The sequence below is a fragment of the Acinetobacter sp. ANC 3813 genome (assembly GCF_002135435.1).
GTDB lineage: Bacteria > Pseudomonadota > Gammaproteobacteria > Pseudomonadales > Moraxellaceae > Acinetobacter.
Genome location: NZ_NEGK01000003.1, coordinates 346,029 through 436,601, shown reverse-complemented (window position 1 = coordinate 436,601; position 90,573 = coordinate 346,029). Strand labels below are relative to the sequence as shown.

The window sequence follows — 90,573 nt, the reverse complement described above, 5'->3', positions numbered from 1 at the left end:
TCAAACAGGTAAAATCGTTGCGCCAGAACTGTACATCGCTGTAGGTATCTCAGGTGCGATTCAGCACTTGGCAGGCATGAAAGAGTCTAAAGTGATCGTAGCGATCAACAAAGACGAAGAAGCGCCAATTAATGCAGTAGCTGACTACTGGTTAGTCGGTGACTTGAACACTGTTGTTCCAGAATTGGTTTCTAAAATCTAATTTCTGAAATTACGGTTTAAAAAACCCTTAGAGCATTCTAAGGGTTTTTTTATTGTCTAATTTTTTATTGGAAGTCCAATTCTAAGTATTGTGCTGTGACATTAAAGAAATGTCAGCGGTGAAGCTTATTGCGAGTTGATCGCTGGATTATAGATAAAAGGTTATAAGGTGCGGGATAAACTATTATCAGTTTAAGTTTGCGCGTATAAGAGCGCTGCTGAGTGAAATTTAAGAATTCTGCAATAGGTTTTAGGGTGGCTGATTATGCATGCGTCAGCGGCGTTTTATAGACCGATTTCACATCTATGGCGGAAGATTCTGACGAATGCTGGGAAGTGATTAAAAAACAACCAAATTATTAAAAAATATAACAGGATAGTCCGTATTCAAAACGCACATTTCAGCGCTGTTTTATGCTATAATTTACGGCTGTATTTTACATTTTGACTCATGCTTTTGAGTGAAATTTTAGCTGGATTTACGACATATAAATGCGGGTCATTTTTGCCTGTATAATAAGGAGTATGCATGAGCGTATCGGAAATTAGACCGATTGCCATTGAGGATGAACTAAAAAGCTCATATCTCGATTATGCCATGAGCGTGATTGTCTCACGCGCATTGCCAGATGTGCGTGATGGTCTAAAACCTGTTCATCGTCGTGTGCTTTTCGCAATGCACGAATTGGGCAATGACTACAACAAAGCGTACAAAAAGTCTGCCCGTGTAGTCGGTGACGTGATCGGTAAATATCACCCGCATGGTGACTCCGCCGTTTATGAAACAATCGTCCGTATGGCGCAGGATTTCAGCTTGCGCTATCAATTGGTCGATGGTCAAGGTAACTTCGGTTCGGTCGATGGCGACAGCGCTGCGGCAATGCGTTATACCGAAGTCCGTATGCGCAAGTTAACCCATGAGCTATTGGCAGATCTTGAAAAAGACACCGTAGAGTGGGAAGACAACTACGACGGTTCTGAACGTATTCCGCAAGTGATGCCGACCCGTGTGCCAAACTTGCTGATTAACGGTGTAACTGGTATTGCAGTCGGTATGGCGACCAATATGGCGCCGCACAACATGACTGAAGTTGTGAATGCATGTTTGGCTTATGCCAATAATCCGCAGATCAGCATTGAAGGCTTGATGGAGCATATCTCTGGTCCAGACTTTCCTACTGGCGGTATTATTTACGGTAAATCAGGCATTGTAGATGCATACCGTACAGGTAAAGGCCGTTTGCATATCCGCGGTAAATACCATTTTGAAGAAGATCAAAAAACAGGTCGTACAACGATTGTGTTTACTGAAATTCCTTATCAAGTGAACAAAGCGAGAACCATTGAGCGTATTGCTGAACTGGTTAAAGAAAAGAAACTTGAAGGTATTTCAGAGCTTCGTGATGAGTCAGATAAAGATGGTATGCGTATTGCCATCGACTTAAAGCGCGGTGAAAATGCTGAAGTGATTGTGAACAATCTGTTCCAAAACACTCAGTTAGAAAACTCATTCAGCATCAATATGGTCTGCCTAGACAATGGCCAACCAAAATTGATGAATCTGAAGGATATTATTGCAGCCTTTATCCGTCACCGCCAAGAAGTGGTGACGCGCCGCACCATGTTCGAATTGCGTAAAGCGCGTGATCGTGGACATATCTTGGAAGGTTTGACGGTTGCACTGGCAAATATTGATGCCATTATTGAAACCATTAAAACTTCAGCAAACCCAGGCGAAGCGCGTGAGCGTTTGCAAGCAGGTGAGTGGGCTGCAGGCGGTGTTGTTGCACTGCTTGAAAAAGCGGGTTCAATTTCAATTCGTCCGGAAGAAATTGAAGGTGAAGATCCAAACCGCCCATTTGGTTTGGCTGATAATGTCTACCGTTTATCTCCTGTGCAAGTAGGTGCAATTTTAGAATTGCGCTTACATCGCTTGACGGGCCTTGAACAAGACAAACTGCACGCTGAATATTCTGAAATTTTAGGTCAAATTGCTGAATACACAGCAATATTAAATGACTTCAATTTATTGATGAATGTGATTCGTGAAGAGCTAGCGTTAATCCTGCAGCAATATGGCGATGCACGTAAAACTGATATCGTTGAATCACGCATCGACTTCTCGCGTGAAGATTTGATCCCTGAAGAGCAAATGGTTCTGACGGTTTCAAAAACAGGTTATGCGAAAACACAGCCGCTCTCTGACTATGCAGCGCAGCGTCGCGGTGGCCGTGGTAAATCAGCAACCAGCATGAAAGAAGATGACTACATCCAGCATATGGTGGTGACCTCAAATCATGCGACTGTGCTGTGCTTTACCAATGTCGGTAAAGTCTACCGTCTGAAAGTGTATGAAGTGCCGCAAGCATCTCGCGGTGCAAAAGGTCGCCCGATGGTGAACTTATTGCCGCTTGATGAAAATGAAACGATTACCGCAATTTTACCGGTGATCGATGCGCCGAAGAAATTCAAAGATCGTTTAGCTGACTTTAAGGCATTTGTTAAAGAAAACGCTGCACAGCTGCAAAGCAATGAAGTGATTAATGGTCATTTTACTGCGCTTGAAGCTGCTTTGACTGAATCTGAAGACGGTGCAGATGATATCTCTGATGCATTGCGTATTCAGCTGAAAGAGTTGGGTCTAGAGCTTTCTACGACCGATCTTGATGACGGCATCATCAATGACTTTGCGCAGCAGGCTGAAGCGGTTCGCAAGAACTTCTATGTGTTTATGGCGACTGAATACGGTACGATTAAACGTGTAGAGCTTGAGCAATTCTCGAATGTTCGTTCAAACGGTTTACGTGCGATTGAATTGAATGGCGATGACACCTTAATTGGTGTTGCAATTACTGACGGCGAACAGCAAATTATGCTGTTCTCGAACGAAGGTAAAGCGATTCGTTTTGCAGAAACTGACGTACGTTCAATGGGCCGTTCTGCTAAGGGCGTACGCGGTATGCGTGTGACCATTGGTGCAGCAGCACAGGCTGAAGATCAAGAAGAAAACGATATTGAGTCTGATGATGAAGATGGTTCAGATTCAGCACTCATCAGCCGTATCGTTTCATTGGTGGTTGTGCCTGAAACAGGTGAAGTGCTTTGTGCTTCTGAAAATGGTTATGGTAAACGTACTCCTGTAGATGACTTCCCAACCAAGAAACGCGGCGGTAAAGGCGTTATTGCAATTAAGACTTCTGAGCGTAATGGACAGTTGGTTGGTGCAGTCGCGATTGATGAAACCAAAGAGCTGATGCTGATCTCTGATGGCGGAACTTTAGTGCGTACACGCGCTTCTGAAGTTGCGCAAACGGGCCGTAATGCGCAAGGTGTGCGTTTGATCCGTTTAGGTAACGAAGAGCTATTGGTTGGTGTTGTTTCAATTGAAGCTGTAGAAGAAGATGATGAATTGTTTGATGATGCATCATTGGCGCTGACAGCTGAAACTGGTGCAGAAGACGAAATCATTGCAGATAATGCTGCAGATGAATCAGATTTAAACGAGCCTGAACAGGGCTAAGTTTAAATCAATGGAATGAGGGCGCTACGGCGTCCTTTTTTCTATCTCGGCAAGGTGCTTAGTCAAAGATATAGGTAATAGATAAAGATGTTAAAACGAAATTATGTGTTATTGGCGTCTGTATTGGCGCTAAGCGGCTGTGACAAGCTAGGCCAGCAGGCAATGAATGCGCTGCCGGATCCAAGTGCTTCGCAAGCGCAGGCAGCGCAAGGTGCTTATGATGATTTGCGTGCACAGAATTTTGATCAGCTGATGACGCGTTTAGAGCCAGAACTTCAGGCAAAATTTGATGGCAATGAAAAGCAGATGCATAAATTTGCGCGCGGCTTGCCTAAAGCAGAATATAAAACCAAGAAAATTGTGGCGAAGAATATGGTGAAATCTACAGGTCAGCCAAGTAAATATACGGTGACCTATGAATATGCATATGAAAAGAATTTGGTGCAGTATGACGTGAGCTTTGATCAAGCAGGCGGCAGTGACAAGATTCGGGATTTAAGCGTTTCTGTTTTTGGTGAAAGCATTAAATAGAAAAAGTAGGATATCTCCCCAATATCTAATTATCGTTTAGGATGAGAACGTTTATGTTTACACACTTGTTCCCATTGACCCAAACGATAGCGTTGATATGCTCGAACATTAACTAATTTAATAGTCATGACAAACTCCCTATCTTTACGTTAGTTGGGAGAACTAACACCCGTGCACTACGCGCACCTTGCGCGAATGTATGGAAAGATTTAGGGAGAATCCTGTTGTTATTTTAAACAGATTGAACTAAATTTCAATCTCTTAAAGAATTATTATTAAAAAAGTATGGGGCGTTATGTTTATTAAGAGTTTAAAAGTACAAGATTTTAAGGGTTTCTCAAAAGAGGATAATTTTTTAGAGTTTAGTTTACCTAATGGTGAAGCTGGTAGTGGGTTAAATATTTTTATTGGAGAAAATAACTGTGGAAAATCAACGATACTAGAAGCTATAGATTTTGTTAGAAATGGTACTAAAAAGACAGCTGAGGCTTTAAAGTATAAAAATAAGAGTGGTGAACAATTATTTGATGCAGATGTTGAATTAGAGTTTGTAGGGGATATTGAAAGTGTTATAGACAATTTTGCACAAAGTAAAAAGGCGGAAGTTTTTAAGAATAGAATATATAAATGCCAGAATAGTATTTCTCATTTAAAAATTAAGCGTTCAACACGAGAGCTAAAAACTTTAGGATTATGGAATTCAGAGGATTTTCTATATAAAAATGAAATTGGAATTGATGCACCATTAAAAAAATTATTTGAGACAAATTTTATTTGGGCTGATACGAATCCAAATGATGAGGCAAGCTTTGGGGCATCAACAATATGTGGAGTATTATTATCCGAAATTGCAAAAAGTCATAAAGAAACAAAAGAATATGAAGAGTTTAGTAAAAAATTTCATGAAGTATTTAATGCTCAAGAATCAGAATTACGTCAAAAATTATTTGTTGTCGAAGAACGGATACGAAGTATATTTCAAACTCAATTTGGATCAGCATCAATTTCGTTTGAGTTTGAAGAGTTAAAAATAGAATCATTTTTTAAAAATAGTTCTATTATGATTGATGATGGTATTAAAGTTCCAATGACTGAAAAAGGCAATGGGATGCAACGTTCTGTTGCTTTGGCGCTTTTACAGGTTTATGCGGACGTTATGGCTTTTGATGAGGAGCAAGGTGTTTCTAAACCATTTTATTTATTTATTGATGAACCTGAAATATGTTTACATCCAAAAGGTCAGCAAAAACTTTTTCAAGCATTACTTGAAATATCAAAGCATCGACAAGTTTTTGTTACTACACATTCACCATATTTTTTAAACAGTCCATACCTAAAAAATATTGGTCTATTTATTTTTAAAAAATATAATCATAAAAATAGTATTAAAAAAGCAAGTTTAGATTACATCTTTCCATGGAGTCCTACTTGGGGAGAGTTGAATTTTAGAGCATACGATTTACCAACAGTTGATTTACATAATGATTTATATGGTTACTTGCAAGAATTAAGTGAAAAGTACACTGAAAAACAATTTGAAGAGTGGTTAACAGAAAAAAGTATTTCAAAAGATAAAATATGGATTAAAGAAATAAAAGGAATAAAGCAACCTGCTGCTAATGTAACTTTAATGACTTGGATAAGAAATCATATTCACCACCCAGAGAATAAAACAATGCATATCGAAAAATATACAGAGAGTGATTTAAAGGATTCTATCAACCTAATAATTGATTTGATAAAAGAACTTGCCATTAATCATTGTTATGAAAATGTATAATAAAAAGGACGCCGCAGCGTCCTTTTTAAATAAAAGATTAATTAGGATGCATTGTTGATCTGCTTGTCGTAATCATCTTGATTTGCTGATGGCGCTGCAGTGCTGTCAGTTTCAGCGCTTACGGAAGCAGCTGTTGCTCCAGCGGGCAGAGCAAAATAGTTCTTTTGCTTTTCATAATCGAATTGGCCTTCCCATTTGCTGATGACCAGTACAGCCAATGCATTGCCAATCACGTTTAATACCGTACGCGCCATATCTAAAATACGGTCAATACCCGCAATAAACGCAAGGCCTTCCAGTGGAATACCAACACTGCCCAGTGTTGCTAACAGCACAACAAAAGATACGCCTGGAACACCGGCAATACCTTTAGAGGTGATCATCAGTGTCAGTACGAGAACTACTTGCTGGCCAAGGCTTAAATCAATACCATAAAGCTGCGCAATAAAGATGGCCGCAATACTTTGATACAGCGTAGAACCATCCAAATTAAATGAATAGCCGATTGGAATCACAAAACTGGTAATTGGTTTTGGCGCGCCGTAGGCTTCCATTTTTTCCATGATGCGCGGCAATACAGTTTCTGAGCTGGCAGTCGAGTACGCCAAAATCAATTCATCTTTTAAGATTTTAATGATTTCCCAAATGCTGAAACCGCAGAACTTGGCAACAAAGCCTAAAACAATGAAAATAAAGAAGAAGATAGCGCTATAAACCAGAACCGCCAACTTAACTAAAGGCAGCAGTGAGCTGAAGCCAAAGTTCGCGACAGTTGCAGCGATTAAGCCGAATACACCCAAAGGCGCAAACATCATAATCATATGCGTTACTTTGAACATGGTTTCAGAAACAGCATTTAAAACATTAATTAAAGGCTGTTTAGTTTCTTGTGCTAAGGAACCTAGTCCAACACCAAAAAGCACCGAGAAGAAAATAATCGGAAGCATTTGACCGCTGGTCAAAGCGGCAAAAATGTTGGGCGGAATCAGCGATAAAACAGTCTGTACGAGACCATGCGAATGCTCGCTGACTTCATGGGTTGTTTCCTGATATTTGGAAATGTCCACTTGAGTCAGTGTAGACATATCAATGCCCGCACCTGGCTGGAATACATTGGCAGCAACTAGGCCAACAACAATGGCTACAGTGGTGATAATTTCAAAATATAGAATGGTTTTAAAGCCAAGTTTACCTAAATTTGATCCATGGCTTGTATTGGCAATGCCGAGTATCAGCATTGAAACTACAAGCGGAATTACAATCATTTTAATCAGGTTGATAAATATTGAGCCAAGCGGCGTCAATAAATTACTTACTAAGGCATCACGGTATTCAGGAGAATAGTGGAGAAATGAGCCTAAAAGTATCCCTAGAATGAGCGCAATTACGATTTGCCAAGCAAGGCTTATCTTAATTTTTTTCATAGTCAGCTCAAAAAAATAGCCATAAAAAAAGATCTACAGCCGTATTCGCGCAATGCTCAAAAATAAAGAACACAGCTCAAATGAAGGCGGGGCAGATTTGTCGGCATATATTTTGAAGATTTAATGAACAATAGGCGAACTATTTTTATGAAAATGCAATTGATTGCCGATTATTTTTTCAGTTTTATTTAACAAAGCGATTCAATATATAATATTAATTTATATATTGAATAAAAATGATTAATAATTAACTAAACTGATTGAGTTCTTAATCTATAAAAAGCCCAGCTCAGACAGACAGCACCAAAGACGGCTAAATAAATTAATTTCGGAATGACAATTTCGGTGGGCACACCCATTTGATTGAGCTGGATAAACATTTGAATGCCTTGCGTGGAAGGCAGAAATTCTCCGAACAGCTGCAGCCATAGCGGCATAGCGGCATGCGGCCAAGCACTACCTGACAGTAAGAATAGCGGAATTGATGTAAAGACAATGAGATGTCCTGCTCGCTCAGGCAGATCTAAAAATGAAGCCAGAAGCATGGCAAGTCCAATCACGCAGCCTATAAAAATAGGAACAGCGATTAACATACCCATAAAATTGCCGCCGCGCGGATAATCATAAAGCCAGAAGGTAAAACCGAATAAATAGAAACAGCCTAGGCAGCCTATCGTCATGATGGCTGCAAAGACTGCCCAAAATTCAGCAGTGCTGGGCATCCAGTTTTTTTGTTCACGATAGCCTGCCAGCAGCATGCATAAACCTAAAACAATAGTTTGATGAATAATCAGCGGTGCAACAGCAGGAAAAATATAGCTGCCATAGCCAGACAGCGTATTGAAAAGCGGAATTTGATGAATCGACAGCGCTGGTGAAAAATGCGAGACATTGCCAAATTTTTCTGCCTGTTCCGCGAGAGCATGCTCAATGGATGTGGCCAGCCCCAAACCAATTTGTTTGGTCTTTAAAAAATTCGCGGCACTTAAATATAATCCAACGCCGCCAACTTCACCGCGGCGGATACTGTTTGATAAATTGCTGGGCAACAGCAGTATGCCATCGGCTTGCTGGCGCTGAATCATGCTTTGCGCTTCTGCAAAATTTCCAGTGACCGCTTTTATATCTACATTTGGGCTTTTGGAAACCTGCCCAATAATGGCAGTGGTCACGACACTTTGCTCTTCATCCACAATAATAATGGGCAAAGCCTGCGCCTGCTGGGCTTGATAGGCGGTTGGATAAAAGAAGCTGTACATGAACACCGATAAAATCAGCGTAGTCAATAGAGAAGAATTGGCCGCAATATTTTTAAAAGTCTGCAGATAATGCGCTAGGAAGTCTTTCATGAATGGATCTCCTTAGCGCACTTTTTTAAGAATAAATAGGCTAAAGCAAAATACAGCAGCGCATAGATCAGTAAAATCAAAAAGGGCTGCAGAGAAGATGAAAGCGGGCTGCCAATCACCCATTGTTCTGTTTGCAGCTTGGCATAGGGGGTATAAGGAATAATATGCGCCCAAAATTTAGTAAAGATTGGGGCATTATTTAAGGGCAGTGTTACGCCGGCAAAACTCAAAGACGAACCGCCATACACGGCAATTGCGCCAAAGGTTTTAGATAAATTTCGGGTTGCCAGCACAATCGCGCTGCTGATAAAAGCATAGGCGCTGTAAAATAAAATCTGCGCTGCGAGGATGAGCCACAGATGACCCGCGACAAACCAGCCGCGGATGCCAATCAGCCAAAGCATCCATAGCCAAGTCCAGATTGTAAAGATTAAAATGTAGATCAGATTTTTGCTCATTAATGCATTAAACAGGCTTTGACCTTGCAGCCATTGAGCAGCCGTATTGAATTTCAGCTCTTGCCCGACAGAAAAAGCCACGCAGCAGCACAGCAGCAAATGCAGAATGGCGGGAATCATATAGGGTTCTAAATAGAACTCATAATTCAGCCCTGGATTGTACAGCGGCGAGATTTTGACATTCGGTGTAGGCGCATCTAAGTAGGGGATTTTATTTTCCAGATAATCCTGACCCATAAACTCAGCTGAGGCTTGCAGTGTGCCTAACAGCATGGCGGATGAAATGGTATTGCCCACGCTGAAATAGCTCTGGTTAAAGGCGATGCTGATTTCTGCATCTTTGGCCTGCACCATGCGCTGTTCTGCACCTGCAGGAATATGGACATAACCCCAAATTTTATTTTGATTCAGCTGACGCTCAACTTCACTTTGACTTTCACTGATTAATGCAAGCTGCAATGTGCTGTTTAGGCTTAAATGCCGTTCAATATCGCGGCTAAGCTGACTATGATCTTGATCAATAATCGCAATAGGCAAGTGTTCTGCTTTGCCCGCAGCAAACATACTGGCAAACAGCACAATAACAAAGGCAGGCGCCAGCGTGACCAAACACAGATCCCATTTGTGGCGCAGCAGATAGCGCAGTTCACGCAGCATGCCTGAAAGCATTTTTATTGGGCCTCTTTGACTTTAAAGAGCACGCTCATGCCTACTTTTAAATCAGGGGTGGCTTGCGCAGGCGCTAAATGTACTTTAAAGCTGCGGATGTCGTAGCCGCCAGTTTGCCGTGTGGTTTTGATGGTAGCGAAATCACCCTCTGCATCAATGTGTTTAATCTTAAACTCGGCGTTTTGATCGAGTGCAGGAATATAGCCGCTCATGCTTTTGGCTTTATAGACCGACTGATATTGGTCTTCACGCACATTCAGGCTAATCCAAAGCTCATTGTCTTGAATAATACTGACCACGGGCACGCCCATTGCGACAAGTTCTGATGGCTTGCCGTAGGTTTTAGAGACTGTGCCGCTAATTGGAGAGAGCAATTTTGTTTCTGCTTCCAGTGCATTGGCTTCTGCTACCGCCGCTTTGGCAATATCCACTTGCGCATCGGCAGAAGATTTCTGTTCTGGCGTGCTGCCGCGTTTAGCTCGGGCATATTGTTGATAGGAGGCTTCAGTCATCTCAGTAGCTGAAACGGCTGCAGCATGCATTTCATCACGGCGTTGGCGTGAAATGACGCCTTCTTTAAAGAGATTTGCACCGCGCTGATAGGTTGTTTGCGCTAATTTTTGCTGCGCTTTCATGCTTTGCCAGTTAGCAAACAAGGTTGCAATATTTTCTTCTTGGGAACCGCGATCCGCTGTCGCTTGCAAAGCGAGTGCAGATTGCAGGGTTGCTAAAGCCTGCTGTTTTTTTGCATCGACTTCTGGGCTAAACAAACGAACCAGTTCTTGGCCCTTTGTGACCTTTTGCCCATCATGCACATATACTTCTTCAATGCGGCTAGGCACTTTGGTTGAAACGTGAATGGTCTCCGCTTCTACACGGCCTTGCAGTTCAACCTCTTTGGGCTGATAGCTTTTCCATAAACCAAAGGCAATCAAGCCCAATAGCAGTATAAGAATAATCAATCCAGCAATTTTGGTTGCTGCAGACTTTTGACGCTTTTGCGGAGTGGTATCCGATGCTGCTTGCTCAGAAGGTGTTTCGCTGTCTGAAATCTTTTGTTCAGCTAAATGCTGCTCAGCTGCCTGATTGAACTGCTGCTCAGAATTTATATTTTCGCACTCAGTAGTGTTTTGTTTAGGCGCTGTATTTTTCGTCTGCAAGGTGTCGGCAGATTGGTTTTGCTTTTCTGATTCAGGTGAGTTCTGATCTTGATTCATATTTTTCCCCAGCTGAATTAACGAATATAGCGTGTATTGGGCTGATTAATATAGGTTTGAAACGATTGTATAGAGCCGTGGCTTTGCAGCAGCGTTGCCAATGACATGACATATTTAAAGGCATTCAGCGCGGTTTCTGTTTTTAAGCCGCTAAGAGCATTTTGCGCATCAATCACTTGTGTTGCCGTACCCATATCCTCTTTAAAAGACAGCTCCTGAATACGCAGGTTTTCTTGTGCGGCTTTTAAATTTTGTTGCAACAGCTGATCACTTAGCTGTGCAGTGGTGACTTCGCTATAAGATTTATAAATCACGTTTTCAATTTCTTGCTTGGTGCGTTCCGTCATCAGCTCAGACGCATAGCGCTGTAAATCTGCGGCCTGCACATTTTTGTTTTTATCAATGCCTGAAAATAAGTTATAGCGCGCAGCAACGCCGACAATCCAGTTTTGCTTATCATCTAGACTGTATTCGCCAAAGGCAAAAACATTGGGCTTATTGGCCGCATTTTGCGCTTTAACATTGGCTTTGGCCAGCTGCGTATCCATCTGCATTTTTTGAAATAAGGCAGAATGTTCTGGAAAGCTTTTTAATAACTGGTTTAAGGCCAAATTTTGCGTTGAATTAACAAATAGCGGGGTGCTTAAGTCGGTAATTTGACTGCTTTGCAGCAGATTATTCAGCTGAAATAAGCTGGCTTTATAACTCGCATCTGCATTTTGCTGGCTGCGTTCTGCATTGTTGCGCGCAACTTCAAACTGCATGCGTTGGCCTTTACTGATAAAGCCTTGCTGTTCAAGTTTCAAGGCATTGCTGTAATACTTTTGCATGGACTGTAAATTAAAGGCACTGCTGGCCAAAAGCTGCTTTTGCAGCTGCGCATTAAAATAGGCCTGAATCAGTTCATAGCGCTGTACATCCTGCTGCAGTTTGGTGTTCAGCTGGCTGCGCTGCGCCTTAATATTCGCCGCTTCTTTGGCGCTGGAGGTCAGCCCGCCTGTGTATAAGGGCATCATCACGGAAATAGTCGGGCGAATCACCTGATCATCCAACACCACCTGTGACTCATCTGGAATCAATCCAACGCCATTATGAATAGTTTGATTAAGCCCATCTTTTAGCGGGTCGGCGAGGCCGCCAATATTGGGATTGGCACTTTGCCATTCATTAATCTGATTATTGACGCCATCACTCAGCGACTGCTCTAGGTTGTTTTTGACAGCGCCGAGGGGAACATCCATCTCATTATGAAAGGCATAAGCCCGTACATTCAGATCGACACGCGGCAAGCCTAAGCCTTTTATAGCTTCAGCTTCGAGCTGTGAAGCCTGCTGCAGCGCTTGACTGGCTTTAGTGGTATAAGAGTCTTGCAGTACACTCTGTTCTGCCTGCTGAAAGCTGATACTTTGCGCATGGCAGGCTGCATTCAGCAGCAGGGGCGTGAACAGCATAGATACTGCAAGCATTGTACTAAAGCGTGAAGTCTCACTTTTTTTGTTGCTCTTATTTTTAGATTCAGATCTGCATAAATCTGAGGAACGCTGTAACATCGAATCGATTCTCCGTATCGTCACGCTCAGTATAAAGCAATGCTTTAGGATTTATTTTTTATACAGATGTGATTTTTTGAATATGTTTTCGTTCAAAGGATTGTAGGCTGTCAAAAGGATATGAATCGTTTATATTATCTTCTTGCTTCTTTTATGTTTAATAAATATAAGATGAATTTACAAGTCAAAGCGCCAAATAATTTTGCAGATCACTATAGCTTGAATGAAGCGATGACACTGTTTTATCAAAAAAATGGTTTTGGCCCGATCGTCGGTGACCGTCAACCTTTGACGGTCGGCGTTTATACAGGCTGTTTAATTGTCCCTATGCCCAATATTGGTGTACGGCATAAGTATTTAAAATATCACGATCTGCATCATATTTTAACGGGCTATACCGTAGGCCGTATTGGTGAGGGAGAGGTCAGTGCATGGGAACTGGGCACAGGTTCTATGTTCCGCCATCCTATATTGGGGGTAATGAACCTGATTGCTTTATCTACAGGGTTCTTTTTAAAGCCTAAACGCATGCTGCAAGCTTATCAGCGCGGATTAATCAGCTCTAATACTTACGATGCAAAAAGCCGCCTATGGATTGATACGCATGGTGAGCATCCTTTGGCCGAGCTGAAGCAAATTAAAATGGAATATAAAGCTAAGATATTTTTGCCTTGGCTGCGTTGGATTGAGTTTGCTGTTTATTTAAGCTTCGCTATGCTTATTCATGCTGTAGTGGTTATTCCTGCACTTATTTTAAGAATCGTCAGTTATTTACTGGCAGGGGAACCATTTATTGAAATAATCAAACCTGTCAAAAGATCAGATCTTTATTGAGGTTTTGACTTTAAATGTCCGACAGCATTGAAATATTTTCAGGATAAAATACTGCAAGCACAGGCTATCTGTGGTTAAATGCCATCATTTTATTGTGTTTCACTCTGAAAGGAAAAATCATGCGCGCGTACAACTTCTGTGCTGGTCCTGCTGCATTACCTACTGCCGTTTTAGAAAAAGCCCAAGCTGAAATGCTGAATTGGCATGGCAAAGGTCTTTCCATTATGGAAATGAGCCACCGCAGCAAAGACTATGTCGCAGTTGCAGAAAAAGCAGAAGCGGATTTACGTAAACTCATGAATATTCCTGAGAACTACAAAGTGCTCTTCCTTCAAGGCGGCGCATCTTTACAATTCTCAGCTATTCCGCTGAACCTTTTGGGCAAAAACAGCAAAGCGGACTATATCCATACCGGTATTTGGTCAGAAAAAGCGACCAAAGAAGCAAAACGTTATGGCGATATTAACGTGATTGAAGCGGGTACAACAGTAGATGGCAAAATGGCCATCTCAGATCAAAGTACTTGGAACTTGTCTGATGATGCAGCCTATGTGCATTATGCAGACAATGAAACTATTGGCGGTATTCAATTCGCCAATATTCCAGTAACGGATAAGCCACTGGTTGCTGACTTCTCTTCAAGCATTTTATCTGCACCTTTAGATGTGTCTAAATTTGGTTTGATTTATGCAGGCGCGCAAAAGAATATTGGCCCTGCAGGCTTAACTTTGGTGATTGTACGTGAAGATTTGCTGGACCAGTCAAAAGCTGAAATCCCAAGCATTTTAAAATATGCAGACCAAGCTAAAAATGATTCTATGGTGAATACACCGTCTACTTATGCATGGTACTTGTCTGGCCTCGTATTTGAATGGCTGCTTGAACAGGGCGGTGTAGACGCGATTTATAAAGCGAACATGGAAAAAGCTGAATTGCTTTATGGCTATATTGATTCAAGCGATTTTTATGCGAACCCAATTGCAAAGCCAAACCGTTCAATTATGAATGTGCCATTCACTTTGGCGAATCCTGAGCTGGAAAAACAGTTCCTGAAAGAAGCTGAAGAAAATCATTTATTGAACCTTGCAGGCCACCGTTCAGTAGGCGGTATGCGTGCAAGTATTTATAACGCGGTTCCATTGGAAGGCGTTCAAGCGCTAGTGAAATTTATGGATGACTTTGCTAAACGCAATGCTTAATCCTTAAAGCAAAAAAGCCCATCATTTGATGGGCTTTTTTTATATATGTTGGATTAGAGAATAAATGTGTGGACTAAATATGCACAGATCATCATGCCTAAGGCAAAGAATAGGCAGGCCATAGGCTCGATTTGATATCGAGAAATTAGGCTGTGTCCGGCTTGCGGTAAGTTTTCTTCTTGCACGATTTTCATAGATATTTATTTTCCGATCTATTTATCGTTAAATCCTATATTTGTAATTTGCATTTTTACCATAAAAAATTGATTAAATAAAGTACTATGAGGCCATATATACATAAATTAATTCATTTATTTTATGGAGCCTGTGTACTTTTCAGAAAACCTTATCTTTTCAATAGTATAAATATTAACCACGAGGGTTAAAACATTTCTTATACATATTAAGAAAAATAATATTTTGATTATTATTTGAATTTAAAAATGTGGATAAGTGCATTTTTTTTGAATTTAATATAGATACTTTTGATTATGAGTTGTGGATAAAAAATAGCCTATTTTAGAATTTTTAAGAAAATGATTGTTTTAGTAGAGTATAAAAAAACAGCGGAAATATACATGAAGTATATTTCCGCTGTTTTTTGAATTTAAATTAAGCATATTTTGAGTAAATATTCGCCTGAATCCAAATATTGCCGCGAATGAATTGGCCTATTGTAAAATCTTTGTGGGCTGTATCTTTGCTTGCAATCCGAATCAGCACAGCTGGCTGGTCTTCTTCATGAATCAGCGTCACATCATACAGCGTATAGTCTTGGCCCATAAACTGCATAGCTGATTTGCCTACAATGTTGCCTTGGAACCAAGCTTCATCTTCCTGACCCATATTTTCGCCGTATAAATATGCGACCATTTTAGAAAAATCGACGGTTACAGGGGCTTTGTCATCTTCAGATTTTGGTTCCCATGCTTCAATCTGCTCTTGTAAGTTGGCAGGCGCCACACCATTGTTGGCGGCTAAAATATCATTCAGCGCGCGGTGATGTTTGATTGAGGCAGGATCATCGACAACCAAATGCTCATGATCATCCACGGCTTCTAATTCATAAGCCCAGCCGTTCAGCTGCACCAAGTAATCTTGATTTTTTTCGTAGTGGTTTTGGTTCACACTATAAAGGCTGTCAAAAGCATATACCGATGTGTTGGCGCCTAGATTTAAACACAGTACCGCTTGAATATTGGATTTACAGCTAATAATGCGGTCAATACTGGCTTTAATTTTATAAGGGCTTTCAAAACTAGGGAATGCCGTTTTAACTGCTTTAGGTTTGTTATTCTCAACTTCAATCACTTGGTTTAGCTGTATGGGTGCTTTGCTGGGACCTTGTATCAGCCAAGTACTGGCATCCATATCGCATTCTGCTGCGCATAGACCCATTGGCATAATAGGTGCATCCAGCGCTTGCCCTAGCCATTGAGGAACATCAGCACCTGGCTGCGAGGTCAATAAAGACCAGTGCTCAATGTGGCTGCCAAAGTTTTGATCTTCAATGGTGATAGTGTCTGGTCTGTTCTGATTTTTCATATGCACAATTGATGTTGGGTTGTATTTATCTATTAAATCGAGGGTTATTTTCAATTTTCAAGTCTTGAGCACTAAATATTCCATACTCAACCCTTATTTTCAGTCTAGACCATGTAAAAATTAAAGAAAAGAAATGAATGTTTATGCTGTTGTTGGGCGAAATCAATCTGTGCTTGAGCATCTATTCTTATTTCATCTGGACATTTTTCTGCTTTAGCGTTCAATCAGATTGCATCAAGTTGTAAAGCATTAGTTGAATAGTAGGCATAGAACGTGAAGAATCAACAAAAAAGCCCAAGTACGCATACTTGGGCTTTTGATATCAACAGAAGATTATGATTTATATGCAATAAAAGATAATTCGTATAACGCGTATTATGTTAATTTTAGAAAATTTTAATTTTTAGGAAAGATTAATTTCATTAAATATTCGTCTTCACTCTCAAGAAATTCTTTCTCGTCTAAATTACATGAGAATGCTTCAAGAATATGATTAATCACTTGTATTACACACTCTTTATTAAAATTTTCAGTGTTAACTAAAATCGATAGCGCATCAGAAATCTCATTTAGGCTAAAAGAGTATTCAAATCTTCCAACTTCAATTAGATCCTTAACTGATTGATCAATAGAATTGATATTAAGCTCATCTTTTTGAAGGAATTTATTTAAGTAATTTTCAACAGGGGGCAATAAATCAAAAGGGTATGTATCTTGATACCTTAAAGCATATTTCAACAATGGCTTTCTTAAAAAAGAAAAACTTTCCTCTTGCAGTGCATTTATTTTTTCTCCTGTTTTCAATTTAGTAAATCTATCTAGCATTTTTATAATCTGAATGAACAATAATATGTAAATTATAGAGTATTTGATCGGCATCTATCTTTTATTTAACGTAATAGCGATTATACGAATTCACTTTGATAGAACCTAATTCAAGTGTCCTAGTTCGATAGGAATTTTTGTTCATTTACTTGTAGGACTGAATGCCCATTAAAATAAGAATAAGCAGCTGATGCATTCAGCATTCTCAATTTTTGAGAAAGCTGTACACAAAATAGAGCAATTTCACGTATTTCTGTCATGTAGATTTGTTAAAATGAAACTCATACTTTTGCACTGGAAATGATTGTGCTGCCATTTAAACTTTGGGTAGATGCAGATGCACTGCCTAAAATTTTGCGTGAAGTGATTCTTCGCGCGTCTGACCGTTATCAGCTTGAAGTTACATTTGTTGCAAATCAAAACGTGGGCATCGCGCCATCGGTGCGTATTAATTCAATACAGGTCATGAGCGGTGCGGATGCTGCCGATCAAGAAATTATCGACCGTATGAAAGAAAACGATATTGTGATGACACAAGATATTCCACTGGCGGCACAAGTGATTGAAAAGGGCGGTATTGCAATTCATCCGCGCGGTGAGGTCTATACCACTGCCAATGTCAAAGCGCGTTTGCATTTGCGCGATTTTATGGACAGCTTACGTGGGGCAGGTGTACAGACAGGCGGTCCACCGCCTATTTCTGAACGTGATAAGCGTGAATTTTCCAGCAGTTTGGATCAGACCATTCAAAAGCAAAAGCGTAAAACAGCACAAAAATAAGCAGAATTAAGGCGGTCTGAAATGCCCTCAAAAACCAACCTGATGTTGACCTATGCCTTGCTGGTATTTATCTGGTCAACTACGCCTTTGGCCATTGTCTGGAGTGTTGAAGACCTGCACAGCCTATGGGCGCTGGCTTTGCGGTTTTTCTTAGCCTTACCTTTATCGCTTGCGCTATTGCTGCTGTTCAGAGCGAAATTGCCGTTGGATGCGCAGGCTATGCATAGTTATTTGGCTGGCGCCTGCAGTTTCATTGGTTCGCAAATCTTCACCTATTTGGCCACGGATTATTTAAGTTCTGGCATCATTGCGCTGATGTTCGGCCTTGCTCCAATTATTACCGGCTTTATTGGCTATTTTGTCTTTCATATCCAGCTGCGCAGCATACAGTGGCTGGGAATGCTGATCGCTGTAAGCGGTTTGGTGGTGATTTGCCTCGGTGGGAGTAATCATCATATTCAGCCGATTGGCATTGGTTTAATGCTGTTAAGTGTGTTTATTTACTGCGCTTCTATTTTTTGGGTCAAAAAAATCAATGCGCCTGTCGAGCCTATGGCCCAGGCGACGGGTTCAATTATTGTTTCGACTTTATTTGCGCTGTGCATGCTGCCGTTTATTTGGAGTCATGCGCCGACAGAGATCCCGAGCGCTAAATCGCTATTTGGTTTGTTCTATGCGGTAATTATGGCATCTGTCGTGGCTATGTTCTGCTATTTTAAGCTGGTGCAAAATGTACAGGCGGCAACTTTATCTTTAACCACAGTGTTGACGCCTATGCTTGCCATGCTGGTTGGGGCGATCTTGAATGGTGAACACATCAGCCTGAAAGTGCTGGCAGGGGCTGCCATTATGCTGACGGGATTAGTGGTTTATTTTTATCAAGATATTCAGGCGAGCAGAGCGCTCGCCAAAAAAATTAAGGCTGATTAAAGCTTTAGCCTTTAGTCTGTGTTAATGAAATGCATTCTGACAATTTAACGCGATCCTGCGCATGCAGCGTAATGAAATAAGCGCCAGTACGGTATTTGCCATTATCTTCCTGACGGCTGTACACCACTTGCGCGATTGCCGCGATATGGAAGAAGTTTTCAGGATGGCTCAGGGTAACATGAACATAAGTGCCTTCCTGAATAGGGCGGTCGCTGAAAAAGCTCAGGCCAGTTTCAGAAAAATTCACATGTTCAGGGATAGGTAACATGCTTTGTACAATTGCATCGTACAAAGACCCCGTAATCAGGTTTAACTTTTGATTAAATAAGGATAAGATTCGAGCAATTTGTTGATCTTTCTCAGCTAATTGTTCTAATTCGTAGTTAAGCGCGTGATCAAATTGATCTAATTCTGCAAGTAGTAGAAAATAGCGCGGCAAGACAAAATTAGGATCGTAAGGATCATTCAGCGCAACATCATCAGAAATGATCTGATAATTAATACGCAAGGCAGCATCTATGCGTGACATGACGCGGCGTTCCGAATTCCCGCTCTGATGCTGTAAATTTTCCATAATTATTACCTCGGACTAAATGGTTATGTTTAAACCAATCTCGCTGTATATAGGTTTGAGATATACTCGCGCACGGCGCAGTAACCACTTTATTTCTTTTATTGCTCTGGTTTCTATGATCGGCTTAACCCTTGGTGTAGCCGTACTCATTACTGTTTTATCGGTAATGAATGGATTTGACCGAGAATTGAAAAATCGTGTCTTGGGAATGATACCTCAAGCTACTGTTTCTTCAACACAAATTTTAACAAATTGGCCAGAACTTGCAAAGAAAATTGAACACCATGAGCATGTGCAAGGCGTAGCGCCTTTTACACAGCTTCAAGGCATGCTGACTGCGCAAGGGCAAGTCTCTGGTGTTATGGTCACAGGGATTGAGCCGAAGTATGAAAAAAAGGTCTCAATCATCCAAGATCATATGGTTGAAGGCAGCATCGACAACCTGAAAAAAGGCGAGTTTGGCATTGTACTGGGCAAACAGCTGACCGATGCTTTGGGTCTGGGTTTAAATGACAATATCACGTTGGTGCTGCCAGAAGCTACCCCGTCACCAGCTGGTGTCGTGCCGCGCTTTAAACGTTTTAAAATTGTCGGAATTTTCAGTATTGGCGCAGAAGTTGACTCCATGATGGGCTATATCGCACTGAATGATGCGTCGACTTTGCTTCGCCTGCCTGATGGCGCACAAGGCATTCGTATGAAACTGGATGATATTTTTGCCGCGCCGCAGGTGTCTCAAGAGATTGCCCGTGATTTGCCTGCAAACTTCTATGCATCGGATTGGACTTATACACACGGCAATTTATTCAGCGCTATTCAAATGGAAAAGGCCATGGTCAGCCTGCTGCTGTTCCTGATTGTCTTGGTGGCAGCTTTTAATATTGTTTCATCCTTGGTAATGGTGGTGACGGATAAAAAATCTGACATCGCAATTTTGCGCACATTGGGGGCATCTCCAAGCACCATTACCCGCATTTTTATGGTTCAAGGGACCGTAATTGGTGTGATTGGAACGGTAGCTGGCGCCATTCTTGGCGTGATTGCGGCAACCAGTATCAGCAGTCTGGTCGGATGGCTGAATACTAGCCTTGGCTTAAATATGTTTGATGCTTACTTCATTAACTATTTGCCATCTTATCTGCGCTGGCAGGATGTGGTTGTTATTGTGAGCTTGTCTTTGGGCTTAAGTTTTATTGCGACAATTTACCCTGCGTTCCGTGCAGCGAAAATTCAGCCGGCGGAGGCGTTGCGTTATGAGTAATTTAATTTTAGATGCGCAAAACATCACAAAATCATTTACTGACGGTAAAACTTCGGTTGATGTGATTCGGGGTTTATCACTGCAAGTTAAAGCAGGTGAGTTTGTTTCGATCGTTGGGTCGAGCGGTTCGGGTAAAAGTACTTTGCTGCATGTATTGGGCGGTTTAGACCGTCCAACATCGGGTCAAGTGCTGATTAATGGTCAGCGCTTTGATACTTTGGGCGAAGCCGAGCGCGGTTATATCCGTAATGAACATCTCGGCTTTGTGTATCAATTTCATCACTTGCTGCCAGAATTCAGCGCGCTTGAAAACGTCGCTATGCCGTTGATGCTGCGTAAAGGAAGCAATTACAAAGATGTGAAGCAGCAGGCGGAATATCTGCTGGAACGCGTAGGCTTATCACACCGCGTTACCCATAAACCGGGTGAGTTGTCGGGCGGAGAGCGCCAGCGTGTCGCTTTGGCACGCGCATTGGTGACAAAACCTAAACTGATGATGGCGGATGAGCCTACAGGCAACTTGGACCGTAAAACCGCAGTGAAAATTTTTGAATTGCTGACTGAGCTGCGTAAAGAATTCAATATGGCGATGCTGATTGTGACGCATGATGAACATTTAGCGCAGTCTGGGGATTCAATTCTGCATATGCAGGATGGATTATGGGTAGATAAAACCTAATTCATTTGAACTTTCAGCTATAGATTGAAGCCCGCCTCGGCGGGCTTTATTATTGCGCCCAATAAAGATAAATACAGAATAAAAATAATGCTGCAATGGTTTTGCCTAGGCTGGATATTAGGTGTTTCCTGTATGGGTAAGAATGGGCTGACACTTCAGGCTCTACATACAAGTTTTGGGATGGTTATTGCTGTTGCCGCGCTTTGGCTGCTAATGCAGCGGTTAATACACCCTCTGATTAAAACACAACACTTTCACTTTAAAACTTTAAATATTTTCATGAGTATAGGGCTGGCAGCTTTTTTAGGTGCAGGCTATGCAAACTTGCAATTAGAGCAGTATTTATCAGGGGTAGAACGTAAACCTGAACATCGCGAGCTGATCGTTTATGTAGCACATTTAAATGAGTTGGGTGAGCGTAGCATTCAGCAAAAAGTTCAGGTATTAAATGGCTATAGCAGCGGAAATCAAAACCGTACTCTGCAATATTTAGTTTTTATTTCCATGGCGCATAATGGTACTGCACAAACTGAAATGCAGCTGGGACAGTATTACCGTTTAAGCGGAGAATTGCGGCCTGCGCATGGTTACGCAACGGCAGGCGCCTTTGACCAAGAGCGCTGGTATGCACAGCAGAAAATTTCTTCTGGTTTTAAACCTCAGCAGATCGAAGCATTAAGTGCAGATCAGGTTATGGCTTTAGGATTTTATAAAGAAGTTAAGCGACATGGCGGCGGATTAAAACAGCTTCAGCTGAGCATTGAAAAGCTGCGCTTGAAATTCCGCCATTTTCTACAGCAGCAGCCACTCAGGCATAAAGGGCTGCTGCTGGCCTTATTGACTGGAGATGAAAGTCTTCTCGATCAGGAGACTAAAAAACAGTTTCAGCGTTTTGGCATGAGTCATTTACTGGCTATTTCTGGCCCGCATGTGGTGATTTTCGCCATGATGGTGAGTGGACTCATTCAGTTTTTCATTGCGCGTTATCGCCCACAGTTATACCTCATTATTCCTAAGCAATATTTGCTGATTATTCCTTTTATCTGCTGTGTCGCGCTGTATTGCATATTTGCAGGCTTTGAAATTCCTGCTGTGCGAACTTTATTGATGTGCTGTTTGGGTAGTGTCATTATGCTGCTGCAGCAAAAACTGCAGCCGTTGAAACTGCTGTTGCTGAGCGCCACAATTTTACTGTTGATTGATCCTTTTAGTATTTTGTCTGCTGCGTTTTGGCTGTCTTATGGCGCATGCTTTATTTTGCTGCGAGTCTATCAGACGCTGCAGAAGCAGCAAACTGAAATGCAAACTTATATGGGCTGGAAAAAGAGACTCTGGCTTGGGCTGCAGCTGCTGGTGGAATCACAGTGGAAAATCTTTTTAGCGCTTTTTCCTTTGATGATTTTATTTTTTAAGCAGGTGTCCTGGATTACGCCGCTGAGCAATATTGTGGCGATTCCTTGGCTGGGGCTGCTGGTTGTTCCTTTAGATATTATAGCAGCGATAAGCTATGGCATTTCTGAACCGCTGGCTGCTGTGCTTTTTTATTTGAATGATCAGTTATTGGGGCTGCTGCTGGCCTTTCTGGATATATTGGATCATCTATTTAATCCCAAGTTAAGCGCCATAGCATTTAATTCATCCATGCTGATATTGCTGGCCTTAAGCCTGCTGATTCTATTTTCTCCGCGGGGCGTTTTACCACGGGCTTGGGCGGCATTGGGGGTATTGGCTTTATGTTTGAAAGGCTGTACTCCGCATCCGCTGGAGTTGACGGTTTTGGACGTCGGGCAGGGGCAAGCCATTTTTTGCGCGAGCAGCAGCATGCGATGATGGTGGATATGGGCGGCAATTATGATGAAGAAAAGTTCAGTGTCGGCAGGCAGATCATTTTGCCCTTTCTAGCGGTTAACGCGGTAAGCGAGCTAGATCAACTGGTTTTAACGCATTTGGATCAAGACCATAGCGGCGGCTATCTATCTATACGCAGTGATTTGCCTATACGCCAGCTGATTGGCAGTGAACAGCCGGAAATGCCGGTCCAAACCCAATTCCAAACATGCGATCAAGGTCAGCGATGGCAATTGTCTAAGCGCATCAGCATTGAAGTGCTGTCGCCAACAAAAGCGCAGTTAAATTCTGCAATGCGCAGTAAAAATGAGAATTCATGTGTGCTGTATGTACAGCTAAAAGATGCGGCGCCGTATCAAAATTTTCTGCTTATGGGCGATGCAGGGTGGGAAACAGAATTTGATATTCTGCAGCGTTATCCTGATTTAAAAGTTGATGTGTTGATTTTGGGGCATCACGGCAGTCAGCACAGCTCGGCTTATGGTTTCTTGAAAGGACTAAAGCCGAAACTGGCGATTGCATCGGCGGGAAAATTCAATAGATATGGGCATCCAAGCAAACTGACCCAAGCGCGCTTGAAGCAGCTGCATATTCCATTGTGGGTGACCAGCCAGCAAGGCACCATTCAATTTATTGAGCAGCAAGGAAAAATTCAGACCAATTTTGCTCGCGACCAATGGAAATGGCTGAAAAATTAATGCACTGCAGGCGCATTGTCTGATTCAAATTGCGGAACTGCAGCTTTTTCTGATCGCGTTTCATTGATGATTTTTTTAGCTAATTCAACTGCTTGGTTTGCAGGTAAGTTGTAAATAGAATTGGTTTTGGGATTGGCTTTAAAGCGTTTATAGCTCCAATGGTAATGTTCAGGCTGGCGTCGAATGAGTTGCTCTAAGGCGTGGGTAATTGTTTGGGTTCCATCATTTGCAGAACCTTGGTAAATCGCTTCATCAATCGGTTCAATATGCATGTCAAAGCTGCCATTTTCATTGCGTATTGCGTAAAGAAATAAAGCTTTTGCTTTGGTTTTTTGAATTAATTTTGCGCTTAAATTACTGGTGGCAAGCGGCAGCCCAAAATATGGAATCATTTCACCGCCAACGTTGGGTGTATGATCAGGTAAAATGACGGTTGTGCCGCCTTGTTTGAGCGCTTTAAAAATCTGACGAACACCCGACTCATCGGTTGGGACTAAATTGGCTTGCTCACGGCTGCGGGCGTTACGGACAAAATTATCAGCCGTTGGATTTTTAACAGGCTTATACATGATGGTCATTTGAGTAAACTGCGCAATCCAGGCATTCATAATTTCCCAAGTGCCAAAATGAGGAATAATCAGCACTAAGCCCTTATTTTCAGCTAAAGCTGAATGAAAATAGTGCTCACCATGCACCTGCGCTATGCGGGATAAGTTTTTTTGATTGCTTGAACCCCAAATACTGAAAAATTCAAAATAAGACATCAGCTCATTTCGAATCGCTTGAGCTGTAATTTCTTCACGTTTGGCATCACTCAGTTCAGGCAGCGCTATTTTTAAATTGAGCCGAATAGTTTCAGAGGTTTTGGACACTTTTAGCGTATTGACTAAACCGGCAAGGGCTCTTGCTATAAAACGGGAAAATTGAATGGGCTGGCGGCTGATAAACTTCAATAAACGGTACGTTGTATTTATAGGATGATGTTCGGTCATTAGGCTATAAGTCAAAAGGACATATTAAAATGATAAATTAATTATAGGATAAAAAACGATGTTTAGACAGTTCCAGTACTTTCCATGTATATAATGGATGACATCATAACTGTTTTATTGGATTTTTTATGTCCGATTGGCCACCAAAACCTGAACACGAAATAAATAACACTCAGCAAAATAGCCAGCAACCAACTGGCAATGAATGGAAACTGCTTGAAAAAGTCGTTCTTGCTTCTGTTGTAGAGCAGCGCCGAGCTCGACGCTGGGGGATTTTCTTTAAATTCTTAACTTTCGCCTATATTTTATTTGTACTGATTGCTTTAGGCAAAAGCTGCAGTACAGCGACCACTGATGACGTTGGGGCATCGGGTTCACACCTTGCAGTTGTCGACATTGTCGGGACGATTGCAGCGGATAAGCAAAGTGTAAATAGCACCGATACCATTCGTTCACTCAAAAAAGCTTTTGAAAATAAACAAAGTAAAGCTGTTGTACTGAATATTAATTCTCCGGGCGGTTCGCCAGTTCAGTCAGATGAAATCTGGCAGGAAATTATGTATTTGAAAAAACAGCATGCTGATAAGAAACTGTATGCCGTGATTGGCGATACAGGCGCTTCAGGGGCATATTACATCGCATCTGCAGCAGATGAGATCATTGTGAATCCATCAAGCTTGGTCGGTTCTATTGGTGTCATTATGCCTAACTACGGTGTCAACGGCTTGATGCAAAAGCTGGGTGTTGAAGACCGTACAATGACATCTGGTGAAAATAAAGCCTTGCTGTCCATGACACAGCCGGTTGATCCTGCTCAAAAAGCCCATGTACAAGGTGTATTGGACAATGTGCATGATCATTTTATCAATGCAGTTAAACAAGGCCGCGGTAAAAAGCTGAAATCCAATGATCCTGCAATTTTCTCAGGTTTATTTTGGACAGGCGATCAGGCGGTTAAGCTGGGTATTGCAGACCGTGTCGGCAGTTTAAATACTTTAAAACGTGAATTGAAAACTGAGAAAGCGGTCAATTACACCATTGAATACAGTCCTTTTGATTCAGTGCTGGGCCGTATGGGCTCATCGATTGGTCAAGGTTTTGCTGCTGCATTGTCACAGCAAGTTCAAACAGAGAACACTACAAAACTGCAATGAAACCATTAATCCATTTTGCGCACGCCAATGGCGTGCCTTCAAAAGTCTATCAAAAGCTGTTTGATTTATTGCAAGACCAGTATGACGTGATTTATGTGCCTTTATTGGGGCCAGATAAGCGTTATCCTATTGATAATCACTGGGTCAGTCTGACGCAGCAGGTAATAGACAGCATTGTCCGTCAGTCTAATGGCCGTAAAGTGATTGGCTTAGGTCATTCACTGGGTGCAGTATTGACCTTTCAAGCTGCTTTGGCGCGTCCTGAACTGTTTGAACAGGTAGTGATGATTGATCCGCCATTGATCATGGGTAAAGAGTCATTTGCATTGCATATCGCAAAAACACTGAAACTCAAGGCAGTGGATAAAATGTCGCCTGCATCTCTATCGCTGCGCCGCAGGGATCATTGGGATAGTCGAGAACAGGCGGCAGAATTACTCCGTCCGAAAGGCTTTTACCAGCATTTTGATGAGGACTGTTTCCAAGCGTATATTGATCATGCATTGATGGATGATCAGCAGCGGGGCGGTGTAGAGCTGACTATTGCTAAGATGGATGAAGTGAATATCTTTAGAACCAATCCATCTTTATGGTGGCTGCCTCAGCCTAAGCTGAAAGTGCCTGCACATTATATCGCTGCCGAAAAAGGGCCTTTTATTGGCCATGGTTTCCCGCAAATGGTGAAAAAGAAATTTGGCATATCATATACAGTAGCAAAGGGCAGCCATATGTTCCCATTGGAACAGCCGGCAGAAACTGTGAAGTTGCTCAAACAGATCATTCATTCTGGATAATGTATGAGACATCAATGTATTTATTTGATGATGCTTTTGCCTTTGGTTGGTTGTGCCAGTACCCAGATTTCAAGTTTGAATGATATTGATAAGCAGGAAATTCGGCATATTTGTATTGAGCATAATCCGAAAGTAATCGTTGCAGATTTTGAAAACATATTGACGAAGGCGCTTGATCATCAAGGTATTACAAGTCAGATTTATAACCTGAATACGCCAGAACATTGCAGCTATATTTTAAAATATATGGCTTTTCAAAAATGGGATTTCTCAATGGTTTTAACGCTTGCTGAGTTAAAGTTATTTAAAGAAGGAAAACCATTAAGGACTGCTACATATAAGCTACATGCTGGTGGATTGTTGAATCCAACAAAATACAAAAGCAATGAATCTAAAATTTTCCCTTTAGTTGATCAACTTCTGGAAAAATAAATATTATTTATTATAAAAAAAGCACTCCATTGAGTGCTTTTTTTATAAAGGCCGTCGTTAAATTTAACAATTATTTCGCATTTTCAAATTTCAAAATAACGTTGTTATTGCTATCTAAAAATTTCAGCTCATCTTTAGAGGCGTCATAATGAGTGACTTGGCTCAATGCTTGATTAAAACTTTGAGGAATGTTTGTTGCAGTCAAACAGGCTTTTTGTGTTGAAGCAAGATTGGAAAATTGGATTTTAGTGTTCTGTACAGCATATCCACCCATGAATCGATTACAGCCATCCGAACCACTGACACGGGTATTGTCGAACGCAATGCTCGGTACATTTGAATTAGTAGGATCAGCTTCAAGCTTAACGCCTTGAATTTCACTCGCAACCCAGTTTTTGTTTTGTAGCTTACCTAAATTACGGTCAGTGGCTGGATTTTGTGTTGTAGCACAACCGACCATAGCCAATGCTATACATGCACAAGTCGTGATTTTGATGGTTTTTAACATGTGATTTTCTCCGCATTTAAAAAGGATGTCATATTTCTAAAGTGTTATCAGCTTATATTTTTAATGATGTAGAAACGAATCAATTAACGAAAAAACACATATTCATCATAAAGTTGAACATTTTAAACAAGGTGTTTGTGCCTTTATTTTTAAGCACATGCTGAGTCGATTCAGGTGCAAAAATAAAAAAACGCATCCGAAGATGCGTTCATTATTGAGTTTTATAATTGCTTAGAGCTTGCAGAATTGTACAGGTTCCAGCATAGGCTGGTTGTGATACAGCACCCCCTGTTTTGTATGCTGAATCTTACCGCTGCAAATCCATTCCGCAACTTGCGGGTAGATGAGATGCTCCAGTACATGCACGCGATTTGCCAAAGTATCTGCATTATCATGCAGAGTCACTTTTAGCACACCTTGCGCCAGTGCTTGGCCTGCATCTAATTCTGCAGTGACATAATGCACAGTGCAGCCATGCAGCGTATCACCGGTATTCAGCACACGCTGATGGGTATGCATGCCTTTGTAGTTGGGCAGCAATGAAGGGTGGATGTTAATCATTTTCCCTTCCCATGCTTGAACAAACTTCGCGCTGAGTATGCGCATAAAGCCTGCCAAAATGACCAAATCCACATCCCAATCCAGCAATTGCTGATGCATGACATCATCAAAAGCTTCGCGGTTTGGGTACTGCTTATGCTCAATAACCGCAGTTGCAATCCCCGCGTTTTTTGCACGTTCTAAGGCATATGCTTCAGGCTTGTTGGAAATAACACCTGCAATTTCACCGGAAAGATTGGCATCAATCAGCGCTTGCAGGTTACTTCCACTGCCTGAAACAAGGACAGCAATTTTAATCATTGGAACGGATTACGCAAAAATCACACGGATTTTTTCGTCAGCGCCTTCAACTGATTCAGCGTTGTCTGCGATATGACCCATTGTGAATGCTTTTTCGCCAAGGCTATTTAGCAATTCTACAGTTTTGTCAGCATCAGCAGCATCTACAACTAAGACCATACCTACGCCACAGTTAAATGTGCGGTACATTTCGAATTGTTCAACACCGCCTTCTTTTTGAAGCAGTTTGAATAATTCTGGCCATTCCCATGATGATTCATTCACAACAGCTTGAGCGCCATTTGGAAGAACACGTGGAAGGTTGCCTGGTAAACCGCCGCCAGTGATGTGCGCCATAGCGTGAACATCAACTTGTTTTAGTAATTCAAGAATCGGCTTAACATAAATACGTGTTGGTTCCATTGCTGCATCAGCAAGTGGGCGACCATCAACGATTTGTGTTAAATCAACGTTTTTCACGTCTAAAATTTTACGAAGCAGAGAATAACCATTTGAGTGAGCGCCAGAAGATGCAACACCAACTAAAACGTCACCCGCTTTAACTTTAGTGCCATCAATAATTTTGCTTTGCTCAACAACACCTACGCAGAAACCTGCAAGGTCATAGTCTTCGCCTTCATACATACCTGGCATTTCAGCAGTTTCACCGCCAACCAATGCACAGCCTGCAAGTTCACAGCCAGCGCCAATACCAGTAACAACATTTGCAGCAACATCTACGTTTAAGTGGCCAGTCGCATAATAGTCAAGGAAGAATAACGGTTCTGCACCGCACACAAGAAGGTCGTTTACACACATTGCAACCAAGTCTTGACCAATAGTGTCATGACGGTTTAAGTTAAGTGCTAAACGTAATTTTGTACCAACACCGTCTGTGCCAGATACGAGAACAGGTTCTTCATAACCTTTAGGAATTTTACAAAGTGCGCCGAAGCCGCCTAGTCCGCCCATTACTTCAGGACGTGCAGTACGTTTCGCGACAGATTTGATACGATCGACTAACGCGTCGCCCGCTTCAATATCGACACCTGCATCTTTATAGCTTAAACCAGTGTTTGGGGTAGAAGTTGAGTTGCTCATAATGAAGTCTCCGCATTCGCGGGGCGATTATACCTGAATATACGAAACACTTATGTTATTTATGCGCTAAAATGCTATCTTTACTGAAATATTTTTCTTTCTAAAACGATTAAATGGAAAAAAGGGCGAACTTTTATGGTTGATAAGACCTTACGCCGCATTTTTATTCTTGCAGGCATCGCATTAATCCTTTGGGTTTTATACCTTTTGAAGCCTGTTGTGCTTCCTTTTATTGCAGCTTTTTTTATTGCTTATTTATTCAGTCCGCTGGTCAATCAGCTGCACAAAATCGGTTTGCCGCGCTGGCTCTCAATCAGTGTTGTGTTTATCGGCATTGGTGTGGTTTTGACTTGGGCAATGTGGTATTTGGCGCCATTGGTTTGGAAGCAGCTGATGTATGCAAAAACCAGCATTCCTGCTGGCATACATTGGGTGAACTATACTTTCCTGCCTTGGCTGTCGGGCACCTTTAATTTAGTGCCGATGGAAATAGACACCGAGCAGATGTCTAAAGCCATCATGGACTATATTCAAACCAATTACAGCGCAGACAGCGTTCAGGCTGTATTGCTGAAAGTAGCCCAATCTGGCCTGAACTTTATTCAAATTGGCGGCACGGTGGTGCTGATCCCGATTATTACCTTTTACTTTCTGCTGGATTGGGAGCGCATGCTCGACAGTTTCCGCAGACTGATTCCGCGTCCTTATGAAAAAAGCACTTTGAAAATTGCGGGCGAATGCCACAGTGTGCTTGGCGCTTTTGTAAAAGGGCAGTTCCTTGTGATGATTTTACTGGGCATTGTTTACGCAGTAGGTCTGCAAATCATTGGCTTGGAAGTCGGCTTGATCATTGGCATGGTTGCAGGTCTGGCCAGTATTATTCCTTATTTAGGTTTTGGCGTAGGTATTATTGCCGCTGTAATCGCAACGCTATTCCAATTTGGCTTAGACTGGATGCAGCTGTTTTTAGTGCTGGTGGTATTTATGATTGGACAGGCTGTAGAAGGCTACATCTTACAGCCGTTCTTATTGGGTGATAAAATTGGCCTTTCACCTGTTGCAGTCGTATTTGCTGTATTGGCGGGCGCACAGCTGGCAGGGTTTTTAGGCATGCTGATTGCTTTGCCTGTAGCGGCTGTTATTGTTGTATTGCTTCGCCATGCCCGAGAGTACTATGAGCAAAGCCAGCTTTATGGTTCATCTGTGGCTATAAGTGCTGCAAATGCAGGCAGTATTTCAATTGAAACTGAGCAGGCAGATATTGATATCGAGTTAAAGGAAAGCGCAGTAAAAACTCTGCAAGATCCTGAAAAATCGAGTAAGATCGATATATCTGAAAATAAAGATGAATAAGGCCCGTATACATATATGCGTCAATTGCAGTTAGATATAGAACCTCAGCTTGATGCCCGAATCAGTGATTTTTCAGGGCCGAGCTGGGGACATGTAATTGATGGCGTGCGCCAGCTGCATGCGGGACTCATGAACCGTTTTTATGTCTATGGCGGCGCTGGCACAGGCAAAAGCCATTTGCTTTCTGCGATTTGCGATTCTTATCTTGAAGTTGGCAAACTGGCAATTAAAGTCTCTTTACTTGAATTGCTGGATGCGCCGACTGAAGCGATTACATCACTAGATCAATACGACTTGGTTGCCTTAGATGATATCGAGGCGATCAGCGGAGTGCCACATTGGCAAAAAGCCGTATTTCATCTGATTAATTATAATAATGAAGGCGGCGGTCAGCTGGTTTTTTCATCCCGTTATGCGCCTATTGAATTAAAATTAGAATTGCCGGATTTACAGTCACGCTTAACACAGGCAGTCAGTGTTAAAGTTCCAAATGGCAGTTTATATGCTGACCGTCAGGCGCTTGTATTATCTGTACTTTCCCGCAGAGGTATTCATATTGATCAGCAGATTATTGATTATCTATTGCTGCACGGTCCGCATCAAGCCTCAATTCTGCTGCAGTCTCTAGAGCAGCTGATTCAGCTATTAAAAGGCGAAAAAACCAAGCTGAGCAATGCAGCTTTACGTCAAATTTATGCCTTAATTGATGAATATCGATAACATAAAAAAATCTTGAGTAATTACTCTAGCTGTGACAAAGTACACGAAATAATTCTGTGCTGCAGGGATTTTGCGGCTCAAGAATAGAAAAAGAAATAAAAAGATACAAGGAGAAAGGTATGCTCAAACGGAGCATAGGCATAGGTGTTCTGTGTTTTGCAGGGCATGCTTATAGTGCAGAAATTAATATCACAACAACAGAAGACGTCGTAAAAGATGACAAGGAATGCTCACTTCGCGAAGCTGTCGAATATTTAAATATTGACTTAGATGACCGCCCCGACGATGGCTATATGGGCTGCGGCGGCAAAGATGCATCTTCAATTATCGCGCTTGAAAAAAATAAAGTTTATAAGCTGGTCAAGAAGCTTGAAATTAAATCGTCTATGGATATTAAGACACTTTACGATACCAATGTATCTGAAACAGCTGTCGCTGGTCTGAATAATGCAACGATTGAAATGACAGGCCAAGAGCAAATTTTTTATATTGATAATGATGATGATTCAACTGCAGCTGTAAATTTGAAAGAGATCAATCTGCAGGGCTGCGGTAAAAACATTTGCGCTGATAAGGGCGGCATTATCTACAACAACAAAGCGCTGACTTTGGACAGTGTCAAGCTTTTAGGTGGCTATGCGCGATTAGGCGGGGCGATTTATAATGTGGGCCTAAGCTCCAGTTCAACCACTGTAGCCAGCAGTTTAAAAATGATGAATGTATTGGTTGCAGATAATCAGGCAGTAGATGGCGCAGCGGTATATGCGCAGGCCCCAAGTTTTAAAATTGACAACACCGTATTTAAAAATAACACCAGCACCTCAGGTCAAGCCATTGTATTTACATTGGCTGGCAGTGCAAACGCCGATAAACTGACTTTTCCATCACGCATTAATTACATCTTTAACAGTACATTTTTTAAAAATAAAGGCTTTGCGGTTAATTTAAAGGATGGCCTTGGCGTTAATAACCTGACAGTAATGAAAAACACAGGCGGTGTAATATTTGACTCGGCGTTTGGCCAAGCTTATTTGGCAAATAGTATCGTGATTGGCAATGATCTTGCAGGAACACTGCAGGATTGTTCTGTTGCAGATACCGCATCAGATAAGAGCATATTGTTTAATAACCTCGTTTCTCAAGCAGACTGCCCAGTAGGAATCAGTGGAAATCAAAATACCGTATTGCAAAATCCGAAGCTCATTGCAGGGGATGATGAAGGTGTGTGTAAAACTTTGCTGGATGACAGCAATGCACTGATGTGCCCTTATTCAACGCCAAGCAATACCTTCCTTGGCTACTTGCGTCCACGGATGCTGCTCAGTTATGCCAATGTATTTTCCAGCCCGATTCTGAACAAAGGCGAAACAACAGCGAATGGTAATGTTAATTTTGTTGCCTGTGAGTTGACAGATCAGCGCGGCACTTCACGATTGATGGACAACGCTTGGTGTGACCGCGGCGCAATAGAAGTTACAGTGCCAACCAGCATAGCGAAATTGGGTAAAGATATTAAATATGGTGAAATTGCGCAATTTAATATTTTAGAGTCCTTAGGCGACAGTGATCTGCTGCCAAAAGAGCAATGTGAAGCTGAAGTTGGACCTAATCCCGCGGGTACACCTTGGCAGGATGGCTGTTTGGTGATTGAGCAGAAATGGAGTGCGTCCAAAGGCAAGACCGTGCTGAATTTGAATGGTGATTTAACCTATACGCCAAATGGCAATTGGCATGGTTCAGACGATTTTAATATTAAGATCATCACTTCATCTACGCGTTTTAATGAGCAAGTAGAAGCTAAATATATCAGTGCTTTGGTTACGATTTACCAAGAGCCAAATGGAACTATGGAAAGTAAGACTGTTGAAACATCAGGCGGCGCATTAGGTTTATTCAGCTTGATGTCATTGCTTGGTTTAATCGGTCTGCGTCGATTCAAATAATAATTAGGGACAAGCCATGAAACAGTATAAAAAAGGACTGCTATGCCTAATGGTTTTATCCGCAATGTCACTTATGGCAGCGGATGATCAAACTATCTATGTGAATACTTTTGTAGATGAAATGGGCGAAAATCCAAATAATTGCTCATTGCGCGAAGCAATTATTACAGCACAGAAAAATGCTGCCTACGGCGGCTGCAGTGTAGGGAAAACAGGGATTGCGCAAACAGATCATATTCAGCTGCAAGAAGGGACTTATTTGCTGACGCGCGGAGAGCTTGCGCCAGCATCTTCGGTTGTTATTGTGGGGAAAAACCGCAATAACTATACAGTTAAGAGCGCACTGACAAGTGAGTATCCTGCATTTGAAGATATAAAATCTGTTATTGAAGTTAAAGATGGCAATTCACGAATTTTCAATACATCAGAAACACGTGCAGAAGTACAGCTGGATAGTGTTGCGCTAAAAAATGGCTATGCTAAAGATTATGGCGGCGCTATATATGCAGGCAGTAATTTTACAATCAGAAACAGCGCAATTTTGAACTCTAAGGCAGACAAAGCAGGCGGCGCATTGTATATGCTTGCGCTTGATGCGGAAAAAGAAGTCAATATTAACAGTACGCGCATTGAAAATAATAATGCGCCGAAAGGCAGTGTGCTGGCTATGAGCTGCCTAGGAAATCTGAATGACAATCAGCCTGTGGTCAGTGTTTCACAAAGCAGTATTGTTAAAAATGGTAATGCATCAAGTTTAAGTACAATTGATTTATGCGGCAGCAATGCGGTGAAGCTAGAAGCAAACACCCTTGCTAAAAATACAGCCAGTGCTGCAAATGGCAGTATTATCCGTGCAATTTCAGATGGACTGGACCGCTTAAGTCCATATTCAGAATTGTCCTTGCGCAGCAATACCATTGTAGAAAATAGCGCTTTCAGTACCTTCTATTATGACAATAATGGGTCTAAATCTTTTTCTTATAATATTTTAGCTTTTAACGGCACTAGTGATGGTAATGGCAAGTCTTGCCGTTATTTGAATAGTCAAACGCCTGATGAATCACTGCAGTTCAGTTTTATTAACAATGCAGCAGGTATTTCGAATTCAGATTGCGTAATTCCAGCGAAGGCTCTTGCGGCTGCCACAGATAGCAGTAAAAATCTTGATGTATCTGGTGTCGCCATGGCACAGTTATTGACTGGATATCAGCAAGCATCAATTTATAATATGTTCTTGCCTTTGTATTATCCGCTTGATGGTGTTTCGGGTTCAAGTCTAATGAATATTGGTTCATCAGAATGTACTGAGTATGACCAGCGCGGCATTGCGCGAAATGCTGATGTTTCATTAATGTTGAACCCAAGCATGGAAAATACCTGTGATATTGGTTCTGTTGAAAAATTAAATTTTTCAGCTGCTGATATTAAGGAGTTAAGCAATTCTTCGCAAAAGCAATTGCTGGATAATTTGCAGGCGCAAATTGATCAATTTAAGGCGGATATTGCTGACCCTGATCGCAAAGAATTCAAAACAGCAAACCAGGCAGATTTAAAAGAAGCGGAAGATTATCTGGCGAAATTAAAAAATAATTTATTCTACCGCGCAATTTATATTGATCCATTTGTACTTGCTTTAGCTCAAGAAATGAATGTGGGCAGCACAGCTGAAAGAAAATATAAGCCTTTAGATGCAGATAATTATGATGTCATCGTAAAACCGATCGGCATTGGTACGGAGATCTCTGTAGATAGCACAGGAAAGCCTGTATACAAGGGGGATCTCTTAGATTTGGTTTGCCGTTGGGATGCAAATCTAAAACGGGTTGTTACCTATAGAACTGGCGGAAATACCACAATCGGTGATGAATCTGCGTATTGCCAATACACCCTGAAGGAAAAAACCGGTGATATGCAGGAGTCAACGGGAATTTTGACTGCTCAATTTAAGAATATCGTGCCAATTGCAGTGGATGATCGGTATTTAATGACGAAGGATACCAACTTAACCGTTCGAGTAAATCCGTTAGAAAATGATAGTGATGAAGGGGATGGTCTTTTATCAACCATGCCTGCAGGAAAGAAACTCTGGCATAAAAATACAGAAGGTCATGATACGCCAATCTTTTTTGAGAGCATTCCTGCTGGCTTAAACTTTAAAGCAGAATATAGTGGATCATGCCCTGACGGTAATCAGCGTAATATTTGTTATGGCGGAATGATTGAGTTTTCTTCAAAAAATACATTCAACCAGTTCCCATTTTCAATTATTTATAAAGTCTACGATTCCGAAGGTTTGGAATCAAGTAAAGCGACGATTACACTCTTGAATGAAGCTAAAAATACAAATGCTACTTCTAGTGGAGGCGGTTCAGCGAGTGTATTTGGTTTGGCTGCTTTAGCGGGGCTGGCATTATTTAGAATGCGAAAATCCTATAAACGCTGATTTTAAGCAGCTGTTTTAAATAAAAAGGCCTCTAGATAGAGGTCTTTTTGTTTGCAGTTCTAAATGTTGATAGCGGTGAATATGTGAGGTGCAGAACGATCTAAAATTACAAAAAAAGAGCGGTTAAACCGCTCTTGATGAATAGGCTGCTTAATATCTATCAGTGATGCACGATTTCAGGGCTTAAATATTTATCTATGTATTCTTCACGGATTGCAGTCCGTTCGTCTGGAGCTGCTTTCTGCAGGCGCTGCGCTAATTCGCGACGTTCTTGGCTGCTCATTTTTTGCCAAGTTTCACGCATCTTTTGTTTTTCATTATCAGGAAGCTGATTAAACCAGTCCATGCGCTGCTGCAAGCTGTTGCTTTGTTCAGCTGGAATTTCTTTGAGTGATTGATAGCGCTTGATGAGTGCCGCTTGTTCAGAGTCAGATAAGGAATCCCATGTTTCATTGACTTGGGTATCTGCATTTTTAGAAAAAATCCAAAAACGTTCAAAACCTGCAAAACTGGTTTGCAGGAAGCTGAATGCACAGAAAGCGATTGCTAACTTTTTAGCTGCCATGTGGAGCTTTGTCCTCACCTAAAACCATTAACATTTCTAAGTCTTCAACCATTTGCGGGGAAAGCTTAGGTGCTGAAACAACTTGATTCTGCGGTTTTTCATTCAGTGTTGTCACTGAATTTGGCAATACAACAAAGCCAGCAATTGCCGCGGCTAAAGCAAAGCCTGACATTTTCAATAAGCCATAACGCGATGTTTCACGTTCATGAATATTTTCAAGAACATTATTCATCACAGCAGGCTTTTGAGCATGGTGCTGTGCGAGTCCATCAAGTTTGGAAGTTACTTGCTTTAAGAAATCATCTTGTTTCATTCGGATGACCCTCCCAGATGTGGATTCAAATGTGCTAATGCAGTGCGTAAGCCTTGTATAGCACGGTGATAATGGGTTTTTACACTGCCTTCAGTGCAATTCATAATTTCTGCAGTTGTATGAGTATCAAAACCTTCCCATGCCCGTAGCATAAAAGCTTGCTGCTGGCGTACCGGCAGCTGAGCAATCGCTGCCTGAATTTCTTCCGCAGTTACTTCACGGTCAATAAACTCAAATGGATTAGGGGTTGATTCATCAACAACATCGTTCAGCTCAAAATCATCATCATCTAAGCTGACTTTTCTAAAAAAAGAAAAAGGTTGAGCGCGACGGGCTTCTTTACGGCGCCAGTCTTGCAATTTGTTGTTTAAGATGGTGTAGAACAGGGGATACCATTCTTCAGTGGATTTATCTGCATATGATTTATGCAAGGAGATGAACGCTTCCTGAACCAAATCCATCGCAATGCCTTGCTGGTTTTGGGTCGCGTTTTCCATCATCACCAAAGCGCGTCCAGTCACTTCATGCATGAAGTGCTTCAGGCGTGACTCAGCCGTGCTCTTAAGAACACTCGGGTCTGCCGTATTTGACTGCTTTGGCGCTAAATCCATAGAGATGGAAAATCCTGTCATTGGATACCCACCATCGTTTTCAAGTTCATACCTATATAACGTTGAAAACAATGGTTTGGTTGACAAATAAATTGTTATTTTTCTAGTTTAATCTATTTTTTAAACTGGGCGGACCCAATTAACGCAAAATAATGTATTAAAGGCGTTGGCGAACCATTTCAAAGAAACATACTGAACCTGCAATGGCAACATTTAGAGATTCTTGACCGCCTGGCTGAGGGATGACCACTGCTTCTGCATTGGCTAAGGCATAGTCACTGGCGCCTTGGCCTTCATTGCCCAAAATCCATACGCAGGCCTTGCTTAAATTTTTTGAGTATAAGCTGGTCGAACGGTGTGAACTGGTCACATACACAGGAATTTCAAAACGCGGCAGAATGTCTTCTAAGGCAATATTTTCATAGGTATGCAATGAAAAATGAGCCCCCATGCCTGCGCGCAGCACCCGCGGTGACCAGAGCGAAGCAGATCCTTTGGTGCAGACCACTTGTTTAATACCTGCAGCTGCAGCTGAACGCAATAAAGTACCGACATTGCCTGGATCTTGAACATTTTCCAAGATTAAGGTGTCTGCATCAAATTGCAGTGCATGGCTTGAACTTTGCAAATCAATAATGGCTAAGCAGGCAAGTGTCGTGCCTAAGGTGCTGAGATCTTTATACAGTGATTCGCCAATGACAAAAATATGGCCCGTATACGTTTGCAGAATTTCTTCAAAGTCTGGATGTTCTAAAGCATGCTCAGTGGTAAAAATAGAATTAATTTTTCTATTTTCCTGCAGCCATGCAAGACACAAGTGTGTGCCCTCTAGTACCGTTTGACCCTGTTTCTTACGATATGAGTTTTGATCGATTAAACCGCGTAAATGCTTGATTTTCGGGTTGTCTTTCGACTCAAGGAAGATTGTAGCCATGGGAGATATGTCCACGATGATCAGGCATGCTGATCACCGCTTTAAGAGAAAAGTAGGGTGTATTAGTTATGGTAGCCAGTCACAAGATCGACTTCATTTTTAGAGCCGATAATGACAGGAACGCGCTGATGCAATTCAGTAGGCTGAATGTCAAGAATACGTACGCGGCCAGTGGTTGAAGCGCCGCCAGCTTGTTCCATCAGCATGCTCATTGGGTTTGCTTCGTACATTAAACGAAGACGGCCAGCTTTTTTCGGATCTTTAAAATCGTATGGATACATGAAGATACCGCTGCGGCAAAGAATACGGTGAATATCGCCCACCATACATGCAACCCAGCGCATGTTGAAATCTTTTTCACGCGGACCAGTTTTGCCAGCAAGCAATTCATCTACATAGCGTTTTACTGGTTCTTCCCAATGACGCTGGTTAGAGGCATTGATCGCGTATTCTTTGGTGTCTGCAGCCACTGTAATGGCATCGGCAGTGAGTAAAAATTCTTTAGATTCTGGGTCAAAAGTGAAGAACACAACGCCAGCGCCTACAGTCAACGCCATCATGGTAGATGGGCCATAAAGCACATAGCCTGCAGCTGCTTGCTTAGAACCTGCTTGCATAAAGTCTGCAGCTTGAGTCACTGCATTTTGAGCAGGAAGAATAGAGAAGATTGTACCGACACACATGTTGATGTCGATGTTGCTTGAGCCATCTAATGGATCAAATAATATAAGGTATTCGCCATTTTCTTGCGCAGGTGTAAATTCATCCAGCTCTTCAGAAGCCAAACCGCCCACATGCGGATGAACTTTAAGCGCATCGATTAAATAATCGTTTGAGATCACATCCAGTTTTTTCTGCTCTTCGCCTTGCACGTTTTCATGCTGTGCGCTGCCCAACACGCCAGCCAAAGCGCCTTTTTGCAGAAGAAGATCAATGTCTTTGCATGTATTTGCAATTGTATCAATGACTTGTGCTAGAGCTGGCGTTAAATTTCCGCTTTGTTGTTGTAAAAATTGGGATAGGGTTAAGCGTGACATAACGGGATTGCTCCAAAATAAAAGCGGTCAAAAATGATCGGAATAGAATTGTTCGGTATTTTAGATGAGAATGAGGCAAAAGAAAAATTAAACTATGTTATTTGCATTGATTTTGCCCTTGCAAGTCTTACAGAACATGCTATGTTGAATGCAGAAGATAGAACGATTGTCAGGGAGCACAACAATGACCATTCAAAAATTTGATGCGACTCCAACTCCGAGTGAAGGCTTAAACTTAGACGAAATTTCGAAAGATAAAGTAAAAGAGGCTTGGAGCAGCTACGAAGCTAAACCAGAGTACAAGAAGTTCAATAAGCATGACTTGATTGAATCCATGCAAAGCGAGCATGAAGCATCAGACAAAAATCCAGAACAGGCTTAATCAGAAGCGATAAAAAAGCACTCAAATCGAGTGCTTTTTTATATTTGGAATTCGCATTAAGCAAATTCCAATATAGATCTTATTTCAACAGTGGAGGAACAGTTTCGTAGTTGATTTCTACACGGCGGTTTTCTTTCCAAGCATTTTCGTCATGGCCGGCATTGATTGGCATTTCTTTACCGTAGCTTACAGCTTCCAGCTGATTTGCATTTACACCGCTGGTAACGAGGAAGCTTTCAACTGCTTTTGCTCGGCGTTCGCCCAGCGCCATGTTGTATTCACGTGTACCGCGCTCATCTGTGTGGCCCGTTAAAGCCACACGAGAGTTAGCGTTTGCCATCAAGAATTGTGCATGCGCTTGCAGGGTTTGCAAATCTTGATTGCTAAGCTCTGTGCTGTCGTAGTCAAAATGCACGACACGTTTAGCCAAGAATGCTTTATTGGCAGCGGTTACGCCTTTAGAAGATGCGCCAGCAAGATTTTGAGCATTAAGCGCAGCATCATCGCTTAGGCCTTCGGTGTTTACAGTAGATGAGCTTGATGGGTTTTGAGCCGCATCAACATTAGCTGCAGGTTTACGGTTTGCGCAGCCAGTCATCATGATGGCAGTTGCTAAAACAGGAAGTACGAATAATTTTACAGCTTTCATGATTCTCTCCATGATATTTCATTAAGATTTAAAGTTATTTTGGCGCCCAAGCGGGTTCGCGCACTTCACCTTGCTCACTCGGCAAGTTCATACGGAAACGGCCATCTAAAGACATAATAGACAGTAAGCCGCGGTTCGCTTCGCGTGTTGCGTACACCACCATTTGTCCATTTGGTGAGAAACTTGGTGACTCATCCAAACTGGTTGGCGTGAGGATATTGGTTACGCCAGAATCAATGTTCTGAACTGCAACTTTGTAATTGCTGCCGCTTGGACGATGCACAAGCGCGAGCTTTTTACCGTCTGCGCTTAATGTGCCGCGTGCATTAAATGCGCCGCGGAAAGTTAAACGCTTGCTGCTGCCATCGGCAAAGCTGTATTTATAAATCTGCGGTGAACCGCCGCGGTCAGATGTGTAAATGAAAGACTTACCGTCTGGCGCATAGCGGGCTTCAGTATCAATTGAGCTGTCATTGGTTAGGCGCTGCAATTGGCGGCTTTCCAAATTCATTTGATAGATTTCTGGGTTACCGTGCATAGACGCTGTGAACAGCATATTTTTGCCATCTGGCGAGAAGCTCGGCGCACCATTTAATCCGCGGAAGCTCGCCAATTTTTCACGGCCGCCGGTTGCTAAATCCTGTACATAAATAGCGGGACGTTTGGTTTCAAATGACACATAAGCAATCTTTTTCGCATCTGGTGTCCATGCAGGAGACAAGATTGGATCGCGTGAAGTCAAAATAGTACGCGGCTGTTCACCGTCTGTATCGGCAATTTGCAGGGTATAGCGCTGTTCAGGTGTTGCTGGATTGCGCAGAACATAGGCAATACGGCCGCTGAAATCACCTTTAATGCCAGTCAACGCTTCATAGATGGCATCGCTGATCATATGTGCAGCTTGACGTGTGCGTGATGCAGGAACTGTTAATAACTCATTTAGCAAATATTGCTGTTTTTGCACATCATACAATTGATAGTGAACTTCATATGAACCGTCAGCCGTTGGCTTCATTGAGCCAGTGACTACATAAGGTACCCCAGCGGCTTGCCAAGCTTCTGCATTTGGCGCATTCATTGCAGCAGTGGCTGGCAGATTCTTAGATGAGCTGGTGAATTTTCCAGAACGGTTCAAATCGTTTTCAATAATCGGGTAGAGATTTTGATCATTGCTGAAAGGAATAATCGCAATTTTAGGCGCTTCTTCAGGCGCTTTGGTAATTTCCAAATGCAGCTGCGCATGAGATTGTGTGATTAAAATCGGACTAAGTGCTGTTAAAACGGCTAAGCAGAGCAGATGTTTTCGCGTCATTTCCATCATTCGCTAAATACTCTAAATCTAGAATTTCTTGTTACTGTGAATGTGTCACATAATGGCATGTTTTTGAAATATTGAAAGCACAACATTATGATTAATCTGTTATTCGTCTGTGAATTCGTGTCTAAATATTTACATATTTTGATGACGCTTCCTTTAAAAAATATAATGTTCTGCTGAACTGATGTTTTTATTTAGAGTGGAAAGACATATAAATCACCTGAGATTCACGGCGAGCATCTGGATTTTCTGGCAATTCAAAAGGCGCAGCGCTGTGAATGGCTTTTTCTATACTATTTTTAAATGTACGATTTGGCGCATCAAGAATTGCTATCGATTGAATTGAACCAGATGATGTCAGTGTAATTCTAGCATTGGCTTTTTGCTCATTTGAATCTGCAGGTACTTCCCAATGGCTCAAGATTAAATGCTTAATTTCGGTTTTGGCCCCAGATGCAAGCCTTTTGACCTCTGATTTATGAGAAGCCTCAGCTGTTGCTGCTCGTTTAGCTGTTGCAACTTTTTGTTCACGTTCGCGTCTATCTTGCGCGGAATATGCTTTTGCAGTAGCCATGGGTGCATTCTCTGAACTCACCGCTATTTTTTTGGGCTGAATCTGAGTAGCTGTTGAATTGTCAGCAGGGCTGGCAAATGTTAGCGCTGAACCTGCCATCACAGGAAAGAGAAGAAAGAATTTAACGAGACGCATAATTGGGGGGCTTAATCCTATAAAAAATCCCCCTGACGAATCAGAGGGAATTTTAGTTATTTTGCCGTAAATGAAGAAGTGAAGCTTTGCGCTTGTTTACGCGCTTCAGGATCAGACGGCATAGGGTAAGGCGCTGCAGCACGTACAGCAGCTTCCACACTGGCTTTCATATCTGGATCGCTGGAAGAGACAATCACGGAATTGACAGATCCGCTTGCAGACAAAGTCACACGGGCTGTTGCTGTTTTGCCCGAAGATCCTGATGGCGTATCCCAAGCACGCTTGATTTTGCTTTCAAAATCTTTTTTTGCAGATGATGCAATTTGTTTTGCTTCAGCTTTTTTCTGAGCAGCCTCTTCAGCAGCTTTGCGGGCAGATGAGGCTTTGGCTTCTTCAGCAGCGCGTTCACGAGCTTCGGCAGCTGCTTCAGCTTTTGCCTTCGCGTCTGCATCTGCTTTACGTTTAGCGGCGTCTGCGTTGGCTTTGGCGTCTGCATCGGCTTTACGTTTAGCAGCATCTGCAGCAGCTTTGGCTTTTGCGTCTGCATCTGCTTTACGTTTAGCAGCCTCGGCGTTGGCTTTAGCCTTAGCAGCATCTGCAGCAGCTTTGGCTTTTACGTCCTGCTGTGCTTTTAGCTTGGCATTTTCAGCTTGCCGTTTCGCTTCAATATCTGCTTTGCGCTTAGCTTCGGCAGCGCTGGCTTTGGCTTGCGCATCAGCATTGGCCTTACGGTCGGCTGCTTCTTCAGCTCTGGCTTTTGCTGCATCTTCTGCACGTTGACGTGCGGTTTCTGCTTTGGCATCTTGCTGCGCTTTAAGTTTTGCCGCTTCAGCCGCCTTGGCTTGATCCTGAACCCGTTTAGCATTTTCAGCCGCTTTTTGTTCAGCAAGCTGCTGCGCTTTTGCTGCTTTTGCAGGATCAACTTTTGGTATCTCGGTTGGCTTTGGCGGAGCGGCAGCTGGAATTTCTGGGGCCGGTTCTACGCTCGGCTCAGCAGTTTGAGTGATGTGTTCAGCAATATTTTCATGTGCAGTTTGATCAAACTCCGTTTCTTCGCGTGTTAGCGGTTTTAAATCTTCAGGCTTGACCAATACCGTTTTAATTTGTTTAGGCGGTTCAGGCGGTTTGCTCATACCCAGATAAAGCAAGCCTACAACTGCAATAACATGGACACCAACAGTAAATCCAATTGCAGTTGCTTTTTGTTTAAAAGGCGGCTTTTTAAAATCTTTCATAAATTACTTTAAAGGCTCTGTCAGCAATCCTACTTGTGAAAGTCCAGCATCTTGCAGTGCAGACATCAATTTGATGACTTCACCATAAGGGCGGGATTCACTGCCATTGATCAGCACGCTTAACTGTTTTTGATTTTGCTGCGCTTCAGTCTGCGCATCCGTCAGTGCCGTTTTCAGTTCTTCTAAAGTCAGGACTTCATTTTTATGGGTGCTGCTTTCTAGACGGATACTGCCATCTGCTTCTAAAGTCACAATGGCAGGGCGGTCTTCAGATTGAATCGGACTGCTGTTGGCCTGCGGCAAATCAACTTTTACACCAGTAGTAATCATTGGCGCTGTAACCATAAAAATCACCAAAAGCACCAGCATGACGTCAATATAAGGCACGACGTTCATGTCACTTTTTAATGGTTTTTTAATACGCTCAAAGCGTCCAGAACGTTGAATAGCCATTAGTCATTGTCCTGAGTTGAACCTACCGACTGGCGTTGCAATAACGCAACCATTTCTTCTGCAAAAAGCGCACGGTCGTTATAAACGGTTTCACCTTTGGCGGTGTAATGGTTAAAGGCAAGAACTGCAGGAATAGCGGCAAATAAGCCAATTGCTGTGGCAATAAGGGCTTCTGCAATACCTGGGGCAACAGTGGCCAAAGTCACTTGATCGACTGCGGCTAAGCCAATGAATGCGTTCATGATGCCCCAAACTGTGCCGAACAGGCCGACATAGGGTGCAACTGAACCGATACTGGCCAAAGCGCCTAGGCCTTGTTCTAAACCAGACTGATCACGGCTTAGGCCAACTCGTAAAATACGTTCAGTACCTTCAATGCTTTGAGCAGCAGGCGCATTGCGTTTTTTGAGTTTTAAAAATTCGCCTAGGCCTTGATAGAAAATATCTTCCAGACCTACACGCTTAGAATTAAGCTGGGCATTGTTGTAAAGGGTATTCAGTTCGGCGCCAGACCAGAAGATTTTTTGAAAATGTTCATCATCGGCCTGCGCCTTTTTATAACTCATATGCAACTTGGCAATCAGATACCAGCTGTACACCGAGGCTAATAAGAGCAGAAGCATTACCAGCTGTACAACGGGACTTGCTTGTAAAATTAAATCTGATACGTGAAGGGTAGATTCTAGTTGAGTTGCCATAGTTACATTAAGCCAATTAATTTTTTTAATCTTGTTCCAATTCTTTCAGAATCAGTTTGCGGATTTCCTCAGGAAGCCGTGTTGGACGCATGCCGTCTACACTGATGCAGGCCAATTCGACTTCTCCGGAAGCAAGCATGATTTCACCACGATAAATATTCTGTTGCAATACAAATGATGTCGATTTACATGAAACGACACTTGCTGTAACAGTAATGAGGTCATCCATTAATATTGGACGTGAATATTTAACATTTATTTTATGCACAACAAAATTATAGTCTTTTTGGTGCCAATAGTGGTGAATGCCTGATGCGCGAAGCCATTCTGTACGTGTACGCTCCATGAAGCGGATGTGATTGGCATGATAAACGATACCGCCTGCATCTGTATCTTCAATGTAGACACGAATGTTGAATTCGAATTTATTCGCCATGAGAGTGTTCCGTCTGTTTCTAAATCTGATGAGTTTTTGACTGCACTAATACTATGAAATGTATATGCTGAAAGCATGATTTCAAATGTTTAAATCATTAAGTGCATCAATGACGGGCAGTTTAGCACTCTGAAAACTCACTCCAATGGCACAAGATTTCAAATCCATTGCGCATGTGTGCTTTATGTTTCATTAAAATCGGCTGTTCATTATAGTGATTTATGCTTTTTTTAAGAATTTTGCAGATGAACAGGCGGTCATTGCAGTAAAAAAGTGAGCCGTAGTAGCTCACTTTTTATAACATTATTTATGCTCAGTAAGCTGTTATTTTTGCTTCCAATCCTTTTGAACTTGGGCCGCAACTTTTGGATATTCCATGACAAAACGCATGTGGCTTTCTACGCCTGTTTTTAAAGTCGCATCATCGACAATAAAAAGAGGATTATGATTTGGCGCGGCTTGCTCCATATCTTGATCTGCTGGGGTCGCACCGACAAATACAAATAGGGACGGCATGAGCTGGCCGTAATAAGCAAAGTCTTCACTGGCGCTGGCGTTGTTGTCCAGTACATGCAATTTAGCCTCTCCGTTCACTTTCGCCAATGCAGGCTGCATGAGTTTGGTCAGGGTTTTATCATTGCTGGTCACAGGCGCATAAGGCGCAATTTCGACTTTAGCGGTCACATCATTGGCTTGAGCGTTGTGTTCAATCAGTTTAGGCAATTCAGTTAAAATGCCTTTACGCACATCTTCGTTATTAGAACGAATGGTGCCAACCATATTGACTTGTTCGGGGATGACATTGCCTGTGGTGCCGCCTTGAATGCTGCCAATGCTGACCACGCCCATGCCTTTGGTTAAATCTGCTCTGCGGCTCACTAAGCTTTGCATATTGCTGATCATTTGCGATGAGGCATAAATAGGGTCGCGGCCCAGCCATGGCATAGAGCCATGCACTTGCTTGCCGTTAACTTGAATGCGCAGATGGTCGGCGCTGTTCAGGATAGCGCCATCTTTATAGAAGATATTGCCGCTTGGCATACCTGCCATAACGTGCATGCCAAAAATGACTTCTGGTTTTGGATTGTTTAATGCGCCATCCGCGATCATTTTACGTGAACCGATTTGATCGCCTTGCGTAAAATTATCGATATCGGCGCCGCCTTCTTCGGCTGGCTGAAAAACAAATACAACGGTGCCGGCAATTTTATCTTTATTGGCTGCCAGCGCTTTAGCGGCGCCTAGAAGCATTGCGGTATGCGCATCATGGCCGCAGCCATGCATGACATGAGTTTCTTTGCCTTGATAAATCGCTTTGGTTTTACTGGCAAAAGATAAGCCAGTTTTTTCTTCAATCGGCAGGGCATCCATATCTGCGCGCAGCGCCATGACTGGGCCAGGCTTCGCGCCTTTAAGTACGCCAATGACACCGGTTTTGGCATAGCCTTTGCGCACTTCTATGCCATAAGATTTTAATTCCTTTTGTACAAGTTCAGATGTTTTGAACTCCATATTGCCTAATTCAGGGTGCTGGTGAATATGCTGGCGTAATTTAATGGTATGGCTTTCGACATTTTGAGCAGAGTCGTCAATCCAGTCTGCAAGACTGATTTGGCTGAACAAAGCAAGAGGAAGACAAAGGGCAATCTGCTTGTACATGTTCATATCTTGGGATAATCCTTAAGAGTTTGAAATGATTAAAGTGATTCTATAGCATTGCATACTGAATGAAATCTAGACAAAACCCTTTAAGTATTAAATGGATACTTTTTAGGTATATTGTTTTTTAGTGATTGAAATACCAAAATTTTATTTTGCATTTAGGTATTGTAGATTTATGTGTTTTATATGAAATTAATTTTTATGCGTTTAGGTTTACACTTTTTCGCTTTGAAACACAGCGCGAATACGCATTTAATTCCTGCAACTAAAGCGATTGCCAAACAACTGGCTCAAATTGATCAAGATAATTTGATTTATTTAAAAGGGCAGTTGGTTGAAGTGAAAGCAGCAGATGGCTGGACTTGGCGCAGTTCACTGAGTCGTGATGATACAGGTGCTGGAGCATGCGAGTTGATGTTGGTGGAAGAGGTGAGGGTGATTTCTAAATTGTGAAAAATTATTTTGCTTTTAGGTAATAGTTGCATTGATGCTGCTGATTTATAGAGGGCTGGAATGGATAGGATTGTAGAGCAAGATTTTTTAGATTTTTATCGCGGATATAGAGCTGAATTGAACAGCAGGTGGGCTGTTCTTAGAAACTCAATTCAAAATGCGGAAGCCGCTGATAGAAAACCAATGGCTGATGAGAAAAATAATATTGAAGTATATTTGAAGCTAATTGCAGAATATGAGAAATACAGTTCAAATCATGGTCATCATCATTATTTTAAAACTTGTGATGAATCTCAATTGGCTTTTATTAAGCAGATGAGAGTGCAGTTTCATGAAGAGTGGATTATCGTTAGAGAGGAAATCCGGCAATTAACTGAGAGTGAAGCTAAATTAGGCGATTGTCTAAGCCAGAGGCGAGAACATTTGAGAGAAATAGCCTGTCAGCTCCATTTTTTTGTAGAACTAGAGCATTTGGCATATGGCTTAAATAATAAGAAGATTTTAGGAGAAGCAGAGTCTTTAGTGCGAAAACTTGAATTAAGTATAAAATCTAAGATTATTGATAATCAGTATGGGATTATTCCCGGCGATCATATTTTTGTTGACCGCCAAGGCGGCTTATATCAGCATCATGGAATTTATATTGGGAATAACCAAGTCGTGCATTATGCTGGGTGGGCTAACGAGCTGAAAGTTGGTAAAGTTGAGATAATCTCTTTAGAAAATTTTAGGCTGCAAGAAACGATAAAAAAGTTTTTTTATGCGGATAAAAAGGTTCAGTACTCACGCATTGATACAGTCAAACGTGCTAAATCCAGATTAAATGAAGATTTATATGATTTATTCTCAAACAATTGTAAGCATTTTTCGCATTGGTGCATAACTGGGGATAGTCATAGTCAGCAAATATCACAGATTTATATTTTGCCTTTAAAACTTCCCTTAGTCATTTTAAATAAGGCAGCTGATAGATTTTTAAATTAGGCAGAATTAGAGGGGCTGATAGCCCCCCCTTTAACAGGTTATCATTTCGGTTCAGGCGGTGTCATACCAAACTGCAAATAGGCCATATTGGTGGCAATACGGCCGCGCGCGGTACGCATGACATAGCCTTGCTGAATTAAATACGGTTCAATCACATCTTCCAAGGTTCCAGAGTCTTCTGCCATGGCAGCAGCCAATGCTTCGACACCAGCAGGTCCACCGTCAAAACGTTCTAATAACATTGAAAGATAACGGCGGTCTAAGGTATCTAAACCGTCTTTATCGACATTCAGCATATCCAATGCACGCTGCGCCATATCTTGAGTGACTTCGCCAGTGCCTTTGACCTGCGCGTAGTCACGCACACGGCGCAGCAGACGGTTGGCAATACGCGGCGTGCCTCGCGCACGGCGGGCAACTTCTAGTGCGCCCTCTTTGGTAATGGGTACATCCATCAAGTTGGCAGAACGGGTCACAATGTGAGTGAGATCAGCCACACTGTAGAACTCTAAGCGCTGCACAATACCGAAACGGTCACGCAGAGGAGAAGTCAGCAGACCTGCTCGCGTGGTTGCCGCGACCAAAGTGAAGGGCGGTAAATCCAGTTTGATTGAACGGGCAGCAGGGCCTTCACCAATCATGATATCCAGCTGGTAGTCTTCCATTGCTGGATAGAGAATTTCTTCAATCACGGGCGAAAGACGATGGATCTCATCAATAAACAGCACATCGCCTTCTTCAAGGTTGGTGAGCATGGCCGCTAAGTCGCCTGCGCGCTCCAATACTGGGCCTGAAGTGGATTTTAGGTTGCCGCCCATCTCACGGGCAATAATATTGGCTAGGGTGGTTTTACCTAAGCCCGGGGGGCCAAAAATTAAGGTGTGATCCAGCGCTTCTTCGCGGCCGCGTGCTGCGCCGATAAAGATTTCCATTTGTTCGCGGACAACGGGCTGCCCGATGTAATCTTCGAGTGTTGCAGGGCGGATGGCGCGGTCGAAGTGGTCTTCGGGTTTTTCGGAGCCACTGATGAGACGGTCTTGCATAAGTATTTAACTAATCTCTATATTGTTGAGGGGGAATCACAGCCTCAAAAAGCGATTGAACTTTATATGCCATTGTATAGGCGATTCTCACTTTTGACTGGGCAAAAGTGACAAAACCCAATTGTTAAACTGATGCTACGTCCTTGTAGCACAGTTTAACGGCGGCATCCATGCCACCTTCATGACTCAAATATTGTCTATAGTTCAAAAAGGCAAGGATGCAGAGCTCATTAGAAACTAAAATTTATTTATTCATCGATTTTAATGCAGCGCGGATGATGTCGCTGGCCTCGGTAAAGTCACCTTTGGCGGCATTTACCAGTTTTTGCGCTTCGGCAGGTTTGTAGCCTAATGACTGCAGGGCAGCTTCGGCTTCTGCAACTGCAGAGTTGCCTGTAAATTGGATTTGTTCAGCTGTTGAGTTGCTCGGCGCAGTGCCGGAAGACATGGCTTTGAAGCGGTCGCGCAGTTCAATCATGAGGCGTTCAGCAGTTTTTTTGCCGACACCTGGCACCTTAACCAGTGTATTGACGTCTTCATTTTCTACGGTGTGAATCAGCATCTCTATGCTGAGCGTAGATAGGATAGCCAGCGCCATTTTAGGGCCTACACCGTTCACTTTTAGTAAAGTGCGGAAAATAGTTTTTTCCTGCGCATTGGCAAAGCCGAATAACAGCTGTGCATCTTCACGCACCACCAAATGCGTCCATAAAGTGACTTTTTGACCTTTTTGCAATTGGCAGAATGTAGACAGCGGCGTATCTACTTCATAACCCACGCCATTTACATTTAATAGCACTGTTGAAATTTCCAGTGCAAGCACTTCACCAATTAGACATCCGATCATTTCGTTTTTCGCTTTATTTCAGTTCATAAATGGGCATTCGCCCATATTTTCAATGTTATGTGAGATTAGCGTGAAGACTCATGAAATACCAGTCTTCACACAGTTTTAAATTTTAGAAAAACCCAACTTTATTGCCTTGCAGCTCTTGCGCAAGGTTGTAAGCCTGATGGTCTGAAAACTTAGAAATAATATCTAAGACCAGCATGATATTGTCATAATGATCATCACTAAATTGAGCGCCTGACCGCTGTAAAATAGACATGAGGCGCTGTTCTTTAAAACTTAAAGTTTTGTGCGGTGTGGTTAATGGAATAAAGGCATCCAAAATATTTTGCAGGCTTTGGTGTGCAATAATTTCCAATCCTGCTTTCTGCGGATGTTCAAAAATTTTATCCCGCGCCAAATTTTTCGCATGATTGATGCCTTGCGCGATATCTTCAGCACAGTAATCCAGCAGGCTGCCTTGTAATTGGCCCGATAGAATTTCAAATCGATGCTTGGCAAAAGCAGTGGTGACTTCATCCACGAGGCGTTTCATGACTCGTCCGCGAAGCGCGGCAATTTTTTGCTGCCAGGTTGTGTTGCTAGAAAGTTCTGAAGGAACACCGTAATCTCCAATCAGATTTAAGAAGATAGGTTCAACTTCTTCATAGCTCAGCATGTTGAGAATAATGCCATCCTCGAGATCAATCAGCGCATAGCACATGTCGTCTGCAGCTTCGAGCAAGTAGGTCAGCGGATGGCGGCAATAGTGATAATCACCCAGCTGAATTAAACCTAACTGTTCTGCAATTTGCTGCAGAATGTCTTTTTCAGATTGATAGCAGCCGAATTTAGCGCGTTGGCTGGCGGGTGTATTTCCCTGTGATTCAATCGTTTTAGACAGCCAAGGGTACTTTAAGTAAGCCCCTAAGGTTGCGTAAGTGAGACGCATACCGCCATCATTCGGATGATAGTCAATTTTAGTCAGCAGGCGCAGGCCTTGCGCATTGCCTTCAAACTGGCGTACATCAGCTTCCTGTTCTGGACTGAGGTCACGTAAAAAATCAGTATGTGATGCATCATCAAACCATTCACGGATGGCATATTCGCCCGCATGGCCGAAGGGCGGATTGCCGATATCATGTGCAAGGCAGGCCGCCTGAATAATGGCGCCGACATCAGCAGGAGCAATCCAAACCGGCAGTTCTTCTTTAATTTTTTCGGCCGCCAGCATACCCAATGAGCGGCCAATACAAGACACTTCTAAGGAATGAGTCAGGCGGGTGTGAATGCCGTCATGCTGAGTCAGTGGATGCACCTGTGTTTTACGGTTGAGCTGGCGGAAACTTTGGGAAAATATAATACGGTCATAATCTTTATGAAAAGGGCTTCGCGCCTGTTCAGAACTTTGTTTTTTACTGCCGATACGAACTGTAGAAAGCAGTTCAAGCCAACGCATTTGAGTCATTTATCATTATTCATTCTTTCGTTAGCATGCATCATGCCAAAATTAGATAAAAAGCACTAGGGGCGCGCGTCATATGCTGTCACTTTGATGCTGTGTTTGTGTAACCGTTTGCTTCCTATCAGATTTGTATCAAAGATTTTAATGTAGCTCTAAAAGTCACAGCTGTTCTGTAATTAACAATGCGTAAATTCATCTAGCGAATGTCAACTTTTTGACAGCTGGTTTTTAACCTCATCAGGCAAATTATAGGCATGTATATAAATAGATGAATTAAGCATGTCAAAACAGCAACCCAATATTTTATTGATCGTGGCAGATGATCTTGGCTTTTCAGACCTCGGCGCATTTGGCGGCGAAATTCAAACGCCAAATTTAGACGCGCTGGCCTTAGACGGGCTGCGGTTTACCAACTTCCATACGGCCTCAACTTGTTCGCCAACCCGTTCCATGCTGCTGTCAGGCACAGATCACCATTTGGCTGGGCTAGGTTCGATGGCTGAAGCCATCCGCCCCGAACAAAAAGGCCAGCCAGGCTATGAGGGTTATTTAAATGATCAAGTGGCGGCCCTGCCTGAACTGCTGCATGATGCAGGCTATTACACAGTAATGTCGGGCAAATGGCATTTGGGTCTCACACCAGACCGTTTTCCTGCACAGCGCGGTTTTGACCGTTCATTTGCTTTGCTGCCCGGTGCAGCCAATCACTATGCCTTTGAAGCGGATATTCCAGAGGAAGAAATTCCTGGCCTGCTGAAAGTGACACGCGGTTTATATGCAGAAAATGATGAATACATTACCTCTTTGCCAGAAGATTTTTACAGTTCAGATTATTTTACAGACCGTCTGCTGGGCTATTTGCAGGATGAAGAAAGCCGTAAAGAACGGCCGTTTTTTGCCTATTTGCCATTTTCTGCACCGCATTGGCCGCTGCAGGCGCACCGTAAAGATATTGAAAAATATCATGGGCAGTATGATGAAGGACCAGAAATTTTGCGCCAAAAGCGTTTAGCCAGAGGCAAACAGCTAGGCTTAATAACAGAAGACGCCACGATTCATCCTGTATTGGCGCAGACCAAGTTTTGGGATGATTTATCCGAAGCAGAAAAGCAGGTTTCAGCCCGAACTATGGAAGTCTATGCGGCGATGGTAGATCGCTTAGATCAAAACGTTGGTCGTGTTATAGATTATTTAAAACATATAGGTCAATACGACAATACCATCATCATTTTCTTATCGGACAATGGCGCAGAAGGCGCACAGCTCGAAGCTTTGCCTGTGTTTGGACCAGATATTTCGACCGTAATCGCCAAATATTATGACAATGATTTGGACAATATAGGCAATGGCAATTCTTACGTTTGGTACGGTGAACATTGGGCGCAGGCAGCGACTGCACCATCGCGGCTGTATAAGGCGCATACCAGCGAGGGCGGCATACGGACACCTGCATTTATTAAATACGATCAGTACACAAGGCAAAGTGCAGTCAGCCATGAGTTCTTAACGGTCATGGATTTGCTGCCGACGGTTTTAGATACGCTGCATATTCAGCATCCGGGCGGGCGTTACAAAGGCCGCCAGCTGGTGCCATTGCGCGGTAAAAGCATTCTGCCGTATTTACAGCGTGAGCAAGATGATATTCATGAAGTAGACCATATTACGGGCTGGGAACTGTTTGGACAAAAAGCGCTGCGTAAAGGTGACTGGAAAGCCTTATTTATTCCTGCACCGAGGGGGCCAAATCAATGGCAATTGTATGACTTATCAAAAGATGCAGGCGAAACCAATGATTTGGCAGAGCGCTATCCTGAAAAACTCAAGGAGCTATTAGCGGATTGGCAGGTCTATGTGCGGGAAAATGGTGTAGTTGAGTTCATTGAGGAGCAAGGCATATTGAATAAGTCTGCATAAGTTTTGAATTGAACGGTCTAAGACTTATTGACAACATAATAAAAGCGGCTCGGTTTTGAACTGTATGGCGCATTTAAAAGCGCCTTACAGTTTGAACTGATGATGGCTGCTTATGGTTTGAGAATGCACAGGCCGCATGAAAAATAGGGCTTGGCTAGAATTACTTAAATCTTCTAGTGAGTATTAGGACAGCTGTTTAAACTCCTCAAATCGATCAAAAAATATAAATTGAGGCGTATAGATGAAGCTGATTGGCAGTTCAATTTTAATGCTGGCACTTTGCTCGGCTGTATCTTTGTCAGGTTGTGTATCACATTCAAATCTGCCGGCGGTGCAAAACACATCTGTACAGCCAATGAAGTTAGACAGCAGTAAAATGATGATCCATTTGCAGTCGCTGCAGACGATTGCCCAGCAGCATGGCGGCAATCGCGCAGTGGGAAGCAAGGGCGGCTTAGCCTCAGCGCAATATATTTTAAATGAAGCGAAAAAATCAGGCTTGCAGGTGCAGATGATTCCCTTTGAAAACCGCAGTAAAACGGTTGGACAGAACATTATTGTAGAAATTCAAGGCGAGTATAAAGACAGTGCTGTCATTGTTGGCGCACATTATGATTCAGTTAAAATGGGCCCCGGCATTAATGATAATGGGACTGGTGTTGCACTGGTTTTAGAATTGATGCACCGCTTAGCGGCCCAGAAAGAAAAACCGAAACATACGGTGTATTTGGCATTTTGGGATTCAGAAGAAGAAGGTATTGCAGGTTCGCAAGCTTTTGCGGAAAAGCTGACGCCAGAGCAGTTAAAAGGCATTAAAGCCTATATTAATGTGGATATGGTGGGTACGAAAAACCCTGAAATTTTAATCGCAGATGCTGATAAATCTTCGGTCAATGAATTGGAAACAATGCTTAAAGAGCGCGGCATGAATAAAGAAGATTATCAGCCATTGGTCGATAGTTTGCGTTCAGTGCCGTCACATGCCGGTGATCAAGCTTTGGAAGATCAGCTCAAAGCATTTTTTAAATCTAAAAATTTAAACATTAAAGAAGATGTTTCGACTCTGACCGCAAGTGATACAGCGCCATTTTTAGGCAAAGTGCCCGTGGCATCGATTATTTTATTTAATGAGCAGATGAAAGGCGATGAGCTGGAGTTTGCGCCGTGCTATCACAAAGCATGCGATACTTTAGATGGGATTGATCCTAAATCATTGCAAATTGCAGCTGATGCTGTGACATATCTGTTTGGTGTTTTGAACAGGGAATAAGTGGCCTGCTTTCTTGTTTGAATTATTTAGATACATGCTTATTTAAGATAATATTTAAGAAACAATCATTTTTTTTATCTGAAAATAAAGAAAATCTAAGTATTTCTTATAGGATATTGGCGGATAAAGCTGCTTTCCCATCTAGCTGATTTGAGCATTTCACAGTAGAATATGCGCTCTCTTCAAGTCACATTGCGGCTTGGTTCAAAAGACCAGCCCGTGGAGCCAAAATCAGCATGTTTATCGTGGCCGGTGCATCAGCACACTCTTCTTTTAAGAAAACGCAACTATTAACACGTCTATCTTCGATTAGTTCTGTTCAAGAAATTGAAAGCCAATTGGTCTATTTATTTGATCAAGCGCTGAATGAACAGCAACAGCAATCTGCTTTACAGCTGCTTAACGATGGTCAATCTTTTGAATTGCGCCAGCCAGCAAGTGATGAAGTCCAAATATTAGTGACGCCGCGCGTTGGGACAATCTCTCCTTGGTCGTCTAAGGCAACAGACATTTTCGCTAACTGCAATACACCGGTTCATCGCCTTGAACGCGGTGTTTTGTTTACTCTGAAGGGCGTAAATGCTGTTTCTGATGAAGTAAAACTGGCATTGCATGACCGCATGACAGAAAGCGTGTTCAATCAAATTGATGACGCAGCGGCATTATTTTCTGAAACTGAGCCAAAACCTTTAAACTCAATTGATATTTTGGGTCAAGGCAAAGACGCTTTAGTGAAAGCCAACTCTGAATTCGGTTTTGCACTCTCTGATGAAGAAATTGATTACCTGACAGAAGCATTTAAAAAGCTTGACCGTAACCCGCACGACATTGAACTCATGATGTTTGCTCAAGCAAACTCAGAGCACTGCCGTCATAAAATTTTCGGTTCTGAATGGACAATTGATGGTGAAAAACAGCCATTGTCATTGTTCCAAATGATTAAGAACACATATAAAGAATCTCCAGATGACGTTTTGTCTGCATATAAAGACAATGCATCAGTCATCGTTGGCTTTGACACACAGCGTTTCTATCCAAAACAAGACGCTGAAACGGGCCATCACGTTTATAAATATAAGAGCCAAGCGGCTCACATCCTGATGAAGGTGGAAACGCATAACCATCCGACAGCGATTGCACCTTTTGCAGGCGCAGCGACTGGTTCAGGTGGTGAAATCCGTGATGAAGGCGCGACAGGCCGCGGCGGTAAGCCAAAAGCAGGTTTAACAGGTTTCACCGTTTCTAACTTGAACATTCCGGGTTTTGAACAGCCTTGGGAAGAAAACTACGGCAAACCGTCTCGCATGGCTTCTCCACTACAGATCATGATCGATGGTCCGTTGGGTGGCGCTGCGTTTAACAACGAATTTGGCCGTCCTGCGTTAAATGGTTACTTCCGTACTTTTGAACAAAATGTAAATGGCGATGTAAAAGGCTTCCACAAGCCAATTATGATTGCCGGCGGTTACGGTAACATCCGTCCTGACCATGTAGAAAAAGATGCGATTCAGCCGGGCGATTTACTGATCGTTTTGGGCGGTCCTTCAATGCTGATTGGTCTTGGCGGCGGTGCAGCATCTTCAGTCGACAGCGGTAAATTGGGTGAAAACCTAGACTTCGCTTCTGTGCAGCGTGAAAACCCAGAAATGGAACGCCGTTGCCAAGAAGTGATCGATGCGTGCTGGCGCATGGAAGACCATAACCCAATCGTGTCTGTACATGATGTAGGCGCGGGCGGTGTTTCAAATGCAATGCCAGAACTGGTGAACGACCACGAGCTAGGTGCAATTCTTGATCTTCGCAAAATTCCATCATTGGAAAAAGGCATGTCTCCAATGGAGATCTGGTCGAACGAAGCACAAGAGCGTTATGTATTGGCCATCCGTCCAAGCTCTTTAGAATTATTTGAATCACTATGTGCACGTGAACGCTGCCCATTCGCCGTATTAGGTGAAGCAACTGAAGCGCGTCAATTGACCGTGAACGATCCACTGTTTGAAAACAAAGCTGTGGATATGCCAATGCAAGTGATGCTTGGCGGTACACCGCGTATGAGCCGTTCATATGAAACTATTGAACGTAAAGGCGATGACTTCACTGCTGAAACAGTAACAGATTTGAAAGATGCGATTTATCGCGTTCTTAAGAACCCAACAGTTGCTTCTAAATCATTCTTGATCACCATTGGTGACCGTTCAATTACAGGTATGGTTGCACGTGATCAGTTCGTCGGTAAGTGGCAAGTGCCTGTAGCAGATGCTGCAGTAACAACGACGAGCCTTGTCGGTTATACAGGTGAAGCAATGGCAATGGGTGAACGCCCGCCAGTTGCGTTGTTGAATCCTGCTGCTTCTGCACGTTTATCTGTAGCAGAATCCATTTCGAACATCATGTCTGCAAAAATCGACCAGATCAGCGACATTAAATTGTCTGCAAACTGGATGGCTGCTGCAGGTCAAGTGGGCGAAGACCAAGCGCTATTCGAAGGTGTTAAAGCCATCGGTATGGAAATGTGTCCTGCTTTAGGTATCGCAATTCCAGTCGGTAAAGATTCATTGTCTATGCGTACCACTTGGAATGACGAAGGTGAAGACAAATCTGTCACTTCTCCAATGTCAGGCGTGATCACAGCATTTGCACCTGTGACGGATGTACGTAAAACACTTACACCTGAACTTAAAAATATCGAGTCTGTACTGGTACGTATCGATCTTTCTAAAGGTCAATTCCGTCTAGGTGGTTCGATCCTTGCTCAGGTTTACAAAGCAATCGGTTCTGTAACACCTGACGTAGACAGCTTCGATGACTTCAAAGCATTCTTTGCATTGGTTCAAGATTGGAGCAACCGTGGTCTCATCAAGGCTTACCATGACATCGGTGATGGCGGTCTATTGGCAACTGTTGCAGAAATGATGTTCGCTTCACGTTTAGGTGCAGCACTTGAAGATCAATCTACTGCAAGCTTGTTTGCAGAAGAAATTGGTGCTGTGCTTCAAATCAGCAAAGTGGATTGGGCTGCATTAGAAGCTGAAGTTGCAGCGTCTAGCCTTAAAAATGCAATTACAGTTGTAGGTACTGTAAACGATACAGATACTTTAACTGTCAATGGTTTGAGCTTAGACCGTGCTGAATTACAGCAAGCATGGACTGAAGTGTCGCATCAAATCCAACGTCTGCGTGATAACGTAGAAACTGCGGATCAAGAATATGCGTTGATCGCGGACAAATCACATGCAGGTTTAATTGCAAAACCAACATTTGATTTGAACGAGCCAATCGAAGCGCCGTACATTGTAGAGCGCCGTCCAAACATGGTGATTCTGCGCGAGCAGGGTGTAAATGGTCATGTAGAAATGGCTGCTGCATTCGACAAAGTCGGTTTCAACACTGTAGACGTACACATGAGCGATTTGCTAGCTGGCCGTATCAGTCTTGATGACTTTGAAGGTTTAGTGGCTTGTGGCGGTTTCTCTTACGGTGATGTAATGGGCGCAGGCGGCGGTTGGGCTAAATCTGTATTGTTCAATCCAAAACTTCGTGACCAATTTGAGAAATTCTTCAACCGTGATGAAACATTCTCTCTCGGTATCTGTAACGGCTGTCAAATGTTGTCTCAGCTTGCTCCGCTCATTCCGGGTGCAGTAGCTTGGCCACGTTTCCACCGCAATACTTCTGAAATGTTTGAAGCGCGTGCTGTAAACGTACGTGTAGAAAAATCAAACTCTGTATTGCTTGAAGGTATGGAAGGTTCGATTCTTCCAATCGCAGTTGCGCATGGTGAAGGCCGTGTGGTTGCTAGCGCGGAAAATATTGCAGCATTGAATGCAGGCGATCAAGTGATCTTGCGTTATGTAGATAGCCAAGGCAACCCAACGCAGCATTACCCAATGAACCCGAATGGTTCGCCAGAAGCGATTTCAGGTGTAACGTCTAAAGACGGCCGTGCAACGATTATGATGCCGCACCCTGAACGTAACTTCCGTGCGATTCAGCATTCTTGGAAACCAGAAGATTGGGATCAAGACGGTGCTTGGTTACGTATGTTCCGCAACGCACGTAAATTTATTGGTTAATCTGAGATAGATGAATCATTGAAAAGAGCCGCCTTCTGGTGGCTTTTTTTATAGTAAAAAGTTTACCAAAAGATATATTAATTATTGTGAATACTTGTTTTTACACATATAATCGCTTTCGATTTTTGAACCACCTTCGGGTGGTTTTTTGTTGGTTTTTAAATTTTTATTTCTCCCGCTGAACTTGGTTTAGATTTTGCTTTTATATTTGTGGAAACATGCTAGTGTGTAATTTATGCACAATAACTATGCAAGATAAAAGAAAGATGGATAACTAAATGAGTTCAGTATCAACACTCATGATGAGGTGATGACATGATTAAAATAGTAGAGTATTCGGCAGTTGATAAGTCCGCACTGCGTAAAAAGGGCTGGAAGCTTTTTGGTGCAGTAGTGAGCGTGCAGTTGGTATTTTTGGTTTTGGGTTATGCGTTGCAGATGTAATATTTTAAATATAGAAACCGCCGAGAGGCGGTTTTTTTACTTTTGATAGGGCATGAGGAGCACTGCTCCGTAAGACAAACCCCTTTTGTTAGACTGATGGGACGTCCTGTCCCACAGTCTAATGGGCGACATCCATGTCGCTAGTCATGTGATTGGCTTAATCTTTGAAAATATTTTCATAAAAATAGTAAAAGGTTTCAGTCTTCTTGAATTGGGCTATTTGTGTACCACCTGGATACGATTGGGAGGGAACTTGAACTAAAAAACTAAAACTAACTAGCTCCATATTTGGATTACGAATGTCGTATTCAAAATCAGGATCATCTTTATTCGTTTCTACTAGAGAAAGTTCTCTGATTAAATGAATTAGATGTTTATTTAAGCGAGTAATGATATATATATATTTATCAAATTCTTGCTTGGAAATTTCCTCTCGCGTAAAAAATTGGAAAGCCTTAGCTAGCATTCTCGCTTGATCTTCTAAAATTGTATTTTCAAGTATTTTAAATATTTCGAATCCTAATCTTTGATGGTCGGGATTTTTAGCCATAAATCTTTCAATTGCTTTGTTATCTAACTCTAATGTCTCAAGAAATGTTTTAACTTGGAGATAATAAAGCCCTTCATTCGCAAGTTTTGACTGAATATAAATTTCATTGGCAGAATTTCTTAATGCATTCGGAATGCCAAATGTCCCACTATTTCCAAACTCCCATAAGATGTGTTTAGAGGCTGTTGAAATATATTGAAGTAATGGATGATTATTCATAATGATTATTTGAATTTATAATTTACAATCATATATCTATATTTTCTGATAATTCAATGCTCAAACTCATTTACTACGTTCCCGAATCACATCTTGAATCTACCAAACTTGCTATATTTGAAGCAGGTGCTGGCGGTATTGGTAATTATGAACACTGCGCTTGGCAAGTGTTAGGCACAGGCCAATTTAAACCTGTAAAAGGTGCAAATCCATTTATTGGTGAGTTAGATACGTTGGAACAAATTCCAGAATGGCGTGTGGAGACTATAGTGCTTGAAGAAAAGGCAAGTGCAGTCGCAAGGGCTTTAACAGCAAGCCATCCTTATGAAGAGCCAGCGTTTGAGTTTATTCAAATGGTGAATATAACTTTCTAAAAGTATACGGTTGTAACGGAGTATTGTTATTACACATTTAAAGCTATCAATAACCTTCGGTTCGACCTACTTTTCTTTCGGGAAAAGTAGGCAAAACCATAGTCATCAGCAGAACTCGTTACATTCCGTCATGTGATGAATAACATCGCAAAAACGATATTTATTGAATCGAGCCCTGCCTCGTACAGCTGCTGATGACATTTCCGCGTCTCAAATTACTGCTATACGTTAATAGAATTAGAATTAAACCTTCTGAATAAATAAATCACGATCAAAACGATACTGCGGAAAGAACACACCATCTACAGCACGTTCACCTGCACCAATCACCATCACAGGGTATTGCTGATTGTTTAAACCTAAAATTTTATTAACCAAAGGCTCATCAAAACCTTCCATCATACAGCTGTCAAAACCATAAGCACGTAATGCCAAAACTAAGTTTTCACAAGCTAAGGCAGTGGTTTTACTTGCCCAGAGTTTCGCATCTGCTTCATTAAAGGCGGTCACAGGTAATTGCTTGTCAAGTTTACGTGCAACTTTGAAAGCTACTTTCTTAAAGTTACCCAGTGCATTGAAGTAACCTGTTTTGTAATTATAAGGAATAAACTTGTAGTACTTCTGCACAGCCGGAGGCGCTTCAGGAAATGGAAACTCAGAAATATTCCGTTTTGCCATTTCATCTAATCTGTCTGTCCGCGCTACACAGACAATCAGTTCAGAAGCTGTTTTGGCAGCAAGCTGTCCTAAACACGCTTTGATCAGCTGTTTTTTCGTCGCTGGGGTTTGCACCACATAAAAAGTCCACGGCTGTAAATTCGATGAGTTTGGCGCCAGCAAAGCCAAGTCTAAGCAGGCATCCAGCACATCGGCAGGAATAGCTTTATCGGTAAATTTGCGCACTGAGCGGCGGCTTTCTATCACTTTTCGGAAATTTTCGACATCAATATCTTGTGGAGCTGCTTCGTAATAGCGCTTTTTTTCAGCTGAATGTGTTGCGGTCATACAGGGTATTCCGTGATTGCTTTGCTAATAAGATGGTGGTTGAAATGAAAAAACCACCCAAAATTTTGGATGGTTTATGTAATTCAATATATTGTTCAGCGATTAATTGAACTGAGAAAAGTCTGGTTTACGCTTTTGCATAAACGCAGCCACTGCTTCCATCATTTCTGGAGAGCCTACACGGTCCATAAAAATTTCAGCTTCATGATCAATCCAAGCCACAATTTCATTTACATTGTGTTTCATCAATGCTTTAGACTGAACCAAAGATGCCAGCGGCAAAGCAGCCAATTGAGCAGCTTTTTTAGCAGCAGCAGCATATACGTCATCTTCAATGCTGTTGACCAGATTTGCAGAAAGCGCAGTCGCACTGTCAAATTTTTGTGCAGTTAATAAAAGTTCAGCTGCTTTATGATAGCCTGCTTGTTCGACCAGCAGTTTGCTTGAAGCGCCTTCAGGCGACAGGCCAAGGCTGACAAATGGGATTTGGAACAATGCTGTATTGTCGCTATAGACCATATCGCAGTGCAGCAGTATCGTTACACCAATGCCAATGGCAACACCGCGTACAGCAGCAATCAGCGGTTTAGAAAACTTCGCTGCAGATTTCAGCAAAACAAAGGGTGCGCCTTCAGATGCAGGCGCTTGACCTTTTAGGGCTGCAGATTTCATAAAGTCCTGCATATCATTGCCGGCACTGAAATCTGCGTCTTCACCGCGTAAAATGACTGCGCGAACAGTGCTGTCTAAATCCGCTTCATCCAGCGCTTTAGCAATCCAGAAATAGAGTTCTGTATAGAGTGCATTCTTAGCTTGCGGACGGTTAATTGCCAGAGTCAGCACACCATTTTCTAATTTCGCATTCAAATGTTCATGAGGTTGTTGAATACAGCTCAGTGTCATCGTACTATCCTTGCTTTCAATTTAATTCAAATTTATGGGCTCATTATGTCGCATTTTCAAATTGCAGGCGCAACTCATGAGTTCATAAATCACGATGATTCTGTTATGAATGATAAATTTGATTACTTGGTATTCATTGGACGTTTTCAGCCTTTCCACTTAGCGCATATGCAAACGATTTTGATTGCCTTGAAACAAAGCAAGAATGTGATTTTGGCATTAGGTTCAGCACAAAATGAACGCAATATCAAAAACCCTTTTACTGCAGAAGAACGCCAGCAGATGATTTTATCGAATTTTTCTCCTGCAGATCAGCAACGGATTAAGTTTGTGAATGTCATCGACGTCTATAATGATGAAAAATGGCAACAGCTGGTGAAATCATTGGTCGCAGAGATTATACAGCCGACTGATCGAATTGGGCTGATCGGTCATTTCAAAGATGATTCATCCTATTATTTAAAGTTTTTTCCAGAATGGGAAATGGTGGAATTGGACAGTTTGCAGGGTTCAATGTCAGCCACGCCAATGCGCGAAGCTTTTTATCGTGGTGAAATTATTGAAACGGCTTTTCCATTGGGCACAAGCGAGTTTTTACATAAATTTAAACAAAACCCGATTTATCTACAATTACAAAACAAATTTTTGTCTCAAGATAAGAGTAATTTAAGCTGATTTTCGGTATTTTAAATGATAAAGCACCACATTGGATGTGAGCTGATTATTAGAGTTGGAGCGTGTATGAGCGCTGAAAAAAAAATATTGCGGGGGATTGTTGCAGGGCTTGCGGCGTTTGGGCTGCAGACTCAGCTGCATGCGCAAAATTGGATTCTAACCGAAGACAGTTTTGTATCCTTTAATATCAAAACAGTTGGACTTTCAGTTGTACAAGGGGTTTCGGTTCAGCCGCAGTCGCGTTTGTATTTTGACATGCGTACACCGCAAAATGCTTGGGTGCAAGTCAATGTACCCGCCAGCAGTTTGAAATTTAGCAATCCTGTTTTGAAGCCGATGATTTTAGGCGAAAGCTTTTTTGATGCTGCCCAATTTAAAAATGTCAGTTTTAAAAGCACAGAATTTGTCCCGCAAAACCAAGACCGTTATTGGGTCTATGGAGACCTGACGTTACGCGGTGTGACCCGTCCAGTGACTTTTGATGTTTTACTGAGACCCAATGCAGCCAATACTAAATTGCTGGATGTACAGGCGGCAGGAACCATTAACCGCAGTGATTTTGGCATGAAAAAATCATTTGGCGATGTTGGTGAAAAAGTGCATATCCAGCTCATTGGCCAATGGCAAATTAAATAATTCAGCTATCGGCTTGAAAAGTGCCATTCATAATTTTACCCGCTTGGCTCTGCAAGATTGCACTTAAGCGATTCAGCGCATCAGACTGCTGTTTCCAGTGATGCCAATACAGTGGCTGTTCTAAGCGCAATTTTTCCGAAAGTTCTGTTAATTTCCCTTCTTGAAGGTGAACTGCCGCTTGATAATCGGGCAGCCAGCCATACCCCAGTCCCATCAATACGGCATCCATAAAAGCGCTTGAAGAAGGTACAAAAAAATGCGGGTATTGTTCTGGGCTTAAACCATACTCCTGCTGAATTCGTGAAGTATGCATCTGGTCTTTTGCATTAAAAATGAGGGCTGGCGCTGTTCTCAAGGTTTCACGATTAATCCCTTTTGCAAAATATGTTTCAGCAAAATGCGGTGTACTGACAAACCGGTAAGTCATGCTTCCTAAGTATTGTGCAGTACAGCCTTTCATGGCTTTGGGTTCTTGTGCAACACATGCATTGACTAAGCCAGCTTCGAGTAAATGATGGGTTTGAGACTGGTCATCCACTTGAAAATGGATTGTAATTTTTCCTGCTGTTAATGCAGGCTGCAAAGCAGGCAGCAGCCAAGTGGCGAGTGAATCTGCATTGGTGGCAATGCTCAATTGATAAAAATTGCCAGAGGATTGTCCAGTTAAGCTTTGTATGAAATTTTGTTCAAGCAGACGGCTGTGCTGCAGATAATGCAGTAAAGAAATACCTGCTGCTGTGGCTTTGCAGGGACGTTCACGCACAATCAGCATTTGGCCTAAATGTTTTTCCAAGCTTTGCACGCGCAGCGTTACAGCAGAAGCGGTGATGTGCAGCCGTGCTGCAGCTAAATCAAAGCTGCCCGTTTCTGCAACCGCCAAGAAGGCTTCGCATTGTTTATGATTCAGCATTTTCAAACCCGCTCTAAACTAAAAAATATTTAGCCTATTTGATATTTTCTTAATAATATTTAATTTATCAAAAATCGGCAGATAATGCGCATCAAGTTTAAAAAGATCTGATTGAAATGCTGAATACGTATATGCAAGGGCTGGCTTTAGGCTTGAGTTTAATTGTGGCGATTGGCGCGCAAAATGCTTTTGTGCTTCGGCAAGGACTGAGAAAGCAGCATGTGTTTTGGGTGTGCTTTGTGTGCGCGCTTTCAGATGCTTTGCTGATTTTATTGGGTGTAACGGGATTTTCGGCAGTGATTATGCACTATCCGCAAATTATTCAATTTGCCAAATGGGGCGGGGCCGCATTTTTAATTTATTACGGCTTATTGCATGCGATCCAAGCCTATAAAAATCAGTCGGCAATGCAGCTGGATACGGGTTTCAATCAGAGTCTGATGCAGGCGCTTTTGACCTGTCTCGCACTGACTTGGCTCAATCCGCATGTGTATTTAGATACTGTCATTTTGCTGGGATCAATCTCCGCGCAGTTTCAGCAGCCGCTATATTTTGCTTTAGGCGCGATGAGTGCATCGGGATTGTTCTTTTTTGGCTTAGGTTATGGCGCACAGCTGCTGCAGCCGATGTTTAAAAGCCCTAAAGCATGGCGAATTTTAGATCTGCTGATTGCCTGTGTGATGTGGGCAATTGCGCTTTCACTGCTGATAAATAGTTAAAAAAATAAAAGCCCGAATTCGGGCTTTTATTTGATGTAAATCAGCAGGCTAAAGTTTAAGCCTGCAAGGCTTTAATATCTTCCAATACTTGTTCAGCATGGCCAGCCGCTTTTACTTTGCGGTATTCCTTAACCAGCTTGCCCTTATGGAAAATAAAAGTTGAGCGCTCGATACCCATCACTTTTTTGCCATACATATTTTTTTCTTTAATCACATCAAAATGATTGCACAGCACTTCTTCTTTATCGCTAATCAAATTAATGCTGAGATTTTGTTTTTCTGTAAAATTTTGGTGCGCTTTTACAGAATCGCGAGAAATACCGATGACTGTGGTATTTAATGCATCAAACTGGTCTTTTAAGCAGGAAAAACCTACAGCTTGCGTCGTACAGCCTGGTGTGGAATCTTTAGGGTAAAAATAAACAATCAGCCATTCGGCAGGCATTTCTGCCAAATTAATTTCACCTGAAGTTGCTGGAAAAGATTGATTAGGCAACTGAATATCAGACATTGCATGATCCTTCAAAATATAAAAATAAGAGAAATTTTTTAAAATATAGCGTCATGATACAGAATTTACTCTGCAGATGCAGGGGCTTTGTATCAGCCATAAAAAAGCCTGCAATACTGCAGGCTTTTTTATATCATTTATTATTTTTTCTGAGCTTGAGCAGACTTCATCGCTTCTTCGGTGAGAGACTTTAATTTGCCTGTTAAGTCTGGGCCAAAGCATGCTTGCAAGTCTTTATTTTGCTTTTGAACAAAAGCTAGAGTCGCAGGGCTTTTCTTTTGGTTAATCGCGCTTTGGATTTCCCATTTTTGAGCATTGGTTAAACGGCCATCTGCTTCAACTGCACATGTACAGTATTTGCTAACTTCAGCAGTAGATAGTTTTTTACCTTTACCCGTTTCATCTTTACAAACATTAATTAACGCAGATTTCACGTTTGTACTTTTATAAGCTTGCTGCAGTTTTTCATTATCAGCATGCGCAGCAGAAGCAAATAGCGCAGCAGCAGAAACTGCAGCAGAAAGAATAATGTTTGATTTTAAAATATTCATAAACCCTACCTTGTTATTTCGGTATATAGCGTGTCGGATCTTCAACAGCCGCGTCGGCAAAACCTTCTTTGCGCAGACGGCAGCTGTCGCATGTACCGCAGGCACGCCCTTGGTCATCTGCTTGGTAGCAAGATACCGTTTGGCTATAGTCTACGCCATGTTCTATACCTAAGCGAATGATATTTGCTTTAGATAAATGTAACAGAGGTGTTTCAAATTTAAGAGGTTTTCCTTCAACGCCGACTTTTGTCGCCAGTTTTGCCATATTGGCAAAGGCCTCAATAAATTCAGGTCGGCAGTCAGGATAACCCGAATAATCAACAGCATTGATGCCAATCACAATGGCCTCGGCTTCAAAAACTTCGGCTGCAGCTAAAGCATAAGACAGGAAAATAGTATTACGTGCTGGAACATAAGTTACAGGAATGCCCTCAGACTCATGATCAGGAACATCAATGTTATGGTCTGTTAACGCAGAACCGCCTAAATTGCCTAAATCGATATTGATAACACGATGCTCTACACCTGCATTTTTCGTTAAAGTGCGGGCAGCATCCAGTTCTGTAGTAGAACGCTGGCCATACATAAAACTAAGTGCAATGCATTCATACTGAGATTGGGCCCATGCTAGGCAAGTAGTCGAGTCTAAGCCGCCAGATAACAGTACAATCGCGCGAGGACGCATGTTCTTCTCCAAAAAATATATGACTTAACGACCAGTTTCATCGTTCCAGAGCAATTTATGCAATTGCAGCTGGAAACGGACAGGGAGATGGTCTTCTAAAATCCACTGTGCAAGATCTCGTGCAAGCTGAGGCAGGCGTGCTGCGCCTTTTTCTACTGCAAAAGCGGGAGAGAACCAAATGGTGCCGGCTTTTTCCTGCAATTTAAGCTGTTCAACTTGCTGTTTAGACCATTCATAGTCCTCACGGTTGCAAATCACAAACTTAATTTGATCATGCGCAGTTAAAAATTCAATATTTGAAAGCAAATTCCGTGCAGATTCGCCGGAAGTTGGGGTTTTTAAATCTAAAACTTTGGAAACACGGGGATCCACTCTAGACACATCTAAAGCGCCACTGGTTTCTAATGAGACTTCACAGCCTAAATCCGCTAAGCGCTGCATCAGCGGCAGGGCATTGGGCTGCGCTAAAGGTTCGCCGCCAGTTACACAAATATACGGTGTTTTAAAATCCAGAGCAGTTTGAATAATTTCTTCTAATGATTTGCGCTCGCCGCCCTCAAATGAATAGGTGGTATCACAATAGGTGCAGCGTAATGGACATCCAGTTAAACGGATAAATACAGTCGGCAGTCCCGCTGTATTGGCTTCACCTTGCAATGAATAGAAAATCTCCGTAATGCGCAGCCCCGCAGTCGGATCAGAAACAGGAATAGCGGAAGATCGAAGAGTATTCATAACAAAATTAAACCAGAGTCAGAAAAAACAAAAATCCCTACGGTCATTGCTGGCCGTAGAGACTGGAAAGGCAAGCTATAGAAGCTTAGTCTTCGCGCAATAAATCGTTCAGGCTAGTTTTCGCGCGTGTTTTCGCGTCAACTTTTTTCACGATGATTGCAGCATATAAGCTGTAAGTACCGCATTTAGAAGGCAGGCTGCCTGCAACAACAACTGAACCCGCTGGTACGCGGCCGTAATGGATTTCGCCAGTTGCGCGGTCAAAAATCTTAGTTGATTGACCGATGAATACGCCCATAGAAATTACAGAACCTTCTTCTACGATTACGCCTTCAACGATTTCAGAACGTGCGCCGATAAAGCAGTTGTCTTCAATAATTGTCGGATTAGCTTGAAGCGGTTCAAGAACACCGCCAATGCCTACGCCGCCAGACAAGTGAACATTTTTACCGATTTGAGCGCATGAACCTACAGTTGCCCAAGTATCAACCATTGTGCCTTCATCAACATAAGCGCCGATGTTCACATAAGAAGGCATTAAAATCACGCCTTTTGCTTGGAACGAACCTTTACGCGCTACAGCAGGCGGCACAACACGTACACCAGCAGCTTTAAACTGTTCTTCAGTCCAGCCGTTAAATTTAGTGTCTACTTTGTCGTAGAAGCGAAGGTCGCATGACTCGATAGGCTTGTTATCGTTAATTTTGAAAGATAACAATACTGCTTTTTTCAACCATTGATGAACAACCCATTCACCATCAATTTTTTCAGCAACGCGCATTGTGCCGTTATCTAGGCCAGCAATTGCTTCCTCAACAGCTTGACGGATTTCAGCAGGGCAGTCTGCTGCAGTAAAATTTGCACGATCTTCGAAAGCTTGTTCAATGATAGTTGAAAGCTGAGCCATGATCTTTCTTCCAGAAAAAAAATTTCCCAAGATTTTACACTAAATTGAGCTAAGAATAGATGGAAATTCAACAATAGATCGGAATTAATTATTAAATATGCCTATAAATAATAATAGATGCAAAATTTATAATTTAATATTTTAAATATTGTTTAACAATCAACAAGAAGAAGAAATTTGTATCAAAAAATAACAAAAAATAATCAATTTTAGAATAAAAGGTGATCAGGTATTAATTTATATTGCTCCTCATGTGCAGTGAACCATGCAAATGATCAAATAATTTTTACAAAGTTTGTATTTGAGGAGAAACACAATGAAAGCTATACGAACAATTTTAACTGTATCCCTTTTAGCTGCGGCTGGCTCTGCAATGGCAGATTCATCAGTCGTTCATGATGGTTATGCATTTGACCAAAACCAGCTGATTCCATCTGGCGCTCGTCTTGAAGTGGGTACTACAGGTTATGGCGGTGCTTTGCTTTGGACTGCCAACCCGTATGTAGGCTTAGCTTTAGGCTATAACGGCGGCGATATTTCATGGTCTGATGATTTATCTGTAGATGGTGTGAAATACGACATGGATATGGATAATAAATTGGCTTACTTAAATGCTGAGATCCGTCCATGGGGAGCAAGTTCAAACCGTTGGGCGCAGGGCGTTTATATGGCGGCTGGCGTAGGATTTGTTGACACGGAATATGGCCTTAAATCGAATACAGGCAGCGGAACCATTGAAATTGACGGTGAGCCGACATCATTTACAAGTGTGAGCGGTACAGTGTCACATGATAATGATATTGCTCCGTATGTAGGCTTAGGCTGGGCTCCGAAAATCAACCAAAACTGGGGTGTATTTGGAGAAGTAGGCGCTTATTACACTGGCAATCCTACTGCTAAACTCACTGGTGTAGGCGGTACTGCTTCTGACCAGCTGTTGCTTGCTGAACATGAACGCAACATTGAACAGGATGATAAATACGAATGGCTTCCCGTTGGTAAAGTTGGCGTAAGCTACCACTGGTAAGTTGTTTCAGCAAAAAAACAGGCTTCGGCCTGTTTTTTTGCGTTTAGGAGTTCGATTTAAAAATAGTGTCCGATTCTTAGCCCATAGGCCCAAGCTTCTTTATCATTTAATGTTGAAATAGAACTGACTGAAATGCTGTCTTTATTTTGTTTGGAAGGCCTGAATCTCAAATAATAAATGCCGCCAGATATAAAAGTTTGCGTGGAGAGTTGATACCGTAAGCCTGAGCCCAAACCTGTATAGCCGTCTGCAGGATTAATGGTCGATGCAGGGTTGTCACTGCCGTTATCCCAGACAGTTTCAGCACTGGCAATCCACTGTTCATTTAATCTATGTGCAATCCCCAGTTTTGCGGACCATTGATCCTTTTTATAATCGATTAAATTAAAATTTTCTAATGATTGAATATAAGCCGTATATTCTTGCTGATTAGGTAGGGCACTCATACCCGCAATGACTGACTGGAGGATATGGCCAAAACCATTCGGCTTAATTTTAAAATTAGACCAGTCTACCCAGCGCACACTGCCATACACTAAATTGCTAGGACTGACTGCAGTCATTAAGTCTAGATTGATGGATTGCGGTGTCGTAATTTGGGTTTTCTCTGCAAAATTGCCAATCAGATCGGTGGTTTCGAATGCCTGGTTTTTATGTTTGATTTTGGAGCGGTAAGTCAAATTTGCACGAAGCGCAATTTCTGGAATCTGGTAACTGATACCTGTAAGCCAGCCAACGGCAGCATCTTCTTTTAATTCTGCACGATAGCCATTAAAAAAATAGAAATTTTGGCCGAAAAGATGAATATTTCCTTTGAAATTTTGATAGGCTACACCGCCATATATATTCCATCGTTCAGTGGGTTGATAGCCCACCAAAGCGCTCATATTTTTTGACTTAATATTAATATTAATGGCTTCAAGCTGCTCATGGCCTAAAATAGATTCAGGGCTATAGCTATAGTCGAGTTTAATGCCAAAAGGCTGATCAAATAAAAGCCCTACAGATACTCTAGGGGCAGCTTGTACTTTCACTGCACCTTGTATCAAAAACATATCTTCAACAAGGTTGCCTGTAGAAAAATCGCTGACATTCAAGACTGCTGCTAATTCTTCTTTATTGGCATTTTCTCCGCTGATATTGCCTTCAACGCTGCCTAAGTTTATTTCTGCATAATTCTGAGATTCTAAAAATGGCAAAACACTTTGGCCAGACCGTTCTAAGGCGGCAGCTTGAATATGCACGGACGTGCATAAAGATGTAATTGCAAGAATTACGGCATGTTTCATTGGTCTGGCGCCCAGAAGTTTTTATTTTATAGGCGGTTATTATGCAGACAGTTACATAAAATTACGATAAACAAAAAGAGACATGAGTCTCATTTTGCTTAATTTTTTTATGCTAATCGTCGGGATAGGCAACTTTTTTCAGTGCTCGAATGTCTGCATCGGGTGAACAGAGTGAAATAAACTCATAACCGTAGCCGCGCAGCAAGTGACCTTTACGTACAGCAAGCCAAGTGGTGTTAATGCCAAAAAGATCAGTTGGAATTTGCTTTAAACGGTAATCGCGTTCAGCATCATAGGCGACATTGTTGACAATGCCGACACCCATATTCAGTTCTACATAGGTTTTGATAACATCGGCATCCAATGCAGACATCACGATATCGACATCAAAACCAGCTTCTTCGAAGGCAGTATCAATTTTTGAACGGCCAGTAAAACCGCCGTGATAGGTAATAATTGGATAATGTGATAAATCTTCAATCGTGATGTTGTTATTTGCTGTCAGCGGGTGGTTTTGCGGCGTAATAATGCTGTGCTGCCAATTATAAAAGGGCACACTGGCTAAGTTGTCTTCAGTGGTGAGAGATTCAGTTGCAATGCCAATATCAGCTTCACCTTGCAGCAGCATTTCTGTAATTTCTACAGGGCTGGCTTGCTGCAGAATTAAATGCACTTTAGGAAATTCTTTTTTAAACTGATTCACAATTGGCGGCAATACATAGCGCGCTTGCGTGTGCGTAGTGGCAATGGTTAATGTGCCTTCGTCTACTTTATTAAAGTCATCAGCAAGGCGCTTAATATTGTCGGCATCGACCAGCATGCGTTCGACAATGCCAAGCAAAGACTGACCTGGTTCAGTTAAACCGAGCAAACGCTTCCCTTTACGGATAAACAGCTGCACGCCTAATTCATCTTCCAAGTCTTTAATATGCTTACTGACACCCGATTGAGAAGTGTACAGCGCTGCGGAAGCCTCAGTTAAATTGAAGTTCTGTCTAACGGTTTCTCTAATAATTCTTAGTTGTTGGAAATTCATTTTTTATATACCTTAAAATAGATGGGGCTTCATGCCCCATCAAAAGCCTTAAGCGACTTGGTTTTCAAATAAATGCAAAGCGGACGCGCTCAGCCATACGGTTTGGTTTGGACGGAACTGATGCAGCTTGGCTTCATCTGGTGTCAGTGATATTTCAATCAAATTGCCTTGACGGTCTTGCAATTCAGCGAGGACCTTGCCTGCAATCCACACTTCACGCTGGAAAGTCGCTTGAATTGCATTCTCCTGCGGCTGTGCATGAATACGCAATTCGTCTGGACGGGCAAAGGCAATAACAGGACCTTGCGGCGCATTTGGCGCTTGAGGCAATTGAATGCGGTCTTCGCCGATTTGAATAATGCCGTTGCTGTTCTGGCCTTCAAAACGGTTGGCTTGGCCTAAAAAGTCGAAGACGAACGGTGTTGCAGGTTTTTCGTAGACTTCACGCGGCGAGCCAATTTGCTCGACATTGCCTTTATTCATTACAATGATTTGATCTGCAACTTCCAGCGCTTCTTCTTGGTCATGGGTAACAAAAATAGAGGTAATATGCAGTTCATCATGCAAAGTACGCAGCCAGCGGCGCAATTCTTTACGCACTTTGGCATCTAAGGCGCCAAAAGGTTCGTCCAGCAGCAGTACGCGCGGTTCAACAGCCAATGCACGCGCTAGCGCAATACGCTGGCGCTGACCGCCTGATAATTGTGCAGGATAACGGTCAGCCAAAAAGCCCAGCTGTACCAAATCCAGCAAACGCGTTACACGTTTTTTGATTTCAGCTTCATTTGGACGCGTTGCACGCGGGCGTACACGTGGACCAAAAGCGATGTTGTCAAATACAGTCATGTGGCGGAACAGTGCATAATGCTGGAATACAAAACCAACTTCACGCTCGCGTACATGCACGTTTGTTGCATCTTCACCTTCTAGAATCACGTTGCCGCCATCGGCAGATTCCAATCCAGCAATAATACGCAGCAAGGTGGTTTTACCGCAGCCCGATGGTCCCAGTAATGCCACCAACTGGCCATCTGGAAAATCTAAAGAGATATTTTTCAGCGCATGGAATGCACCAAAGTGTTTTTCAATATTTTTTACTTGAATACTCATGAGGTCATTCCTTAAGAAGCTGTTGTATCTTCATTGCGTTTGTCTTGTTTCTCTTGGCGGATTTCAACCCATGATTTTAAGATCAAGGTGACAATCGCCAGTAAAGCCAAGAGTGATGAAACGGCAAAGGCTGCGCTGAAGGTATATTCGTTATAGAGAATTTCGACGTGCAGCGGCAGGGTATTGGTTTCGCCGCGGATATGGCCTGAAACCACAGATACCGCACCGAATTCACCCATAGCGCGCGCATTACACAGAATTACGCCGTAAATTAAGCCCCATTTGATATTCGGCAGGGTCACTTTCCAAAATGTCTGCCAGCCGTTTGCACCGAGTACAATCGCAGCTTCTTCTTCCTCTGTGCCTTGCGCTTCCATTAATGGAATCAGCTCACGGGCCACAAAAGGTACAGTAATAAAGACAGTGGCTAAAACAATGGCAGGTACAGCATATAGAATCTTAATATCATGATCCATTAACCAGCCGCCAAACCAGCCTTGTGTACCAAAGATCAGAACAAGCATTAAACCTGCAATGACTGGAGATACCGAAAAAGGCATATCAATAATGGTGGTTAAAATGGATTTGCCGCGGAAATTAAATTTCGCTACACACCATGCTGCGGCTACACCAAAGACCACGTTTAGCGGTACAGCAATTACTGCGGTCAGCAAGGTCAGTTTTACTGCAGATAAAGTATCTGGATGAACCAGAGCTTGGAAATAAACACCAACACCTTGTTTGAAGGCCTCAACAAATACGAGGATTAACGGCAGCATTAAGCAGCTGATAAAGAAAATCATCGCAATAGTAATCAGCAGGCGGCGCACCCAAGTCGGTTCACGGGTGGCATCGCGGGACTGCAATTTTTCAGCTAAAGCATTGCTGTTGATGTTCATCGTGCTGTTCTCCCAGTGCGGCGGCTGGCCCAAGCTTGAATTAAGTTAATAACAAACAAAATGGCAAAGGAAATGACCAGCATCACTACGGCAATGGTTGTCGCGCCTGCATAATCATATTCTTCCAAACGGGAAATAATCATCAGCGGCGCAATTTCAGTTTCAAAAGGCTGATTGCCGGCAATAAAGATGACCGATCCATACTCACCGACACCGCGGGCAAATGCCAAAGCAAAGCCAGTAATGAGCGCAGGGAACAAAATAGGCAGAATGACTTTGGTGATAATTTGAAAACGGTTTGCGCCAAGAGCGGATGCAGCTTCTTCCAGTTCAGTTTCTAAATCACTGAGTACAGGCTGTACGGTACGCACCACAAATGGGATACCGATAAAAATAAGGGCCAGTGTAATACCAATCGGGGTATAGGCCACTTTAATGCCGATGGGTTCTAAATACTGGCCAATCCAGCCAGTTGGCGCATACAGCGAAGTTAACGCAATACCAGCAACTGCTGTAGGGAGGGCAAAAGGCAAATCGACCAAAGCATCGACGATACGTTTGCCTGGAAAGCTATAGCGCACAAGGCACCACGCCAGCAATAAGCCAAAAACCACATTGACCAGCGCGGCAATAATGGCGGCGCTGAAACTTAATTGCAAAGATTTTAAAATACGTTCTGAACTTAAAATTTCCCACAAACCGTCCCAGCCAATACCAATCGATTTAATAAAAACCGCTGATAATGGAATGAGCACGATAAGTGACAAATACGCTAGGGTAAAGCCCAGAGATAGACCAAATCCTGGCAGCACTCGGGATCGCTGCGACATGATGACTCCTCAAAGAGAGAATACGGACTGAATGCAGTCAGTTAAAGGTAAAAATTTTAGTTTTGCTTCCAGCTGAATTTGCAGGGATTAAATTGCAAATTTAAATAAAAGCTTTTGTTCAGCCGCCAATGGTATATGAGGTGCTGGCTTTTCTGAAATTAAATAATGATAAATCTCAGGAAAAGGACCATAGCCTGATGCCACATTGATATGGCCTGCCTGACCGGCATTAACGGGTTTCAGCTTCCATGATTTTGCCAAACGCTGTGCATCTTCAAAAGCCAGCCAAGGATCATTTTCACTGATGATCATGGTGGCTGAAACATTAATTTTCAGCTGATGAAAATAATCGGCATAATCATTTTGGCTGTTGCGGGCAAAGCCGGCGTCTCCAAAACGCGCAGGATTGGCAGGGGCAACCAGAATCAATTTTTTAACTTTTTGATTGAGTTCTGGATGCTGCGCCAGCGCTGCTACCGTGGTCAGACAGCCAAAGCTGTGCGCCACAATTTGGAGATCATCCTGAATTGGCGCGACAGTTTTGACAAACTGTGCAATCCATTCTTTTAATACGGGCAGATTCCAATCGTGCTGATGAACACGGGAACATGACATGAGCTGGCGCTGCAGCCAAGACTGCCAGTGCTTGTGTTCACTGCCGCCTACACCTGGAACAATTACGGTATGAGTCATGTCGATGCTCCTGTCTTATCGCGCAGTTATTTTCCGCTGTTGGCTTTTACGATTTGGTCAAATACGCCGCCGTTTTCAAAGTGCGCTTTTTGAACTTTATCCCAGCCGCCAAATTCCTGATCGATGGTCACTAATTTTAAAGGCTGGAAATTTTTGCTGTATTGCGCCAGTGTTTTTGCGTCACGCGGACGGTAAAAGTTTTGCGCTGCAATTTGCTGGCCGCGTGGCGAATACAGGAAGTTTAAATAGCCTTTGGCTAAGTGGAGATTGCCTTTTTTCTCTGCATTTTTTTCTACAACTGCGACTGGCGGTTCAGCCAAAATTGACAATGATGGCGTAATGATTTCAAACTTGCCCGGCTGTTCACGAACAGCCAAGTGCGCTTCATTTTCCCAAGCCAGCAATACATCGCCAATGCCGCGTTCAGCAAAAGTAGTGGTTGCGCCACGTGCACCAGAATCTAAGACTTTGGTATTTTTATAAATTTTACGGACAAATTCTTGCGCTTTAGCATCGTTGCCGCCCGCTTGGTGTTTTGCCCAAGCCCAAGCCGCTAAATAGTTCCAGCGTGCGCCGCCAGATGTTTTTGGATTTGGCGTGATAATGCCAACGCCCGGTTTTACCAGATCTCCCCAGTCTTTAATGCCTTTCGGGTTGCCTTTACGCACTAAGAACACAATAGTAGAGGTGTAAGGGGTTGAGTTATTCGGCAGTTTCTTTTGCCAGTCTGCAGGAAGCAATTTCGCTTTTTGCGCGATCACGTCAATATCTGCCGCAAGCGCCAAAGTCACGACATCGGCATCTAAGCCATCAATGACAGAACGGGCTTGTTTGCCTGAACCGCCATGAGACTGTTTGAAATTAATTTTTTGCCCTGTACGGCTTTCCCAGTATTTGCCGAAATCTTTATTTACGTTTTCATACAATTCACGGGTTGGATCATATGAGACATTTAAAAAGTCTTTCGCTGCTGCGCTGAATGACAGTGTAGAAACGACTGCGGCTAAAACGCCCAGTTTCAATTTTGTTGAAATGCTCATAAGAACCTCAAAATTTTTCAATGTTTTGTAACTTGAATGTAGAATATCGCCATTCTTTATGCATAAAAAATAATTAAAAACGAATTTTATATGAATAAATAAGATAAGCTGGTTTTCTGAGGCCTTGCTGTATCGGCTATAGCGTTATAGCCGATACATTTATTCTATTTGATGCTTTGTAAGCGCTTATTTAGTGCTGTTGGTTTTTACGATCTGATCAAACACACCATTATTGTCAAAATGTTTGCCCTGAACTTTGCTCCAGCCGCCAAACTCTTTATCAATGGTGACTAATTTCAGCGGTTTGAAAATGGATTTATATTTAGCAGCTACAGCAGCATTTCGCGGGCGGTAGAAATTGTTAGCAGCAACGGTTTGGCCCGCAGGTGAATACAGATAGTTTAAATAGGCTTTGGAGATATTTTCATTGCCGTTGCTTTTGGCATTTTTTTCGACCACTGCAACAGGCGGCTCTGCCAATATAGACAAAGATGGTGTGATAATTTCAAACTTGCCCGGCTGTTCGCGAACTGCCAGAAACGCTTCATTTTCCCAAGCCAGCAATACGTCGCCAATGCCGCGTTCTGCAAAGGTCGTGGTTGCACCGCGTGCGCCAGAATCGAGGACTTTGGTTTGCTTGTAAATTTGACGGACAAATTCTTGCGCTTTGGCGTCATTGCCGTTTGTCTGATGTTTTGCCCAAGCCCAAGCCGCTAAATAGTTCCAGCGTGCGCCGCCCGATGTTTTAGGGTTTGGCGTAATAATTTCTACGCCCGGCTTGATTAAATCGCCCCAGTCTTTAATGCCTTTCGGGTTACCTTTACGCACTAAGAACACAATGGTTGATGTATACGGTGTGGAGTTTTGCGGAAATTTCTTTTGCCAGTCTTTCGGCAGTAGGCCGCGTTCCGCAATTTCATCAATATCCGCCGCCAAGGCTAATGTGACCACATCAGCGTCTAAGCCATCGATGACGGCACGAGCCTGCTTGCCTGAACCGCCATGCGACTGTTTAAAGTTGATATCTTGGCCTGTGCTTTTTTTCCAGTACGCGCTGAATTCTTTATTGAAATTGTCATATAGCTCACGGGTTGGGTCGTAGGACACATTCAAGAAGTCTTTCGCCAGTGCGGTGAATGAAGTGGCTGAAATTACTGCTGCTAAAACCCCGATTTTTAATGAACGCATTTTTAATATCCTTGATTTTGATTTGTTGATGTTTGCTCATTAAGCGAAGAATAACGGGAAGTTTTTTGTATAAAAAATAATAAGAAACGAATTTGATATGAATAAAAAAGCTATTAATTTTTGAGCAGTCTTCTTAAACTAAGCCATCGTTTGCAGGATGATTGTTATGCCGTTTTTTAAAAATGCGCAGGAAGTTGATGAAGTTTCAGTTCTAGACCGTGCATTTCATTATGGCGATGGCTGTTTCACGACGGCGCGGCTGCGTCATGGGGCGATTGAACTGCATGAGCTGCATATGGCGCGCTTGCAGAATGCCAATGAGCGTTTACTGCTGAAAGCCGATTTAAATCTAATTGAACAAAGCCTGAATAAAATCCGACAGGCGGATGCACAGGCATCTGGAACGCTAAAAATTATTCTAAGCCGCGGTGAAGGGCAGCGCGGATACAGCTTGCCGGACCATCCTGCTGATGTATGGGTCTTTTATTATCCAAAAGAAGTTGCAGACTTTCATTACGAAACGCTGCATAGCGGCGTGCTGGAGCAGGTCATTGGCCTGAGTATGCCTAATCTTGCAGGTTTGAAATCACTGAACCGTTTAGAGCAAGTGCTGCTAAAACATGAGGCCGATCAAAAAGGCTGGGCGGAAGCCTTGGTGCTGGATGTACAAGGCATGATTGTTGAAGGCGTGAGCAGTAATTGTTTTATTCGAATAAACCATACATGGATTACGCCTGAACTTCGCTATAATGGTGTGCATGGCGTTATGCGCGCAGAAATTTTATCGCGTATGCATTCGCAGGGCATAGCATGCACGCAGCGCGCAGTAGATATGGATGAAATTCCTCAAATACAAAGTGTATTTTTCTGCAATGCTTTAAATGCAATGAGAATCGCATCAAGCCTGAATGGCGCGCCTTTAGATGTTCAGGCCTGTACTGAACTGTTCCACCAACTTCAATTGAATCAGATCCGCTAATATGTCATCAGCCAAGCCTAAATCTAAAAAGAAAAAAATGCAGCCATCTAAAAAGCCGAAGATAATTTTGCTCACGGCAGTGATTTTTGCTGTGCTGATTTGCACTATCTTATGGTCTAGCTTATTTAAAGCTTATCCAGTTGAAGGCAAGAAGCAAATGCTGGCGATTGGGCAGGGCGATACCTATTCAGGCTTTATAGACCGCTTGGTTAAAGAAGATAAAGCCAGTTTTCCAATCGTGCTGAAGCTGTATCAAAAGCTGATGATTCATGACACCTTAAAAGCGGGCGTGTATGAAGTGCGTCAAGGCATGAGTATCCGTGAAGTGATGGTGATGATTTCCAATATCGACAATGCGCAGATGAACCGCATTTTGGTGATTGAAGGTACGACATTTAAACAGCTGATCGACGCATTAAAAAATGATCCACTGGTGACGCATGATGTGAGCAATTTGCCGTATTCACAAATCTTGCAGGCGCTGGATATACCATTTAGCCATCCTGAAGGCTTGTTTGCGCCAGATACTTATTTCTTTGCCAAAGGCGAGTCGGATAAGAAAATTTTAAAAGATTTATATAGCCGCCAAATGAAAGCCTTGGATCAGGCTTGGGAAAAGCGCGCGCCAAATTTGCCGTATAAAGATAAATATGAGGCGCTGATTATGGCCTCAATAGTCGAAAAAGAAACCAGCGTAGACAGCGAATTGGAACAGGTGTCAGGTGTGTTTGTGCGCCGCCTGCAGCAGGGCATGCGCTTGCAGACCGATCCAACCGTCATTTACGGTATGGGCGATAAATATACAGGCAATATCACACGACAGGATTTGCGTACACCAACGCCGTATAATACGTATACCATCAGTGCTTTGCCGCCAACACCGATTGCATTGCCGAGTAAAAAAGCTATAGAGGCCGCGATGCATCCAGACAGTTCCAACAATATTTACTTTGTTGCGACAGGAAATGGCGGACATAAATTTACTGCGAATCTGCAGGACCACAACCGCGCCGTACAAGAATATCTTGCGGTCATTCGTGCAAAAAATTAAGGAGTGAGCATGTTTATCAGTTTTGAAGGCACTGAAGGGGTTGGAAAAACCACGCTCATCCGCAAAATTTATGATTATTTTCTCAGCCAAGGCAAAGACGTTGTTTTAACTCGTGAACCGGGCGGCACGCCTATAGCGGAACATATCCGCTCATTGCTGCTGGCTGTCAATCACGAAGAGAAAATGTGCAATGATACTGAGCTTTTGCTGATGTATGCAGCACGTGCACAGCATTTGGATCAGGTGATTTTGCCTGCATTAAATGCGGGAAAAATTGTACTGTGTGACCGTTTCAGTGATGCCAGTTTCGCTTATCAGTGCGCTGGACGCGGCTTAAGTGAAGAAAAACTGCTGCTGTTGAATGATAACTTTGTCTGCCGTATGCCAGACATCACTTTTTGGCTAGATGCGCCGATTGAGCTGGGGATGGACCGCGCCCGTGCACGCGGCGCGCTAGACCGCTTTGAACAAGAGAAAGTTACTTTCTTTGAGAAAGTGCGAGGCGGCTATGCGACATTGGCAGCTCGTTATCCTGAGCGATTGAAGCGTTTAGATGCAGCTCAATTGCCTGATCAGGTGTTTGAGCAGGCTTTGACATATTTGAAATAAACTTCGATACATAAGGATTTTAATTTTATTGAAAGCCTTTTGTAAAAGTGCATAGTGTTCAGAGAGATCATGGATATTTTCAGCGCTTAAAGATTTTCAAATAAGACTGGATTAAAAGATCAGACTGATTTAAAAATCATTCATAGCCTATGTTATGGATGATTTTTTTATGCCCAGTGCAAAGCAGGACATTGTTGAATATTTAGAAAAATTTTTCCCGCCGAGTTTGGCAAAATGTACGATTCAAGATGTAGGCAATAAAGGTGCTACGCTGATTTGGCACGTGGCTGAAGATGATTTGAGGCCTGGCGGTACAGTATCTGGGCCGACCATGATGGCATTGGCTGATCTGGCGATGTATGTTGCCATTATGGGGGAAATTGGTTTGGTCGGATTGGCTGTTACCACCAATATGAATATTAATTTTTTGCGTAAACCTGCTGGAGGAGAAAGTCTGTACGGTGTATGCAAGCTGATGAAAGTCGGCAAAGCGCTGATTGTCGGTGAGGTATGGATTTATTCAGAACATCAGCAAGATGAACCTGTTGCGCATGTAACAGGAACGTATTCTGTACCGCCACAGCGCACGAAGCAGGTTTAATTTTGAGCAGTTTGCTAAGCCATCCGTGCGGTAAATCAGTTCAGTGCTGTGCTTCATCAAATTTATAGCTGTATTGCAGTCAATTTTCGCGGTATTTTTGACAGTAAATTTGCATCTCAGTCATTTTTGATGCAAATTGCCGATTACCTAAAATAATAAAAAAAATATAATAAAACCAATACACATAGGGGGGGAGTGTATGATCGAAAACAATCACGAAGTCATCCGTTTATTTAAAACGTATGTGCATCCTTTATCCAAAAAACTCAGTGAAATGCTGAACGAACACTATTCACATCAAAGTGAAAGACGAGGCTGCGGCTATACGCAAGCAACGCGGGTACTGGCAGAGTATGTAAATACACCGCGAAATGCAGATGATTTTTCAGATTTAAAACTATTTGATGCATGGGATACTAAAAATCTGCGCAGAATTTTAGATTTAAGCAATAGTTATGCGCTGCAGGTTCAGGACTGGCACAATTTGGATCAGCAAGCCGCTGTGCAGCAGTTTTTGGCATCCGGTGAAGCGTCAGATTATAGACAAAGCCTTGCTGCAGAAAGTGCGCGTTTTCATGACTTGCGTGAAGTAAAACAAAAAGCAATGCTTGAAGAAAGCCAGCTGATTTGCCAAGTATTGGAAGATGTCGTTCTGCCTAAAACTGCGGCTGAAACTGGCCTTGTGGAGCTGCATCCATTAACCGAGAAGCCTAAAGTCGGTTCTTGCCCAATGGCGGAAGATTTTTTTCTGAAAATTGCGCACCGTTATTTACTGCGTCAGGGGGAGATCAATGTTTTTGTTGATGATCAGCAGCAGCCGCTGCTGATGGAGAAAATGAATATGGGCGACAACCATTCTTGCATCAGTCTGCAGCCTTTAATTATGAATGGTGTGCGGTTGCCTGCGGGGTCTTTATTTTCAGTCGATTACGAGATTGATCAGATTGCAGATAAACGCCCGAATAAAGAATTTAAGGGTTATGTGATGCATCATTCCGCCATTAATGGCTTTTGGTTTTTGCGCTTAACCACGCTGGCTGTATCACCGGAAAACCGCAAGCGGGCCTTTAGCACTCACTTTGAACAGCAAGTGAATAACGGCTTGTATAGTCCGGGAACGACAGAATTGAATCAATTGAAAAATGTGGCGCTTTCACAGGTGGGCTAAGAATGCTAGATGTCTGTTATTCGCCGCGCTATTTTGCTCGGACCCATACCAACAGTATGGAAAAGCTTCAGGGTGTTGCAGATGCCTTAAACTCATGGAGCAATATCAAGTTCCATGAACCTGAAATTTTAGATATTGAACTGCTTAGAAAATTGCATTCACCTGAATATGCCGATGCATTTTATACAGGCCAGCCTAAAAAACTCGCGACTGTTTCTGGCTTTAAACAATGGAATAAGCAATTGAGAGATGCTGTGCTGCGCATTAATGCAGGCCAGCTTATGGCCGCTGAATTGGCTTGGCAAAAGGGGATTTCTGCAAATATTGCGCAAGGTTTTCATCATGCGCAGTATGAGTTTGGCGGCGGCTATTGCACTTTTAATGGTTTGGCACTGATAGCACAGCAATTCCCTGATAAAAAAATCTTTATCTTAGATTGCGATCAGCATGGCGGAGATGGCACAGCTGATTTTAGCTTGCGTTTAGAAAATCTATTTAATTTTAGTATTTATGGATTGGCGCATGGTTGCCCAACGTATCCGCGTTCTTTAACTCGGCATATTCATAAAGATAATGGCAGCTTCGCGCAATATACTTTGGCTATCCACGAGGGCTTTCAGCAGGCGCAGGCTTGGGGGGCAGATTTAATTATTTATCAGGCCGGTATGGATTGTCATCAGGGAGATCCATTTGGTTCTTCTTGGTTCACTACTGAATTGATTCATAAGCGGGAAGAAACTGTTTTTAAACTGGCCAAAAGAAGCGGCATCCCAACTATGTTTGTCCTAGCTGGCGGTTATCAGCGTTTAGAAGACTTAGTGCCTTTGCATTTATACAGCTTTCAGGCGGCAATAGACGCATATGGATTATAACTTTAGGCAGTTCGACTCTATATGTAAATAAAAAAGCCGAATAGGTTTTCGGCTTTTTTAGGGCTTCGATGTTTAAATCATACTGGGGGGTATGAGGAGTGATCGGCAGTATTAACCAGCGGACACTGTACTTTAAAGTCTGGCGGGGTTAGCACTGTTTTACGCAGTTCAGGACCAAGCTCTGGATAATCCAGTGTGTAGTGCAGGCCACGGGATTCTTTACGCTCCATGGCACAGCGCACGATCATTTCCGATACCAACACCAAATTACGCAGTTCAATCAGGTTTTTACTGACTTGGTAATCTTGATAATACTCGGTAATTTCTCTTTTCAGCATTTCAATACGGTGCAGGGCGCGCTGCAGGCGTTTGGTGGTGCGGACAATCCCCACGTAGTTCCACATGGTTTGGCGCAATTCATCCCAGTTTTGTAAAATCACCACGTCTTCATCGGGGTTCATGACTTGAGAATCATCCCAAGCTGGAACTTGCGGTGCTGGATTGTCTTGCTTTAAACCTTCTTGAATATGTTTAGCCGCAGCCATACCATAAACAAAACACTCCAGCAGTGAGTTGCTGGCCATCCGGTTGGCGCCGTGCAGGCCTGTATAGGAAGTTTCACCAATGGCATATAAGCCTGCAATATCGGTTTGGCTGTTTTCATCAACAACGACGCCGCCGCAGGTATAGTGCGCTGCAGGAACGACAGGAATCATTTCCTTGGTAATGTCGATGCCTAATTCCAATAAGCGCTCATACAGAGTTGGAAAATGTTCTTTGACAAAAGCTTCTGGCTTATGGGTAATATCCAGCCACACATGGCGGATCCCCAGTCGTTTGATTTCATAGTCAATCGCACGCGCAACAATGTCTCGCGGCGCTAATTCGGCGCGCTCATCAAAGCGCAGCATAAAGCGCTCACCATCTGGCAGGCGTAAGTAAGCTCCTTCGCCGCGCATGGCCTCAGTAATTAAAAATGAACGCGCTTGCGGATGATATAGGCAGGTCGGATGGAATTGATTGAATTCCATATTGGCCACACGGCATCCCGCACGGTAAGCCATGGCAATGCCGTCACCTGTCGCAATATCTGGGTTAGACGTATATAAATAGGCTTTCATTGCACCGCCGCAGGCCAGCGCAGTAAACGGTGCAAGGAAGGTATGCACTTTCTCCGTTTTTTCATTCAGCGCATATAAACCGAGTGCACGGTTGTCACCGCTTAGATTCAGTTTTTGTGCAGTGATTAAGTCAATCGCAATATAATTTTCAAAAATGCTGATGTTGGCTTTTTCTTGAGCGCGCTGAACCAGTGTGGTTGATATCGCTCGGCCGGTTGCATCTGCAGCGTGAATGATGCGTCGCTGTGAGTGGCCGCCTTCACGGGTTAAATGCAATTGTTCCTGTTCATCTAGCGTAAATTGCACGCCGTGCTGCAGTAGAAAATCGACGGAAGGTTTGCCGCCTTCAACGGTTTGCTTGACTGCATCCCACTCACATAAGTGCGCGCCGGCAATCATAGTGTCATCAATATGCTGTTCAATCGAATCGGATTGATCCAATACAGCCGCGACACCACCTTGAGCAAAATAAGTGCTGGCATCGGTCAGGCTGGATTTTGCCAAAACAGCAATATTGAAATGATCAGGCAAAGATAGGGCTAAACTCAGTCCTGCGCCGCCGCTTCCAACAATAATCACATCAAAATGATGTGTTGTTTCTAAATTAGGCATATCCATCAGCTAATTTGAAAAAAGTTTGGTAATAACAGCGTTTTTTTGATCAAAAGGCAAGAGCAAAAATGCTCCTGCTTGATGAATAAAATTAATAATGCAGTAAATTTTAAGGAATGATTAAGCTGCTGTTTATAAGAATGTATTCAAACATATTGTAACGATTAGGCATCATGCTTTATGTTAAAACCGATCATATTTCAAAACATCAATCATTTGAGTGAATGCTTAAGATGAAAAAACAATATATGCAACAAGGATTATATGCAGCAGTGTTTACTGCCGCCGCTGTTCAGGCGCAGGCGGTAGCGCCGGTAGATTTTTCCAACTTAGTAGAACAGGTGAGTCCCGGGGTTGTGAGCGTCAATGTGGTGAAAAAGCTCAGCCAAGATGAATTGATGCAGCAGCAAGTGCCGGAAATTTTAAAACGCTTTTTCGGAAATCAGATCATTATTCCGCAGCAGCAATTGCCGCAGGAAAAAACAGCATTCGGCAGCGCTTTTTTTATCAGTAAAGACGGTTATTTGCTGACTAACCATCATGTGGTTGAAGATGCATCTAAGGTCACGATTGTTTTAAATGACCGCCGTGAAATTGATGCAAAAGTAGTGGGCAGCGATGAGCGTACTGATGTCGCATTGCTGAAAGTGACGGGTTCAGGCTATCCAGATTTAAAAACGGGCAATGTGGGCCAGCTTAAAGTCGGTGAGCCTGTGCTGGCGATTGGTTCGCCATTTGGCTTTGATTATTCTGCATCAGCAGGGATTGTCAGCGCGAAAATGCGAAATATGACAGGAGAGTCTTCGGTTCCATTTATTCAAACGGACGTTGCCTTAAATCCGGGCAACTCAGGCGGCCCTTTATTTAACCAGCGCGGTGAAGTGGTTGGCGTGAACTCCCGAATTTTTAGCGGTACTGGCGGCTACATGGGTTTATCGTTTTCTATTCCAATTGATGTGGCTATGGATGTAGCCGATCAGCTGAAAAAATATGGCAAAGTGACCCGTGCATATTTAGGCGTTGGCTTGCAGGATATTGACCGGAATTTAGCGGAATCTTATAAGCTGTCTAAACCGGAAGGCTCATTGATTACTGAGGTGAAAGCAGGCTCTCCAGCGGCGAAAGCTGGGTTTAAGCAAGGTGATGTGATTTTAAAATTCAATGGTTCAGCCATTTCACGCACTTCAGAACTCATGAATTATTTAACCCGTGCCGTGCCAGGTCAGAGTATTCAGCTGGAGGTTTTGCGTGATGACAGCCGCCGCAATATTTCAGCAACTTTAACAACTGCGCCTGATGATACACCTGCCAAAGCAGATGCAGAGCAGCCGAAAAGCAAGGGGCCCGTATTAGGTGTGGCGATTCGTGACTTAAATGCCAATGAACTGCGTCAGCTGGATATTAAAGGCGGTGTGCTGATTCAAGATGTACGTCTTGGCGGTATTGCTTCACGCGCGCGTATTATCCCTGGAGATGTGATCACTCAAATGAACAGCAAATCAGTTGGGAGCAGTAAAGACTTTATTGCTACGGTGGCTGAATTGAAAAAGAATACAGTGGCGCGTGTGACCATTCTTCGTGAAGGTCAGCCTATGATTGTAGGTATGCGCATTGAAGAATAAACGCTGCCAGAACGATATTTAGCTATTAAAAACCGTTCAAAAGAGCGGTTTTTAATTTTTTGCAATTTACTGCGCGCAGTTTTTCCGTAGACTGTGTTGATATTTAAGATATAGAACAGCAGAGATACATGAGCACCATTTTTGATATGAAATTAACTGTGCAGCCAGAACATATTGATGTACTGGGGCATGTAAACAATGTGGTGTATGTCGGCTGGATGCAGGATGTGGCAACAGCGCATATTGAGGCGCTCGGCTTAGGGCTGCAGGAATATCTGGAGTTAAAGCATGCCATGGTGGCGGTAGAGCATCATGTGCAATACCGCAAAGCGGCTATGCAAGGGGATGAAATTATTTTACGTACATGGCTGAATGATATTAACGCTTTGTATTCTTTCCGCCAGTACGTATTTTACCGTCCAAAAGATAAAGCCATTCTTTTTGCAGGAAACACGCAATGGGCTTGTGTCGAAATTGCAACCGGCCGCCCTAAACGTATGTCACCTACATTTACTCAAGCTTATCAGCCGCTTGCAGACTCTGAAAATCCAGCTGATTTCAGTAGCTATGATGATTAATGGGATATGAGTGTTCTGGGAAATTGCAGAGTTTTGAATGCAAGCTCTTTATGCTGAAATCCAGTTCATTATTATGAATACATTAAAAAATCCATCTGCTATAATCCTCCGCAATTTCTAATCAGTTTTGCTGTGCATATTCTATTGCATGCACAGCGCGTTATTTTTTCAAGGTAGCCCATGGCGCAAGCTAAAAAATCAGTTGATATTAACAACATCCGTAACTTTTCGATCATTGCGCATATCGATCATGGTAAATCGACACTAGCAGACCGCTTTATTCAAATGTGCGGCGGCTTGCAGGACCGTGAAATGCAGGCGCAGGTTCTGGACTCTATGGAGCTGGAACGCGAACGAGGCATTACCATTAAAGCGGCTTCGGTTACCTTGTACTACACGCACCCAAATGGTCAAGAATATCAGTTGAACTTCATTGATACCCCAGGACACGTAGATTTCTCATATGAAGTTTCACGTTCATTGGCGGCTTGTGAAGGCGCATTATTGGTTGTGGATGCTGCTCAGGGTGTAGAAGCGCAATCTGTTGCTAACTGCTATACCGCAATTGAACAAAATTTAGAAGTCCTGCCAGTTCTCAATAAAATTGATTTGCCGCAAGCAGAGCCGGAGCGCGTCATTCATGAGATTGAAGAAATTATAGGCATTGAAGCCACACATGCGCCAACGTGTTCAGCTAAAACGGGCCTAGGTGTTGAAAGCGTACTGGAAACACTGGTCGATGTGATTCCTGCACCGAAAGGTGACCGCGAAGCGCCGCTGCAAGCATTGATTATTGACTCATGGTTTGATAACTATCTTGGCGTAGTCTCTTTGGTTCGGATCAAAGAAGGGCGTGTGCGTAAAGGCGACAAGATGCTGGTGAAATCGACTGGGCAGACGCATATTATTACCTCAGTTGGTGTGTTTAATCCTAAACATACAGAAACAGGTATGCTTGAAGCGGGCGAAGTTGGCTTCGTGATTGCAGGGATTAAGGATATTTTTGGCGCGCCAGTGGGTGATACCATTACACTTTCTACAACACCTGACGTCCCAACTTTACCAGGTTTTAAAAAGGTGAAGCCTCAGGTCTATGCAGGCTTATTCCCAATTGATGCCAGTGATTTTGAACCCTTCCGTGAAGCATTGCATAAGCTGCAAATTAATGACTCAGCTTTATTCTTTGAGCCGGAAAGTTCAGATGCATTAGGCTTCGGTTTCCGCTGCGGCTTCTTGGGCATGCTGCACATGGAAATTGTGCAAGAGCGTTTAGAGCGTGAATACGATTTAGACTTGATCAGCTCTGCGCCAACCGTAATTTATGAAGCGCTGATGAAAAATGGTGAAACCAAGTATATCGACAGCCCATCTAAAATGCCGGATGGTTCTACAGTTGAAGACCTGCGTGAACCGATTGCAGAATGTAATATTCTAGTGCCTCAGGAATATTTGGGTAATGTCATGACATTATGCGTAGAGCGCCGCGGTGTGCAAAAAGACATGAAATTCTTGGGCAACCAAGTTGCGATCAGTTTTGAAATTCCAATGGCAGAAGTGGTGATGGATTTCTTTGACCGCTTAAAGTCTTGCTCGCGCGGTTTCGCATCACTGGATTATAACTTTGTACGTTTTGAATCTTCATCTTTGGTTAAGGTGGACGTGTTAATTAATGGCGACAAAGTAGATGCTTTGGCCATGATTTGCCACCGTAATGATGCCCGTCACCGCGGTATTGCCTTAGTGGAAAAAATGAAAGATTTGATTCCGCGCCAAATGTTTGATGTTGCTATTCAGGCCGCAATCGGTGCACAGATCATTGCCCGCTCTACTGTAAAAGCAATGCGTAAAAACGTATTGGCGAAATGTTATGGCGGCGACGTTTCACGTAAGAAGAAACTTCTGTCTAAGCAAAAAGAAGGTAAGAAACGCATGAAACAAGTGGGTAGTGTAGAAATCCCGCAAGAAGCGTTCCTTGCTGTGTTGAAAGTAGAAAGATAATAACGAGAGGATATTGCGCTCATGGATTTTGATTTTAATTTAATCCTTGTACCAGTCACACTGATTTTCTTTTTGGTGTGGCTGTTGGATAAGTTTGTCTGGAAGCAAAGACAAACCAAGGGCAAGGGCAATGAAAATGTCATTATTACATGGGCGTATGACTTTTGGCCTGTATTGGCTGTGGTCTTGATTCTGCGTTCATTTCTGTATGAGCCGTTTAATATTCCGTCGGATTCTATGGTGCCTACTTTAGAAACTGGTGATTTTATTTTGGTGAACAAGTTTGAATACGGTATCCGTTTGCCGATTATCAATAAAAAAATTGTTGATGTCAGCGAGCCAGCACGCGGCGACGTGATTGTGTTCCGTTATCCGCCGCAGCCGACAATCAGCTATATTAAGCGTGTGGTTGGTTTGCCGGGCGATCATATTGTATATGATCATGGGCAGCTAACAATTAATGGCCAGAAAGTGCCGAAAGTGCCTGTTGAATTCAGCCGTGCAAAAGATGTACAAGACACACCGACTTCGATTTACCATAAAGAAACTTTAGGCACGCATACATTTACCATGCGTGAGCTGGAAGGGGTGAATATTGCCCGTCAAGCACCATTCATCAATTACTTGGATAATGGTAAATATTCAAACGAAAATGGTTTATATTGGGAAGTAAAGGTTCCTGAAGGACAGTACTTTGCGATGGGGGATAATCGGGATCAAAGTGCTGACAGCCGTTTTTGGGGATTTGTACCTGAAGAGAATCTAACTGGCCGTGCATTCTATAAGTGGATGCATAAAGAGCCAGGTTTTAAATTGCCGTCATTTAGCCGTAACGGTAAAATTGATTAATGCATCATTAGGAAAATAAAATGCGACATCAGCAAGGGGTATCATATATTGCAATTTTATTTGCAATTATTGGTTTAGCTTTTATGGCTAAAGCTTTGATTGCAGTTTGGGGACCATATTTGGATGATCGTTTACTTGATAAGCAAATTGAAGAACAATTGCTGAATGGGCCAAAGAATATTAGCCCAGCAAAATTTTCCCAAGAGATGGGGAGGCGTTTAGAAATGAACAATGTTCGGGATCTTAAATTTTCCGATGTTGCCCAAGTGACGAATGTCGATGGCCTGCAAGTGAAAAAAGATTATGAAATAAGAAAGCCTTTCTTATTGAATATAGATATTGTGTTGAAGTTCGAGAAAAGTTTTGATCAAAGCTCAGTCCAAGCTAAATGA

The 90,573-nt window shown here is 42.7% G+C and carries 87 protein-coding genes and 3 pseudogenes (1 of these 90 cut by a window edge); 43 read left to right on the top strand and 47 right to left on the bottom strand.

Annotated features, from left to right (window positions below; translation table 11 throughout):
* The 4 genes from B9T34_RS07000 to B9T34_RS06985 all read left to right on the top strand — a co-directional run.
* A partial coding sequence (locus B9T34_RS07000; protein ID WP_213034155.1) for an electron transfer flavoprotein subunit alpha/FixB family protein occupies positions 1–202 on the top strand: 202 nt, incomplete at its 5' end.
* Positions 203–730: 528 nt separating this feature from the next.
* On the top strand, positions 731–3,721 hold the full coding sequence (gene gyrA, locus B9T34_RS06995) for a DNA gyrase subunit A (protein WP_086212427.1): 2,991 nt from the start codon (positions 731–733) through the stop codon (positions 3,719–3,721).
* A gap of 87 nt (positions 3,722–3,808) precedes the next feature.
* Complete coding sequence (locus B9T34_RS06990; protein ID WP_086212426.1) at positions 3,809–4,252, top strand: DUF3887 domain-containing protein; 444 nt, start codon at positions 3,809–3,811, stop codon at positions 4,250–4,252.
* A 295-nt stretch (positions 4,253–4,547) separates the two neighbouring features.
* Positions 4,548–6,032 carry an ATP-dependent nuclease gene (locus tag B9T34_RS06985; protein WP_086212425.1) on the top strand — a complete coding sequence of 495 codons (1,485 nt, stop codon included), beginning with the start codon at positions 4,548–4,550 and terminating at the stop codon, positions 6,030–6,032.
* A gap of 155 nt (positions 6,033–6,187) precedes the next feature.
* Here the strand turns inward: B9T34_RS06985 and gltP are convergent.
* The 5 genes and pseudogenes from gltP to B9T34_RS06960 form a co-directional block, all read right to left on the bottom strand.
* Positions 6,188–7,456, bottom strand: a pseudogene (gene gltP, locus B9T34_RS06980) (glutamate/aspartate:proton symporter GltP); the annotation flags it as partial.
* A 251-nt stretch (positions 7,457–7,707) separates the two neighbouring features.
* Positions 7,708–8,805 carry an ABC transporter permease gene (locus tag B9T34_RS06975; RefSeq protein ID WP_086212424.1) on the bottom strand — a complete coding sequence of 366 codons (1,098 nt, stop codon included), beginning with the start codon at positions 8,803–8,805 and terminating at the stop codon, positions 7,708–7,710.
* Entirely contained in the window at positions 8,802–9,932 is a 1,131-nt protein-coding gene (locus B9T34_RS06970; RefSeq protein ID WP_086212423.1) for an ABC transporter permease, read from the bottom strand. Before B9T34_RS06970 ends, B9T34_RS06975 begins: the two co-directional genes overlap by 4 nt.
* 2 nt (positions 9,933–9,934) lie before the next feature.
* Positions 9,935–11,149: an HlyD family secretion protein gene (locus B9T34_RS06965; protein ID WP_213034154.1), complete on the bottom strand. Its 1,215-nt coding sequence runs from the start codon at positions 11,147–11,149 to the stop codon at positions 9,935–9,937.
* Positions 11,150–11,166: 17 nt separating this feature from the next.
* Positions 11,167–12,615, bottom strand: a complete 1,449-nt coding sequence (locus tag B9T34_RS06960; RefSeq protein WP_228147421.1) for a TolC family protein — start codon at positions 12,613–12,615, stop codon at positions 11,167–11,169.
* A 255-nt stretch (positions 12,616–12,870) separates the two neighbouring features.
* Here B9T34_RS06960 and B9T34_RS06955 point away from each other — a divergent pair, with 255 nt between their 5' ends.
* Positions 12,871–13,533, top strand: coding sequence for a hypothetical protein (locus B9T34_RS06955; protein ID WP_228147415.1), 663 nt, complete (start codon positions 12,871–12,873; stop codon positions 13,531–13,533).
* Positions 13,534–13,652: 119 nt separating this feature from the next.
* Entirely contained in the window at positions 13,653–14,732 is a 1,080-nt protein-coding gene (gene serC, locus B9T34_RS06950; RefSeq protein WP_086212420.1) for a 3-phosphoserine/phosphohydroxythreonine transaminase, read from the top strand.
* A 53-nt stretch (positions 14,733–14,785) separates the two neighbouring features.
* Here serC and B9T34_RS18870 read toward each other — a convergent pair whose 3' ends face one another.
* The 3 genes from B9T34_RS18870 to B9T34_RS06940 form a co-directional block, all read right to left on the bottom strand.
* Complete coding sequence (locus tag B9T34_RS18870) at positions 14,786–14,926, bottom strand: hypothetical protein (RefSeq protein ID WP_171265139.1); 141 nt, start codon at positions 14,924–14,926, stop codon at positions 14,786–14,788.
* 418 nt (positions 14,927–15,344) lie between these two features.
* Positions 15,345–16,277, bottom strand: coding sequence for a hypothetical protein (locus B9T34_RS06945; protein WP_086212419.1), 933 nt, complete (start codon positions 16,275–16,277; stop codon positions 15,345–15,347).
* 396 nt (positions 16,278–16,673) lie between these two features.
* Positions 16,674–17,081: a hypothetical protein gene (locus B9T34_RS06940; RefSeq protein WP_139841253.1), complete on the bottom strand. Its 408-nt coding sequence runs from the start codon at positions 17,079–17,081 to the stop codon at positions 16,674–16,676.
* Between the two features lie 321 nt (positions 17,082–17,402).
* Here B9T34_RS06940 and B9T34_RS06935 point away from each other — a divergent pair, with 321 nt between their 5' ends.
* The gene (locus B9T34_RS06935; RefSeq protein ID WP_171265138.1) at positions 17,403–17,882 is read left to right on the top strand and encodes a YaiI/YqxD family protein; all 480 of its coding nucleotides are present in this window, start codon (positions 17,403–17,405) and stop codon (positions 17,880–17,882) included.
* A gap of 21 nt (positions 17,883–17,903) precedes the next feature.
* Entirely contained in the window at positions 17,904–18,812 is a 909-nt protein-coding gene (locus B9T34_RS06930; protein WP_086212417.1) for a DMT family transporter, read from the top strand.
* Positions 18,813–18,816: 4 nt separating this feature from the next.
* Here B9T34_RS06930 and B9T34_RS06925 read toward each other — a convergent pair whose 3' ends face one another.
* On the bottom strand, positions 18,817–19,386 hold the full coding sequence (locus B9T34_RS06925; RefSeq protein WP_086212416.1) for a PilZ domain-containing protein: 570 nt from the start codon (positions 19,384–19,386) through the stop codon (positions 18,817–18,819).
* Between the two features lie 25 nt (positions 19,387–19,411).
* Here B9T34_RS06925 and B9T34_RS06920 point away from each other — a divergent pair, with 25 nt between their 5' ends.
* The 3 genes and pseudogenes from B9T34_RS06920 (at position 19,412) to B9T34_RS06910 (ending at position 23,872) form a co-directional block, all read left to right on the top strand.
* A complete protein-coding gene (locus B9T34_RS06920) occupies positions 19,412–20,647 on the top strand; it encodes a lipoprotein-releasing ABC transporter permease subunit (RefSeq protein ID WP_086212415.1) in 1,236 nt (411 codons plus the stop codon).
* The gene (gene lolD, locus B9T34_RS06915; RefSeq protein ID WP_086212414.1) at positions 20,640–21,326 is read left to right on the top strand and encodes a lipoprotein-releasing ABC transporter ATP-binding protein LolD; all 687 of its coding nucleotides are present in this window, start codon (positions 20,640–20,642) and stop codon (positions 21,324–21,326) included. The genes B9T34_RS06920 and lolD overlap by 8 nt, the downstream gene beginning before the upstream one ends.
* 87 nt (positions 21,327–21,413) lie before the next feature.
* Positions 21,414–23,872: pseudogene (locus B9T34_RS06910) on the top strand (DNA internalization-related competence protein ComEC/Rec2).
* Here B9T34_RS06910 and B9T34_RS06905 read toward each other — a convergent pair.
* A complete protein-coding gene (locus B9T34_RS06905; protein WP_086212413.1) occupies positions 23,869–24,864 on the bottom strand; it encodes a lysophospholipid acyltransferase family protein in 996 nt (331 codons plus the stop codon). The pseudogene B9T34_RS06910 and the gene B9T34_RS06905 overlap by 4 nt on opposite strands.
* Before the next feature lie 128 nt (positions 24,865–24,992).
* Here B9T34_RS06905 and sppA point away from each other — a divergent pair, with 128 nt between their 5' ends.
* Genes sppA through B9T34_RS06890 form a run of 3 tightly spaced genes read left to right on the top strand, consistent with a single transcriptional unit; the run spans position 24,993 to position 27,244 of the window.
* A complete protein-coding gene (gene sppA / locus B9T34_RS06900) occupies positions 24,993–26,018 on the top strand; it encodes a signal peptide peptidase SppA (RefSeq protein WP_086212412.1) in 1,026 nt (341 codons plus the stop codon).
* Positions 26,015–26,812, top strand: a complete 798-nt coding sequence (locus B9T34_RS06895; protein WP_086212411.1) for an alpha/beta fold hydrolase — start codon at positions 26,015–26,017, stop codon at positions 26,810–26,812. The genes sppA and B9T34_RS06895 overlap by 4 nt, the downstream gene beginning before the upstream one ends.
* A 3-nt stretch (positions 26,813–26,815) precedes the next feature.
* Positions 26,816–27,244 (top strand): Sbal_3080 family lipoprotein, encoded by a 429-nt coding sequence (locus B9T34_RS06890; protein WP_086212410.1) that lies wholly within the window; start codon positions 26,816–26,818, stop codon positions 27,242–27,244.
* A 70-nt stretch (positions 27,245–27,314) separates the two neighbouring features.
* On the opposite strand, the gene B9T34_RS06885 is transcribed toward B9T34_RS06890, so the two are convergent.
* The 3 genes from B9T34_RS06885 to purM all read right to left on the bottom strand — a co-directional run bounded on the left by B9T34_RS06885 (position 27,315) and on the right by purM (position 29,693).
* On the bottom strand, positions 27,315–27,752 hold the full coding sequence (locus tag B9T34_RS06885) for an META domain-containing protein (protein ID WP_086212409.1): 438 nt from the start codon (positions 27,750–27,752) through the stop codon (positions 27,315–27,317).
* Positions 27,753–27,983: 231 nt separating this feature from the next.
* Positions 27,984–28,613 (bottom strand): phosphoribosylglycinamide formyltransferase, encoded by a 630-nt coding sequence (gene purN, locus B9T34_RS06880; RefSeq protein WP_086212408.1) that lies wholly within the window; start codon positions 28,611–28,613, stop codon positions 27,984–27,986.
* Positions 28,614–28,622: 9 nt separating this feature from the next.
* Entirely contained in the window at positions 28,623–29,693 is a 1,071-nt protein-coding gene (gene purM / locus B9T34_RS06875) for a phosphoribosylformylglycinamidine cyclo-ligase (protein WP_086212407.1), read from the bottom strand.
* Positions 29,694–29,828: 135 nt separating this feature from the next.
* Between purM and cxpE the strand changes: the two genes are divergently transcribed.
* The 4 genes from cxpE (at position 29,829) to B9T34_RS06855 (ending at position 36,152) form a co-directional block, all read left to right on the top strand.
* A complete protein-coding gene (cxpE, locus tag B9T34_RS06870) occupies positions 29,829–31,046 on the top strand; it encodes a chloramphenicol efflux transporter CxpE (RefSeq protein ID WP_086212406.1) in 1,218 nt (405 codons plus the stop codon).
* A gap of 15 nt (positions 31,047–31,061) precedes the next feature.
* Positions 31,062–31,766: a DnaA regulatory inactivator Hda gene (gene hda / locus B9T34_RS06865; RefSeq protein WP_086212405.1), complete on the top strand. Its 705-nt coding sequence runs from the start codon at positions 31,062–31,064 to the stop codon at positions 31,764–31,766.
* A 119-nt stretch (positions 31,767–31,885) separates the two neighbouring features.
* Entirely contained in the window at positions 31,886–33,709 is a 1,824-nt protein-coding gene (rbtA, locus tag B9T34_RS06860) for a rhombotarget A (protein ID WP_086212404.1), read from the top strand.
* A gap of 16 nt (positions 33,710–33,725) precedes the next feature.
* On the top strand, positions 33,726–36,152 hold the full coding sequence (locus tag B9T34_RS06855) for a CSLREA domain-containing protein (protein WP_086212403.1): 2,427 nt from the start codon (positions 33,726–33,728) through the stop codon (positions 36,150–36,152).
* Between the two features lie 160 nt (positions 36,153–36,312).
* Here the strand turns inward: B9T34_RS06855 and B9T34_RS06850 are convergent, their stop codons facing one another.
* The 5 genes from B9T34_RS06850 to B9T34_RS06830 form a co-directional block, all read right to left on the bottom strand.
* Positions 36,313–36,717: a DUF3106 domain-containing protein gene (locus tag B9T34_RS06850; RefSeq protein ID WP_086212402.1), complete on the bottom strand. Its 405-nt coding sequence runs from the start codon at positions 36,715–36,717 to the stop codon at positions 36,313–36,315.
* Complete coding sequence (locus B9T34_RS06845; protein ID WP_086212401.1) at positions 36,707–37,030, bottom strand: hypothetical protein; 324 nt, start codon at positions 37,028–37,030, stop codon at positions 36,707–36,709. The genes B9T34_RS06850 and B9T34_RS06845 overlap by 11 nt, the downstream gene beginning before the upstream one ends.
* On the bottom strand, positions 37,027–37,641 hold the full coding sequence (locus B9T34_RS06840) for an RNA polymerase sigma factor (RefSeq protein WP_086212400.1): 615 nt from the start codon (positions 37,639–37,641) through the stop codon (positions 37,027–37,029). Before B9T34_RS06840 ends, B9T34_RS06845 begins: the two co-directional genes overlap by 4 nt.
* A 157-nt stretch (positions 37,642–37,798) precedes the next feature.
* Positions 37,799–38,575 carry a TrmH family RNA methyltransferase gene (locus B9T34_RS06835; protein WP_086212399.1) on the bottom strand — a complete coding sequence of 259 codons (777 nt, stop codon included), beginning with the start codon at positions 38,573–38,575 and terminating at the stop codon, positions 37,799–37,801.
* 62 nt (positions 38,576–38,637) lie between these two features.
* Positions 38,638–39,612 (bottom strand): class 1 fructose-bisphosphatase, encoded by a 975-nt coding sequence (locus tag B9T34_RS06830; RefSeq protein WP_086212398.1) that lies wholly within the window; start codon positions 39,610–39,612, stop codon positions 38,638–38,640.
* Positions 39,613–39,645: 33 nt separating this feature from the next.
* On the opposite strand from B9T34_RS06830, the gene B9T34_RS18865 reads away from it, so the two are divergent.
* Both B9T34_RS18865 and B9T34_RS06825 read left to right on the top strand, forming a co-directional pair.
* The gene (locus B9T34_RS18865; RefSeq protein ID WP_171265137.1) at positions 39,646–39,816 is read left to right on the top strand and encodes a hypothetical protein; all 171 of its coding nucleotides are present in this window, start codon (positions 39,646–39,648) and stop codon (positions 39,814–39,816) included.
* A complete protein-coding gene (locus B9T34_RS06825) occupies positions 39,797–39,994 on the top strand; it encodes an NF038105 family protein (RefSeq protein ID WP_086212397.1) in 198 nt (65 codons plus the stop codon). The genes B9T34_RS18865 and B9T34_RS06825 overlap by 20 nt, the downstream gene beginning before the upstream one ends.
* A gap of 79 nt (positions 39,995–40,073) precedes the next feature.
* Here the strand turns inward: B9T34_RS06825 and pal are convergent, their stop codons facing one another.
* The 8 genes from pal to B9T34_RS06785 form a co-directional block, all read right to left on the bottom strand.
* A complete protein-coding gene (gene pal / locus B9T34_RS06820; protein WP_086212396.1) occupies positions 40,074–40,643 on the bottom strand; it encodes a peptidoglycan-associated lipoprotein Pal in 570 nt (189 codons plus the stop codon).
* Positions 40,644–40,677: 34 nt separating this feature from the next.
* On the bottom strand, positions 40,678–41,961 hold the full coding sequence (gene tolB / locus B9T34_RS06815) for a Tol-Pal system beta propeller repeat protein TolB (protein ID WP_171265147.1): 1,284 nt from the start codon (positions 41,959–41,961) through the stop codon (positions 40,678–40,680).
* 190 nt (positions 41,962–42,151) lie between these two features.
* On the bottom strand, positions 42,152–42,535 hold the full coding sequence (locus tag B9T34_RS06810) for a TonB C-terminal domain-containing protein (RefSeq protein WP_228147414.1): 384 nt from the start codon (positions 42,533–42,535) through the stop codon (positions 42,152–42,154).
* A gap of 191 nt (positions 42,536–42,726) precedes the next feature.
* Positions 42,727–43,905 carry a cell envelope integrity protein TolA gene (gene tolA, locus B9T34_RS06805; protein ID WP_086212394.1) on the bottom strand — a complete coding sequence of 393 codons (1,179 nt, stop codon included), beginning with the start codon at positions 43,903–43,905 and terminating at the stop codon, positions 42,727–42,729.
* A gap of 3 nt (positions 43,906–43,908) precedes the next feature.
* Positions 43,909–44,358, bottom strand: a complete 450-nt coding sequence (tolR, locus tag B9T34_RS06800) for a protein TolR (RefSeq protein WP_086212393.1) — start codon at positions 44,356–44,358, stop codon at positions 43,909–43,911.
* Positions 44,358–45,056, bottom strand: coding sequence for a protein TolQ (tolQ, locus tag B9T34_RS06795; protein WP_086212392.1), 699 nt, complete (start codon positions 45,054–45,056; stop codon positions 44,358–44,360). Before tolQ ends, tolR begins: the two co-directional genes overlap by 1 nt.
* A 25-nt stretch (positions 45,057–45,081) precedes the next feature.
* Positions 45,082–45,492 (bottom strand): tol-pal system-associated acyl-CoA thioesterase, encoded by a 411-nt coding sequence (ybgC, locus tag B9T34_RS06790; RefSeq protein WP_086212391.1) that lies wholly within the window; start codon positions 45,490–45,492, stop codon positions 45,082–45,084.
* Between the two features lie 324 nt (positions 45,493–45,816).
* Complete coding sequence (locus tag B9T34_RS06785; protein ID WP_171265146.1) at positions 45,817–47,151, bottom strand: amidohydrolase; 1,335 nt, start codon at positions 47,149–47,151, stop codon at positions 45,817–45,819.
* A 240-nt stretch (positions 47,152–47,391) separates the two neighbouring features.
* Here B9T34_RS06785 and B9T34_RS06780 point away from each other — a divergent pair.
* Both B9T34_RS06780 and B9T34_RS06775 read left to right on the top strand, forming a co-directional pair.
* Positions 47,392–47,607, top strand: a pseudogene (locus B9T34_RS06780) (hypothetical protein); the annotation flags it as partial.
* Positions 47,608–47,667: 60 nt separating this feature from the next.
* Positions 47,668–48,591 (top strand): lecithin retinol acyltransferase family protein, encoded by a 924-nt coding sequence (locus B9T34_RS06775; protein ID WP_086212389.1) that lies wholly within the window; start codon positions 47,668–47,670, stop codon positions 48,589–48,591.
* Between the two features lie 41 nt (positions 48,592–48,632).
* Here B9T34_RS06775 and ruvB read toward each other — a convergent pair whose 3' ends face one another.
* From ruvB to B9T34_RS06760, 3 genes are all read right to left on the bottom strand, one after another.
* Positions 48,633–49,634, bottom strand: a complete 1,002-nt coding sequence (ruvB, locus tag B9T34_RS06770; RefSeq protein WP_086212388.1) for a Holliday junction branch migration DNA helicase RuvB — start codon at positions 49,632–49,634, stop codon at positions 48,633–48,635.
* A 244-nt stretch (positions 49,635–49,878) separates the two neighbouring features.
* Entirely contained in the window at positions 49,879–50,481 is a 603-nt protein-coding gene (gene ruvA / locus B9T34_RS06765; RefSeq protein ID WP_086212387.1) for a Holliday junction branch migration protein RuvA, read from the bottom strand.
* 112 nt (positions 50,482–50,593) lie between these two features.
* Entirely contained in the window at positions 50,594–51,931 is a 1,338-nt protein-coding gene (locus tag B9T34_RS06760; protein ID WP_086212386.1) for a deoxyguanosinetriphosphate triphosphohydrolase, read from the bottom strand.
* 276 nt (positions 51,932–52,207) lie between these two features.
* On the opposite strand from B9T34_RS06760, the gene B9T34_RS06755 reads away from it, so the two are divergent.
* The 4 genes from B9T34_RS06755 (at position 52,208) to B9T34_RS19120 (ending at position 59,629) form a co-directional block, all read left to right on the top strand.
* Positions 52,208–53,842, top strand: a complete 1,635-nt coding sequence (locus tag B9T34_RS06755; RefSeq protein WP_086212385.1) for an arylsulfatase — start codon at positions 52,208–52,210, stop codon at positions 53,840–53,842.
* Positions 53,843–54,083: 241 nt separating this feature from the next.
* Positions 54,084–55,112 carry a M20/M25/M40 family metallo-hydrolase gene (locus tag B9T34_RS06750; RefSeq protein WP_086212384.1) on the top strand — a complete coding sequence of 343 codons (1,029 nt, stop codon included), beginning with the start codon at positions 54,084–54,086 and terminating at the stop codon, positions 55,110–55,112.
* A 236-nt stretch (positions 55,113–55,348) separates the two neighbouring features.
* Positions 55,349–59,185: a phosphoribosylformylglycinamidine synthase gene (gene purL / locus B9T34_RS06745; protein WP_086212383.1), complete on the top strand. Its 3,837-nt coding sequence runs from the start codon at positions 55,349–55,351 to the stop codon at positions 59,183–59,185.
* 315 nt (positions 59,186–59,500) lie between these two features.
* Positions 59,501–59,629 (top strand): KGW motif small protein, encoded by a 129-nt coding sequence (locus B9T34_RS19120; RefSeq protein WP_265733476.1) that lies wholly within the window; start codon positions 59,501–59,503, stop codon positions 59,627–59,629.
* 157 nt (positions 59,630–59,786) lie between these two features.
* On the opposite strand, the gene B9T34_RS06740 is transcribed toward B9T34_RS19120, so the two are convergent.
* Positions 59,787–60,398, bottom strand: coding sequence for a hypothetical protein (locus B9T34_RS06740; protein ID WP_086212382.1), 612 nt, complete (start codon positions 60,396–60,398; stop codon positions 59,787–59,789).
* 56 nt (positions 60,399–60,454) lie between these two features.
* On the opposite strand from B9T34_RS06740, the gene B9T34_RS06735 reads away from it, so the two are divergent.
* On the top strand, positions 60,455–60,772 hold the full coding sequence (locus tag B9T34_RS06735; protein WP_086212381.1) for an NGG1p interacting factor NIF3: 318 nt from the start codon (positions 60,455–60,457) through the stop codon (positions 60,770–60,772).
* Positions 60,773–61,015: 243 nt separating this feature from the next.
* Here the strand turns inward: B9T34_RS06735 and B9T34_RS06730 are convergent, their stop codons facing one another.
* The gene (locus tag B9T34_RS06730; RefSeq protein ID WP_086212380.1) at positions 61,016–61,777 is read right to left on the bottom strand and encodes a nitroreductase family protein; all 762 of its coding nucleotides are present in this window, start codon (positions 61,775–61,777) and stop codon (positions 61,016–61,018) included.
* Positions 61,778–61,879: 102 nt separating this feature from the next.
* Positions 61,880–62,680 carry an enoyl-CoA hydratase-related protein gene (locus B9T34_RS06725; protein ID WP_086212379.1) on the bottom strand — a complete coding sequence of 267 codons (801 nt, stop codon included), beginning with the start codon at positions 62,678–62,680 and terminating at the stop codon, positions 61,880–61,882.
* Between the two features lie 105 nt (positions 62,681–62,785).
* Between B9T34_RS06725 and B9T34_RS06720 the strand changes: the two genes are divergently transcribed.
* Positions 62,786–63,355, top strand: coding sequence for a nicotinate-nicotinamide nucleotide adenylyltransferase (locus B9T34_RS06720; RefSeq protein ID WP_086212454.1), 570 nt, complete (start codon positions 62,786–62,788; stop codon positions 63,353–63,355).
* Between the two features lie 66 nt (positions 63,356–63,421).
* On the top strand, positions 63,422–63,991 hold the full coding sequence (locus B9T34_RS06715; protein ID WP_086212378.1) for a YceI family protein: 570 nt from the start codon (positions 63,422–63,424) through the stop codon (positions 63,989–63,991).
* Position 63,992: 1 nt separating this feature from the next.
* Here the strand turns inward: B9T34_RS06715 and B9T34_RS06710 are convergent, their stop codons facing one another.
* Positions 63,993–64,901, bottom strand: a complete 909-nt coding sequence (locus B9T34_RS06710) for a LysR family transcriptional regulator ArgP (RefSeq protein ID WP_086212377.1) — start codon at positions 64,899–64,901, stop codon at positions 63,993–63,995.
* Positions 64,902–65,017: 116 nt separating this feature from the next.
* Between B9T34_RS06710 and B9T34_RS06705 the strand changes: the two genes are divergently transcribed.
* The gene (locus tag B9T34_RS06705; RefSeq protein ID WP_086212376.1) at positions 65,018–65,620 is read left to right on the top strand and encodes a LysE/ArgO family amino acid transporter; all 603 of its coding nucleotides are present in this window, start codon (positions 65,018–65,020) and stop codon (positions 65,618–65,620) included.
* Between the two features lie 55 nt (positions 65,621–65,675).
* Here the strand turns inward: B9T34_RS06705 and B9T34_RS06700 are convergent, their stop codons facing one another.
* From B9T34_RS06700 to dapD, 5 genes are all read right to left on the bottom strand, one after another.
* Positions 65,676–66,131, bottom strand: coding sequence for a peroxiredoxin (locus tag B9T34_RS06700; RefSeq protein WP_086212375.1), 456 nt, complete (start codon positions 66,129–66,131; stop codon positions 65,676–65,678).
* A gap of 140 nt (positions 66,132–66,271) precedes the next feature.
* Positions 66,272–66,682, bottom strand: coding sequence for a hypothetical protein (locus B9T34_RS06695; protein WP_086212374.1), 411 nt, complete (start codon positions 66,680–66,682; stop codon positions 66,272–66,274).
* A gap of 13 nt (positions 66,683–66,695) precedes the next feature.
* Positions 66,696–67,367, bottom strand: a complete 672-nt coding sequence (queC, locus tag B9T34_RS06690; protein WP_086212373.1) for a 7-cyano-7-deazaguanine synthase QueC — start codon at positions 67,365–67,367, stop codon at positions 66,696–66,698.
* A 24-nt stretch (positions 67,368–67,391) separates the two neighbouring features.
* Positions 67,392–68,102, bottom strand: coding sequence for a 7-carboxy-7-deazaguanine synthase QueE (gene queE, locus B9T34_RS06685; protein WP_086212372.1), 711 nt, complete (start codon positions 68,100–68,102; stop codon positions 67,392–67,394).
* An 85-nt stretch (positions 68,103–68,187) separates the two neighbouring features.
* On the bottom strand, positions 68,188–69,009 hold the full coding sequence (dapD, locus tag B9T34_RS06680) for a 2,3,4,5-tetrahydropyridine-2,6-dicarboxylate N-succinyltransferase (protein ID WP_086212371.1): 822 nt from the start codon (positions 69,007–69,009) through the stop codon (positions 68,188–68,190).
* Between the two features lie 316 nt (positions 69,010–69,325).
* Here dapD and carO point away from each other — a divergent pair, with 316 nt between their 5' ends.
* Positions 69,326–70,036 (top strand): ornithine uptake porin CarO, encoded by a 711-nt coding sequence (gene carO / locus B9T34_RS06675; RefSeq protein WP_086212370.1) that lies wholly within the window; start codon positions 69,326–69,328, stop codon positions 70,034–70,036.
* A gap of 56 nt (positions 70,037–70,092) precedes the next feature.
* Here carO and B9T34_RS06670 read toward each other — a convergent pair whose 3' ends face one another.
* The 8 genes from B9T34_RS06670 to B9T34_RS06635 form a co-directional block, all read right to left on the bottom strand.
* Entirely contained in the window at positions 70,093–71,325 is a 1,233-nt protein-coding gene (locus B9T34_RS06670) for an OmpP1/FadL family transporter (RefSeq protein WP_086212369.1), read from the bottom strand.
* A 112-nt stretch (positions 71,326–71,437) separates the two neighbouring features.
* A complete protein-coding gene (locus B9T34_RS06665) occupies positions 71,438–72,361 on the bottom strand; it encodes a CysB family HTH-type transcriptional regulator (RefSeq protein ID WP_086212368.1) in 924 nt (307 codons plus the stop codon).
* 48 nt (positions 72,362–72,409) lie between these two features.
* Complete coding sequence (locus B9T34_RS06660; RefSeq protein WP_086212367.1) at positions 72,410–73,471, bottom strand: sulfate/molybdate ABC transporter ATP-binding protein; 1,062 nt, start codon at positions 73,469–73,471, stop codon at positions 72,410–72,412.
* An 11-nt stretch (positions 73,472–73,482) separates the two neighbouring features.
* Positions 73,483–74,370 (bottom strand): sulfate ABC transporter permease subunit CysW, encoded by an 888-nt coding sequence (cysW, locus tag B9T34_RS06655; protein WP_086212366.1) that lies wholly within the window; start codon positions 74,368–74,370, stop codon positions 73,483–73,485.
* Positions 74,367–75,200 carry a sulfate ABC transporter permease subunit CysT gene (cysT, locus tag B9T34_RS06650; RefSeq protein ID WP_086212365.1) on the bottom strand — a complete coding sequence of 278 codons (834 nt, stop codon included), beginning with the start codon at positions 75,198–75,200 and terminating at the stop codon, positions 74,367–74,369. The genes cysW and cysT overlap by 4 nt, the downstream gene beginning before the upstream one ends.
* An 87-nt stretch (positions 75,201–75,287) precedes the next feature.
* Positions 75,288–75,893 (bottom strand): RBBP9/YdeN family alpha/beta hydrolase, encoded by a 606-nt coding sequence (locus B9T34_RS06645; protein ID WP_086212364.1) that lies wholly within the window; start codon positions 75,891–75,893, stop codon positions 75,288–75,290.
* Positions 75,894–75,919: 26 nt separating this feature from the next.
* On the bottom strand, positions 75,920–76,933 hold the full coding sequence (locus B9T34_RS06640; RefSeq protein ID WP_086212363.1) for a sulfate ABC transporter substrate-binding protein: 1,014 nt from the start codon (positions 76,931–76,933) through the stop codon (positions 75,920–75,922).
* Between the two features lie 186 nt (positions 76,934–77,119).
* Positions 77,120–78,121: a sulfate ABC transporter substrate-binding protein gene (locus B9T34_RS06635; RefSeq protein ID WP_086212362.1), complete on the bottom strand. Its 1,002-nt coding sequence runs from the start codon at positions 78,119–78,121 to the stop codon at positions 77,120–77,122.
* 166 nt (positions 78,122–78,287) lie between these two features.
* On the opposite strand from B9T34_RS06635, the gene pabC reads away from it, so the two are divergent.
* The 6 genes from pabC to B9T34_RS06605 all read left to right on the top strand — a co-directional run bounded on the left by pabC (position 78,288) and on the right by B9T34_RS06605 (position 83,401).
* Positions 78,288–79,100: an aminodeoxychorismate lyase gene (pabC, locus tag B9T34_RS06630; protein WP_086212453.1), complete on the top strand. Its 813-nt coding sequence runs from the start codon at positions 78,288–78,290 to the stop codon at positions 79,098–79,100.
* A 1-nt stretch (position 79,101) separates the two neighbouring features.
* Entirely contained in the window at positions 79,102–80,151 is a 1,050-nt protein-coding gene (mltG, locus tag B9T34_RS06625) for an endolytic transglycosylase MltG (protein ID WP_086212361.1), read from the top strand.
* A gap of 9 nt (positions 80,152–80,160) precedes the next feature.
* Entirely contained in the window at positions 80,161–80,760 is a 600-nt protein-coding gene (gene tmk, locus B9T34_RS06620) for a dTMP kinase (protein ID WP_086212360.1), read from the top strand.
* A gap of 169 nt (positions 80,761–80,929) precedes the next feature.
* Positions 80,930–81,361, top strand: a complete 432-nt coding sequence (locus B9T34_RS06615; RefSeq protein ID WP_086212452.1) for a PaaI family thioesterase — start codon at positions 80,930–80,932, stop codon at positions 81,359–81,361.
* Positions 81,362–81,560: 199 nt separating this feature from the next.
* On the top strand, positions 81,561–82,529 hold the full coding sequence (locus B9T34_RS06610; protein ID WP_086212359.1) for a hypothetical protein: 969 nt from the start codon (positions 81,561–81,563) through the stop codon (positions 82,527–82,529).
* Between the two features lie 2 nt (positions 82,530–82,531).
* Positions 82,532–83,401 (top strand): histone deacetylase, encoded by an 870-nt coding sequence (locus B9T34_RS06605; RefSeq protein ID WP_086212358.1) that lies wholly within the window; start codon positions 82,532–82,534, stop codon positions 83,399–83,401.
* A gap of 77 nt (positions 83,402–83,478) precedes the next feature.
* Here the strand turns inward: B9T34_RS06605 and nadB are convergent, their stop codons facing one another.
* The gene (gene nadB / locus B9T34_RS06600; protein WP_171265136.1) at positions 83,479–85,140 is read right to left on the bottom strand and encodes an L-aspartate oxidase; all 1,662 of its coding nucleotides are present in this window, start codon (positions 85,138–85,140) and stop codon (positions 83,479–83,481) included.
* 227 nt (positions 85,141–85,367) lie between these two features.
* Between nadB and B9T34_RS06595 the strand changes: the two genes are divergently transcribed.
* The gene (locus tag B9T34_RS06595) at positions 85,368–86,756 is read left to right on the top strand and encodes a Do family serine endopeptidase (RefSeq protein WP_086212356.1); all 1,389 of its coding nucleotides are present in this window, start codon (positions 85,368–85,370) and stop codon (positions 86,754–86,756) included.
* A 128-nt stretch (positions 86,757–86,884) separates the two neighbouring features.
* Complete coding sequence (locus B9T34_RS06590; protein ID WP_086212355.1) at positions 86,885–87,334, top strand: acyl-CoA thioesterase; 450 nt, start codon at positions 86,885–86,887, stop codon at positions 87,332–87,334.
* A 180-nt stretch (positions 87,335–87,514) separates the two neighbouring features.
* On the top strand, positions 87,515–89,332 hold the full coding sequence (lepA, locus tag B9T34_RS06585; protein WP_086212354.1) for a translation elongation factor 4: 1,818 nt from the start codon (positions 87,515–87,517) through the stop codon (positions 89,330–89,332).
* 21 nt (positions 89,333–89,353) lie between these two features.
* On the top strand, positions 89,354–90,181 hold the full coding sequence (gene lepB, locus B9T34_RS06580) for a signal peptidase I (RefSeq protein WP_086212353.1): 828 nt from the start codon (positions 89,354–89,356) through the stop codon (positions 90,179–90,181).
* A gap of 20 nt (positions 90,182–90,201) precedes the next feature.
* Positions 90,202–90,573, top strand: a complete 372-nt coding sequence (locus B9T34_RS06575; RefSeq protein ID WP_086212352.1) for a DUF4845 domain-containing protein — start codon at positions 90,202–90,204, stop codon at positions 90,571–90,573.
* Positions 90,545–90,573, top strand: partial view of a ribonuclease III gene (rnc, locus tag B9T34_RS06570; RefSeq protein WP_086212351.1) — the beginning only. It continues 670 nt past the right edge of the window; 29 of the gene's 699 nt are visible here — the first part of the coding sequence; it begins with the start codon at positions 90,545–90,547; the stop codon falls past the right edge of the window. Before B9T34_RS06575 ends, rnc begins: the two co-directional genes overlap by 29 nt.

What these genes read in the sequence shown, in the direction of transcription:
- B9T34_RS06705 (WP_086212376.1), top strand. Translation starts at nt 65,018, where the DNA reads ATGCTGAATACGTATATGCAAGGGCTGGCTTTAGGCTTGAGTTTAATT.
- B9T34_RS06750 (WP_086212384.1), top strand. Translation starts at nt 54,084, where the DNA reads ATGAAGCTGATTGGCAGTTCAATTTTAATGCTGGCACTTTGCTCGGCT.
- B9T34_RS06740 (WP_086212382.1), bottom strand. Translation starts at nt 60,398, where the DNA reads ATGAATAATCATCCATTACTTCAATATATTTCAACAGCCTCTAAACAC.
- B9T34_RS06895 (WP_086212411.1), top strand. Translation starts at nt 26,015, where the DNA reads ATGAAACCATTAATCCATTTTGCGCACGCCAATGGCGTGCCTTCAAAA.
- B9T34_RS06810 (WP_228147414.1), bottom strand. Translation starts at nt 42,535, where the DNA reads ATGGCTACTGCAAAAGCATATTCCGCGCAAGATAGACGCGAACGTGAA.
- B9T34_RS06590 (WP_086212355.1), top strand. Translation starts at nt 86,885, where the DNA reads ATGAGCACCATTTTTGATATGAAATTAACTGTGCAGCCAGAACATATT.
- B9T34_RS06595 (WP_086212356.1), top strand. Translation starts at nt 85,368, where the DNA reads ATGAAAAAACAATATATGCAACAAGGATTATATGCAGCAGTGTTTACT.
- B9T34_RS06575 (WP_086212352.1), top strand. Translation starts at nt 90,202, where the DNA reads ATGCGACATCAGCAAGGGGTATCATATATTGCAATTTTATTTGCAATT.
- queC (WP_086212373.1), bottom strand. Translation starts at nt 67,367, where the DNA reads ATGCGTCCTCGCGCGATTGTACTGTTATCTGGCGGCTTAGACTCGACT.
- ruvB (WP_086212388.1), bottom strand. Translation starts at nt 49,634, where the DNA reads ATGCAAGACCGTCTCATCAGTGGCTCCGAAAAACCCGAAGACCACTTC.
- tmk (WP_086212360.1), top strand. Translation starts at nt 80,161, where the DNA reads ATGTTTATCAGTTTTGAAGGCACTGAAGGGGTTGGAAAAACCACGCTC.
- B9T34_RS06945 (WP_086212419.1), bottom strand. Translation starts at nt 16,277, where the DNA reads ATGAAAAATCAGAACAGACCAGACACTATCACCATTGAAGATCAAAAC.
- B9T34_RS06715 (WP_086212378.1), top strand. Translation starts at nt 63,422, where the DNA reads ATGAGCGCTGAAAAAAAAATATTGCGGGGGATTGTTGCAGGGCTTGCG.
- serC (WP_086212420.1), top strand. Translation starts at nt 13,653, where the DNA reads ATGCGCGCGTACAACTTCTGTGCTGGTCCTGCTGCATTACCTACTGCC.
- B9T34_RS06990 (WP_086212426.1), top strand. Translation starts at nt 3,809, where the DNA reads ATGTTAAAACGAAATTATGTGTTATTGGCGTCTGTATTGGCGCTAAGC.
- B9T34_RS06775 (WP_086212389.1), top strand. Translation starts at nt 47,668, where the DNA reads ATGGATAGGATTGTAGAGCAAGATTTTTTAGATTTTTATCGCGGATAT.
- B9T34_RS06890 (WP_086212410.1), top strand. Translation starts at nt 26,816, where the DNA reads ATGAGACATCAATGTATTTATTTGATGATGCTTTTGCCTTTGGTTGGT.
- lepB (WP_086212353.1), top strand. Translation starts at nt 89,354, where the DNA reads ATGGATTTTGATTTTAATTTAATCCTTGTACCAGTCACACTGATTTTC.
- B9T34_RS18865 (WP_171265137.1), top strand. Translation starts at nt 39,646, where the DNA reads ATGATCGGAATAGAATTGTTCGGTATTTTAGATGAGAATGAGGCAAAA.
- B9T34_RS06955 (WP_228147415.1), top strand. Translation starts at nt 12,871, where the DNA reads ATGAATTTACAAGTCAAAGCGCCAAATAATTTTGCAGATCACTATAGC.
- cxpE (WP_086212406.1), top strand. Translation starts at nt 29,829, where the DNA reads ATGGTTGATAAGACCTTACGCCGCATTTTTATTCTTGCAGGCATCGCA.
- tolA (WP_086212394.1), bottom strand. Translation starts at nt 43,905, where the DNA reads ATGAAAGATTTTAAAAAGCCGCCTTTTAAACAAAAAGCAACTGCAATT.
- B9T34_RS06785 (WP_171265146.1), bottom strand. Translation starts at nt 47,151, where the DNA reads ATGTACAAGCAGATTGCCCTTTGTCTTCCTCTTGCTTTGTTCAGCCAA.
- B9T34_RS06985 (WP_086212425.1), top strand. Translation starts at nt 4,548, where the DNA reads ATGTTTATTAAGAGTTTAAAAGTACAAGATTTTAAGGGTTTCTCAAAA.
- rbtA (WP_086212404.1), top strand. Translation starts at nt 31,886, where the DNA reads ATGCTCAAACGGAGCATAGGCATAGGTGTTCTGTGTTTTGCAGGGCAT.
- B9T34_RS06700 (WP_086212375.1), bottom strand. Translation starts at nt 66,131, where the DNA reads ATGTCTGATATTCAGTTGCCTAATCAATCTTTTCCAGCAACTTCAGGT.
- B9T34_RS06825 (WP_086212397.1), top strand. Translation starts at nt 39,797, where the DNA reads ATGACCATTCAAAAATTTGATGCGACTCCAACTCCGAGTGAAGGCTTA.
- B9T34_RS06735 (WP_086212381.1), top strand. Translation starts at nt 60,455, where the DNA reads ATGCTCAAACTCATTTACTACGTTCCCGAATCACATCTTGAATCTACC.
- B9T34_RS06730 (WP_086212380.1), bottom strand. Translation starts at nt 61,777, where the DNA reads ATGACCGCAACACATTCAGCTGAAAAAAAGCGCTATTACGAAGCAGCT.
- B9T34_RS06665 (WP_086212368.1), bottom strand. Translation starts at nt 72,361, where the DNA reads ATGAATTTCCAACAACTAAGAATTATTAGAGAAACCGTTAGACAGAAC.
- ruvA (WP_086212387.1), bottom strand. Translation starts at nt 50,481, where the DNA reads ATGATCGGATGTCTAATTGGTGAAGTGCTTGCACTGGAAATTTCAACA.
- B9T34_RS06760 (WP_086212386.1), bottom strand. Translation starts at nt 51,931, where the DNA reads ATGACTCAAATGCGTTGGCTTGAACTGCTTTCTACAGTTCGTATCGGC.
- queE (WP_086212372.1), bottom strand. Translation starts at nt 68,102, where the DNA reads ATGAATACTCTTCGATCTTCCGCTATTCCTGTTTCTGATCCGACTGCG.
- B9T34_RS06605 (WP_086212358.1), top strand. Translation starts at nt 82,532, where the DNA reads ATGCTAGATGTCTGTTATTCGCCGCGCTATTTTGCTCGGACCCATACC.
- gyrA (WP_086212427.1), top strand. Translation starts at nt 731, where the DNA reads ATGAGCGTATCGGAAATTAGACCGATTGCCATTGAGGATGAACTAAAA.
- B9T34_RS06845 (WP_086212401.1), bottom strand. Translation starts at nt 37,030, where the DNA reads ATGAAACAAGATGATTTCTTAAAGCAAGTAACTTCCAAACTTGATGGA.
- sppA (WP_086212412.1), top strand. Translation starts at nt 24,993, where the DNA reads ATGTCCGATTGGCCACCAAAACCTGAACACGAAATAAATAACACTCAG.
- B9T34_RS06610 (WP_086212359.1), top strand. Translation starts at nt 81,561, where the DNA reads ATGATCGAAAACAATCACGAAGTCATCCGTTTATTTAAAACGTATGTG.
- B9T34_RS06840 (WP_086212400.1), bottom strand. Translation starts at nt 37,641, where the DNA reads ATGGATTTAGCGCCAAAGCAGTCAAATACGGCAGACCCGAGTGTTCTT.
- B9T34_RS06615 (WP_086212452.1), top strand. Translation starts at nt 80,930, where the DNA reads ATGCCCAGTGCAAAGCAGGACATTGTTGAATATTTAGAAAAATTTTTC.
- pabC (WP_086212453.1), top strand. Translation starts at nt 78,288, where the DNA reads ATGCCGTTTTTTAAAAATGCGCAGGAAGTTGATGAAGTTTCAGTTCTA.
- tolB (WP_171265147.1), bottom strand. Translation starts at nt 41,961, where the DNA reads ATGGAAATGACGCGAAAACATCTGCTCTGCTTAGCCGTTTTAACAGCA.
- B9T34_RS06640 (WP_086212363.1), bottom strand. Translation starts at nt 76,933, where the DNA reads ATGAGCATTTCAACAAAATTGAAACTGGGCGTTTTAGCCGCAGTCGTT.
- cysW (WP_086212366.1), bottom strand. Translation starts at nt 74,370, where the DNA reads ATGAACATCAACAGCAATGCTTTAGCTGAAAAATTGCAGTCCCGCGAT.
- tolQ (WP_086212392.1), bottom strand. Translation starts at nt 45,056, where the DNA reads ATGGCAACTCAACTAGAATCTACCCTTCACGTATCAGATTTAATTTTA.
- nadB (WP_171265136.1), bottom strand. Translation starts at nt 85,140, where the DNA reads ATGGATATGCCTAATTTAGAAACAACACATCATTTTGATGTGATTATT.
- lolD (WP_086212414.1), top strand. Translation starts at nt 20,640, where the DNA reads ATGAGTAATTTAATTTTAGATGCGCAAAACATCACAAAATCATTTACT.
- B9T34_RS06830 (WP_086212398.1), bottom strand. Translation starts at nt 39,612, where the DNA reads ATGTCACGCTTAACCCTATCCCAATTTTTACAACAACAAAGCGGAAAT.
- purM (WP_086212407.1), bottom strand. Translation starts at nt 29,693, where the DNA reads ATGAGCAACTCAACTTCTACCCCAAACACTGGTTTAAGCTATAAAGAT.
- pal (WP_086212396.1), bottom strand. Translation starts at nt 40,643, where the DNA reads ATGAAAGCTGTAAAATTATTCGTACTTCCTGTTTTAGCAACTGCCATC.
- B9T34_RS06855 (WP_086212403.1), top strand. Translation starts at nt 33,726, where the DNA reads ATGAAACAGTATAAAAAAGGACTGCTATGCCTAATGGTTTTATCCGCA.
- B9T34_RS06695 (WP_086212374.1), bottom strand. Translation starts at nt 66,682, where the DNA reads ATGAATATTTTAAAATCAAACATTATTCTTTCTGCTGCAGTTTCTGCT.
- hda (WP_086212405.1), top strand. Translation starts at nt 31,062, where the DNA reads ATGCGTCAATTGCAGTTAGATATAGAACCTCAGCTTGATGCCCGAATC.
- B9T34_RS06850 (WP_086212402.1), bottom strand. Translation starts at nt 36,717, where the DNA reads ATGGCAGCTAAAAAGTTAGCAATCGCTTTCTGTGCATTCAGCTTCCTG.
- tolR (WP_086212393.1), bottom strand. Translation starts at nt 44,358, where the DNA reads ATGGCTATTCAACGTTCTGGACGCTTTGAGCGTATTAAAAAACCATTA.
- B9T34_RS06975 (WP_086212424.1), bottom strand. Translation starts at nt 8,805, where the DNA reads ATGAAAGACTTCCTAGCGCATTATCTGCAGACTTTTAAAAATATTGCG.
- cysT (WP_086212365.1), bottom strand. Translation starts at nt 75,200, where the DNA reads ATGTCGCAGCGATCCCGAGTGCTGCCAGGATTTGGTCTATCTCTGGGC.
- B9T34_RS06970 (WP_086212423.1), bottom strand. Translation starts at nt 9,932, where the DNA reads ATGCTTTCAGGCATGCTGCGTGAACTGCGCTATCTGCTGCGCCACAAA.
- B9T34_RS06935 (WP_171265138.1), top strand. Translation starts at nt 17,403, where the DNA reads ATGATTGTGCTGCCATTTAAACTTTGGGTAGATGCAGATGCACTGCCT.
- B9T34_RS06835 (WP_086212399.1), bottom strand. Translation starts at nt 38,575, where the DNA reads ATGGCTACAATCTTCCTTGAGTCGAAAGACAACCCGAAAATCAAGCAT.
- B9T34_RS06965 (WP_213034154.1), bottom strand. Translation starts at nt 11,149, where the DNA reads ATGAATCAAGATCAGAACTCACCTGAATCAGAAAAGCAAAACCAATCT.
- lepA (WP_086212354.1), top strand. Translation starts at nt 87,515, where the DNA reads ATGGCGCAAGCTAAAAAATCAGTTGATATTAACAACATCCGTAACTTT.
- B9T34_RS06725 (WP_086212379.1), bottom strand. Translation starts at nt 62,680, where the DNA reads ATGACACTGAGCTGTATTCAACAACCTCATGAACATTTGAATGCGAAA.
- B9T34_RS06710 (WP_086212377.1), bottom strand. Translation starts at nt 64,901, where the DNA reads ATGCTGAATCATAAACAATGCGAAGCCTTCTTGGCGGTTGCAGAAACG.
- purL (WP_086212383.1), top strand. Translation starts at nt 55,349, where the DNA reads ATGTTTATCGTGGCCGGTGCATCAGCACACTCTTCTTTTAAGAAAACG.
- mltG (WP_086212361.1), top strand. Translation starts at nt 79,102, where the DNA reads ATGTCATCAGCCAAGCCTAAATCTAAAAAGAAAAAAATGCAGCCATCT.
- B9T34_RS06885 (WP_086212409.1), bottom strand. Translation starts at nt 27,752, where the DNA reads ATGTTAAAAACCATCAAAATCACGACTTGTGCATGTATAGCATTGGCT.
- B9T34_RS06920 (WP_086212415.1), top strand. Translation starts at nt 19,412, where the DNA reads ATGTTTAAACCAATCTCGCTGTATATAGGTTTGAGATATACTCGCGCA.
- purN (WP_086212408.1), bottom strand. Translation starts at nt 28,613, where the DNA reads ATGATTAAAATTGCTGTCCTTGTTTCAGGCAGTGGAAGTAACCTGCAA.
- B9T34_RS06755 (WP_086212385.1), top strand. Translation starts at nt 52,208, where the DNA reads ATGTCAAAACAGCAACCCAATATTTTATTGATCGTGGCAGATGATCTT.
- B9T34_RS06670 (WP_086212369.1), bottom strand. Translation starts at nt 71,325, where the DNA reads ATGAAACATGCCGTAATTCTTGCAATTACATCTTTATGCACGTCCGTG.
- B9T34_RS06905 (WP_086212413.1), bottom strand. Translation starts at nt 24,864, where the DNA reads ATGACCGAACATCATCCTATAAATACAACGTACCGTTTATTGAAGTTT.
- dapD (WP_086212371.1), bottom strand. Translation starts at nt 69,009, where the DNA reads ATGGCTCAGCTTTCAACTATCATTGAACAAGCTTTCGAAGATCGTGCA.
- B9T34_RS06720 (WP_086212454.1), top strand. Translation starts at nt 62,786, where the DNA reads ATGAATGATAAATTTGATTACTTGGTATTCATTGGACGTTTTCAGCCT.
- B9T34_RS06645 (WP_086212364.1), bottom strand. Translation starts at nt 75,893, where the DNA reads ATGACTCATACCGTAATTGTTCCAGGTGTAGGCGGCAGTGAACACAAG.
- ybgC (WP_086212391.1), bottom strand. Translation starts at nt 45,492, where the DNA reads ATGGCGAATAAATTCGAATTCAACATTCGTGTCTACATTGAAGATACA.
- carO (WP_086212370.1), top strand. Translation starts at nt 69,326, where the DNA reads ATGAAAGCTATACGAACAATTTTAACTGTATCCCTTTTAGCTGCGGCT.
- B9T34_RS06635 (WP_086212362.1), bottom strand. Translation starts at nt 78,121, where the DNA reads ATGCGTTCATTAAAAATCGGGGTTTTAGCAGCAGTAATTTCAGCCACT.
- B9T34_RS19120 (WP_265733476.1), top strand. Translation starts at nt 59,501, where the DNA reads ATGATTAAAATAGTAGAGTATTCGGCAGTTGATAAGTCCGCACTGCGT.
- B9T34_RS18870 (WP_171265139.1), bottom strand. Translation starts at nt 14,926, where the DNA reads ATGAAAATCGTGCAAGAAGAAAACTTACCGCAAGCCGGACACAGCCTA.
- B9T34_RS06925 (WP_086212416.1), bottom strand. Translation starts at nt 19,386, where the DNA reads ATGGAAAATTTACAGCATCAGAGCGGGAATTCGGAACGCCGCGTCATG.
- B9T34_RS06660 (WP_086212367.1), bottom strand. Translation starts at nt 73,471, where the DNA reads ATGAGTATTCAAGTAAAAAATATTGAAAAACACTTTGGTGCATTCCAT.
- B9T34_RS06930 (WP_086212417.1), top strand. Translation starts at nt 17,904, where the DNA reads ATGCCCTCAAAAACCAACCTGATGTTGACCTATGCCTTGCTGGTATTT.
- B9T34_RS06960 (WP_228147421.1), bottom strand. Translation starts at nt 12,615, where the DNA reads ATGCTTGCAGTATCTATGCTGTTCACGCCCCTGCTGCTGAATGCAGCC.